Origin of the sequence: Mycoplasma bradburyae, from assembly GCF_024339025.1 — a bacterium.
Lineage (GTDB): Bacteria > Bacillota_I > Bacilli_A > Mycoplasmatales > Mycoplasmoidaceae > Mycoplasmoides > Mycoplasmoides bradburyae.
This window is the reverse complement of sequence record NZ_CP101415.1, coordinates 576,714-692,056: the sequence shown is the minus strand read 5'-3', so window position 1 is coordinate 692,056 and position 115,343 is coordinate 576,714. Positions and strand designations below refer to the sequence as shown.

The 115,343-nt window shown below is 29.0% G+C and carries 83 protein-coding genes and 2 tRNA genes (2 of these 85 cut by a window edge); 70 read left to right on the top strand and 15 right to left on the bottom strand.

Going from position 1 to position 115,343, the window contains the following annotated elements:
- From NMG77_RS02715 to NMG77_RS02665, 11 genes are all read left to right on the top strand, one after another.
- Positions 1 to 570: the 3' portion of an FMN-dependent NADH-azoreductase gene (locus NMG77_RS02715; protein ID WP_255045687.1), read on the top strand. 24 nt of this gene lie to the left of the window's left edge; the window shows 570 of its 594 coding nt (coding positions 25-594); its start codon lies off the left edge, out of view; its stop codon occupies positions 568 to 570.
- 104 nt (positions 571 to 674) lie between these two features.
- Complete coding sequence (gene rpsB, locus NMG77_RS02710; protein ID WP_255045686.1) at positions 675 to 1,646, top strand: 30S ribosomal protein S2; 972 nt, start codon at positions 675 to 677, stop codon at positions 1,644 to 1,646.
- A gap of 133 nt (positions 1,647 to 1,779) precedes the next feature.
- Positions 1,780 to 4,170: an MG321/MPN456 family lipoprotein gene (locus NMG77_RS02705; RefSeq protein ID WP_255045685.1), complete on the top strand. Its 2,391-nt coding sequence runs from the start codon at positions 1,780 to 1,782 to the stop codon at positions 4,168 to 4,170.
- Positions 4,171 to 4,533: 363 nt separating this feature from the next.
- Complete coding sequence (locus NMG77_RS02700; RefSeq protein WP_255045684.1) at positions 4,534 to 10,050, top strand: PDxFFG protein; 5,517 nt, start codon at positions 4,534 to 4,536, stop codon at positions 10,048 to 10,050.
- Positions 10,051 to 10,076: 26 nt separating this feature from the next.
- On the top strand, positions 10,077 to 13,178 hold the full coding sequence (locus tag NMG77_RS02695) for an ABC transporter substrate-binding protein (protein WP_255045683.1): 3,102 nt from the start codon (positions 10,077 to 10,079) through the stop codon (positions 13,176 to 13,178).
- Positions 13,179 to 13,184: 6 nt separating this feature from the next.
- Positions 13,185 to 14,237 carry an ABC transporter permease gene (locus NMG77_RS02690; RefSeq protein ID WP_319023165.1) on the top strand — a complete coding sequence of 351 codons (1,053 nt, stop codon included), beginning with the start codon at positions 13,185 to 13,187 and terminating at the stop codon, positions 14,235 to 14,237.
- Positions 14,238 to 14,267: 30 nt separating this feature from the next.
- On the top strand, positions 14,268 to 15,344 hold the full coding sequence (locus NMG77_RS02685; RefSeq protein WP_255034422.1) for an ABC transporter permease: 1,077 nt from the start codon (positions 14,268 to 14,270) through the stop codon (positions 15,342 to 15,344).
- Between the two features lie 12 nt (positions 15,345 to 15,356).
- A complete protein-coding gene (locus tag NMG77_RS02680; protein WP_255034421.1) occupies positions 15,357 to 16,553 on the top strand; it encodes an ABC transporter ATP-binding protein in 1,197 nt (398 codons plus the stop codon).
- A gap of 5 nt (positions 16,554 to 16,558) precedes the next feature.
- Complete coding sequence (locus tag NMG77_RS02675; RefSeq protein WP_255034420.1) at positions 16,559 to 17,920, top strand: ABC transporter ATP-binding protein; 1,362 nt, start codon at positions 16,559 to 16,561, stop codon at positions 17,918 to 17,920.
- A 373-nt stretch (positions 17,921 to 18,293) separates the two neighbouring features.
- Positions 18,294 to 18,542, top strand: coding sequence for a hypothetical protein (locus tag NMG77_RS02670; RefSeq protein ID WP_255045682.1), 249 nt, complete (start codon positions 18,294 to 18,296; stop codon positions 18,540 to 18,542).
- A gap of 367 nt (positions 18,543 to 18,909) precedes the next feature.
- Positions 18,910 to 19,419, top strand: a complete 510-nt coding sequence (locus NMG77_RS02665; protein WP_255045681.1) for a restriction endonuclease subunit S — start codon at positions 18,910 to 18,912, stop codon at positions 19,417 to 19,419.
- Between the two features lie 218 nt (positions 19,420 to 19,637).
- Here the strand turns inward: NMG77_RS02665 and NMG77_RS02660 are convergent, their stop codons facing one another.
- Complete coding sequence (locus NMG77_RS02660) at positions 19,638 to 20,177, bottom strand: restriction endonuclease subunit S (RefSeq protein WP_255045680.1); 540 nt, start codon at positions 20,175 to 20,177, stop codon at positions 19,638 to 19,640.
- Between the two features lie 596 nt (positions 20,178 to 20,773).
- Here NMG77_RS02660 and NMG77_RS02655 point away from each other — a divergent pair.
- The 11 genes from NMG77_RS02655 to NMG77_RS02605 all read left to right on the top strand — a co-directional run bounded on the left by NMG77_RS02655 (position 20,774) and on the right by NMG77_RS02605 (position 32,926).
- Positions 20,774 to 23,734 carry an MG321/MPN456 family lipoprotein gene (locus NMG77_RS02655; protein ID WP_255045679.1) on the top strand — a complete coding sequence of 987 codons (2,961 nt, stop codon included), beginning with the start codon at positions 20,774 to 20,776 and terminating at the stop codon, positions 23,732 to 23,734.
- A 139-nt stretch (positions 23,735 to 23,873) separates the two neighbouring features.
- On the top strand, positions 23,874 to 25,082 hold the full coding sequence (locus tag NMG77_RS02650; protein WP_255045678.1) for an ABC transporter permease: 1,209 nt from the start codon (positions 23,874 to 23,876) through the stop codon (positions 25,080 to 25,082).
- Positions 25,083 to 25,091: 9 nt separating this feature from the next.
- Complete coding sequence (locus NMG77_RS02645) at positions 25,092 to 26,231, top strand: ABC transporter permease (protein ID WP_255034414.1); 1,140 nt, start codon at positions 25,092 to 25,094, stop codon at positions 26,229 to 26,231.
- Positions 26,231 to 27,562, top strand: coding sequence for an ABC transporter ATP-binding protein (locus NMG77_RS02640; RefSeq protein WP_255045677.1), 1,332 nt, complete (start codon positions 26,231 to 26,233; stop codon positions 27,560 to 27,562). The genes NMG77_RS02645 and NMG77_RS02640 overlap by 1 nt, the downstream gene beginning before the upstream one ends.
- 1 nt (position 27,563) lies before the next feature.
- Positions 27,564 to 30,062, top strand: coding sequence for an ATP-binding cassette domain-containing protein (locus NMG77_RS02635; RefSeq protein WP_255045676.1), 2,499 nt, complete (start codon positions 27,564 to 27,566; stop codon positions 30,060 to 30,062).
- Complete coding sequence (locus NMG77_RS02630) at positions 30,041 to 30,595, top strand: DUF3899 domain-containing protein (RefSeq protein WP_255045675.1); 555 nt, start codon at positions 30,041 to 30,043, stop codon at positions 30,593 to 30,595. The genes NMG77_RS02635 and NMG77_RS02630 overlap by 22 nt, the downstream gene beginning before the upstream one ends.
- A gap of 31 nt (positions 30,596 to 30,626) precedes the next feature.
- A tRNA-Ser gene (locus NMG77_RS02625) sits at positions 30,627 to 30,714 on the top strand.
- A 282-nt stretch (positions 30,715 to 30,996) separates the two neighbouring features.
- Entirely contained in the window at positions 30,997 to 31,563 is a 567-nt protein-coding gene (gene efp / locus NMG77_RS02620; RefSeq protein WP_255034410.1) for an elongation factor P, read from the top strand.
- Entirely contained in the window at positions 31,544 to 31,864 is a 321-nt protein-coding gene (locus NMG77_RS02615) for a hypothetical protein (RefSeq protein ID WP_255034409.1), read from the top strand. Before efp ends, NMG77_RS02615 begins: the two co-directional genes overlap by 20 nt.
- Complete coding sequence (locus NMG77_RS02610) at positions 31,864 to 32,256, top strand: transcription antitermination factor NusB (protein ID WP_255045674.1); 393 nt, start codon at positions 31,864 to 31,866, stop codon at positions 32,254 to 32,256. The genes NMG77_RS02615 and NMG77_RS02610 overlap by 1 nt, the downstream gene beginning before the upstream one ends.
- A 1-nt stretch (position 32,257) precedes the next feature.
- Positions 32,258 to 32,926: a DUF5453 family protein gene (locus NMG77_RS02605; protein ID WP_255045673.1), complete on the top strand. Its 669-nt coding sequence runs from the start codon at positions 32,258 to 32,260 to the stop codon at positions 32,924 to 32,926.
- Here NMG77_RS02605 and NMG77_RS02600 read toward each other — a convergent pair.
- Positions 32,923 to 33,333 (bottom strand): HIT family protein, encoded by a 411-nt coding sequence (locus NMG77_RS02600; protein WP_255034406.1) that lies wholly within the window; start codon positions 33,331 to 33,333, stop codon positions 32,923 to 32,925. The genes NMG77_RS02605 and NMG77_RS02600 overlap by 4 nt on opposite strands.
- 59 nt (positions 33,334 to 33,392) lie before the next feature.
- Between NMG77_RS02600 and NMG77_RS02595 the strand changes: the two genes are divergently transcribed.
- From NMG77_RS02595 to NMG77_RS02580, 4 genes are all read left to right on the top strand, one after another.
- A complete protein-coding gene (locus tag NMG77_RS02595) occupies positions 33,393 to 34,862 on the top strand; it encodes a hypothetical protein (RefSeq protein ID WP_255045672.1) in 1,470 nt (489 codons plus the stop codon).
- 167 nt (positions 34,863 to 35,029) lie between these two features.
- On the top strand, positions 35,030 to 36,418 hold the full coding sequence (gene eno, locus NMG77_RS02590; protein ID WP_255034403.1) for a phosphopyruvate hydratase: 1,389 nt from the start codon (positions 35,030 to 35,032) through the stop codon (positions 36,416 to 36,418).
- 79 nt (positions 36,419 to 36,497) lie between these two features.
- Positions 36,498 to 37,862 (top strand): DEAD/DEAH box helicase, encoded by a 1,365-nt coding sequence (locus NMG77_RS02585; RefSeq protein WP_255045671.1) that lies wholly within the window; start codon positions 36,498 to 36,500, stop codon positions 37,860 to 37,862.
- Between the two features lie 131 nt (positions 37,863 to 37,993).
- On the top strand, positions 37,994 to 45,022 hold the full coding sequence (locus NMG77_RS02580; protein WP_255045670.1) for an EAGR box-containing protein: 7,029 nt from the start codon (positions 37,994 to 37,996) through the stop codon (positions 45,020 to 45,022).
- 138 nt (positions 45,023 to 45,160) lie between these two features.
- Here NMG77_RS02580 and NMG77_RS02575 read toward each other — a convergent pair.
- Both NMG77_RS02575 and NMG77_RS02570 read right to left on the bottom strand, forming a co-directional pair.
- Positions 45,161 to 45,237 (bottom strand) — tRNA-Arg (locus tag NMG77_RS02575).
- A 28-nt stretch (positions 45,238 to 45,265) separates the two neighbouring features.
- Positions 45,266 to 45,787: a hypothetical protein gene (locus NMG77_RS02570; protein WP_255045668.1), complete on the bottom strand. Its 522-nt coding sequence runs from the start codon at positions 45,785 to 45,787 to the stop codon at positions 45,266 to 45,268.
- A 29-nt stretch (positions 45,788 to 45,816) separates the two neighbouring features.
- Here NMG77_RS02570 and NMG77_RS02565 point away from each other — a divergent pair, with 29 nt between their 5' ends.
- The 10 genes from NMG77_RS02565 to NMG77_RS02520 all read left to right on the top strand — a co-directional run bounded on the left by NMG77_RS02565 (position 45,817) and on the right by NMG77_RS02520 (position 58,032).
- Positions 45,817 to 46,668 (top strand): MPN551 family DNA-binding protein, encoded by an 852-nt coding sequence (locus NMG77_RS02565; protein WP_255045666.1) that lies wholly within the window; start codon positions 45,817 to 45,819, stop codon positions 46,666 to 46,668.
- Positions 46,669 to 46,677: 9 nt separating this feature from the next.
- Positions 46,678 to 47,868 carry a tRNA uracil 4-sulfurtransferase ThiI gene (gene thiI / locus NMG77_RS02560; RefSeq protein WP_255034397.1) on the top strand — a complete coding sequence of 397 codons (1,191 nt, stop codon included), beginning with the start codon at positions 46,678 to 46,680 and terminating at the stop codon, positions 47,866 to 47,868.
- Positions 47,853 to 48,833, top strand: coding sequence for a DHH family phosphoesterase (locus tag NMG77_RS02555; protein WP_255034395.1), 981 nt, complete (start codon positions 47,853 to 47,855; stop codon positions 48,831 to 48,833). Before thiI ends, NMG77_RS02555 begins: the two co-directional genes overlap by 16 nt.
- Positions 48,817 to 49,641 (top strand): TrmH family RNA methyltransferase, encoded by an 825-nt coding sequence (locus tag NMG77_RS02550; protein ID WP_255045665.1) that lies wholly within the window; start codon positions 48,817 to 48,819, stop codon positions 49,639 to 49,641. The genes NMG77_RS02555 and NMG77_RS02550 overlap by 17 nt, the downstream gene beginning before the upstream one ends.
- Positions 49,620 to 50,606 carry an RluA family pseudouridine synthase gene (locus NMG77_RS02545; protein ID WP_255034393.1) on the top strand — a complete coding sequence of 329 codons (987 nt, stop codon included), beginning with the start codon at positions 49,620 to 49,622 and terminating at the stop codon, positions 50,604 to 50,606. Before NMG77_RS02550 ends, NMG77_RS02545 begins: the two co-directional genes overlap by 22 nt.
- 37 nt (positions 50,607 to 50,643) lie before the next feature.
- Positions 50,644 to 50,916 (top strand): hypothetical protein, encoded by a 273-nt coding sequence (locus NMG77_RS02540; RefSeq protein ID WP_255034392.1) that lies wholly within the window; start codon positions 50,644 to 50,646, stop codon positions 50,914 to 50,916.
- 10 nt (positions 50,917 to 50,926) lie between these two features.
- Complete coding sequence (locus NMG77_RS02535; RefSeq protein ID WP_255045664.1) at positions 50,927 to 52,651, top strand: DAK2 domain-containing protein; 1,725 nt, start codon at positions 50,927 to 50,929, stop codon at positions 52,649 to 52,651.
- Entirely contained in the window at positions 52,651 to 53,637 is a 987-nt protein-coding gene (gene plsX, locus NMG77_RS02530; protein WP_255045663.1) for a phosphate acyltransferase PlsX, read from the top strand. Before NMG77_RS02535 ends, plsX begins: the two co-directional genes overlap by 1 nt.
- Positions 53,638 to 53,682: 45 nt before the next feature.
- The gene (gene rnc, locus NMG77_RS02525) at positions 53,683 to 55,764 is read left to right on the top strand and encodes a ribonuclease III (RefSeq protein ID WP_255045662.1); all 2,082 of its coding nucleotides are present in this window, start codon (positions 53,683 to 53,685) and stop codon (positions 55,762 to 55,764) included.
- 114 nt (positions 55,765 to 55,878) lie between these two features.
- Positions 55,879 to 58,032, top strand: a complete 2,154-nt coding sequence (locus tag NMG77_RS02520) for an ATP-dependent Clp protease ATP-binding subunit (protein ID WP_255045661.1) — start codon at positions 55,879 to 55,881, stop codon at positions 58,030 to 58,032.
- A 40-nt stretch (positions 58,033 to 58,072) separates the two neighbouring features.
- Here the strand turns inward: NMG77_RS02520 and NMG77_RS02515 are convergent, their stop codons facing one another.
- The gene (locus NMG77_RS02515) at positions 58,073 to 58,711 is read right to left on the bottom strand and encodes a deoxynucleoside kinase (RefSeq protein WP_255045660.1); all 639 of its coding nucleotides are present in this window, start codon (positions 58,709 to 58,711) and stop codon (positions 58,073 to 58,075) included.
- 2 nt (positions 58,712 to 58,713) lie between these two features.
- Complete coding sequence (locus NMG77_RS02510; RefSeq protein WP_322098506.1) at positions 58,714 to 59,370, bottom strand: deoxynucleoside kinase; 657 nt, start codon at positions 59,368 to 59,370, stop codon at positions 58,714 to 58,716.
- 153 nt (positions 59,371 to 59,523) lie between these two features.
- Between NMG77_RS02510 and NMG77_RS02505 the strand changes: the two genes are divergently transcribed.
- The 33 genes from NMG77_RS02505 (at position 59,524) to NMG77_RS02345 (ending at position 100,301) form a co-directional block, all read left to right on the top strand.
- Positions 59,524 to 60,834 (top strand): CNNM domain-containing protein, encoded by a 1,311-nt coding sequence (locus NMG77_RS02505; RefSeq protein WP_255034385.1) that lies wholly within the window; start codon positions 59,524 to 59,526, stop codon positions 60,832 to 60,834.
- A 5-nt stretch (positions 60,835 to 60,839) separates the two neighbouring features.
- Positions 60,840 to 62,606: a TrkH family potassium uptake protein gene (locus NMG77_RS02500; RefSeq protein WP_255045659.1), complete on the top strand. Its 1,767-nt coding sequence runs from the start codon at positions 60,840 to 60,842 to the stop codon at positions 62,604 to 62,606.
- Between the two features lie 98 nt (positions 62,607 to 62,704).
- Entirely contained in the window at positions 62,705 to 63,871 is a 1,167-nt protein-coding gene (locus tag NMG77_RS02495; protein ID WP_255045657.1) for an acetate kinase, read from the top strand.
- Between the two features lie 161 nt (positions 63,872 to 64,032).
- Positions 64,033 to 65,448, top strand: a complete 1,416-nt coding sequence (locus NMG77_RS02490) for an FAD-dependent oxidoreductase (protein WP_255034382.1) — start codon at positions 64,033 to 64,035, stop codon at positions 65,446 to 65,448.
- Between the two features lie 58 nt (positions 65,449 to 65,506).
- Positions 65,507 to 66,586 carry a pyruvate dehydrogenase (acetyl-transferring) E1 component subunit alpha gene (gene pdhA, locus NMG77_RS02485; protein WP_255045656.1) on the top strand — a complete coding sequence of 360 codons (1,080 nt, stop codon included), beginning with the start codon at positions 65,507 to 65,509 and terminating at the stop codon, positions 66,584 to 66,586.
- Between the two features lie 24 nt (positions 66,587 to 66,610).
- The gene (locus NMG77_RS02480) at positions 66,611 to 67,588 is read left to right on the top strand and encodes an alpha-ketoacid dehydrogenase subunit beta (RefSeq protein WP_255045655.1); all 978 of its coding nucleotides are present in this window, start codon (positions 66,611 to 66,613) and stop codon (positions 67,586 to 67,588) included.
- A 138-nt stretch (positions 67,589 to 67,726) separates the two neighbouring features.
- Complete coding sequence (locus NMG77_RS02475; RefSeq protein WP_255045654.1) at positions 67,727 to 69,106, top strand: dihydrolipoamide acetyltransferase family protein; 1,380 nt, start codon at positions 67,727 to 67,729, stop codon at positions 69,104 to 69,106.
- Positions 69,107 to 69,141: 35 nt separating this feature from the next.
- Entirely contained in the window at positions 69,142 to 70,527 is a 1,386-nt protein-coding gene (lpdA, locus tag NMG77_RS02470) for a dihydrolipoyl dehydrogenase (protein WP_255045653.1), read from the top strand.
- Positions 70,528 to 70,584: 57 nt separating this feature from the next.
- Positions 70,585 to 71,583 carry a lipoate--protein ligase gene (locus tag NMG77_RS02465; protein WP_255034377.1) on the top strand — a complete coding sequence of 333 codons (999 nt, stop codon included), beginning with the start codon at positions 70,585 to 70,587 and terminating at the stop codon, positions 71,581 to 71,583.
- Between the two features lie 37 nt (positions 71,584 to 71,620).
- Positions 71,621 to 72,622, top strand: a complete 1,002-nt coding sequence (locus NMG77_RS02460) for an ATP-dependent 6-phosphofructokinase (protein ID WP_255034376.1) — start codon at positions 71,621 to 71,623, stop codon at positions 72,620 to 72,622.
- 2 nt (positions 72,623 to 72,624) lie between these two features.
- Positions 72,625 to 74,151, top strand: a complete 1,527-nt coding sequence (gene pyk / locus NMG77_RS02455) for a pyruvate kinase (RefSeq protein WP_255034375.1) — start codon at positions 72,625 to 72,627, stop codon at positions 74,149 to 74,151.
- Positions 74,152 to 74,192: 41 nt separating this feature from the next.
- The gene (locus tag NMG77_RS02450) at positions 74,193 to 74,486 is read left to right on the top strand and encodes a co-chaperone GroES (protein ID WP_255045652.1); all 294 of its coding nucleotides are present in this window, start codon (positions 74,193 to 74,195) and stop codon (positions 74,484 to 74,486) included.
- Complete coding sequence (groL, locus tag NMG77_RS02445; RefSeq protein ID WP_255034373.1) at positions 74,486 to 76,102, top strand: chaperonin GroEL; 1,617 nt, start codon at positions 74,486 to 74,488, stop codon at positions 76,100 to 76,102. The genes NMG77_RS02450 and groL overlap by 1 nt, the downstream gene beginning before the upstream one ends.
- A 348-nt stretch (positions 76,103 to 76,450) precedes the next feature.
- Positions 76,451 to 76,915 carry a peptide-methionine (R)-S-oxide reductase MsrB gene (gene msrB, locus NMG77_RS02440; RefSeq protein ID WP_255034372.1) on the top strand — a complete coding sequence of 155 codons (465 nt, stop codon included), beginning with the start codon at positions 76,451 to 76,453 and terminating at the stop codon, positions 76,913 to 76,915.
- 565 nt (positions 76,916 to 77,480) lie between these two features.
- Positions 77,481 to 78,527, top strand: a complete 1,047-nt coding sequence (gene recA / locus NMG77_RS02435) for a recombinase RecA (RefSeq protein ID WP_255034371.1) — start codon at positions 77,481 to 77,483, stop codon at positions 78,525 to 78,527.
- A 19-nt stretch (positions 78,528 to 78,546) separates the two neighbouring features.
- Positions 78,547 to 80,325: an HDIG domain-containing metalloprotein gene (locus tag NMG77_RS02430; protein ID WP_255034370.1), complete on the top strand. Its 1,779-nt coding sequence runs from the start codon at positions 78,547 to 78,549 to the stop codon at positions 80,323 to 80,325.
- 80 nt (positions 80,326 to 80,405) lie between these two features.
- Positions 80,406 to 81,866, top strand: a complete 1,461-nt coding sequence (locus tag NMG77_RS02425; RefSeq protein ID WP_255045650.1) for a hypothetical protein — start codon at positions 80,406 to 80,408, stop codon at positions 81,864 to 81,866.
- A 218-nt stretch (positions 81,867 to 82,084) separates the two neighbouring features.
- Positions 82,085 to 83,593, top strand: a complete 1,509-nt coding sequence (locus NMG77_RS02420) for an ATP-binding cassette domain-containing protein (protein ID WP_255034368.1) — start codon at positions 82,085 to 82,087, stop codon at positions 83,591 to 83,593.
- A complete protein-coding gene (locus NMG77_RS02415; RefSeq protein ID WP_255045649.1) occupies positions 83,580 to 84,503 on the top strand; it encodes an ABC transporter permease in 924 nt (307 codons plus the stop codon). Before NMG77_RS02420 ends, NMG77_RS02415 begins: the two co-directional genes overlap by 14 nt.
- Positions 84,490 to 85,335, top strand: a complete 846-nt coding sequence (locus NMG77_RS02410) for an ABC transporter permease (RefSeq protein WP_255034365.1) — start codon at positions 84,490 to 84,492, stop codon at positions 85,333 to 85,335. The genes NMG77_RS02415 and NMG77_RS02410 overlap by 14 nt, the downstream gene beginning before the upstream one ends.
- Positions 85,336 to 85,349: 14 nt before the next feature.
- Positions 85,350 to 86,930 (top strand): type 2 periplasmic-binding domain-containing protein, encoded by a 1,581-nt coding sequence (locus NMG77_RS02405; RefSeq protein WP_255045648.1) that lies wholly within the window; start codon positions 85,350 to 85,352, stop codon positions 86,928 to 86,930.
- A gap of 25 nt (positions 86,931 to 86,955) precedes the next feature.
- On the top strand, positions 86,956 to 87,921 hold the full coding sequence (gene tsaD / locus NMG77_RS02400; protein ID WP_255045647.1) for a tRNA (adenosine(37)-N6)-threonylcarbamoyltransferase complex transferase subunit TsaD: 966 nt from the start codon (positions 86,956 to 86,958) through the stop codon (positions 87,919 to 87,921).
- Between the two features lie 80 nt (positions 87,922 to 88,001).
- On the top strand, positions 88,002 to 89,192 hold the full coding sequence (metK, locus tag NMG77_RS02395; RefSeq protein ID WP_322098513.1) for a methionine adenosyltransferase: 1,191 nt from the start codon (positions 88,002 to 88,004) through the stop codon (positions 89,190 to 89,192).
- A gap of 268 nt (positions 89,193 to 89,460) precedes the next feature.
- Positions 89,461 to 90,462 carry a DNA adenine methylase gene (locus NMG77_RS02390; RefSeq protein WP_255045646.1) on the top strand — a complete coding sequence of 334 codons (1,002 nt, stop codon included), beginning with the start codon at positions 89,461 to 89,463 and terminating at the stop codon, positions 90,460 to 90,462.
- A gap of 302 nt (positions 90,463 to 90,764) precedes the next feature.
- Entirely contained in the window at positions 90,765 to 91,247 is a 483-nt protein-coding gene (locus NMG77_RS02385; RefSeq protein WP_255035008.1) for a restriction endonuclease subunit S, read from the top strand.
- Positions 91,248 to 92,843: 1,596 nt separating this feature from the next.
- Positions 92,844 to 93,788: a thioredoxin-disulfide reductase gene (trxB, locus tag NMG77_RS02380; RefSeq protein ID WP_255045645.1), complete on the top strand. Its 945-nt coding sequence runs from the start codon at positions 92,844 to 92,846 to the stop codon at positions 93,786 to 93,788.
- A 20-nt stretch (positions 93,789 to 93,808) separates the two neighbouring features.
- Positions 93,809 to 94,696 (top strand): DNA-binding protein WhiA, encoded by an 888-nt coding sequence (whiA, locus tag NMG77_RS02375; protein ID WP_255034359.1) that lies wholly within the window; start codon positions 93,809 to 93,811, stop codon positions 94,694 to 94,696.
- A gap of 44 nt (positions 94,697 to 94,740) precedes the next feature.
- Positions 94,741 to 94,974 (top strand): preprotein translocase subunit SecG, encoded by a 234-nt coding sequence (gene secG / locus NMG77_RS02370; protein WP_255034358.1) that lies wholly within the window; start codon positions 94,741 to 94,743, stop codon positions 94,972 to 94,974.
- 37 nt (positions 94,975 to 95,011) lie between these two features.
- The gene (rnr, locus tag NMG77_RS02365) at positions 95,012 to 97,171 is read left to right on the top strand and encodes a ribonuclease R (RefSeq protein ID WP_255045644.1); all 2,160 of its coding nucleotides are present in this window, start codon (positions 95,012 to 95,014) and stop codon (positions 97,169 to 97,171) included.
- 26 nt (positions 97,172 to 97,197) lie between these two features.
- Complete coding sequence (cdaM, locus tag NMG77_RS02360) at positions 97,198 to 97,833, top strand: diadenylate cyclase CdaM (RefSeq protein ID WP_255034355.1); 636 nt, start codon at positions 97,198 to 97,200, stop codon at positions 97,831 to 97,833.
- Between the two features lie 453 nt (positions 97,834 to 98,286).
- Positions 98,287 to 98,631: an alcohol dehydrogenase catalytic domain-containing protein gene (locus NMG77_RS02355; protein WP_255045643.1), complete on the top strand. Its 345-nt coding sequence runs from the start codon at positions 98,287 to 98,289 to the stop codon at positions 98,629 to 98,631.
- Positions 98,632 to 98,722: 91 nt separating this feature from the next.
- Positions 98,723 to 99,382, top strand: a complete 660-nt coding sequence (locus NMG77_RS02350; RefSeq protein ID WP_255045642.1) for a zinc-binding dehydrogenase — start codon at positions 98,723 to 98,725, stop codon at positions 99,380 to 99,382.
- A 229-nt stretch (positions 99,383 to 99,611) separates the two neighbouring features.
- Positions 99,612 to 100,301: a hypothetical protein gene (locus tag NMG77_RS02345; RefSeq protein WP_255045641.1), complete on the top strand. Its 690-nt coding sequence runs from the start codon at positions 99,612 to 99,614 to the stop codon at positions 100,299 to 100,301.
- On the opposite strand, the gene NMG77_RS02340 is transcribed toward NMG77_RS02345, so the two are convergent.
- The 4 genes from NMG77_RS02340 to NMG77_RS02325 all read right to left on the bottom strand — a co-directional run bounded on the left by NMG77_RS02340 (position 100,302) and on the right by NMG77_RS02325 (position 108,458).
- Positions 100,302 to 101,330 carry an Eco57I restriction-modification methylase domain-containing protein gene (locus NMG77_RS02340; RefSeq protein ID WP_255034351.1) on the bottom strand — a complete coding sequence of 343 codons (1,029 nt, stop codon included), beginning with the start codon at positions 101,328 to 101,330 and terminating at the stop codon, positions 100,302 to 100,304.
- 602 nt (positions 101,331 to 101,932) lie between these two features.
- Complete coding sequence (locus tag NMG77_RS02335; RefSeq protein WP_255045639.1) at positions 101,933 to 103,162, bottom strand: Mbov_0401 family ICE element transposase-like protein; 1,230 nt, start codon at positions 103,160 to 103,162, stop codon at positions 101,933 to 101,935.
- Between the two features lie 194 nt (positions 103,163 to 103,356).
- Positions 103,357 to 104,439 (bottom strand): hypothetical protein, encoded by a 1,083-nt coding sequence (locus NMG77_RS02330; protein ID WP_255045637.1) that lies wholly within the window; start codon positions 104,437 to 104,439, stop codon positions 103,357 to 103,359.
- 17 nt (positions 104,440 to 104,456) lie between these two features.
- The gene (locus tag NMG77_RS02325) at positions 104,457 to 108,458 is read right to left on the bottom strand and encodes a hypothetical protein (protein ID WP_255045636.1); all 4,002 of its coding nucleotides are present in this window, start codon (positions 108,456 to 108,458) and stop codon (positions 104,457 to 104,459) included.
- A gap of 169 nt (positions 108,459 to 108,627) precedes the next feature.
- Between NMG77_RS02325 and NMG77_RS02320 the strand changes: the two genes are divergently transcribed.
- Complete coding sequence (locus tag NMG77_RS02320; RefSeq protein ID WP_255045635.1) at positions 108,628 to 109,443, top strand: hypothetical protein; 816 nt, start codon at positions 108,628 to 108,630, stop codon at positions 109,441 to 109,443.
- Positions 109,444 to 109,478: 35 nt separating this feature from the next.
- Here NMG77_RS02320 and NMG77_RS02315 read toward each other — a convergent pair whose 3' ends face one another.
- The 5 genes in view from NMG77_RS02315 to NMG77_RS02295 are tightly spaced (at most 37 nt apart) and all read right to left on the bottom strand, a layout consistent with a single transcriptional unit that may run on beyond the window.
- On the bottom strand, positions 109,479 to 110,180 hold the full coding sequence (locus NMG77_RS02315; RefSeq protein ID WP_255045634.1) for a hypothetical protein: 702 nt from the start codon (positions 110,178 to 110,180) through the stop codon (positions 109,479 to 109,481).
- Between the two features lie 8 nt (positions 110,181 to 110,188).
- Positions 110,189 to 112,813, bottom strand: a complete 2,625-nt coding sequence (locus NMG77_RS02310) for an Mbov_0397 family ICE element conjugal transfer ATPase (protein ID WP_255045633.1) — start codon at positions 112,811 to 112,813, stop codon at positions 110,189 to 110,191.
- A 1-nt stretch (position 112,814) separates the two neighbouring features.
- Entirely contained in the window at positions 112,815 to 114,155 is a 1,341-nt protein-coding gene (locus NMG77_RS02305) for an Mbov_0396 family ICE element transmembrane protein (RefSeq protein ID WP_255045632.1), read from the bottom strand.
- A gap of 9 nt (positions 114,156 to 114,164) precedes the next feature.
- Complete coding sequence (locus tag NMG77_RS02300) at positions 114,165 to 114,524, bottom strand: pilin (protein WP_255045631.1); 360 nt, start codon at positions 114,522 to 114,524, stop codon at positions 114,165 to 114,167.
- A gap of 37 nt (positions 114,525 to 114,561) precedes the next feature.
- Positions 114,562 to 115,343 carry the 3' end of a type IV secretory system conjugative DNA transfer family protein gene (locus tag NMG77_RS02295; protein WP_255045630.1) on the bottom strand. The gene runs 1,105 nt beyond the window's last position, so the window shows 782 of its 1,887 coding nt (coding positions 1,106-1,887); its start codon lies off the right edge, out of view; it ends in the stop codon at positions 114,562 to 114,564.

Below are 115,343 nucleotides of genomic sequence, written 5' to 3'. Positions count from 1 at the left end.
TCTTCGCCGATCGTCAATGATGCGAGTTTTTCTTATCAAATAGCTAAAGCTTTTGAAACAGAATATGCTAAATTAAATCCTTCTGATTCAATTGAATGATTAGATCTTAATGAAGAAGAAAAAGCTAGCGTTACATTAACTTCTAAAAATTTTAGCGAATACTTTAAAAACGAAAATGTAGATCCTTTAATTGAACAAATTAAAAATGTTGATAAATTAGTAATAGTTGCTCCTATGACGAATTTTAACTATCCAGCAACTTTAAAAAATTGAATTGATAAAGTTTTTGTTGCTAATAAAACATTTAGTTACAAATATTCAAAAAAAGGCGGATCAGTTGGTTTAATGGATCATTTAAAAGTAATGATCATCAATACTCAAGGAGCTCCTGAAGGTTGATACGCTTTTGGTGATGTATCAGCTATGCTTAAAGGAGCTTTCGAATTTATTGGAGCAAAAGTTGATTTCATTAAAGTTTGTGGCACTAAAGTTGACTATATAAATAAGGAACCAAAAACAATTTTGGATCCTAATTTAGAACTAATTAAAGAAAAAGCGAGAAATTTTTAGTATAAGCTTTATTTTTAGTTTAAAATATATTAGGTCTATTTAATAAAATATATAAAGTAGATATAATAATTAATATTAATTAAGAAAGGTGAACATTTTTTTAAATGTTTTTATTTGAAGATATAAATGTTGAATCAGCACAAGCTGTAAAAGCAGAAGAATCACCTGCACAATCAACAGTTCAAAATAAAGAAGAACAAGTGCCTGCAAATTCAACAGAAAAAGTTCTAGTAACTCACACAAAACTTTTAGATGTTGGTGCTTTTAACGGGGTAGCTAAACGTAAATGAAACCCTAAAATGAAGCCTTACATTATTCCTAGAAATATGTCACAATTCAGTGCACAATTCGATTTAATTAACTCTGATATTTTAAATCAAAGATTGCACGATGCTTTTAACTACTTAACAGAAGCAGCTAAAGCTAAAAAGAACATTTTATTCGTAGGAACTAAATCTAAAGGCGTTCAAGAATTAATTCAATCAATAGCTGAAAGAACTAATACTTACTACATTAATCAAAGATGATTAGGTGGTACTTTAACTAACTTTAAAACTATTGGTAATTCAATTAATCAACTTAAGAAATTGATTCATACTCGTGATAATGATTTGACTAAATATACTAAAAAAGAACAAATCATGATCATGAAAAAATTAGCTAAACTTGAAAAGTTCTTTGGCGGTATAAAAGACATGCAAGGACTTCCTCACGTTATAGTTATTGATGACCCAGTTAAAGAAAAAAATGCAGTTACTGAAGCTAGAAAATTAAAGATTCCAGTTATTGCTTTATGTAACACTAACTCTGATCCTAATATCATCACTTTACCAATTCCAGCTAATAACTACAACATTCGTTCGGTTACATTATTACTTAACTTATTAGGTGATGCTGTTGCTATTGCTAATGGTAATGCTCCTAAGTTTGCTTACAAACCGGATGAAGAAATTGACATTCCACAATTAGTTAAAAAAGAAACTAGAACAGTAGTTAACCGTGATCGTACTGGTTTTAACAAAAAACAAGTTAAAACAGAAGAAGCTAAACCAACAGAAGAAAAAATTGCTGAATAGTTTTGCTTTATAGTTTATATCTAATATAACTTCAAGCGTTAAGCTTGAAGTTTTTTATTACAAATTTTAGAAAAGCGTTATTTAACAAAAACTGCTGTTTGTTAGTTAGAATTAATAGAAGATATTAAGAATAATGAAAAATAACAAATTATTAAAAAAAACGAGAAGGTTTTTAACTATTAGCGGTTTATTATGCGCAACTATTGTTTCTTCTTGTGCTAGAAACTCGCAAGTTGATAGTCCTTATATTGATAAAAATAAAAGTTTTGTTATTAAAGATGCTTCAGGTTTAAGAGATATCCAAGTTAATTACGATACTTGACTTAAAGCATTAGATTCATATGGAGCAACTAGCACCAAACCTTTTATTGCTAACTATAAATCATTAGATGTGGGTTTTAGTTTATCGCAATCAGATTATTGAAATAATCTTAAAAATGCTATTGAAAACCTATCTAATAATAAAATTAAGTTTAATTTTAATAATCCACAATCAGCTAGAATTTCAATTCCCGACTGAAACCCGAATGGTAATTCTACTCTAGGCTCATTACGTTGATCTACAACATACCAACATATAGTTCCTTATTTAGAAGTCTATTTCTGAACGCAATATTTTAACAATTCAATTAAACCTTTATATGATTTTTTAGTATTGATTACTAAAAAAACTGATGAATATATCAATAAAAAGGGAGAATATTTCGTTGTTGTAGCTAACAACTTGAAGGAATACTTATTATCTAATAAAGTATTTAAAAATTTTACTGATAGTTTTGAACAGTCAAAACAAGATAACAATGCATTATTTAGTTTTGATAATAATAATTTTTCATTGATTCTTACAGATTGACAATTTGGATCGACTGATGAAGTTCCTTCAGAAGAGCGCTCAAAATTTTTAATTGACTTTTTAGATTCTAGATTATTGTTTTTACCTACGCATTCATTAGGTCGAGAAGAGTTTAATCGCATCTTAATTAAACCAGGTTGAGGTTATATTGATTCAATTCAATATAGAGATATAGTAGCACCAGATGATAACTCGATATTAAGAACAGCAATTAAATTTAATCCGTTTATTAATGACGGAAGATGAGCTCCACTTAATGAACAACTATTTACTGTTAGTGAATTTGGATTTGATACTACTTTATCTGGGCTTACTACAATTCAATACGAAGATGTAGCTACTAAAGCTACTGATGCTAAACAAATAGTAACACTTGAGCTTGCTAAAAAAATTAAGTTATATGATAAAGAAAACAACTTATTAAGTGTTATCTTGCGTAAAGATCAAGATAAAAACGCTTTATCAGAAGAAGAAAAAGCGGTCCTTTATGATTCTTATAATATTGATATCAGTGAACCAAAACTAAATGCAGCAGTATTCAAAGCTACTAGATATGAATTCGATATTGATACAAACTTCAAATGAAAAAACTACAAAGGTGAAGATCAATGGTCACTATCAGCTAAAGATTGGGAAAGAGGGATGGAAATTTACCATCTATCTAATAAGTTAGGTATCAATCCTAATGGTAACTACCTAAATCAAGCTAATGTTGATTTAACTAAAACAATTTCACATCCTGATGTTGAAGTGAATTCAAACGATTATGATATCGGTGATTTTACTCAAACTCAAGATGATAAATTAAATATTTATCTAACTAAACCTTACTTTAATTTATTAATCTTTATTTCTAATAACGGAGCATTCAGACCACGTCCTCATTTAGCTGATAGTGTTAAAAACTTAAGACTATCAACTCAGAAAGATAAGGATAACTCAACCCTAGGCAAGATTGTGTTAAATAGCGACAACCAAGTAGACACTAATCGATCTGATATAGCCAATATCTTTGGTGGGTATAGTAATAAGAATAATAATGCCAACCAAGCATTATTAAATAACGCTTATTATATAGGTCCTTATTATTTAAATAGTATTTCAGATAACGATATTGTTTTCAAGAAAAATGAAAACTACTTCAACATTTTACAAAATACTTTAACTAATAAAAAAGTTCCTAAGACTATTGTTCAACAATACGGCGCTACTGATCTTGTTGCGTTAGTTCAAAGCTTTAATCGAGCTGATGGTTTAAGTTTTTTAGATATCAATTCCCTAAGATCTAACACGATACATACAGTAGATACTTTTAAATATTTAAAAAATCTTAAAGTAAGCAAGGTTAAAAGAATTAACCATACAGTTTGATCGAACAAACCGTATGTAAACAATGCAGCGCAGTCTAATATTGGTGAGGTGGCTGCCAGATTTTTAGATGATTTTGACAGCGATAATGCAAGAATCTTCAGAGCCGGGTTAATTGCTTTTATTAAATGAAGAGATTTAGCCAAACTAATTCAACAAGGAGCCAATTTTTACTATTCTGTAGCTCCTTATGGAATCTTTAATTATAAAGGTACAGAATGGTATGAATCAATTTCTAAAAATGAACGTATGGGCGGTTTAGTATTACCATTATCTGAATATGGATATAATTACAAGCCTTAAATATAAAAATCTTATAGTTAGTGTTTTTATGTTATAATAGATTTAGTAATTATGTTAAAAAACTATCAATTTCACAGTTTAGTGATTATCAATGATAATAATAGAAACAAGAAGAATATCAATAAGATGTCTTCTAAGTTTATTATTATGAACAAGATTGATAACACGAATAAAGACTCGCTGGGTAATTGATAAATAAACAATAATAAAGTTTAACGCGGTTGCTTGGTATAAGAAGAAGAGAACACACAGAAGCGACCTATACAGATTAAAGATATATAAAAATAGTGATTGCTTCAGGAAGTGGGCAATCACTATTTTTTTAACGCAGTTACAGAAAAAAGAAAAGGAAATACAAGATCAATGATAAAAAAATGATCATTAAAATCAAAATCATTACTCTTTAAAGTAGGTTTGGCACTTGGAGTAATCGCTGTTGGATCTGGTAGTATCGTTGGTGCTATGATTGGATTCGCAGAGAATTCGAGTGAAAAAAACGGGACATTATCTCCGGTTAATAAATCATTATTTGATAATGATTATTCTAAGATCTACGATCAAAATGGAGTATTAAACCCAGAACTTAGAATTATTAATGGAACTAAATCTAGGGTTACGGCTAAGATATCAGAAGATGCTACAAAATTCTGATTCTTAGATAATACGAATAAAAAGTATGGCTTTGATGATTTCTTTAATGAGTATTTCAGACGTTATGGTGAACCGTTTGTTTTAGAAATTAAATATGGTTCATTTAGTTTCTTTGACGAATATGTACTAGCGGTAAGACCAAAGCAATTCTTAGAATTCTGTAACTGATTTATTACCAATGTTGCTTGAGGTCCTGATCTTTTAACGCTTGATTCATTTAGATTAGTTCCAGGGGTAGAACAAAATGGTAATGCTATTACCTTAGGGTCTCACTCAACATTACATAAAGAAGTAAGTGAAATTAAATTCTTTCCAGATGCTTTCTTTGGTTCTTTACCAATTTATTCTTCTTTATCAGGTGTTGGTAACTCAGATGATGCTTTAACTTATAGTGTTTTTGCTAGTGAAGCTAGCAAAAAGAATTTAGATCACTTTTTAAATAATATTCCGTTTGAAAGTGCTTTAAAAAATGATCTACAAACTGGATTTGGTGAAATCTATCGTCCTAGTAAGTTAAAAGATGAATCAGTTAAAGTTTATTTAGGAACTCCTACAGAAACAAAAGATCCTAGAACAATGATGGTTACATCAACCACTTACGAACAACCAGTTATTGTAAGTGCTAGTTTTAGTGAAACTGATCTAGGATCATTAAAAGAAAAATACCCATCATTAGCTAGTGTTACTTATCAAGACTTTGGTACTTATAAAATTAAAGCGATCAAAGAAGTTAAAGCTCCAAGAGGTGCTAATCAACCTTCAATTAGCTTAACTTTAAGTCAAACGAATGATCAAAATCAAGAAACAACCAAAGAAATCAAACTTGATCTAAATGATTTAACTGATAATAAATTTATTTCATATAAATCATTGTTAGCTACATATAAAGATAAGATTAATAGTTTCCTAAATTTCTATGACATTGATGCTTATAAAGATAAAGAATTTTATCTTTATAAAGATAATAAAAATATTAATCACTTCTATAAACTTTTTGTAGAAGCGATTAATGAAAATAATGAACTTAAAGAACTAATCTATCCAGTTCAACAAAAGCGCGTTAAGAAATATAAACTATTAAGTTTTGAAAAAACTACTAACGAACAAGCTAAAGAATACACTCTAAAAGCTAATTTACAAGATTTATCAACAACTCCAGCTACTAACACGTCATTAGAATTTGTCGCAAACAAAAGCAATGATTATTCACCAGCAGGATTTGATGATTTCTTAGATGCAATTGGTTATAAAGGTGGTATTAACCCAATTTCGTTATTCTATTCACCAACTGACAGTCAAGCTAAAGATGAAGAAGGTAATCCATTAACTGGATTAGATTCTAGAAGCTATCAAGTGTATGCTGAAGTATATAATGGTTTAATCAAAAAAGTTGTTAAAAAATATCCTTATCTATTAAGACAACTAGATGGACCGCACATTGAACAATCAATTGATAATTCAGGTGTTTATCAATACAAAGTAGTTGAAGGTAAATTTAGAGGGTTTACACCAAACGACCGTATTGGGATTCCGACAGTTTTATCTGCTTTAGTACCTGGATTTGATGGGTTACCAATTGACTTCTTGAAATACGTAGCGACCCACGAATATGGTCACCACTACACACTAGATCAAGGGAATGCTTATATTGATAAAAACAACCCAGTAGTCGTTGGTGGTTTATCAACTAGAGGTGGAGCAAATGATGCTTCATTCTATTCTTATGAAGCTTTAATTAATTATTTAGAAGCTAGAACTAATTTAGAAATCGTTCGTGTTAATGCGAATGGTGAAGTTACTGATACTGGTAAATTCATTAGATTCAGATTCGGAATTTTGGATGAAAATAATAAAGTAATTCGTTTTGAAACTGAAAAGATTGAAGATATCTGAGGAACTGATAAAGCTAATGATAAGATTGGTAATGTCTTAAAAAACAAAAAACGCCGATTCTTACAAGACTTTGCAGGGATAGTAGAAGCAGCGAAATTACGAGGTGTTGCTTTAAGTGATCTATTTTTTGCTAATGCTTTTGACTCTGACTCAGGAACGCTAAACCCGTCAATTTCAGGCATTGCTAAAGCTTTCATGAAAAAACAAGAAGCTATGCAAACTCCTGAATATAAATGGGTTCAAGTTACAGCTCAATCAATCATTAGTCAGTTAACTGATGGTGCTGGCAATCCGTTATTAAATAAATCAGTTTTTGTTTCAGAAAATGATAAACTTACATTTAAAATTTACGAAACACAATCTGGTAAAAATAATGTAATTACCAAAATCAACATGTTCAACAAAGACGGAACACCAGTTATTCAAGTTCCACTTAATGTTGAATTAACTGCTGATGAATTAGCTTATGTTGATAAACAAGTAAAAATCATAACTGATTCTATAACTGCTACTATTAACAAGCGATTATCAGACAATGGTTGAGATGGTCAAGGTACTGTTTTAGGTGGAGAAATTTCATCAACTATTAGCACTGTTTTCGGTTCACAAGGAGTAGAAACCCTAGTCGAAAAAATTAAAACCCGTAATGGCACAGATGAATTAAATTCTGCTAAAAACGGATTTGATGATATTCGTCAAAGTTATAGTTATTTTGCAATAGATCCCGGTTTAACTAATGAATTCCAAACTTTACTTTTCGGATACTTTAACATAGAAGATATTGCTAAAGCAATCAAAAAAGGGACTTGAAAAGGTGGTTCTGATGCGTATGTAAAATCTGATGCTAACAAAATACTTGCTTTGTTAAAAAAAGGTTCAGATTCTATTACTGACTTTTCTAAATACGATAAATATGTTTTTCCTTATGTTAGTGGGAACAAATTCTTAGGTGAAATAGCGAATGTTGATGATGGTATTTCTAAACAAATAAAAAGTGTTGCTAGAGAAAACGATCTAAAAGTAACATCTGGGTTATTTAATAAAAACTTTGTATATTCATTTTTAGAAGCTGTTGGTGTTCTATCTAAACCTATAAATGCAAGAGGTGATACAGATAGTTTTATATCTTACGTTGAAGGTGAATCTAACAACCAAAATAAAAACGTTTTAGAAGGTTTTGTTCAATTAAATAGAAAAATCAATGCTGCTAGCATAAAACCAGGAACAAACACAAACGGAATGAGAGGGCAACCTGCTTCAGGTGACGAAAAAAAAACAGCATTAAAGAAAATTGAAGACAGCACTTTCTTAACCTTTAACCCTTATTCTGTTTCAAGCACCGATTTAGATAAAAAACTTCTTGAATCTCTAAAAAATAATTTAAAAGTTGATATTTATGAATCAACAACATCAGATGTTAAGAAAACTTCGATTAAAGCGAAAGATCTAAACGAATTATTAGCTTTTGGTTCGTTAGACTATTCTAAAGCAACTTATGATTCTACAACCAAACAATATAACTGAAATGTTGATTATGCTAAATCTAAATTTGAATTAGCTGAAATTGAAAAATTAGTTAGCACTGATACATCTGAAGAAAGCAAACCGTTAAGAGATGCGGTAACTGCAGCAGGTTCTAATTCTACTGCAAAAGATCAAGCATTAGCAAACTATGCTATTTACTTATTCAGACACTCTAACTTATTCATCACTGTTAAAGACTTCTCGCCTGCTACAGATTTAGTTAAAAACCAAGCTGTATTTTCTAAATTGTATGGAATTACAATGTTAGATAGAAACTTCAATAAATACTATGTTGATGAATTAACTTCAGATCTAGATGCTGCTGTATTCTTCGATGCAGACAGATTGCAAAAATACTTTGCAAAATTCATTACTGATAACAAATTAACAGAAGTACAAGACAGACTAAGCTTACATGACTTATTACTGTTATCTGGTAACATTCTATGATACGCTAACAGAGGTAAAGTTGATTTCTTGTTCTCTGACTTCTTATTCGGTGACTTCTCGCCTGGGTTATCTTCAAGTGATGTAATCAACTACAACGACACAAGAATTGAACCGTTACTAAATGATAAATTTACGGACTATGTGTATTCAATTGCTGAAACGTTAACTAGAGACTATGTTCAAACAACATATGTACCTAATTCAGAAGACTTTGTTAATACGCCAAGTTATCTAAAAGGTTTATCTGAAGCTATCAGTGGTTTAGACTACATCGTTGATGGTACGAAGATTGCTAAACTTAATGAAGGTAAATATGAGATTACAGATCTTGCTAGTTCATTAGAAAAATTCTTTGTAGGACCTAGATATACTAAATACTATGAAGAACTTATTACTAAACAAGTTGAACCGCTTAAAAAGATAAAAGAAGCTGTTGAAGCAGCTAAACAAGCTGAAGCTAACTTTAATAAAGTTCTAGCTGATAACGGTAACGACATGATGAACGAAGCTGTTGTTGCTGCTAAAGAAGAACAAACTAAAGCGGGTGAAGCTCTTAAAAAAGCGCAAAACGACTTTAAAGATCTTAAAGCTGAATTAAGAAAGAAAATCTTTGGTGAATTTACTAAAAAAGTATTCAAAGATCGTGAATCAAGATCATCTAACTACTTTGGTAGATTCATATCTAAGAATAATGGATATTTCAAAGATCACTTTGAAAAAGAAACGATCGGTTCAACATTATACGATGATAATCGAGATCCAATCATTGATTCAAATATTAGAACCAAAGACTTCAAAGGTAATAAAGTAACTAATAGACCAGAAGCATTCTTCTTATCACAACTATATAACTATGGTGTATCTAAGAGATCGGTATCAGGTTTATTTAGAAACAAATACCTTGACGCGTTAGCTTTATATGGTTATGTTTCAAATGATCTAGCTAAGAAAATTTCTTATTTAAGATTTACTGATGAAAGAACTAACCAAGCTGTATATCTAAAAGTTAATACAAAGAAAACTAATAACATCTTCTGGTTGCAAAAACAAGGTGATGCATCAACTAAGAAAACAATAGAAGACTATGGTTATACATCATGGCTAACAGATTACGCTGTTATGGGTAAATATCGTGACGCATTATTAAAACCTGGTCATTCTTACCAAATTGATTTTGTTGATAGTGATTACCAATTTGTTGAACCATTAGATTTAGGGAATGTTCAATATATTTCAGAAAATGCTAAAGCAGTAGAACAATCTCCTATTAAGATTGAAAACATGAATACAACTGATGATCAAAACAACAAAAAAATTAAAACAGTTATAAGTGTTGATTACCAATTTAACGTTAATAACTAATTATTTTTAAAGGATAATAAATAAGAATGAAGTTTAATTTAAAAAAAACGATCAAGTTAGCATTCCTTGGGGTTATACCTTTATCTTTTGTAATCAGCTCTTGTGGGAATACACAAAAACAAGACAAACCTGTTTTAAAAAATTCACCAGAAATCAATAAAACTGATTATGACTTGGGATTGGTAACAGATCCAATCAATACACTAAACTATATTAAGTACAATTCATTAGATAAAATTGTTCCATCTTTAGTGGATTCTTATATTAAAAACGGACCAAGTAATACGTTAAAAAGAGTTTTAACTTCTAAACGTAACTATAAATTTGGTTTAATTAATATTCCACAAGACCGAACAACATCGAACTTTGATAAGTACTTACAAGCAAATAAAGAAGATTTATTAAATGATGATGGAACTGGCGGAATTGGTTCATCATTCTATTCAATTGATGATTGAAACATTGTTGGGGGTCTAGCTGATGACTCTGGTGCTGGTAGTGACCTTAAAAACCGTGCTACTTTATACGGATTTAGAAATCCAAGAAATACCAACAACTTTATGGCGATAACTGGTTATACCAACGTTAAGAAAAACCGTTGGTCTAACGGAGATTTTGGTACTGCTCAAGACATTAGGGACTATTTAGAATACATTCTAGATTTAAATACTGGTTCCCAAAAACTTGATACGATTAGAAGATATGGTTTTAGGGGTGCTGATAAATTTATTGATGCGCAAAGAGATTACTTATCTAAATTTAATAAGACGTATAAAAACCCATTTGGTCGTAGAAAATACATCTTTAATAAAGATCTAAACCAATGAATTCAAGATCCAGAACAAACTGATTTATATCAATCTCAAACATTTGATAGTAATAATCAACCTATTGATACTAAAGAAGTAGAAGCGATTAAAACTGCTGCTAAAAACTTTGGATTCTACACAGGGCAATTATTCTTAGATTATGAAAATGATTTTATTGCTAAGAATTTAGAGAAAAACCCAGAATTTAGTCTTGATAAAGAAATTCAAGACTTCAAAATTACTACACCTGATAATAAAGAAGTAACAATTAAATTAATTAAAAACCCTTATTGTAACCCTTATCAGGTGTTTGATAAGAACTCACCAAACCTATTAGGAACAATTCAAACATTATCTAAAAATGAAAACTCATTTACTTTAATATTTGATGAAAACCAAACGCCTAATGTGAGTTATTTAGTATTTACAATTCTAGAAAGTTTATACCCAATCAATCGAAGATATGTTGAAACAGTAGGTGGTGGGATTGATAAATATGGTTCAGAACCAGATAAGTTCTTAACCAATGGACCATTTATTATTCCTAAGAATGATGGCATCTTATTAGGACCTAATGGTTATATTAATCTTGAAAAGAATAATGATTATTTTGATGCAGAGAATACGATATCAAATAAAATTAAGATTTATTTCTCACAAAACCGAAATACAAATGCATTATTCTTTGAAGATGGTTATATAGCTCAAACATATATACCGGCTAATAAAATCAACTCTTACTGAGCTGATCCTAAGATTAAGAATTTCTTGAATAAAAACCAAGGGTTTGGAACAATTGCTTATGGATTAAATCTAGATCTTGAATCTAATGCTGATAGTTATATTCAAGATCAAGACTTAAGAAACGCGATTTATTACGCAATTAACCGTGATGAGGTTTTACGATTTGTTGGTTGAGACTTCAGTTTCCCAGTAAACACTTGAACAGCATACGGACAACACAAAGCATTTGATGGTAAGAATCTAGAATTATTCTTTGAAGGTCAAAAAGCAAAAGCTAAAAACGGCAAAGAATTCGATTTACAAAACTACGACTTTGTTGTGCATTTATCTAAAGGGTTTAACTTTGAAAAGAGTAACCGTCACGATCTAACACACGATTTAGAAACTGCCAAATTTTATTTAGATCGTTTTAAAGCTAAACACCCTAATTTAAAACAAGTTAATCTAACATTCCTAGATAATAGTGGAGATGAACAAGTAAGAGGCGGAACTTATTTAAAGCAAGCTTTAAATAGCGCTTTCAACGGTTATGTTAATATTGAAGAAAAATCATTACCAGAAAACATCTTTGCAAGTTATATCGAAAAAGGTCAATACGATATTATTTATCAAAACTATGACCGTTTTAGTGGTGGTCAACCACAAGACAGTGTGCTAACCTTTTTCAAACAAGATGGAATTGATAGCTTTACACAAAAAAATATTGGCTTTAAAGAAAACCCTGTTGGTTCATACACTTATACAGATTACTTAGCAGGATTAATTCTTGATGCATTACAAAAAACTGATCCTAATGTTTCTAGATTATCATTATTAACTCCAGATATTAATCTAATCAAAAATATTATTAATAATGATCCAAGTATTCTTACAGAATACAATCAAGCAATAACTACACCAAGCGCTTTTGAACTAAATAAATTTACGAATCAAAACCTAGCTAAGATTATCACTAAACTATCTGAAGCTAAACCAGAATATAAAGATAATCGTTATTCTGAAAAATATGTTAGCGCTTTAGTTAATTACATTATTATTGATCAATGACCAGTTGAACGCGATCAAGTGAATCAAAGGCGTAATCAAAACATTAAAAAATCAAGATTACATTATGCATTCAATTTAATGTTACCTTCATTTAAAACAGTTGATGAGATTGCAAAATTAACAGATGATACAAGAGTAAGATTAGAAATCAATACTCTTAAATCAAACGATGAAGCGATTAAAGCTAAAACGCCAAACTTCTGGAAGAAATTCATTGAACTATCATTACCAAAATTCAATGAAAGTACATTAGATTATTCTTCAAGATTATCATCATTCTTCTCAGGTAACTTTAGTGATCAAGAAATTGAAGAAAACTGAAACCTAGATTTTGTATATCAATTCATCGGATCGCTTGAAAAAGTGATTCGTGACTCAGGATTAATCATTCCGTTAATGGAAGTTGATACAAACTGGGAAGTAACTAAAGTTGGTGGTGTTGATAGTTTATACAAATTCTCATTACAATATGCTTATGATTACACTAAACCACCAAGAGAAGGGTTACCAAGAACAAGGGAGGCATAGAAGAAATTGGAAAAAATAGTTTTAGAAGATAACAGAACTTATGAAATTAATGATAATGCTGTTATCTTTAGAAAAAAACGGATTGAAGAACTTACTTTAATACAAAGACTATTAGCAATTGACTCGCCAATTTTGAAAACTTCATGGAAGTTTTTCAAAATTATCTTAGAGTTCTTTGTTATTGGTTTAATCGTAATTTCAATTACGTTTTTCTTAATTAACTCCGTTCCAGGAGGTAACCCTTTAACTCAAGGGTTAGATGAAGCATCAAGAATAGCTATTGAACAACGTTATGGACTTGATCTGCCGTTATTTCAAAGATACCTAAATTATCTTAAAGGTTTATTTGTTGGTGATTTTGGAATATCATTAGCATTATTCCCAGAACAAACAATCAATAGTTTTATTTGGGATCGTTTTTATAAATCATTCTTAGTTGGGATTTTTTCAGTAGCACTTACTGTTGGTATTGGAATCCCGCTTGGAATCTGGGTTGGTAAAAACCCTGGTGGATTAGTTGATAATATCTCAACGATCTTTGTAAGTATCTTTTCATCAATACCTTCAATTATCTTTGCTTTAATTTTGGTATTCGTTGGAAGAGCTGCTAACCTACCTTATGTTTTTGATCAAAACGATATTGCTACTTATGTATTACCGGGATTAGCATTATCACTAGGAAGTATCATCGTATATATTAAATATATTCGTACCGAACTTAACCGCGAATTAAATTCAGTACATGCTAAGTTTGCTTATCTTAAAGGGGTGTCTAAAAACCGTTTTGTTTGAAAGCACGCTTTAAAACCTTCATTATTCCCGATAGCTACTTTCTTTCCAGCAGTTATCTTTGGTTCATTTATTGGTAGTATTTTCATCGAACAAATCTTCTTAATCCCAGGTTCAGGTGATACTTTATTACAAGCAATTCAAACAAAAGATTACAACGTAATCTTATTCTTAATTGTTATGTTTGCTTTACTAACAGTACTATCGTATGCGTTTAGGGATATCTTATACGAACTAATTGATCCAAGAATTAGAAGAAGAAGTAGTTAATAAATAAATTTATATAAGAACTAAATAGATATGAGTAAATATAAAGAAGATTACCAGAAACTACCTGAAAATAGTTCTGGATCTAAGATAAAAAACTATTTTAGTAGAGTAGCTAATGATATAAGAGATCGTGCTGAATTAAGTGATAATGAACATATCAATCCTAAAACAGCTCCTAATCAGATAACTCAACCATATAACTATCAAGCATGAAAGATCGTTGGTAAGATCATGGATCACCAAACCGATCTTCACATGCACGCTCAAGCTAAACCGTTTAAAGAGTTTGTTAATCGCTATTCACGTTCTTTCGCTGGAGTGTTTGGAATGGTTGCTTTGATCTTGGTGATTATCTTATCAATGCTTATCCCTTTCTTTACCCAAGATCCTAATAAAACTAATATTTCAGATCGTAATCTGTTGTTTAATTCAACAGATTCTAATGGGGTTTATCATTTTTTAGGAACTGATGATCTTGGTAGGGATTATTGAGCTAGATTATGATGGGGATTAAGATATTCGATTGCGTTAGCATTTGTGGTTACAGTAATCGAGGTCATCATCGGTTTAACAATCGGGATTATGATGGGTCAGTTTGAATTCTTTGATAAAATCATGACTTTTATTATCAAAGTAATTTCAATTGTTCCAACAATTATTATCTTAATCTTATTAACAATTATTATTGCTCCTAGTTTTTGAGTTATTGTATTCTCTTTATCATTAACTTCATGAACAGGGATGGCTAACCAGATCAGAGCACAAGTTAAAAGAGCTAAACACTCAGAATGAGTGATGGCTTCAAGAATTTTAGGAACGCCTACTTGGAAGATCTTAAAAAATTACGTTCCCGTAATTTTACCAATCTTAATTACCCAATTAGTATTTACGATTCCTGGTGTTGTTTTATCTGAAACATCATTAGCATTCATTGGTTTAGCAATTAAAGATATTCCGACATTAGGTAATATTATTTCAGATGGACAAAAACTCTTCCCAACATATGCTAGATATGTATTCATTCCGTCTGCTTTCTTGATTTTAATTACCACTAGTGTTCAATTAATTGGTGCTTCAGTACAAGATTCACTAAGAAGACAAAGATAGGTTACTAATAATATGAGTAGTAAAAAAACTAATAAAAAAAGCCTAGGTTATCGAATTAAAGATTATTTTACTAATCTTTTTGGTTTTATCACTAACCGTAAATTTGTTTTTAATTGGGAAGAATTTACTAAGAATACTAGAACTAAGAAATTCGATAACGGTGAAGAATTAAAAGTAGTAGCCGAAATTAAAGATATCCAATTATCTTTCTTAAACCCTTCAAGACCAGGTGAGAAGAATATCGTTTTACGTGGTCCTTCAATTGAAATTTATGAAGGAAAAATCCACGCAATAATCGGAGAATCTGGTAGTGGTAAATCAGTAATTACATCATTACTTTATGGATTAACTGGAGATAATGCTGTGATTGATAGCGGGGAAGTTAAACTGTTTAATAACAATGTTGAAAACTTTTCTTTCCGCGATTGAGAAAAATCACATTACCGTGGTCGAGTGGTATCGGCTGTTTTCCAAAACCCGATGTCAACTCTTAACCCGACTATGAAAGTTGGTGCACAAATTATGGAAGGGATGTTGGTTAATAAAGTTGTTAAAAACAAAAAAGAAGCTTACGAACGCGCTGTTGAGTTTTTAAAACTAACTAAGATCTCCGACCCTGAAGCAGTTATGAAACTATACCCACATGAAATGAGTGGGGGGATGATTCAACGGGTTGTAATCGCAGCTATTGTTTCACTTGAACCTAAAATCCTGGTAATGGATGAACCGACAACAGCACTAGACCCAACTGTTCAAGCATTAGTATTAGATATCATCAAAGATCTACAAGAAAAACTAAATCTATCAATTGTTTTCATTACCCACGATTTAGGAGTGGTTGCTTCTATTAGTGATTACATTTCAATCATGTATGCTGGACAGATTATTGAAGAAGGTACTGCTAGAGAGATCTTAAAACACCCACAACACCCATATACTTGAGGTTTAATCTTAAGTATGCCAGATGTTAATAATGGCGATCGTTTAGCAACAATTAGGGGATCTGTTCCATCTAATCTAAATAATATTGTAGGTGATGCTTTTGCTGTAAGAAATGACTACGCACTAGGTATTGACTTTACTGAAGAACCGAAATTTTATTATTTATCACAAACCCACAGAGTTAAATCAGCGCTTCTAGATGAAAGAGCTGAAAAATACACCCCACCTAAACACATCTTAGAACTGTGAAACGAATTTAAGGCTTAATGATTATGAGTACAATACAATCTAAAGAAAATAAAAAACCTTATATTGAAGTAAAGAAAAAATTCTTTTTCTTTAAGAAGCGTTACGCTCGTTATAACATTAAAGGTGTAGAAGAGATGCTAAAAGTTCCTTCTGGTAAGGAAATTTTAGCATCCCTTAGAAATGTTGATATTACCTATGGTGTAGGTTCTAAAGCATTTAGAGCAGTAGTAGATATGAATCTTAATATTTATAAAGGTGAAGTATTAGGATTAGTTGGTGAATCAGGTAGTGGTAAATCAACAATAGGAAGAGCAATCATAGGTTTAGTTCCACACAGCTTTGGGCAGATTAAGATTCTTGATAAAGTTTTACCTCAAAAGATGCAAAAGGGTTTTAAGTTTGGTAAATCATTAAGAGAATATAAAGAAATTGAGAACTTTATGGTTAATAAAGTTCAGATGATCTTCCAAGACCCGGCTAACTCACTTAACCCACACGTTAATGTTGAAAGCATTGTATCTGAGGGATTAACCAACTTAAAGAATGCTAAAGAGATCTATCTATACAATGTTGATCAAGATGTAATTAGACATATCTATGAGACTTGATTAGATAAGAACACACCAGCAGTTTATCAAGCATTCTATAATGGTTATGAAGTTGAGTTAGAAAACTTAATTAATCAAAACGAACATGTTGCTTTTGAAGCGATCTATACTGGTTTTTATAACAAACTTAAAGAATTCAGTCAGTTTAAAATTCCAATGGATTACTTGCTTCAACAAAAAGAAGAAAGAATTCAATTAAGTAAGTTATCTGAACTAGAATGCAAACGCATTCTAGTGAGAAATATTCTAGCTTCAGTAGGTTTAGATGAATCTGTATTAAAGCGATACCCATTAGAATTCTCTGGTGGTCAGCAACAAAGAATTGGGATCTCTCGTGCTGTAGTTGTTAGACCTAGATTGTTGATTGCTGACGAACCAATCTCAGCATTAGACGTATCAATCCAAGCACAAGTTGTTAATATCTTTAATGACTTAAAGAATAAATTTAACTTAACAATTTTATTCATTGCCCACGATTTAAGAATGGTTGAGTATATCTCTGATAGAATCGCAGTTATGAATAAAGGAAGATTACTTGAAATCGGTTTAACTAAAGAGATTATGAAAAACTCTTTACACCCTTATACTAAATCATTACTTGATGCAGTACCATCAATTAATGGAACTAAAGGAAGTTTGATTGGTTATAAATACGATCCAAGTATTCATTCATATGATAAAAACAATCAACCTGAATGACAAAAGATTAATGACAACCACTTTGTTCTAGCTACTAAAAAAGAGTTAGAAGAATGAAAACAAGGTAAATATAAATAGATAGAATCTATTATTCTGTTTTTCATTAATTATTTTTAAGAATAAGTTTGTATCAATTTATTAAATATAACGATCTTGATAAATATTTATCAAGATCGTTATTATTTTGTTTAGTAACAAATATAAACTTCAAAAGTTAATATAAGAAATTAAGTAAGTATTGTTAATTATTATGAATTTAAGATACATTTAACATAAAAGTGATTGTTAAAATTTATTAAAATATCTCGTCATTTTGGCAATTTATTGTTAATTGATAAGAAATATAAGAGTTGTTATTGTTTCTTATATAAGAACTTAATTCGGTTTCTTAATATAGAATTAAAGCAACAAAAAAGCATAAATTAAAATTATAAAATCAGCATAAAAGTTTATGAAATTAAAAGATATAGCAGAAATAGTTACCGAAAAAATAGATTATGAATCAATAAATTTAGAGAATTATGTTTCTGTTGATAATTTATTGCAAAATAAAAACGGAAAATGTAATGCTGCTCATATGCCTGCATATGGTAAATATATTAAATATAGAGTTGGCGATATATTACTAGGAAACATTAGACCTTATTTAAAAAAATCTGGTTATCCGATACTACTGGAGCAGCAAAGCAAGATGTTATAGTTTTAAGACCAAAGAATAACATTTCTTCATGGTTTATCTACTCTTTATTATCTGATGACAATTTTTTTGAATATGTTTCTAAAGGTTCTATAGGTACGATAATGCCAAGGGGTGATAAGAAACATATTTTAAACTATGAATTCTTGGTCGATATAAATAACGAAAAAATATCTAATTTAATCAAATTGATAACTACAAAAATTTTCTTAAATAGAAAGATAAACGATAATTTAAAACGACAATTAAACACTTTATATGATTATTGATTTACTCAATATGATTTTCCTGATTTAACTAATAAACCCTATAGATATTCCGATGGAAAAATGAAATGAAATAATTCATTAAAGAAACACATCCCTATTGGATGAGAAGTAAAAAATTATCTGAGTTATGCAATATTTTATTAGGTGGTACTCCAAGCACTAAAAATAGTGAATATTGAAATGGAGATATAAATTGACTTAATTCAGGAGAAATAGCACAATTTCCTGTTGTAACTTCAGCAAAGAAAATTACTCAAAAAGGAATAGATAATTCAGCAACGAAACTTATTCCGAAGGGAGCTACTGTTATTTCGATAACAGGTAACATTAGGGTAAGCTGTTTAGCTATTGAAGCTTGCGCAAACCAATCAGTTGTAGCTGTTCTTGAAAACAAAAAGTTTAAACATCCTTTTATACATCAGTATTTATCGCGATTAATTTCGAATTATACAGCGATTTCAACAGGAAATTGTCAAAAACATATAAATAAAGAAACTGTAGAAAATTCATTAATAGTAGTACCTGAAGAACAAGTTTTATTGAAGTATTATCTCTTATCAGCTCCAATGTATGAAATTCTTATTAAGAATTCTTTAGAAAATGAAAATTAATGCAAATAAGAGATTTCCTATTACCACTATTAATGAACGGTCAAGTAAGAATTGATTAAGAAATTAATAAATAAATTATTTTTAACAAAGATAAATTTTGAAAAAAACGGTAAATTGATGTTTTTTATAAAAAAATATTGCGTTAAATATCGCAATATAATGAATATTATTTTAATGAATTATTGGTTTAAGATAAGTTTTATTTATATAAATTTTATTTAAAATAAATTATCGTTTATCTTACTATTGATATCTATTTTTTGATCTATTAAATCTAAAATTTTTGAAATCTTAATTTGATCTTGTTTATTGATAAGAATTTTAATCTTTATATTAGCTAATTCTTTTCCTGTAATTGATTTAAAAGTAGTTCCTCCGCCAAAAACTGATATAGAAGTCTTATTGAATAATAAACAATAATATAAAAACAAATTATTTATATTGTTGTTTGGTATTAAATTTACACAACTTTGATTAGTTGTTAACTCATTTTTTGCGATAGCAATATGTCCAATCGAACCTCTAGCAGAAAATAATATTGATCCCTTAGGTAAAATTTTAGCAGAACAGCTATCTAACCCTTCTTTAGTTATGTTTCTATCACCCTTTTCTATATATTTAGATTTATTTGTTGATAAATCTTTAGGAGTGATTCAAGGAATTGTTCCATCTTTATAATAATCCTTATTTTGAGTAGATGGCGTACCTCCGCCCGCAATCTTACATATATCACCTAATCGTTTTTTAACCCATTTCATTATTATTCCTACCTAATAAGTTTTCAGCGAAAAATTGGAACATTATCTTATTTAATCATTATATATTTAAGCATAATATTTATTGCTGCATAGTCTAATGAATTTTGAGTTAGTTTATCTATAGTTTTTATCTGTTTAAGAGTACATTACTTTTTGATAAAAAATCACTAGATTTTAAAAACTAAAAATATAGTTGAGCAAAGTAATTTGACTGATATTGTTTCACTTTATTAATTAAATTATTGTGTTATAATGTTTTTGATATTATGTTAAAAACTTACCAATCACTAAATAAAAGTTTTAGAACTATTAATAGCATATTTATAAAGAAGATGTTTGACTCTTCTAATATTTACACTATTAATAATGATAAAACGAATAAAGATGTGGGTGAGTAATTTTAAATAAATTCCAAATAAATATTTATAACAGATTGCTTATCCACCAAGAATAACGGAATAATTAAGCAATCATAAATTAATATATTAATAAATACATATAAGAATAGTGATTGCTTTTAAAAAAAGTAATTGCTATTTTTGGTATCAATAACATATAATCAACTATTTAACTATAAAAATATAAAGGACTAAAAAATGAGAAACAACAAAAACAAAAGAAGTTTCCTAAAAATTGCATCAGCTCTCTCATTTGCTGTTATAACTACAAGTACATTGGCTTCTTGTGGTTCTGGTTATTCAAACGTTTCGAACAATAGCTTTGCTAAAGGTTATATATTCGATGATAACAATAATATAAAAATTAAGGCTGCTGATGGTTTAAGAGATATCCCTTTAAACAAAGAAACCTTTGTAAATGCTTTAAAAGAATTAGGGGCTACTAAAGAAAAACCTTGAACAATTATCGATAAAAACTTATCTATAACTAAGGCTTCAGATGACTATCAAACATTCTTTAATAACAAAGCTGCAGCTTTATCAAATTTATCGGATGGTTTAATTAAATATAACAACGTTTTAAGATCTGCTATTAATCCTTCTGTGCAAGAACACTATGCTCAAGGTAACTCAACTTCAGGTAGTTTCTTCTGAGGTAGAGACTATGCTGCAGTTGGTACATTTATCGAATCTTGATTCACAGATGGACGTAATGCTAAAAACAGTCAATGGATCATTGAAAGATTAATTAAAATTGCTGACAATCCAGAAGCATACAAAACTCAATATGGAGAAAAATTCATTACTGTTTCTGCTTCATTAGCTAGAGCTATTATTGAAAGTGGATTAACTTCATTACAAGCTCCTAAGGCTAGCATGCCTGCTGGTATGGCTACTACTGATATGACTCCTGCCGCTATGACTCCTGCTACTATGGGTGCTGGAGCGGCAAGCTCAATTAGAATAGTTGAAGGTGATGCTGGAGGAAGTACTGGTGGAACTGGCGGCAACGGCGGAACAGGTTCTGGAGGTGATGCGACTAGTGGAGGAACTGGTGCTGCTGATGCTTCTTCTGGTTCAATGTCTTCTGGTTCTTCTTCTACAGAAACTACTGAAAGCATGCAACCAACTACTGAAACATCAACTAGTTCAGATGATATGAAATACCTTGAATTATTCAAAGGTAAAAAGTTTGATACTGTTGTTTCAACTGATCCTACTAAACTACAAGAATACAAAGATGGTATAGCTAAATATATCGGTGAATGAACTTCAGGTGATTCTGAACACTCACTATATATAATTTCATTCCTTGATGACCAATTCTCATTCATCCCTTCATCATCGCAAGATAATACTTCAATTAGTTATTCTCTAATTAAGAATCCTCAATGAATGATTCGTTCTAACTGAAAATCTTCTGAAACATTATACAGAGATTCAAGTGGTCCTGAAGGAGAACCATATGTATTAGAAACAACATCTAAACCTACTGATGGTAATGAACTTCCTCTTCAATCATCATTCTCATCTGGTGGTGGAAGTGGTGTTAACTATCCTGGAACTTATGTTCACTTGATTTCAGCTGAAACTACAGGCGCGATTAATTATGATAAGGCTACTAAAACTAGATCATATAACTTTGACGCTACATACAAATTAGAAGGTGCTAAAGGGTTAAAATTATATGATAAAGATGATAAATTATTAGCTGTTGTTTTAAGACCTGTTACAGGTGATGATGGAACGACTTGAACTGCGTCAGTTAAAGAAAAAGCTAAAACCGAAAATCCTAGTGTTTATATTTCTGAAAACGGTATAGTTGATCCTGATAAAGATAAAGAATTAGTAGATGTTTATAAAAAGGCAGTTAGATATGACTGACTAATTGATAAAAATATTAAATGAACCGACAAAACAGGAATGCCGGTTGCTAGATTATCTGCTAGAGACTTTGAAAGAGGATTAGAAGCTTTCTGATTAGCAAGACAAACTAATTACACTAACAACGGTTACTTAATTGATCAATTAGGTATTGATCTTCAAAAAACGCTTAATGGTACTACTATGAATCCTGCTGAAGATTCAAATGGTAAAGTTACAGTAACTGCTGGTACTACAAAAATTACAGATCCTGCTTACGATATAGGTAAATTCACTAACGATGATGATACTTATAGAGTTTATATAAAAAATCCTTATTCATTTGGTATTCAATTCTTCTCTAACTCATTCAATAGCCCATTACCTCACTGAGATTCTAGAGTAAGAAAAATTAGATTAAATACACAAACTACTGATAGTTCTAATACAACTATTACCTCTGAATTTAAAACAGGGTCTAGATGATCTGATTCTGTTGATGGACAAATTGCTGTTAAATCAATAACTGAAAACGGTAAAACATCTATAAACATTGATAAACAAGGAACTAAATTCGATCAATTATTTGGTTATATCAATGAAACAGGTACAGCTGATAACTTAGATTATTCTCTATATTCTGGTTCTTATTACTTAGACGGATACTCAGCTAACCAATATACATTCGCATACAACAATAATTACAAAAATGCGTTTTCTGACGGATATTACCAAAATACTAAACCAGTTCAAAAAATCCTATACAACTATGGAGGTAGAACTGTTGATGTTATCTACAGCGCTTACAGAAATGATAACTCAACTCCAACAATATTGCTTCTTCCTAGAAGTAAAGTAAATGACGCTTTTGGTAAACCACAATATAGCGAATTCTTATGAGCAACTCGCGCAGCTGATCCAGTTGGTCAATCTTCATTCCTTACATGATCAGCTAACCCAAGTTCTGATAATCCTACTTACCAAGATGCTGTTACTAAAAAAATATTCAAAGAATGAAACAGTGATAACTCAAGAATAGTTCGTGCTGGTATTGTTAACTTAGTTAACTGACAAAAACTAATTAACATCGTTGATCAAAACACAACATTCCAATTAACTTCTATTCCATATAGAACATTTGTTGATAGCAAAACATTCAAAGATGTTCAATTAAACGATGGATTCATCGCTGCTAGAGATAATAAATTCCCTGAAGCATTTAAAGTAAATGGTTACAGTGGCGTTTTAAGAAGACCATACACAGACTTCAAGCCAGCTGGTAAAAAAACTAGCTAATATGGTTTATATAAAAATAAACTAAAACAGTTTGTTATAATTTGTTATGGAATTTTTAATTAAAAATTAACTAAAAATAATAAGAGAATACAACTAAGTGACCCTTGGTTGTATTAATCTTATTTAATAAAGATAAATAATGCTAGCTTATATTTTAAAAAGAATAGGTTTTGCTGCATTAGCGGTTTTCATCCTTTTAACTATAACCTATTTACTAACAGGTTTATTACCATACAGACCGATAATACCAGGTCAAAATGAGTCAGAAGAAGCGTTTAACCAACGCTTAGCTGCTTTAGGTTTTAACGAACCAATTATCGTAAGATACGGAAAGTATCTTTACGGATTATTCGTAGAACATACATTAGGACCTTACTATTCAAACGGTGCTGTTAATATTGGTAAATTATTTTTCGAAAAAGTTCCTAATACCTTATTGATATCTTCTATTTCATTTGTAATATCAATTATCTTAGGTATTAGCTTTGGGGTTTTATCAGCAGTTTATCGTGGTAAGGTAATCGATACGGTGTTAAACATAGTTTCAGTTATCTTTATATCAGTACCAAGCTTTGTGATTGCTGTGTTGTTACTAATTATATTTAGAAATTCAGATCTACCACTTCGCTTTGTAGCTCCTGGATCAAATGATTACACAGTCGGAAAATTCTGAGCATCATTAGTATTACCAATCCTTTCATTAACATTAGGTGGGTTTTCTAGTATGACTTACTATATGAGAAATGAAATGGTTGAAGTTTTACAACAAGACTATATAAAAACTGCTAAATCAAAAGGACTTACTAATTGTGCGATTATTTTCAAACACGCACTAAGAAATGCATCAATCCCAATTTTATCGATTATAGTTCCGTCATTACTAGGATTAATTTCATCTTCATTTGTTATCGAAACATTCTATAGTGTTCCAGGTACTGCTTCAATTCTAGTTGATGCAATCCAAAAAAATGAAGTGAATATGCTAGCATTCCAAGTTTTATTCTTCTCTTCATTATCATTCTTATTGCAAATCGTATTAGATGTTATCTACACATTAGTAGATCCAAGAATAAGACTAGCAGAAGGTAATTCGTTTATCTTTGTTAAATGAATTGCTAACAGTATTGCTAGAAATAAAAATAAAAAACTATGAGCTATGGTTAATGAATCAAATGCTTATGTTGTATCAGAAGATAAGGATAGTTCTTTAATAGAATCTATTAAAGAAAATAATGACTTATCTAAAACTAAAGTTTTTGTAGATAACAAGAAGTTTAATTTACCAAATAATGTTGAATACATTATTTTAAATAAGAAGATCTACATATTAGAGAAAGCGCTAGGTTAATAAGAAAAGATGACAATACAAGAATTAGGCGCAAAATATCAATTTGATAAAGAATTGTTCGAACGAGTTGATGTTAATGAACAGTTAAATAAACAAAGTCAAGTAATTGGTAAACCAAGCAATTATATAGTTGATATTATTAAGAGATTTTTTAAAAACCCAGCAGCAGCTGTATTTACGGTGTTTTTAATTATCTTGATTTTATTATCAATAATTGCTCCGATAGCTTCACCTTATGATCCGATCAATCCGATTGGAATTGATGATGTTTTTTTCAATCTACCACCAAGAATCTTTGGTTTAAATCCTACTAAGATTGCTAGAATACCAAGTGTATTCTTGTATATGTATGATGGTGTAATTGTTGATCAAAAAGATGTTGGTAATGGTATAGTTCAAATTACTTATCATCCTTATGATTTAGAACAATTAAGAAATATTTATCCGATCTTTGGTACTACTCAAGGTGGTGTTGATGTTTGAACTAACTTATGAAAAGCAATTCAAACATCATTAGGTTCTGCTTTAATAGTTTCTGTATTTGCGACAATCATTGGAGTAATCTATGGTTCTATTTCTGGTAGCTTTGCTGGTAAATGAGTAGATACAGTTATGATGCGAATTGTTGAAATCATTAGCGGGTTACCAACAATAATCTTGATTATTATTCTTGCGCAAATCTTTGTTGGTTCTGATGGTAATGTTGGAGGTAATTTAAGTCTAGCTTCATTAAATGCTGCTTTAATCTCTCTATACTGAACTGGTCCAGCTAGAATTACAAGAATTTACATCGTTAAAACAAAAGACGCGGAATATATTCAAGCAGCTAGAACATTAGGTGCTAGTCAATGAAGAATCATCTTTGTTCATATGATTCCTAATATCTCAGGTAGGTTATCTGTAATGTTCGTAAACTTTATTCCGGTAGCTATCTTTGTAGACTCAGGTTTAGTATTCCTAGGATTAAAATCATCTCAAGATTTATCATTAGGAACAATCTTATCTTCGACTTACCAAAACATCTCGTCTGATTTATTACATATATCATTACCACCGATCATTATCTTCTCGTTATTTACGATTTCATTACAAATCATTGCTAACGCAATTAATGACGCAGTAGACCCAAGAATTATAGGTAGAAAATAATGCAATTAAAAAAACGTTATTTAATAACCAACGAAGATAAGAAACTAAAAGAAAACTTCATGCTTGATATAAGAAATTTAAATGTTTCTTTTAAAACCAAAGATGGTATGCTTCAAGCTGTAAGAGGTGTTAATATCTCAGCAAGAAAAGGTCAGATCATAGGTATTATTGGTGAATCTGGTAGCGGTAAATCTGTATGTGTTAAATCCTTAATTGGTTTTAATGATAATTCCAAAACTGTTGCTGATAACCTTAATCTTGATGATATTGATATCAGTAAGATTAAAAACCGAGATTGATCTAGTTTACGTGGGGAGTATGTTACTTATATTCCTCAGGATCCTTTGTTATCACTTAATCCAACTAAAAAGATTGGTGCGCAAATTAAAGAAGCATTAGTAATTGCTGAAAAAAGAAAATACCGTCAAGAAGTTTTAGAGATTAAAGAAAAGTATTTAGAAGAAAAACAAAAACTAGATCAAGAGCTAGATAAACAACCTTCTAGTAACGAACTATTAAAAAAACTTGATGAATTAAAAACTGATTATAATAATAAACTTGCTAAAGCTAAAGCTGCTTATAAAAATGAAAAGAGCGCTAAAGCTATTAAAGCTAAGATTTATCAAATCCTTGAATTCATTGGTATTAATGATATTAAAAACAAAGTTAATGCCTATCCTCATGAATTCTCAGGGGGGATGAGACAAAGAATTGTTATCGGAATCGCAATTGCTTCAAGACCTAAATTAATTATTGCAGATGAACCAACTACAGCTTTAGATGTAACAATCCAAGCTAAGGTTCTAGACTTGATTAAAAAGATTAATCAAGTTTATAAAGTTACTGTTATCTTTATCTCGCATAACATTGCTTTAGTGGCTAACTTCTGTGAGTATATTTATGTGATGTATGCTGGAAAGATTGTTGAGCAAGGTAATATTGACGATATCTTCTTAGATCCTAGACATCCATATACTTGAGCATTAATTTCTTCAATTCCAGATGAAGGAATTGAAGGTAAATTAAAATCAATTCCAGGTTCAGCGCCAAACTTGATTTCTCCACCTAAAGGTGATGCGTTTGCTGCTAGAAATGAATATGCAACAAAACTTGATTTCAACCAACAACCTCCGTTAGTTGAAATCACTAAAACACATAAAGCAGCTACTTGATTACTTCACCCAGACGCGCCTAAGGTTCAATTACCAGATTTAGTTAAGCAAAAGATTGAAATCTATAAACAATCTTTAGCTAAACTAGAAAAACAACCAATAGAAGAAAAAACTCCAGAAGTAATATTCAACGTATTCGATACCAGGGAGAAACAATAAAATGAATCCTAAAAAAGATAATAACGAACAACAAACTTTATTAGATGTAGCTGATTTATCAGTTGTTTTCAACTCTAGAGGTTCGCATTTTACTGCTGTTAATAACGTTTCATTTAAAGTTAATAAAGGTGACTTTTTTGGAATCATTGGTGAATCTGGTAGTGGTAAATCAACAATTGGTAAAACTTTAGTTAGACTTAATAAAGCTAGCGGAGGTTCAATTAATCTTGATGGTCGATTAATTGGTAATAAAAAGATTTCAAGATCTGATAAATCTTGATTACATCAAAATGCTCAGATGATCTTTCAAGATCCAATGAGTTCGCTAAACCCAATCAAGACAGTTTTAAAGTTAGTTTCTGAGCCGATTATGATCAATAAAATGATTCATAAAAAAGCTAAAGAACTTTATAAAAAACTAACTTATATCCGTCCGTATTTTCATTATTCATTCAAGAATAAAGAGTTTTCATTAACTTATGAATATGAATCGAATTATTTTAAAAAACTAGCGCAAAACTATCATGATGGTTTTAAAGCTTTAAGTGAATTGAAGTTATCTAATAATGACTTTAATACCGGATATAAAGAAATTGTTTTCTTAATGGACGATATTTCTGAAAAAGTTCAGAGCAATATCGAGTTATCAAAAAAATACTTAACAGATTATAAGAATATTTTAGATAACTTCATTAAGGATTATGATAATAAACAATACGAACAAGTAGATCTTGAATTTGATCAAGCTAAACAAGAACAAGCACAAAAAGAAAAAGTTCTGAAATACTCGCAAAAGGTATTAGATTTAAAAAAACAGAAAGAAAATAAAAAACAAGAACTTAAAGATCTTATTAGTAACTTTAACGAAGTTTATTTATTTAGAAACTTTTCTGAACTTTTAAGTTGATTAACTACAGTTGAATCTGAAGTTAAGAACTTTAAACATAAGATGAGATTTGCTAATGATCCGCTTGATTATGTTTATGCTGGAATTAATTATTTCTGAAAAAAATCTGAATTAAGAATTATTAATTCAATTAAGAATGATCGTTACTTTGAAAAAGAACAATTGGATTTATTAATTGAAAAGATTAATGAATACTTTAGAAATATTTTTGAACCACTTGTAAATATCGTTATTAATTACTCAATTGAATTAAAAAAAGATATTTTAAAAACTAATATTTTTTACAAACAAGCTGATTGTTATTTTGATCTTGCTAAACAACTTCACAAAGTTATCAACAAGAAATTAGATTTATCAAGACTAGAAGAATTTAATGTTTATCTTGATGTTGTTGCGAGTAACAATAAGTTTATTGTTGAAAACAAATACATAAACAATAGTTTTGATGAATGAAAAACAACAATTAGTAATAATTTTAAAGCGATAATTACTGAAATTAACAATCACAAAGATGAATCACAAAAGATTGCTAATGAAAAAAATGTTGATGTTTATCATTTAAAAAAAGAAATCAATCAACTAGATCAAGAGATTAAGAAGAGTTATTCTGCTTATCAAAAAAATAATAAAGAAAACGAAGTTAATGAAGTTGAGTTAGCGATTAGAAATACTTTTGATAAGAAAACTAAACGTGATGTAATAATCGAAAATTACAAAAACAAATTACCAGAAGTATTATCTAAGCGCGAATACTTATCAGAAGAAGTTAAAAAACTTCGTGAAGACTACAGAAAAACTAAATTTAGATTTTCAAAATTAGTTAATGAAAAAATCCACGATTTAGCTAACCAAAACAAATGAAAAGCAAAAGATGTAAGTCTTTTAATGGGTGCGATAAAACTACGTTTAAAATCAATGGATACAGTTGATTTTGAATATAAGATTGTTCATAAAGATAAGAATATTTATCGCAATCTATTTTTAAAATTACCTAAATGATTAAATTGAATTTATTTATTCCCTTTAAGATCAATTTTAATCCGTGATAAAGTGTTTGACGCGCTTAGTCAGGTTGGTTTAAAGCCAGAACACGCATACAGATACCCACACGAATTTTCAGGTGGTCAGCGTCAAAGAATTGTGATTGCTAGAGCATTAATTACCGATCCAAAGATTGTAATCGCAGACGAACCGATTTCAGCGCTTGATGTATCAATCCAAGCTCAGATCGTTAATATTATGAAAGAGATGGTTGAAAAACATGGCGTTACCTTTTTATTCATTGCTCACGATCTATCGATGGTTAATTATGCATGTAACAATGTTATCATCATGCACAGAGGTAGAATTCTTGAGCGCGGTAGTGTTGATAAAATCTTTAAAAACCCAATCCATCCATATACTAAATCATTAATGAAAGCTTCTCCTAAGTTATCAAACATTCACCTAGATCTAGCTTCATTTGATGAAGGATTTAATTACAATAAAGATTACTCAGTTATTAACAAACCATCATACTTCAAAGTATCTGATAATCACGAAGTTTTCTGTACGAAAGAACAATTTGATTTATGGGTAAATCAAAACCGCTAAAGACAGGTTATAGCAACTATTCAAATAGTTACATTAATAAATTAAATAAAAACGATTTAACCGATCAAAAGATAAACAATACAATTAACCAAAACAACCTAAAATACTCTAAGGGTTGATTTGGTTTTTGTTTTTGTTTAATTGTCGTTATTGTAGTTTTATTTGTTTTATTATTTGTTAATCGGGGTTTCGGAGTTTCTAAAAAAACCCAAATCTTTGACGCAGTGACAATTTCAAGTGGAATCGGTTTTTTATTCCATGCAATCGGTTTTATCAATCGACAAAATATCTTTATGATGTTAAAGTTTAAATTTAAAAAACTGGGAATTTTTTTAAGTTTAAAAAAACAACGTGAAAAGAAAGATTTCTTATATGATCATGATAATGCTAGTAACTATATCAAGACGTATGAAGATTATTTAACTTACGCAAAAGAAAAGAATAAGGCTTCATTTAAAGTTTTTTACATAACTTTTCTGATATATGGAATTTTATTTTTAATTTCTATTATTCTTTCTTTCAGTTTATCTTAGAAAATGTTATAATTTCAAAGATAAAACGTTTGGGAGCATACTCAAGTGGTTAAGAGGACACCCTGCTAAGGTGTTAGATCAGCAATGGTGCGTGGGTTCGAATCCCACTGCTTCCGCCATTAAATAACTAAATCTATTAAAAAAGTAGCCCAACACTCATTAAGGGCTACTTTTCTATTTAAATTAATCTTTTAGTTATTTAATTGAATTAATTATTTAGTGCAAGGACAACCTTCGCAAGCACATTTGTCTTCACAAATGCATTTTTTAGTTGTTATGCAATCACATTTACATTCATTTTTAATTAGCATAATAATTTATTTTCCTTTCTCACTAAATTTTATATATCAAATAAAATAAATTTGTTCTGATTTCAATATATTAAAATTTCATAAACAATTATGGCATCAATTATTCACGCAAAAGACTTAAGAAGTGGTCACACAATTTTTTTAAATGACCAAATATATTTAGTTATTGAAAACTCATTTAACAAAACCGCAATGCGCGAAGGGATTGTTAAATGTAAAGTTAAAAACTTACGTACTGGAGCTATTACTACTGAAGTAATGACTGGTATGAAACTTGAACAAGCAACAATTGAAAAACAAAAGATGTCTTTTGTTTATCAAGATCAAAACAGCTTTGTTTTCATGAACAATGAAACATACGAACAAGTAGAAGTACCTAGTAAGTTACTAGAATACGAAAAGAACTTTATTAGCGAAGGTACTGAAGTATCAATTATGCGTTATGAAGACGAAATCCTTGGGGTTAATTTACCTGACCAAGTAGTAGTAGAAATCGAATACGCAGAGGATGCAGTTCAAGGTAATAGTGTTAATAACGCTTTGAAAAAAGCAACATTAATAACTGGTTATGTAATTGAAGTTCCTCAATTCATTAAATCCAAAGAAAAAGTAATCGTATCAACAATTGACGGAAAATATGTCTCAAGAGCTAACTAATACAAGAAGTCTTGTATATAACAAATTTGGTAGTATCAAGATAACTGATAAAGCCTTTTTAAAATATATTAAGAACAAAATTGATTCTTATCTTGAAAATAACAAATTGATTGAATTATTAAAAGTTGATTTGTATCACTTTTATGATGATACTAATGCTCAGATTAATATTTATGTTAAGTATCTTAAGAAGAAATACGATAACGACTTCATTAAGAATTTATCTAACCAAATTATTAATGCGATTAATGTTGAATTAGGCTTAGTATTAACTTCAATAAACTTTATTCAAAAATTCTAATGGCTAATCAAACCAATAAAAGATCACAATATCGGATTAGATATGATCGTTTAACTTTTATTTATCAAGCTTTATTATTAGACCTTAATCTAGAACAAATCTACGATAAAATTAACCAATTAGAAGATCAAGATGATCAAACGTTTTTAAATAACTGAACAGGTTATATTAATCAGATCCCATCATTGGTATCAACTCATTTAAAACAAAGCTGAAGTTGAAATCGTCTTGATTATATGATCAAAGCTTTGTTTAATTTGATTATTACTGAAGCTAAAACGGTTAAAACTCAAAAAGCAATATTGATATCTCAAGCAACTAAGTTGATGCAAGAATATGGTGATCTTAGTAGTATCAATTTAATAACAGCAGTTCTTAACAAGGTTTTATAAGATGAAACTACGTAAATGAAGAAATCATTACATTACTTTTTTAGCTAATATCTTTATTTTTTTGGGTTTTATTGTTAATGTTTTGATTATCAAGATCATCGATCCGATAAACAATCAAACAACATCAATCAAACCTGAATTAATGATCATTATTGCTTTAATTGGCGGTTTGATTGGAGTTAGTTTTATTGCTTTAGACATTAAATACTTTAGCAAAGACTTCCCTTATAAAAAATTCCATTACGATAAGAAATACACCAAGCTTTATATCGCAGGTATTTCAATTACACTAGCTAATTTGATGATTGGAATGTTATTAGTTGTCTTAGGCGTTTTTTATTCTAATAAAGCCGATAAACTTAATGCTAATGAGATTATTGAAAACTTTAATATAACCAAAGGGTTAATTTATGGTTCAATTGCTGTTGTAGGTTTTATTTCAATAATTGCTTTTACGATTATTCGCTTATCAAGATTTTATATCGAACTAGATCTTGAGAAAAGAAAAAATAACACTGACAACACAATCAAACCTGTTAATAGCGATGATAAACCTGTAATCATAGGTATTAATGATGGTAATGATAAAAATAAAATAGAAGATGATCCATCATCTTCTATTAAAAAAACAGATAGTACCAAACCATCAGCTGGTTTAAGTGAGCTTTAGTTTTTAATCTTTTCCATTACTTCTTTAAGATCTAAGATATTTACTTTATTAGTCTTAAAGCCAAATCCTTCTTTAGCGGCATACTTAGGTATAATATGAAGGTGATAATGAAATACTTCTTGACCAGCTATTGATCCTTCATTAGATACATAATTAAATCCATAAACATCTAAACTAGATTTTTTTAGGATCTTAATTACTTCTTGAGCTAGATCAGTTACTGCGTGCATATCTTCATTAGGTGTGCTTGAAAAATCCTTGTGATGAGCTTTGGGAATAACTAATGTATGACCATTAGACACAGGAAAAGCATCTAGAAAAGCGATTGCTAATTCATTTTCGCAAACAATATTAGCTTCAATTTCTTTGTTGATAATTTTGCAAAAAATACAATTTGATTGAGTCATTTTTAATTTTCTTTAATCTATTACTAAACAAATATTAATATAATAATAATATTAATTATATGGTTAATGATAATAATAAAGCAACATTCGAAACATTAACTAACTACATAGCTTATGTTAAAAAGGGTGATTTAAAGGTACATTGATCTTTAAATAAAAAACAATTATCCTTATCGCTAAGTAGTTTTGTTTTTCTTACTTTTACAGCATTTTTTGTATTAGTTTTAGCTTGTAATGTTTTTTATATTGTTTGATCAGCATTTAATAATACTGATATAAACAATAGTGTTGATACATCTATGATGTTAGATAAAGTTAATAATGGCTGGAGTGTCAACTTAGCTTTTTTTGTATTATCATTAACGACATTAATTTGTGAAATTGGCTTTGTTCTTAGGTGTAATTACTTATTAAATTTTAAAAAGGTCATCACGCCGATTAAATTAATTAAACGAAGTTTTAATTTTATTAATGCAATCGTTTTAATTTGTTTATCCTTGTCATTATTATTTATCGTTTCAGGTTTTGGGGTGTATGCTAATTTCAATAAACTATACAATCGCACAGTACCGATCGGAAAGTTTTTTGACGAAATTAACCAAGGAGCAATTATCAGTCAAAAAACTTTATTAAGTGCAATTCTTGGAATCTTCTTTACATTATCACCGACATTATTATTAGCTAGCTTATTAATATACAGTGTGTTTGTTGTTCAATACCATGTATTTACTTCTTTTTATAAGATCACAAGAGCAATCAGACCGTTGGTTAAAGAATTAGTTTTGCAAGAAAAACTAAAAGCTAAAGAAGATAAAAATAAGTTGACGATTCTTAATGAACAAGAAGAAGAACTCAATGAAAAAGTTGTTGAAGTTATTAAGCAAAAAGCAACTAAACCTAATGTTAATGTTAAAGAGAATATTAATATTGACCAAAACAATGTTAATGATTCGATAAATAACAACCAAACAACTCAACAAACACCGCAACCTGCAACTAATCCTAATCTAGATTCTTTATTCAAAAAAATGTATGCTAACAACAGCATTAATCCTAATCCAGATACCAAATCAACTCAAGCTTATACACAAACATACCCTAATCAAAATAATATTAATCAAACTCATAATGTTAATGTTAATAATACCCAAAGTTTTAATGTTAATCCAACACCAGCACAACAAACAATAAATTCTCAAGAAGTTAATAACAACATTAACCCAACATCAAGCTTGAAAGATATTATTAAAAAAATCAATACACCAACTAAATCATTTGATGGACAAAATCAAGCTAATAATCAAACGCAATCAGTTAATTCTTCTCAACAAACAAACACTAATAATATAAACCCTGGTGATCTTTATAAGAATATCTTTAAATTCAAAACGCCGTTTGCAACACCAAACCCAAATAATAACAACCAACAAAACAACGATGATGATTTACCAGTAGGAATAGGCGTTGATAACCAACAAGAAAAGGATTCAAAACTATTAAAAGAGTTATTGAAGAATGTAAAAAAATAAAGAGCAAAATAATTCGCTCTTTATTTTTATTATTAATGTCAATTTTAAAAATAGAAGATTATAAAAACTAAAATTTTTTTTGGTTCTTTTTAATTTATTTGTTTTTGCTTTTATATTTTTATAAAATAAATATATAAAAGAATATAAAAAAAGAAGAAAATAATAAAATGGCAAAAAACAACAGTACTAGCAAAAACAAAAAATTAGAAATTAAGAGTGTTTTTGCTTACCAAGTATTTGACTCAAGAGGATTCCCGACAGTTGCTTGTGAAGTAATCCTTAACGATGGGTCTAAAGGATTAGCAATGGTTCCATCTGGAGCTTCAACAGGGGAAAAAGAAGCTTTAGAATTAAGAGATGGTGGAACTAAATACCACGGAAAAGGTGTTAGTAAAGCTGTTAACAACATTAATAAAAAAATTGCTCCAGCTATTATTGGATGTGATGCTTCATTACAAAAAGAAATCGATGAAGAAATGATTCGAATCGATGGTACTAGTACTAAATCAAAATTAGGTGCTAATGCTATCTTAGCAGTTTCAATGGCGATTTGTAGAGCTGCTGCTGAATCATTAAAATTACCTTTATACAAATACATTGCTAAAAAAGTTGCTAAAATCAAATCAGCTGAATTCATCTTACCAGTTCCAATGTTAAATGTTATTAACGGTGGAGCACATGCTGATAACACAATTGACTTCCAAGAATTTATGATTATGCCAGTAGGCGCTAAAACTATGGCTAAAGCATTACAAATTGCTAGTGAAGTTTTCCATTCATTACAAAAAATTCTTAAGTCTAAGAAATTGAATACTAACAAAGGTGACGAAGGTGGTTTTGCGCCTAACTTAAAATCAGCTGAAGAAGCTTTAGATTTAATGAGTCAAGCAGTTACTGAAGCAGGCTATACTTTAGGTAAAGATGTGGCTTTTGCTCTTGACTGTGCTGCCAGTGAATTCTACAACAGCGAAAAGAAAGCTTACGTTTTCAAAAAAGCTGTTAAAGCTGGCATCTTAACTGAAGAAAAAGGTACTAAAACTACTGAACAATTAGTTGATTACTTAGAAGAATTAACTAACAAATATCCTATTATTTCAATCGAAGATGGTTTAGATGAAAACGACTGAGATGGTATGAAATTACTTACTGAAAGAATTGGTAAGAAAGTTCAAATCGTTGGAGATGACACTTATTGTACAAATCCTGAATTAGCTGCTAAAGGTGTTTCATTATCAGCTACTAACTCAGTTTTAATTAAATTAAACCAAATCGGTACTTTAACTGAAACTATCTCAACTATTAACATTGCTAAAAAAGCTAACTGAACAGCTGTTGTATCGCATAGATCTGGTGAAACTGAAGACTCATTTATTTCAGATTTAGCTGTTGCTTTAAGCACAGGCCAAATTAAAACTGGATCTATGTCTCGTTCAGAAAGAATTGCTAAATACAACAGATTATTAGCGATCGAAATCGAATTAGACAAAGAATGTAAATACTTAGGTAATAAAACTTTCTACAACCTAACTCCAGTAAAAAATACTGCTAAGAAATAATTCTTATCAATAGATTAGATTACCAAAATAAGAAGTTTTAGTCCGAACTTCTTATTTTTTATTTTTTAAAATATAAGCTATGAACAAGATATATAATTGAAAAGATTTTATTCAAAAAACCTTAGAACAACTAAAGATTAATGAACCTACCAAAATTCAAAAAGAAGCAATACCACCAATAATTAACAATAAAAATATTATTGGTGTTGCTCCAACAGGAACTGGTAAAACATTAGCATTTTTATTACCGATCTTACAAAATTTAGATCCAGAACTAAATCTAATTCAAGCAGTTATCATTGTTCCTACAAGAGAACTTGGTAACCAAATTAAAAATGTATTAGATAAATTCATCAAAAACAACAACACAATCAAGGTTCGTTCTTTTGTTGGGGGAGCTGAATTTGATAAGCAAATTATTAATATTAAAAACAACCCGCCACACATTTTAATCTCAACACCTAAACGGTTTAATGAAGCATTAAACCATAAGGTGAATTGAAATCTAACATCAACTAAATATCTTGTCTATGATGAAATTGATATGTTGATTGATCAAGGGTTTATTAATGATCTGATCAACACTCAGGAATATTTAAGTAATGCTAATAACAAGTTAGTGATTACAGCGTTTAGCGCCACTTTACACGAAGACTTAATCAATAAGATTAAACGTTTTATCAAGAATGCTACGCCTATTAATGTTTCGGGTTCGATCTGAGTTCATGAAAACATTAAACACTATTTAATTAAAAACAAGAGTCTAGATAAATTAGATTCTTTACATGCGATTATTAAGAATATTGATCCTTATCTATGTTTAATATTCGTTAATAAGATCAGTGACATAGACGAGATAAAAAACTGGTTTGAAGTTCAAAAAATTCCTTACGCAGTTTTACATGGAAAACTTGATTCAAGACAAAGAAAACAACAGTTCAACTTAATTAAGAATCAAGTTGTAAAATATGGAATCGTATCTGATCTGTCTTCTCGCGGAATGGACTTTCAGGGAGTTTCACACGTAATTTCATGAAACTTACCTAAAGATGACATCTGATACATTCACAGATCAGGAAGAACTTCAAGATCTATCTATCAAGGTGAATCATATGTTTTACACGATCCTAATGATGAACCGATCATTAAACGTCTAGAGCAAAAGAAGATTATTTTTATTCCTTTAAAAATTAATCGTGATTTAAGCTTAACAAGATACGAATTGATAAAAACTGCTAATAAGAAAACATTAGACGATAAAACTGCTCAAGAAATCAAGAAGATCTTAAATAAAGCGCCTAAAAAAGTACAACCTGGTTATAAGAAAAAAGTTAAGCAACAAATCAACAAAGTGAAAGCGAAAGCTAAACGTGAAGCGATTGAAAAGAAGGTTAAAGAACGACTAATTGCAGGTTATAAAAGAAAAAATACTAAAAAAAATTAACTTATTAGCGAAAAATACAATAAGAAATAAGCAAAAATAAATTTTTTTTATCTTAGAATATATATAAATTATGTGTTCAGCGAATTTGGTCTGAATACAATATTTATTAATTAATAACACATAATATAAATATGGCAGAAAAGAAAAAAGCAGATCAAACATCTGTTAATGCTAAAAGTGATATTCAGAATAATGAACCTGCTTCTATATCTTTAGATGGTGGAAGTAATAAAAAGAAAGTTTCTAAAAAGGGTTTAGAATCTTTAAGTTATTCTGATTATTATAAAAAATACTTAGAGTCTAAAAAAGAAGACTTCGAATTATTAGCTAAAAAAGCTTCAACTGATACGATCAAAGACAATAAAGAAATTAAAGAAGAGATCAAGGCTGAAGCGTTTTATGCTGATTCTGCTTTAGATTACACTAAAGAATTAAAAAACGAAAACTACAGTGATCATTTCAAAAAGATGGAAAATATAGACCAAAACAAGGTTGTGTTTTCAAATGAAATGAAGTATGACAGTAAAAAAGAACAAGAAGGTGAGTTTGTTGTAAGAAATCAATACCACCCAAGTTTTAATGATGTTATACCATCATCTAATAGTTATGATGATCTACCTAGTTTTAATGACCTGAATGCAGGCCCATCATACAGTAATCAGAATAAACAAATAGATAGACAAAATAATAACTTTAATGGTTTTGAACGACCAAACGCTTTTGATCGTCAAAATCAATTTGATCGTTTAAATCAACCGATTCCTTCAAGAATGTACATTCCAAGAGGATACATTCGCCCAATCAATCCGTTTTCTCGTTCACAATTTAACCCTTATTTTAATCCTTATCCGGTTCCGCCATATTATTACCAACCACATCCTGGTTTTTCGCCATACAACCAAAACCCTTATAACCAATTCAACAATCAACAAAACCCTTTTTCAACTAACCCATCTAAAAATTCAAACAAACAAGAACAAGGTAGTTACACACAACAATTAATGGATTTTGATCCGTTTGCTAGTACTGCTGAATTAGCTGTTGTTAATAATGATTACAATCCTTTAACTAACCAACTACCAGCACACTCAAGCAATAATCAAAACGAATTAGTAGTTGCTAATAAAAAGCAACCAGAATTAAGTCATATCATTAGTTCTTTCAATAAGAGAATGAAAGAACAACTTCGTATTGTTGCTAAACAAAACGAAATGATAGAAAGATTACAAACTAAAGTAATCGAATTAACTGAAGAAAAAGTAACTGCTCTAATTGAACAGTCTAAGATTTCAACAGAAGATTTTGCGCCAACAACACAACATAATTTTGAAGCTGTTGTAACTGATACAATCGAACAAGAAGAACCAGTTGAAAAAACTGTTGAAGTAATTGGTGAAATTTTACCCGAAGTTAGTCAACCAGCTCCAATTAAAGTTGAACAACCAGTTGAACAACCACAATCTGATATCGTTGTAGATTTATCTGAAATCGAAGTAGATGATCCAGTTGTAACCAACATTTGAGCTGTTGAACCAGATGATTTAATTGATACTGAAAAACTAGATGAAGAGCTAGCAGCTTTTGAAGAGTTTGATTCTGCAAGTGTTGAAGATGAATTAGATCTAAGTTTATTAGAAGATGAAATTATTGATTCAATCCAACCACAAATCAAATACGAAGCAACAGCTATCAATGAACCAGTTCAAAGTGAATATGTTAAACACGAAGAATTAGTTCAAGACAACGGTCTATTAGACTTAGATCTTTCAGATGATGATCAAACGCCTGAAAGTGAAGAAATCTACACTCCTAATGAATTATTAGATTTAGGAAAAGAATTAGATAAAGAACAATCTGACGGAATTAAGAATAGTATCGTTCCGACTAATGTAATCGATGAAATGTTTGGTGATCAACAAAAGAGTGATCCATCACGCAGATTCTGAGAAGGTTATGTTGGAAATTCAGATTATGGTTTCTACAACAACAAAACTTGAAACTGAAAAGGAAAATTCTCTAAATTACAAAAATGAATTCCTTTCACTCATGATGATGAAGTTCCGTTCTATGGAACTAAACACGTAATTTTATCTGCGATCAAGTCATCTGAACGTAAGAAATTCTGAAAAGAATTAATTGGTGACCCAGTTTATGGTCACTTTGAAGGTTCTTCAAAAGTTTGAATCTGACACGGTGTATTTGATCAAGAATTAAACTGAATTCCAGATCCAACACACGAATTTAAAACTGAAGAAGAAGTTTTAAGTCAAAAACAAAAACAAAGCTTCCCTAAGAAAAAAGAACCTGCTAAAAAACCTAGCGCTCCTAAAGTTCTTAAAACAACTGAAATTACTCCAGAATCAGATCTTCACAAGATCTTATTAGATGATCCAAGATACAAAAAGCACATCGGTAATGAAGAGTACGGATACTATGATAACGATGGTGTTTGAATCTGAACTGGTAGCTTTGATGATGCAGGTAACTTCAAACCTGACAAGGTTGAATTAGATATCTTATCTGATGCTACACAATCTGAATCTAACTTCTCGAGTTTATTTGAGTCTTGAAAGAAAAACAACCAAAATAATTTAGAATACGAAATTGAATCTAGAAAATTCAAAACTTCTAAAACTAATGTTGTTTATGTTGACGAACAAGAACAACCAGAAGACGATCTAGAAATCTTATTAGATCAAGATCAAGAAGAAAGTTTTGATAATGAAGATTTAGTTATTCTTGAAGATGAACTTGAAACTAAACCAACTAAGAATGAATTAATTAGATCTTCAATTTATAACAAACCAAAAGATGAAGATTTAGGTATCTTAACTTGAGATCGTTCAAAAATTCATAATGACAGAATCATTGATGCTTCAGTATTAGAAGAAAGTTCTTCACTAAAAGCTCCATTCTGATTAGAATTTGTTGGTGATGACAACTACGGTCACTACAACACTAAAGGTGATTGAGTATTTGATGGTTACTTTGATGATGAATACGAATTCGTTTCAACTAGAAGAAATCAACAAGTTGAACAAACAGAAATTAATTCAGTTTCAAAAACTTCAATCCTAGAAGAACACGGTGATCTTGATGAATACTTCAAACCTGCTAATAAAGAAGAATTCTTAACTTATACTCCTAAACCTAGAAAAATAGAAGAAACTAAGAAAGATGAACCATTCTTCAATAAGTTTATAGGGGATTCAAGATACGGATTCTATAACGATAACAATGTTTGAATTTGAAATGGTTACTTCACTGATGAAGGTGAATTCATTTCAGATTCTGCACCTAAAGTAAATAAGATCTTAGAAGAAGTTGCTAAATTAGCGTTTGAAAAAGAACAAGAAGAAAAACAACAATTATTAAGAGAAGAAGCGCAAAAAGAATATGCTGCTAGAGAAGAAGCTTTATTAAAAAACCTTGAAGCTAAGCAACAACAATTAAAAGAACAATTAGCTCAAGAATATGAAGCTAAAGAACAAGCACTTAGAGAACTAGAAGCCAGACAACAGTTACTAAAAGAACAAACTGAAAAAGAATATGCTGCTAGAGAAGAAGCTTTATTAAAAGATCTAGAAGCTAGACAACAATTATTAAAAGAGCAAACAGCTAAAGAGTACGCTGCTAGAGAAGAAGAAGCGCTTAAAGAATTATTAGCTAAACAAGCTCAATTAAAAGAACAACTAGATCAAGAATACGAAGCAAAACAAAAAGCGTTTAAAGAACTTGAAGCTAAGCAACAAGCATTAAAAGAACAAGCGATCAAAGATCAAGAAGCTAGAGAAGAAGCTTTAAGATTAAGAGAACAAGCTCTAAATGAAAGAGTTCTTAAAGTTAAAGAACAAGCATTAAGAGTTAAAGAAGAATCATTAAGACAACAAGAAGCTAGAGAACTAGCTGCTAGAGAACTAGCTGCTAGAGAAAAAGAATTAGCTGAAAAAATTAAAAAAGCTAATGAACTTAAAGATTCTACTAAGTTCATTAAACCAAATAAAGATAACTACAAATCAATTCATCAATTTGTAGGTACTTTATCAGATATCTCAGCAGCTAAAAAAGAAGTTCAACCAGTTCAAGAAGATCAACAAGTAGTAGAAGATCAAGTAATCCAAGAAGTTACTCCGATCGTAGTTGATCTTAATAAAGTAGAATTACCAACTTCTCAATTTGATTCACAAAGTGTTTTAGTTCAACCACAAGAACAAGAAGTTAAACAAGATATCTTTGCTAAGAAAGAATTAGATTTAACTAATGTTCAATTCAGATTAGCAGATGAATCAAGTACTCAAGAAGTTCTAAATATTGATGTTTCTAAAGTTGAATTACCAGAAGTTCAATATAAATTACAACCAACAAAAGTTGAAGTTGTTCAACCTGCTATTCAACCTACTATCTTTAATGAAGAATTAGCTTCTGAAGTAATTAATGTTCAAGTTAGCGAAATTCAACAACCAACATTTACAAACGCTCAACCAGTAGTTCAATCATACGAATGACAAACTACTCAGGAATCAAATGTTCAACAACCAACAATAGCTACTCAAGAAAGTCTTGAAGCTGAAGAAGTTAAAGTATCTCCAATTGTTGCAGATCAATTATTATCAGTTGGTATTAGTTCATTTACTCCAAAAATTCAACCAGAACCAATTCAAGAAGCTGTAACTATTACTCCAGTAGTTACTCAACCTGTTGATGATTACATAGCTCAACCTGTAATCGAAGAAAAAACAGTTGAACAAATTACTGAAGAAGTAATCGTTCAAGAACAACCAGTAGTTGAAGAATCTGTTCAAGAACAAGCTGTAGCTGAAACTGTGGCTGAAGAAGTTGTAGTTGAACAACCAATTCAAAAAGAAGTTCAAACTCAACCTGAAACTGTAGTTGAAGAAATTCAACCTGAAGAACCTGCAGTAGAAGAAGTTGTAGAAGAAGTTGTAGAAGAAGTTACTGATCAAACGCAACCAGAAGTTTCAACAACTGATGAATATGTTTTACCAGTAGAACAGGCTGAAGTTGAAGAATCTGTAGCTGAAGAAATTCCATCTGAAGAAACTGATGCGCAAGAAGAATCTGCTCAATTCTGAGAAAAATTCGTAGGCGATGAAAACTATGGTCACTACAACGAAGAACAAGAATGAGTATGAGCTGGATACTTTGATGAAAACCAACAATTCATTAAAGAAGAAGCGCAAGCTGAAGAAGTAATTTCTGAAGAAGCTGCGATTGAAGAAACTCCAGCTGAAGAAACTGTTGAAGATGAAGTTGTAGCTGAAGAATCTTCCGCTCAAGAAGAAACTCAAGCTGAAGAAACTGTAGAAGAACAAACTGAGGTTGAAGAAGGTGAGTTCTGAGAAAAATTCGTAGGTGATGAAAACTATGGTCACTACAACGAAGAACAAGAATGAGTATGAGCTGGATACTTTGATGAAAACCAACAATTCATTAAAGAAGAAACAGAACAATCTGAAATAGAAGTAACAGAAGAATCTACATCTGAAGAAAATCCTGTTAAAGAAGAAGTTGCAGTTCAAGAAACTACCACTGAAGAAGAAACTCCAGCTGAAGAAGCTAGTGAAGAAGCAGAATACTGAGAACAATTCGTTGGTAATGAAGAATATGGTCATTACGATGAAAACGAAGAATGAGTATGAGATGGATACTTCGATGAAGACAATAACTTCTTTAGAAATGAGGAAGAATCAGTAGAAGAAACTCCTGCTGAAGAATCAACTGATCAAGAAGTTGTAGCTGAAGAATCTGAAACTGAAGAATCAGTTAAAGAAGAAGCTGTAGCAGAAGAACAAACTCCATCTGATGAAGAAGTTGTTGAAGAAGATTCTGCTGTTGAAGAAATTAGCGAAGAAGAACAACCTGAACCTGAAATTATCGATTTCAGTAGTAATACAGAAAGTTCAGAAGAAACTGTTAGCGAAGAATCTGAAGAACAAACTATAGCTGAAGAATTAGAAGAAGCTGTAGAAGAAGCTGCTGAAGAAGCTGCTGCTCAAGAAGAAACTCCAGTTGAAGAAGAAGCTAGTGAAGAAGCAGAATACTGAGAACAATTCGTTGGTAATGAAGAATATGGTCATTACGATGAAAACGAAGAATGAGTATGAGATGGATACTTCGATGAAGACAATAACTTCTTTAGAAATGAGGAAGAATCAGTAGAAGAAACTCCTGCTGAAGAATCAACTGATCAAGAAGTTGTAGCTGAAGAATCTGAAACTGAAGAATCAGTTAAAGAAGAAGCTGTAGCAGAAGAACAAACTCCATCTGATGAAGAAGTTGTTGAAGAAGATTCTGCTGTTGAAGAAATTAGCGAAGAAGAACAACCTGAACCTGAAATTATCGATTTCAGTAGTAATACAGAAAGTTCAGAAGAAACTGTTAGCGAAGAATCTGAAGAACAAACTATAGCTGAAGAATTAGAAGAAGCTGTAGAAGAAGCTGCTGAAGAAGCTGCTGCTCAAGAAGAAACTCCAGTTGAAGAAGAAGCTAGTGAAGAAGCAGAATACTGAGAACAATTCGTTGGTAATGAAGAATATGGTCATTACGATGAAAACGAAGAATGAGTATGAGATGGATACTTCGATGACGACAATAACTTCATTAAAGAAGAAACTGTTGAAGAATCAGTAGAAGAAGTTGTTGAAGATGTAGTAGAAGAAGAACCTGCTGAAGAAGAAGTTTCAGAAGAAGCAGAAGCTGATGAAGCTAGCGATGAAGAAACTGAAGTTGCTGAACAAGAAGAAATCGAAGAAGTTGAAGTAGAAGGTGAAAACTATATCTACGCAGATGAAAACGGTGAAATCAACTTTGATGATTACATTGGTAACGAAAACTTTGGTTACTATCTAGAAGATGGTGAATGAGAATGATACGAAGGTGACTTTGATGAAAATGGTAACTGATTCGTATATGTTCAAGGCGAAGCTGAAGAAGTTAATGTTGAAGAAGATATCCCTGCATTAAAAGGTGTAGATACTGATTCAGTTGATGCTGACGACTGATTATCTCAATTCGATGAAGATGCGGCATCTGCGATTTTTGATGATGAAAATGCTGATGAAGATGACTATGATGACTTCGACTTTGGTGATAAGAAGAAAAAAGATAAGAAGAAAAAAGATAAAAAATCTAAAAAATAATCAGCTCTTAAAATAAAAAATGCACAGGTAAATTTAAAACCTGTGCTTTTTTATTGTTTTGATTACTACAAAATAAAAACCAGGTAATGTTATTATTACCTGGCAAGTTAGTTAGTTAGTTTATTAGTATTATGTTAATGGCGCGCCCAATAGGACTTGAACCCATAACCGTCTGATCCGAAGTCAGATGTTCTATCCGATTGAACTATGGGCGCATAGTTAACCTTTAATATTATAAAAGAATTAAACTTTTTTAGCTCAATAATTATTAATTAACAGATCTGATTCATCTTTTAAAATGTTTATTTCTTTTAATTCAATTGCATTTAATTGATACATCCCGATTGTTTTTAATAACTTAGCTAATTTAGCTTTAGATTTATCAACAACAATATACAGCCATTTAAGATTGGTGGATTTACATACCTTTATTAAGAAGCTAACAACACTTTCAATAATCTCTACATCTTCATTTTTTAATAAGTATTCGATTCGTCCATTAGTCTTATCGATACTAATTTTTATCAAACCACAAATGACATTATCTAGATAGATAACAAACAAGAAAGCGTTCTTATCAGTCCATTGTTTCTTGGCTGATAAAATGTATTTTTCTAGCTGAATCAGACTCATTTCATCTTTAATCAGACCTAGTTGGTGATAATCTTTTAGACTATTTAAAAAATCATAAAGTTGATTAATTTGATCAATTTCAACTTTTTTTATTTCTAAAAGAGGATTAATTACATATCTTTTAATAAACATTGTTTTATATAATTTTAATAAATAAAGATATGCCTTTTAAAAAAGAACTAATAACAGAAGATAATTTTAAGATTGATGATGGGCAAATTATCTTATCTGAGCAATTCAAAAAAACTTATAGTAGTCGATTTAAAAAAATCACAGGCAGTCGATTTCCAACAATATTAGGGGTCAATGCGTTTAGCACGCCGTTTATGGAGTGATTAAAGATGGTTAATCTTTACTACGAAACCATGGATCCTATATTATCTAATGCAGGTGTGATTATTGAACCTAAGATACGTGATTATGTAGTTGATAAATTTAATATTAACTACAAGTCATACGAACCTAAAGAAGTTGGATTTGATCTATTTAAAGATAATGATATTTTTGGTGGAATTCCTGATGGAGAGCCAGTTAATGAAAACGGTAAGATTATTTATGATGAAAACCATCCAATGTTAGAAATTAAAACAACATCAATTGATAAGCTTAGTTATAAAAAAGTTGATGGCGCTTTAAGAATGATGGTTGATGAAACTGGATTACCAATAGTTAAAGAAAAACGTCAAAAATATCTTGAGTGATATGATGAAAATAATAATATTAAAGTTAAAAAAGAATATATTTTGCAATTATCATTATATCTATATCTAAGAAATGCTTCTTTCGGTCGTTTCGCAATTATTTTTTTACGACCCGAAGATTACAAAACACCAGAAGCAATTAATATTGATAAACGCTTAATTGAGATTGTTGATATGAATGTCAATAGAGCTAGCATTGAACCGTACATTAAACAAGCTAAGCAGTGATATGAAAATCATATTCTTACGGGAATTAGCCCGAAAATGACATCAACTGATATCGAATTTTTAAAATCGCATAAAATTATATAGTTGTACTATATGGTCAAAAATAATTACAAAATAATGATTAAGTTTGGTGAGTTATGATTAAAAAATAACAACCGAATCGATTTCATTAATCAATTAAAAGATAACATCGTTCAAGCAATCAGTAAGTTTGAATTAAAAATTACATCTCAATACGACCACTTGTTAATAAGTGGATTTGATCAGAATAACCAAAAAGAAATAATTGATATTCTGACAAAAATCCCTGGAATTAATTATGTATGCTTGGTTGAATATTTAGAAAGAGAAATTGACGAACTTAAAACAAAAATTTTAAGTATGGTTCAAGATGGTGATCAATTAGCTTTTGAAATCAAGCGTAAGGATAAATCTTATGAACTAGATAGTTTGAGTCTTAAAAAGGCTCTGGCTGGTCATTGTTTAAGAAATCGTAAGATTGAGATTAACTTGAATAACCCTACAAATTTAATTTATATTGATGTAATTAAAGATAACTTTGTTTTGTATCTTAATCGTTATAAAGCTGTTGGCGGGTTACCTGTTAAGTCATCAGGTCGAGTTTTAGTTTTATTATCTGGCGGTATTGATTCTCCGGTTGCTAGTGATCTTTTATACAAAAGGGGCATGCATGTTGATTATTTAACATTTATCACTCCTCCGCATACTTCTAAAAAAGCTTTGGATAAAACAGTATTATTAGCTCAAACCGTTTCGAATTATAATCAAGTTAAAGAAGCTAAAATCTTTATCCATAATTTTTCGAATGTCCTAAAAGAACTTTCGCATACAAAATACGAAAATTACCGTATCACTTTAATGCGAAGATGTTTTTATAAGATTGCCAACAAGTTAATTAAGCGGTATGGTTATGATTGTATTGCTACAGGAGAATCTCTTGGCCAAGTAGCTTCACAAACAATAAACAGCATGAAAACAATTTCTGACGCTACTAAAGATTTATTGGTTTTACGCCCTTTATTGTGTTATGATAAAAACCAAATAATTGAACACGCCAAGAAGATTAATACATACAACATATCAATTCTTCCGTTTGATGATGCATGTTCAATTTATGCGCCAAAAAAACCAATAACCAATCCGAAGATTGATGTTATTGAAAAAATCGAAGCTTCATTAGATTTTTTAGATGTTGTTATTGATAATTCAATAACTAACGACATCACCCAATTTGATTTAAATAAACAATGAGACAACAACTAGAAGTGCATGATCAGATCTGGGCAAAAGTTAAAGAGTTTGATTATTTAACTTTTTTTGTTCATGAACGACCAGATTTTGATGCATTAGGTTCAGCATTTGCGTTCAAAGAATTAGTTAATAATATTTATCCCGAAAAACAGGTTTATGTAATGGGAACTTATAAACTAGATCCAGAACTTGGAGCTAGTTTGTTTCCTTTTGAAAAACAACCTGTTGATATCGATTTTTTAGAAAAATCATTAGGGATTATTTTTGATACAGCAAATGCTGAAAGAATTCTTACTGGACAACATAAATTAGTTAAAGAGATTATTAGAATTGATCACCACCCTAAAACAGAAACGATTGGTTCAATTGAATGAGTTGATCCAACCTTTTCATCAACTGCTGAGATGATTGGTTGATTTATTAAGTGAATGGGCTTTAGATTAACTTCAATAATTGCTAAGTATATTTACGCAGGCATTATTACTGATACTGGAAGATTTTTATATTTAGCGACCACACCTAGTACATTTATGATGACAGCAGAAGTACTAGCCACAGGCTTCAATCGCAATGAAGTGCATGATGCAGTATATTTAAAACCAATCCTAGAACATAAATACTATTCTTATGTAGTTAATCGCGCTAAGATTACAAGTAATGGTTTAGCATATATTGCGATTAAAAAAGGTGCTCACAAACGTTTTGGAATTAAGTCGCCAATGACAATGGTGCATGCCTTAAATAATATTGATGGCGTTAAGATATGAACAGCTATTTATTTTGATGACCAATCCCAAAAATGAAAGGGTTCAATTAGATCACACAACATTCCTATCAACCATTTTGCTGCAATGTTTAATGGTGGTGGCCATAAGTTTGCTAGTGGTTTTAGTCTTGATAATAAACAAGATTTTTACAAATTAATAAAGGTTTTAGATGAGTATCTAAAAACATTTGATAATGATCAACTTTCATAAAATAAATTCTAAAGCTAATCCAATCTATAAAGATTTAAAAGTGGCTTACAAAAATGGTTTTAACAAACATATTAGTGATTATTTTTGTGTTGGTGGGATTAAAAATAATTTAATTGCTTTGAATAATAACTGAATCCCGCATACCATTTTTGTAAGTAAATCATTTGATCGCAAGATTGTCAATGATATAAAAAACAGATTAAAAAATAATTCAATCAGATGAATTGAGTTATCAGATGAATTAAATCAAGAATTAAAAACACTTAACACACAAGCTGGTGACTGTTATTTTTATTATTTAATCAAACAATTAAATCACCAAAGTTTTGAACTAAGCAAGAAATATAATTACCTTTTTCTAGATAATATTCAAGATCCTAATAATTTAGGAACAATTTTACGAAATGCTGCTGCTTTTAACCTTGATAAGATATTTATTAATCATTCAGTAAATCTTTATAATCCTAAATTAATCAGAGCTTCAGCTGGAGCTGTTTTTAGTAACCAAATTAGTGTTATTGATGATCTTGATAATTTTATTAATGTCGTTGATAAAAAAGGTTTAAAATTTGTGGCAACTGCTAATAAAGTTAATGCTATTGAGGTCGATCAATTTGATAGTGCTAGTGGAAATATTATTATATTTGGCAACGAGGGAAATGGGATTAATAAAAGATTATTAGATTTAGCTAATACTACGATTAAGATCGCAATTAATGATCAACACACAGAATCTTTAAATGTAGCAACATCAACAGGGATAATCTTATACGAACTAAATAAGATATGAAAAAGACAATCAAAATAAAGACAATCGATGATTGTATTAGGATCGATAAGTTCTTATTCAAAGTTCTTAAAGATTACACAAGAACTAATATCTATAAGATGATTAGAAAAAAAGATATAACGGTCAATAATAAAAGAATTGATTTTGATTATATCTTAAGAGTTAATGATCTGATTACTTATTATGATTTTCAAAAAACTGATTCTAAAAAAGGGTTACCAGTCTTTTTTAAAGCTAAACCTGAATTAGATCTAATATATGAAGATGAGAATATCATCATATTTGAAAAACCACTAGGCATACCTTCTCAACAAACTAATGAAAAAGATAGTTTTGATAATATGCAAAACCGCGTTTTGCATTATTTAGCTAAAACTAATCAATATGATTATCTCAATAACCATTCCTATGTTGCTAGTATTGCTAACCGTCTAGATCAATACACTTCAGGAATTATGCTTGCAGCTAAAAATCTGAAAGCGCAACAAGCTCTTAATGAAATCATTAAGAGTCGAGACCTTAAAAAGTATTATCATTGTTTAGTTCATGGGCAAATCAAACCTAAAAAAGCTACTTGCACTGCTTATTTATACAAAGATCCTGATAAAGCCTTGGTAAAAATTCAAGATAACAAGACTGATCATAATAAGACGATTATTACCAAATACAGTACTTTGTATTATTTTAAAAAGCTAGATTATACCTTGCTAGATGTTGAACTAATTACGGGTAGAACCCATCAGATTAGAGCGCATATGTCATACTTAAATCACCCAGTGGTAGGTGATTATAAGTATTCTAAGCCAGAGTATAAAGATAATCAAAACAACTATAAGCACCAATTACTTCATAGTTATAAGATCGTATTCGATTTAGCTAAATATGATGATGACTTCATTCTTAAATATTTAGATCAGAATGAGTATTACACAAAATCCGATGCTTGGTTTTTATTGGAATTGCAAGATAAAGGTTTATGATAATCATTAAATAAAATTAATTTTGGTAAAATGTTAGATAATGGAAATAGCTAAAACTAAATATAATGACCCATTAATCAAGGGTTTATTAAAAGAAGTTATTAAATTAGTACCTGGAATTGCTGGTGAACTTAGCGATGAAGATATTACCATTGATAACGATACAATCACAATATTAGTTGTTTGCAAAGGGGACATCAGACCTTCGCAAGTCTGTTTAATGGCTCAAAGTACCATTTATTATGAACTTTCTCGTTGGGATGAACATCATCCATATTTTATAAATCTAATTATTAAAGAAATCAAAGGATAGATATTTATTTATGGCATCTGATTCATTAACCACAAGACAGTTGCAAGCAATGTTTATTGAGGGTTATAATATTGTTTCAACACGTTATGAATACATTAATAATTTAAATGTTTTCCCAGTTCCTGATGGTGACACAGGAACTAATATGAAAATTACTATGAAGGGTGGTGTTGATACGATCGCTGATGGTAATTTTGTGACCATGCAAAAGCTTGGTAAGGTCTTTGCTACAGGTTTATTTATGAATGCTTGCGGTAATTCTGGGGTGATTTTTAGTCAAATCATCAAAGGGTTTACTAAATCATTGCCAGAAGCAGATGAGATTGATATTAAGCAATTAATTAATTGTTTTAAAGAAGCTAAAGAAGTTGCTTATAGCGTTATTCAATCTCCTGTTGAAGGGACGATTTTAACTGTTATTAGATTAACATCTGAACAGTTAATTAAAAACGAAGAAAAGATTAAATCAGTTGAACAACTTTTTGAGTTAGTTGTTGAGTATGCTAAAGACGCACTAGAACAAACTCCTAAGATGTTACCAGCATTAAAAACTGCTAATGTAGTGGATTCTGGTGGATTTGGTTTAGTATCTTTTTTAGAAGGGATGCTGGCTGAATTAACTCAAGACTTTTCTAAAGTTAATAACGATAAGCAGTTTGTTAATAAGAAGGCATTATCAACTAAAGCTGAACAAGAATTAGTTGAAGAAGGTCATGGTTACTGTACTGAGTTTTTATTAAAACTAGGATTAAAATCCGAAGATAAACAAACTAAGAAGAAGTTTGATGAAAAGAAATTCAAAAAAGATATTGAAAAAGATGTTGAATCTTTAGTTTTAATTAATAACAAAGACGAAGAGATCATCAAACTTCACGCTCATACACTAACTCCAGATGTTGTTTTACGTCACGCTCAAGTATATGGTGAGTTCTTAAAAATTAAAATTGAGAACATGAACCGTCAGGTAATTGAACGTAAACAAGATGATGGTGCTGATAATGATCACAAAACCGCGAATATTGAAGCCTTAATGAATATTGATCTATCTAAAGCTAAAAACTTTAGAACTGAAACTGCGATCATCGCAACAGTTCCTTCAAGAGTTTTAGGTAAGATGATCGTTCAAAACTACGATGTTGATCAGTTTATTGATACTTCAGCAACTGGCAATCCAACCATTCGCGATTTCATTGAATATATCTACCGTGTTAAGTCTAAGAATGTAATTATTGTTGTAGATGATACTAATTTATTACTAGCAGCTAGAGAAGCAATTTCACAAATTAAAAAATATATTAACTGTGAGTTAATTGCTTGTCAAAATTTCATTGAATCACTAAGCGCGATTAGTGGTTATATGCGTTCTGATACTTTAAAAAATAATGTTAAGCTACTAAATAAGATGATCAAATCAACAGGATCTGCTTGTATTTCAACATCGGCTAAAAACATTAAATATCCACACCTTAAAGTATCTAAAGATGATTACATCGGTATCATTAAGAAAAAGATCGTTGTAAGTGATCGTGATATTTATAAATGTTTATTAGATACTGTCAGTCATTTAGTTCAAGAAGTTAAAAAACCTGAATTAATTCTGATTATCCATGGTAAGAATACATCAAGTAACGAAGTTAGAACTGTGGTTAAATTGATATCTGAAAAATTTGGGATTTATTGTGAATCAATTAATGGTTCGCAAAAACTGTATCAATATTACATAGGAGTTCAATAATGTTCCGTATCGCAGTTGATTGTATGGGTTTTGAAAACCCGATTAGTGAAGCAATCAAGGCAGTGTTAAAATACGCAAAAAAACATAAAAATCTTTTTTTTGTTTTGGTTGGCGATAAAAATTATATTGAGCCACTTGTTAAAGGTAAGAAATATTTAAATTATCGTATCGTTCATACTACTAATGCTATTAGTATGGATGATTCGGTTTTTGCTGCTTACAAAAAAAAAGACAGTTCAATGTTTTTAACAATTGAACTATTAAAAAACAAAGAAGTTGATACGATTATCTCAGCAGGTTCATCATCTGCTTATGTCGCTTTAACTTATAATATGATTCAAAAGATCAATCAAAAAGTTAAAGTTGGTTTTATGTCGTATGTTCCGACAACTGATAAAAAAGGTTTTTATTTTTTAGATGTAGGTGCGAACAAAGAATTTAACGGCGAAGAATTATATTATTTAGCTAAGATGGCTAATACTTTTATTGTTAATGTTTTAAAATACCAACCAAAAGTTGGTGTTTTAAATATTGGTACAGAAAAACTTAAAGGTTTTGAATACCATCAAAAAGCTTATGATTTGTTACAAAACGATCAAACAATCAATTTTAAAGGTTTTATAGAACCACGAGGTTTGATTGATCGTGAATGTGATTTATTAGTAAGTGATGGTTATTCTGGTAACCTTGTTTTAAAATCTTTAGAAGGAGCATTAAAATCTGTTGGCAAAATTTTAAAGAAAAATTATAAAATTAACCCACTGGGAGCATTATTCTCAGCAAATGTTATTTATCAAATAACTAAAACATTTGACTATAAAAACAATGCTGGCGCAATTGTTTTAGGGCTTAAACAATTAGTTTTAAAAACGCACGGATCAGCAGATGCTAAACAATTTTATTCAACAATTCGTTTAGCTCACGAAAGTTTACTAAATAATTTAATTGAAAAAATAACTGAAGATTGTTCTGCTTTTTTGAATTAAATTAACTAGTAAATTGCCCATTAATTTAAGATATAAGACATATTTATGGACAATAAACAAAGAAATACTACAAAAAACAATCGAAATTCAAAGAAAATAAACAATTCTAATAAGAAAACAGTAGTTCAAAAAGAAGATAAACCAGTAGCTAGAAATTATGGTTCTAGATCATTATCTAGTGGATATTTACATCAACTTGGTGTAACGCGTAAAAAACACACAGAAAAACCAATTGCAATTAACGATCCTGATTATGAATTAAAAATGAGGGAACAAAAAGCTCGCGAAGCTAAGAAAATTAGACCAGGTTCTATCGATAATTCTAAGAAAAATAAAAATCATAATAAGAATTCAAAACAAAATAAGACTAATCAAAAGAAAAACCGCAATAATTTTTCTGCTAGCAAGAAAAACTCTAAGACTAATATTAAACACTTCAACAACAAAAATATAGAAGAAAAACCAAGTTTAAACACAAGTAATATTGAATTACCTTCTAACCCTAGTTTAAACATGAGTTTAATTCTTAAGAAAAGTTACGAAGTTAATAAAAATCAATTCGGTTTAACTAGTTCCAATCCTAAAGCACAGAATTCTAATATTGTTGATGATGAAATCAAACTTAGCAATAATTCAGAACAATTAAATCCGACAAAAACAATAATCAAACAAATAAAATTAAACGATTCTAATGATGTTGAAAAAACTAACCAACCTAATTCGTTTAACTCTAATAAAAACAGACAAACTAAAAACCGTAACAGAAAAAATATCAAACCAATTAAAATTAGAAGTAACGAAGTTGTTACGATTATTGAAACTAAAAACAACAGAGAAATTTTAGATAAATTAGCTGAAGATAAAACTGTTGAATTACAATTAGCGATCGATGATCCAATTAATCAAGAAAATAATTGAAAAAATTTAAAACCATCAACAAAAAGACATAAATTCAAGAAAAACTTCCGTTCTAATTTATCAAAAAACCAAGATCAAAATTTTGATAAAAACCCAGTTGATTCTAATTCTGGAAAACTTGACATAAACAATCTTTTTGACTTTTCTAACAAACAAGAATTATTATCAGAAAACACTGATCAAAAACAGCTTGTATTAGAAGAAAATAATACTAATCAAGAAATAGAAAAAAACTATAAGAAAAAACCATTCTTTAATAAAAGAAAAAGATCTTTTCAAAACTCAAATCGTAAAATTTATAACAAGCGAGATCGTAACTTTATTAATGGCGCTAGTTCGGATATAGTTAATAAAGTTAATGATAATTTTTTTGGTAATCAACAAAGTATAACCGAACAAGAAATCGATAAAATAACTAATTACATTAAAGATAATTATCCGATTATTTATGACAATTTAAAACAGGATGATTTCACTGATTTTAATAAAGGTATTGATGATCAAGATACTTTATTTTATGTAAAAGAAGAGCCTAAAGATATCGAATTATTACTTAAGAAATGCGGTATTATTACTAATGATAAAGATATTTACGAACAAGCATTAACGCATAATTCATATTCTAATGAAATGAAGTTGAACTATAACTATCAAAGATTAGAATTCTTAGGTGATGCAATTATTAATAAAGTAGTAGCTGAATATTTATATAACCTTTCAGAATCAAACGAAGGTGAAATGACTAAGGATAGAATAAAAATCATCCAATCAAAAACATTAATTAAAGCTGCTACACAACTTGAACTTATTGATTATATTAAAGTAGGTTACGGATTAAAAACAACTCCTTTATCACCTAAAATATTAGAAGATATTTTTGAATCATTTATTGGTGCTGCTTTCTTAGATCAAGGTGAATATTTTGTTAAAAGAATTCTAAACGATACAATTATTGGTTATTATTCAAAAGGTGAATTAGTTGAAACTATTGATTACAAATCAATCTTTCAAGAAATTATTCATTCTACTGGTTTAAATATGAAGATTCATTACGAAAAAAGATTTGATCCAGAAAGCAATCTTTATTATGTAAATCTTTATGCTGGCGGGATTATGTACGGGCAAGGAGTTGATATTAATACTCACCGAGCCGAAATACGAGCAGCAAAAGACGCTATAAGCAAGTTCCACGGCAAACTTAAGGTATAAAAATAAGACTAAAAGTCTTATTAAAAGTTTCTATCAACAAAAATTAGCACTCTTTACCAACGAGTGCTAATTTTTGTTATAATTAACTCATAGCAAGATCACGAGGTAAAAAATATGTTCGCAAGCTTTACACCAGATGAAGAAAAAAATGTTTTAAAGAAGTTTTCTAGAAACCTTAATGATGAAATTGCGAGAAACGCAATTGATCCTACAATAGGTAGAGAAGAAGAAATCAGAAGACTAATAGAAATATTAAGTAGAAAAAATAAAAACAATCCAGTTTTAATCGGGGAACCAGGTGTCGGTAAAACAGCTATTGTAGAAGGGTTTGCTAGAAAGATAGTTAATGGAGATGTTCCAGAAAATCTAAAAGATGTCGAAGTTATTGAATTATCCCTATCATCTTTAATAGCAGGAACTAAATACCAAGGATCATTTGAAGAACGATTAACTAAAATTTTAAAAGAAGTAAAAGATTCGGACGGAAAAATTGTTTTATTTATCGATGAAATTCACCAATTAGTAGGAATGGGTAAAAATTCATCTAACTCAGCAATGGATGCTGCAAATATTTTGAAACCTATGATGGCTAGAGGTGAAATCAAGGTTATTGGAGCAACAACAATTGATGAATATCGAAAATATATTGAAAACGACGGCGCTCTTGAACGTAGAATGCAAAAGATTTTAGTTAATGAACCTTCTAAACAAGAAGCATTAACAATTATGAGAGGCCTTAAAGAAAGATGAGAAGCCTTTCATAAAGTAAGAATTTATGACGATGCATTAGTTGCTGCTGTTGAAATGTCTTCTAGATACATTTCTGATCGTTACTTACCAGATAAAGCTATCGACTTAATTGATGAAGCTGCAGCTAAAATAAAGACATTAATTCATTCATTGCCACCAGAATTAGATAGCATTAAACAGAAAATTATTTATTCTAGCACAGAACTTGCTGCTTTAGAACAAGAAAAAAAAGAGAATGTTAACAATGCTAAGTTAGGAAGAATAGAACAATTAAAAAATGAAATTAAAGTACTAACGGACAAAAAGAATGAATTAACTGAGAAATGAAATAAACAAAAAACAATTTATGAACGTATTAATAAATTAAAAGAAGAATTAGCTAACATTAATGCTGAAGTTGAAAAATATCAAATTTCAGGAGACTTTACTCAAGCTTCAAGATTACTATATTTAGAGATTCCAAAAAGACAAGCAGAAATTGAAGCTAAGAGCAAAGAATTGGCTAATTTTACCGAGAATTTGATAAAAACTTCTATTTCAAGAGTTGAAATTGCAGAAGTAATTTCTCAAGCTACAAAAATACCATTAACTAAATTAGTTGCATCTGAACAACAAAAATTATTAAACCTTAAAAATGATCTATCTAAATATGTAAAAGGACAAGATCATGCAATTCAAACTGTATCAGATGCGGTGCTTAGAGGTAGAGCGCAAATAAACGATCCTAATCGTCCGATTGGTTCATTCTTATTCCTAGGACCTACAGGTGTTGGTAAAACTGAAGTAGCTAAAAAACTTGCTTATTGTTTATTCGATAATGAAAAAGCAATGATAAGAATTGATATGTCAGAATTTATGGAACGACATTCTGTAGATAAGCTAATTGGTTCACCTCCTGGATATGTTGGATATGATCAACCGGGTGTGTTATCTGATGCTATAAGAACTAAGCCATATGCTGTTGTTTTATTTGATGAAATAGAAAAAGCGCATCCAGATGTTCTTAATATATTGCTGCAAATATTAGATGATGGTCAATTAACTGATAATCACAATAGATTAGTTAATTTCAAAAACACAATAATAATTATGACTTCTAATATCGGTGCTGAACATATATTAGCTAATAATCCAAGTAAGACTATTGAAGATTTAAAGAAAGTGATGCGTCCTGAATTGCTTAATAGAATTGATGAATTAGTCACTTTCAGAGCTTTAAATGACAAAGACTTATTTGCTATATCTGAAAAATTATTAAATGAATTAACAGTAAGAATTAAGGAACAACAAATAACTGTTACATTCGATAAAAAAGTAATTGAAAGAGTTGCTAAAAACGGAGCTAACACTACTCTTGGAGCTAGACCGTTAAAACGTTATATTCAAAAAGAAGTAGAGAATTTTTTGGCTAAAAAAATACTTGAAAATAAACTTGAGAAAAACAACTCATATATCTGTAGTGTAGATAGTCAAGCTAATGAATTAACTATCTCCAATTACAAAAAAACTGTTTCTTAAAAATATTAAAAATATGCGGTAAAAATAATAAAAAACGAGATTAATTTTCGTTTTTATTTTGTTTATATCGCTTAATTATATTTATTGCTTCATTAAAAACTTCTTCTTCATTTTTATCGTTTGTATCTAAATAAACGACATTAAAATTAAATTTCTTTTGTTGGTTTATAAATTCTTGTTTGTATATCTGATGAAGATGTTTTCAATAATCTAAATTATTCTCAAAAGTAGTTGTTTCAACTAAGCGATTTCTTTTAAAAATTCTTTTCTTAAATTCTTCGAAATTGAAGTCTAAATAAATAACTAAATCAGGAAGTTTATCTTCTGATATTAAAACATCAAACAGCGCTTCATATGCTCTTAGATATTTTTTAGGTTTTAATGTGAGTTTGTTTTTAGCAAAAATAAAGTGTTCTTGATTAAATCGGTCAGCAAAGATGTAATCATGTTTTTCATTCAATGCTTGTTTAAGGTTTCTTGAATAGTTTTGTACTATGTAAGATTGAAAAGCGAAATCAATTGAACCATTTTTGTTATATAGTCATTCTAAGAATTGACTAAATACTTTATCGTTTTCTTCATATTCAAGTAAAATTTTTGAATTACTAAAGTAAGAAAACAAACGTTTAGAAAGACTAGATTTTCCACTAGCAACCATTCCACTTATTGCGATCAACATAATTATTTCTTGTGATTATCTATAATTTCTACAGCTTTTTGAAAAACTTCTTCTTCAGTCATGTTATTTGTATTAATAAAGTATGTTTTAACTTTATACTTTTCACATAAAATTTCGAAGTTTTTACGGTAAATTTTATGTAATTCTTTCCAATAATCTAAATTTTTGTCAAAGTTTTCTACTTCAACTTCTCGATTTCTTAAAAATAATCTTTTTTTGAAATTATCGAAATCTACATCTAAAAAAATAGCCAAATCAGGAATTTCATTTTCATCAATCATGCTATCAAACATTGCTTGATATGCCTTAAGGAATTTTTCTCCTTTTTTAGATAAAATCAATGTAGCAAAAATATTATGTTCAATACAAAAACGATCAATAATAATATGATCTGTTTTAGGATTCTTATTTGCCTTCTTATATTCTTCTCATATCTCTTCCATTTTTGTGGAATGATTTTCGCAAATATAAGCTTGAAAACTTATTTCGGTATTAGGTTGTTTTTCATATAACCATTCTAGGAACTTATTAAAAACAATATCGTTTTCTTTAAATTCTTTTAAAAACATAGAAGTTTTATAGTATTCATGAATTCTTTTAGATAGAACACTTTTTCCGCTGGCAACCATGCCGCTTATTCCAATTAACAAATCAAGCACCCCTTTTTCCTTATTTTAAGTTAGTTAATATTATAAAAATTATTAATTTTTATTAATGACGCAAATTCTAACTATTAAAACGTTTAAAATTCTATAGCTACAATCTAATGAATAAATATAATATAATTATCTATAATTTAATAATTAAATTATATGACATCTGATAGTCCATCCGTCACGGATACTAGTGCCGTAGGCATATATGTGCTTTATGGGGTACTAATATTTATTTTTTTATTGATTTCTGTTGTGTTTTCAGCCTCTGAAACAGCATTTACAAGTTTGACTGGCTTTAAATGGAACGGATATATAAAAGAACATAATATTCAAGGGAAATTAAAAACAAGAATTGTTAATAAGTTAATTAAGAATTTTACCTTAACACTTTCAACAATTTTGATTTGTAATAATTTAGCCAATATTATCATTTCTACGCTTTCTACATTATTATTCAATAAGATCATTAGTAACCAAGCTGTTGGTTCGTCTATTGCTGTCTTTGTTACTACTTTAGTAACTTTATTTATTGGTGAAATAGTTCCGAAATCGATTGCTAAATTCAGACCAATAAAAACAGTCTTATTATTTAGTTTTTTAATGATCTTCTTTTATTATTTAGTTTTTCCGATAACTTATATAATATCTAAGATTTTTAGAAAATATTCGAATACTCAAACGAGCGAAAAAGAAGTTTCTTTCTTTATTGATGAAATTAAGAAAGAAGGTGTTTTAGAAGATGATGAGGCTTTGTTGGTAAAAAACGCGATAAACTTTGACGAAATATCAATTAATCAAGTTTTTGTTGATTGAAAAGAAGTTACATATGCTAACCAGCACAGCTCAATTTCATTAATAAAAAAACACTTCTTAACTGATAATGTTTCAAGAATACCTATTGTTAATGATGAAAATAAAACAATAGGTGTATTGCATTTAAAAGATTATCTAAGTATTGTAGAAAACAAAGATGAAGATAATTGACTTGAATACCTAACTGATCCGCTATATGTTTTAGTTGATTACAAACTTGATAAAGTTTTACGTTTAATGAAACGTAATAGAGTTCAAATAGCTATTGTTGTTAATAATTTTAATGATTACGAATCAATCGGAATCATTACTATGGAAGATCTTCTAGAACAACTTGTTGGTCAGATTTATGATGAACAAGACGAGGTTGGTAATATTCAAGAAATTAATGCTTACACTTGAATGGTTGATTCATCGATCAATGCACAAGCTTTCTTACATAAATACATTAACCCTAGTATTAATGTTAAGAAGAATATAAAATTATTGGATTATATCAATAACAATAAAGAGCATAACGCAAGGTTTGAAAATGATATATACTACGATGATTTTATGACTGTAAAATACTTAAAATATGATGAAGATACAAAAGTTAAACTGATAGAGATCGTAAGAAATGAAACCCAACCAACTGAAGCTAATATAAATTAATCAAAATGTTAAAAAAACGCGGCAAAAACAATAATCTTTTGCTTAATAGAAAACAAAAAATTTATAAGCTATTAAAGATTATTTTTATCGGTGAAACGATCAGTCAAAAAATCGCTCATTTCTATATTTACTTTATTTTAATTGGATCTATTTTGTTATATATTCCAATATCTTTAAAATATAGTGATACCTATGAAAAAGTAACTAGTTTAACTTATCAAGGATTAAATGCAGAAGCATTAATTGAAAAAGAAAAGTATTCTTTTATTGACGCGTTTTTTATAGCCACTTCTGCTTTTAGTGATACTGGTTTATCTACTTTAGTTGTTAGAGAGACTTTTACTATTTTTGGACAAGTAATCCTAGCGATACTTATTGAAGTGGGTGGTGTAGGTTTCGTTGTCTTTTGATATCTAATTTGAAAAGTATTTGCAAAAATTTTTAAAGATCATTCAACATTAGAAAAAACATTATTGTTGCAATCAGAAAGAGGTGGTGAAAAAATATCGACCACTTCAAAAACGATTATCGTTTCAGTAATAGCAGTAATGATTTTTCAAATTCTATATTCGATCTTCTATGCATTGTATTTTTATTTCGTTCCAGCATATGAACAACAGAATATTTTAAACTTGCAAATTACTAATGTTGATAGCACTTTAATTAACTTTAAAGCGTCACAAATAACAGTAGATAATAAGTTTCAAAAATTCTTTACTTATCACAACCCAGGTGCTGCTATTTGAGCAGGAATATTTCATTCAGTTTCTTCGATAAATAACGCAGGTTTTGATATTTTTGGACCATTCTCTTTATCAAGTTTTAAGAACGATTATCATATCCTTTTATTATTCATTACAGCTACACAATTCTTTATAGGAGGGATAGGTTATCCAACAATCTTTGATATTTATGAAAAAATTAGATATAAAAGACTATATAAAAATACCATTAAGTATAAGTTTAGTATCTTTACTAAACTATCATTGATAACTTCAGCAATATTATTAACGTTACCAATTATAATAGTAGCTCCAGTTGAATTATTAGCTAAAAATGGGTCATTTAGAGTTACTTCACAATTCTTTGAGGAATCATTAAAAGGTAATCTAACATTTGAATCTTCACTTAATATAAATACTGAAAACGATTTATACCATACGATATATGGTAAAAATCCTCAATTAAATTATCTTTTAAACCTGTGATTTATGATTTTTTCAACTAGGTCTGCAGGTTTTGCTACGATTAGCATGTATAACTTAACTGATGCAAGTAAGTTGCTTTTAAGTATCTTGATGTTTATTGGTGCTGCACCTTCATCTACTGCTGGGGGTATTAGAACCACAACATTTGCTTTAGTTATTGTAGCTATTTTCCAGAAATTTAAGGGATATAAACAAGTGAGATTATTCAAACGATCAATACCATCTGAAACAGTTAATAATGCTTATTTGATAACTATTTTAAGTACGGCATTTATTACGATTGCTATCCTTGGTACACACATTACATTTATCTTAGTGAAACCTGATGTTCGTTTTAGTATTATGGATGTTTTATTCGAATATTCTTCAGGATATGGAACGGTAGGATTATCAGTTGGTATCACTTCATATTTAACATCAATCACATTAGTTCCATTGGTATTATTAATCGCACTAATGATTATTGGACAATTGGGCGTAACAACATCAATTCTTGCTTGAGTTAAGAGTAATGTCACCAAGTCGAACTACTCTTATGTTGATGAAGATGTAAAAATTGGTTAAAAAAATTATTGTATATCAATAATTAATTGAAAGATTAATTTTAGAAAAATCTATAATTTATCATTATTTAAATCATTTTCAAAAGGACGAATATAACAATGAATAAAATCTTAGTAATTAACGCTGGGTCAAGTTCAATAAAATTTCAACTTTACGATGCTTCTGAAAAAGTGTTAGCTAAAGGTCTATGTGAAAGAATCTTTATTGATGGCGCATACAAATATGAATTCAGCGACGGAACTAAAGAAGAAAGCACGGCTGCTTTCCCTAATCATAAAGAGGCTTTAAGTCACTTATTAGAATCATTAAAAAAACATAAAGTAATTAATGATCTAAATGAAATAGTGGGTGTTGGTCATCGTGTTGTACAAGGTGCTTATTGAAAAGATTCAACATTAGTAACACCAGAAGTTTTAGAACAAATCTATGACTTAGCTAAACTAGCTCCGCTTCACAACAAACCAGAAGCTGATGTTATTGATGTAGTACAAAAACTAATACCATCTGCTAAAAATGTAGCAGTATTTGATACTACATTCCACACAACAATGCCAGAAGTTTCTTGAGCATACGCTATACCAGGTGAATGAAAAGATAAACACTTAGTAAGAAGATATGGTTACCATGGAACTAGTTATCGTTACATTACTAAACGATTCGAAGAAATTCTTAATAAGAAATCAGTAAACCTAATTGTATGTCATCTTGGTAATGGTGCTTCAGTTGCTGCTATTAAAGGATCACAATCGATTAATACAACAATGGGATTCACTCCACTTGAAGGTTTAGTAATGGGTACTAGAAGTGGTGATATCGATCCTTCAGTTATTCAATATATTGCTAAACAAACAAACCGAACACTAGATGAAATTACTAATGATTTAAATAAAAAATCAGGTTTATTAGGTTTATCTGGTTATGCTGATATGAGAGATGTTGAAGCTAACTTACCTAAAACTCAAGTAGCAATCGATTTATATACGCAAAGAGTAGCTGATTATATTGTTAAATACGCTAACCAAATAAATGAACCGATTGATGGTATTGTATTCACTGCTGGTGTTGGTGAAAACTCTGCTACTATCGTTCAAAAAGTAATGTCTAGAGTTAACTTGCTAAAAGTTTCGTTAGATTCAAATGCTTTTGAAAATAAATACTCAGATTACAGAAAAATCTCAGATGCTAATAGCCAAGTAGATGTATACCAAGTTAGAACGAACGAAGAAATCATGATTATGCGCGATGTTGTTCGTCTATCTAAATAAAAATATTCTATTTGTCAAGTATAACTGTAATAAAATATCAGTTTTGAACTTTTCAAAATAGCTACCTGTCTACCGAAAAAATAATAAAAAAAATAATAAAAAATTATATTAATAGTATCTATACTAAAAAATATAGAAATTTCATAAGGATAAATATATAAATGAAAGTTATTGTAGTAGGAATTAACCATGCTGGTACTTCTGCGATTCGCACAATGCTGGCTGAAAATCCAAAATTAGAAGTAGTTGCTTATGACCGTAACGATAACATCTCTTTCTTAGGATGTGGTATTGCTTTAGCGGTTAGTGGAGTTGTTAAAGATACAACTGATTTATTCTATTCTAATCCAGAACAACTTCAATCAATGGGAGCTAAAGTTCACATGAAACACGAAGTTGTATCAATTGATCATGCTAAAAAAACTGTTGTTATTCGCGATTTAGTTAAAGATACAACTTTTGAAGATAGCTATGATAAATTGATTCTAGCAACTGGTTCTTGACCGATTACTACAGCTGATGCAGGTCTTCATTTCACTGAAAAATTCTGTGGTGGAATTGAAGGTTTAGTAACTTGTAAAACTTACCAACACGCTTTAGAAATCATCGATCAATTTAAAAAACCTGATGTTAATAACATCGTTGTAATTGGTGCTGGTTATATTGGTGTTGAATTAGTAGAAGCTGCTCACCAAAGAGGTAAAAAAACTTTATTAGTTGATATGTTACCAAGACCTGCAGCGAATTACTTTGATAAAGAATTCGGTGAAGATTTAGCGACTTCAATGAAAAAAGAAGGTGTTGATGTTAGATGTGGCACAAAAGTGATGGGCTACTTAGTTGACACTGAAGGTGGTAAAAAGGTAATTAGAGGTATTACTTTAGAAAAAGATGGTGTTGAAACTAAAGTTGAAGCTGACTTAGTTATTCAATGTATCGGTTTCTTACCAAATACATCATTACTACCAGATGCTCACAAAGTTAAAAACGGTGCTTTAATCATCGATCAATATTGTCAAACTTCTATTAAAGATGTTTATGCAATTGGTGGTGCTGCAGCTATTATGAACGCAGCAACTGGTGAATATCAAAACATCGACTTAGCAACTAATGCTGTTAAAACTGGGGTTGTAGCAGCTTCTCATATTAATGGAATGGACAACATTAAATTAGAAAATGTTGTTGGAACTAACGCTATTCACGTATTTAATCACCACTTAGCATCAACTGGTATCTCTGAAGAAGTTGCTAAAATTCGTGGTATCGAAGTTGCTACTTCATACTTTGAAGATGCTGACCGTCCAGAATGAATGAACACTTATGACAAAGTTAAGATTAAATTAGTATTTGATCCTAAAACTTTAAGATTATTAGGTGCTCAAGTGGGTTCAACTAAGAATAACCATTCTGAAGTTATTTACTTCCTAGCTTTAGCAATCCAAAGAAAATTAACTCTTGTAGATATTGCTTTTGCTGACGTATTCTTCCTACCTCACTACAACAAACCATTCAACTTTATTATTAGCGCGATTCTTCAAGCTTTAGGGTTAAATTATTTCAAACAAAGTATTAAATAATCTAAAAAGAAAATAATAATAAAGTAAAATTAAACTATAAGGACAAAACAATAAAGATATGGCAATCATTGTTAAAAATAAAATTCCTGAACTATTACATAGAGTAATCGACAACGAAGGTCGTGTGATCGATCCTAGCTATGTTCAAAAGTTATCAGATGAAAGAATTATCGAAGCTTACTACTACATGAACTTATCGAGAGAACTTGATAAGAAAATGTTAATCTGACAACGTTCAGGTAAGATGCTTACATTAGCTCCTAACCTAGGTGAAGAAGCTTTACAAATCGCTACTTCTCTAGCTATGACTAAAAAAGACTGATTAGTACCAGCATTTAGATCAGGTGGATTAATGCTTCACAGAGGTGTTAGACCTTACCAATTAATGCTTTACTGAAACGGTAATGAAAAAGGTAACATTTTTGATGAAGGTGTAAGAGTAGTTCCGGTTAATATTACAATTGGTGCTCAATACTCTCAAGCTGCTGGTATTGGTTATGCTTTAAAATACAATAAAGAAAGAGCTGCTGCTGTTACTTTCATCGGTGATGGTGGTACTGCTGAAGGTGAATTCTATGAAGCAATGAACATGGCTTCAATTCACAAATGACAAACAGTTTTCTGTGTTAACAATAACCAATACGCTATCTCTACAAGAACTCACTTAGAAAGTGCTGCTAGCGATATTTCAACTAAAGCAATCGCTGTTAATATGCCAAGAGTAAGAGTGGATGGTAACGACTTATTAGCATCTTACGACGCTATGTTAGAAGCTGTTGAATACGCTAGAAGTGGTATGGGTCCAATTCTTGTTGAATTCATTACTTACCGCCAAGGACCTCACACAACTTCAGACGACCCTTCAGTATACAGAACTAAGGAAGAAGAAGCGGAAGCTAAAAAATCAGATCCAATCGCAAGAATCAAGAAGTTCTTAATAGCTAAAGGTCTATGAGACGAAAATAAAGAACAAACTATGTTCCAACAAATTGAAGCTAAGATTGAAGAAGAATACAACATTATGCTTCAACACATCAAAACTACAGTTGATGATGTTTTTGATCACACTTTTGCTACATTGCCAGAAGATCTTCTAGAACAAAAAGCAATTGCTAAAAAATACTTTGAAAACAAATAATTCTTGCACAGGAGAACTTAAATAATGAGTGATAAAATTATCGTAAACAATATTGAAGCCTTAAACAACGCTTTAGATATTGCCTTAACAAAAGATAAAAGCGTAGTTCTATACGGTGAAGACGCTGGTTTTGAAGGTGGTGTATTTAGAGCTACTAAAGGATTACAACAAAAACACGGTGCTGAAAGAGTATGAGACTCTCCAATTGCTGAAAACGCAATCATGGGTAGTGCTATCGGTGCTTCATACGCTGGATTAAAACCAATAGTTGAAGTTCAATTCTCTGGATTCAGTTATCTAATTATGCAACAACTATTCTGTCACGCTGCAAGAATTAGACATAGAACTAGAGGTAAAATGAACGCTCCTTTAGTAGTAAGAATGCCTATGGGTGGTGGTATTAAAGCTTTAGAACACCACTCTGAATCATTAGAAGCAATCTACGCTCACATTCCTGGTGTTAAAGTTGTTATGCCTTGTAACCCTTATGACACTAAAGGTTTAATGTTAGCTGCTATTAACGATCCAGACCCAGTTGTATTCTTTGAACCTAAGAAAATTTACCGTTCATTCAAACAAGAAATTCCAGCTGGTGAATACATTGTTGAAATTGGTAAAGCTAATGTTTTAACTCAAGGTAACCAATTAACTATCGTTACTTACGGTGCTAATGTTATTGATACTTTAGAAATCGTTAAACAATACCCTGCTGGTCTTATCGAATTAATTGACTTAAGAACAATTTCTCCATTAGACTGAAACACTGTTTTAGGTTCAGTTCAAAAAACTGGTAGATTACTAGTTGTTCATGAAGCTGTTAAATCATTCAGCTTAAGCTCTGAAATTATTACTAAAGTAACTGAAAAATTATTCCACAGCTTAAAGAAAGCTCCAGCTCGTGTAACTGGTTTTGACATTACTGTTCCTTTAGCAAAAGGTGAAGCTATCCAATTCGACCTTAAACAAAGAACAATTGATGCTATTAACGAATTACTAGCTTAGTTTTTTAAATAATATCTATCGTTTTTATTAATTATTTAGTTAATAAAAGCGATATTTATTAACGTAAATAACTTTTTAAAATTTAATTAATTTATAATTACCAATATTTTCATAATTTATAGAAAGATAAAATAAAACATGTTTGAATACAAATTTACAGACGTTGGTGAAGGACTTCACGAAGGTGTTGTGGCTCAAATCTACGTTAAAGTAGGTGACACAATTAAAGAAGGTGATCCTATGTTCTCAGTTGAAACTGATAAAGTTACAACTGACTTACCAGCTCCTCAAGGTGGAGTTGTTACTTCAATTCTTGCTTCTGTTGGACAAACTGTTCACGTTGGTGAAGTAATGTTAATCCTTAATGGTGATGGTTCAGCTCCAGCTGCTGCTCCCGCTGCTAGTCACGCTGCTCCAGCTCCAGCTGCTCCAGCATTTGGATTCCCTTCAGCTGCTCCAGCTCCTGCTGCTGCTCCTGCTTTCTCATTCCCAAGCGCTCCAGCTGCTGCTCCTGCTCCTGCTGCTGATTCTGGTGAATCAGGCGGTGGTGGCGCTTCTGTAGTAGGTGAAGTTAAAGTATCTAATACTTTATTCGGATTATTTGGTGATCAAGGTGGTTCAAGTTCATCAACTCCTGCTTTCTCAACTCCTACTCCTGCCCCTGCTACTCCAAGTTTTGCAGCTACTCCTTTAGCTCAAGCTGTTGCTAGTGATTTAAATGTAAATTTAGCTAATGTAACTCCTGCTAACGGTGCTAAGGTATTTTCTAGTGATGTATTTGCTTCTGCTGGTTCATCTGCTCCTGCAAGTGCTAACGCTAATGAAACTTATCAAGAAATTACATCAGTTAGAAAAGCTATTGCTAAGGCAATGACTACTGCTAATGATGAAATTCCTACAACTGTTTTAACTTTCAACTTTGATGTAACTAAATTAGTTGCTTACAGAAAACAAGTTAAAGATGCAGTTTTAGCTAACCACCAAGTTAAGTTATCATTCTTACCATTCTTACTAAAAGCAATTACTAAAACTATCGCTAGTTACCCTATCTTTAATTCTCAATACGACAAAACTAACAACAGATTAGTTTTAAAGAAAAATGTTAACTTAGGTATTGCTGTTGATACTGCTGATGGTTTAATGGTTCCAAACATTAAAGCCGCTCAAGATAAATCGATTATTGAGATCGCTAAAGAAGTAACTACGTTAGCTGAGAAAGCTCGTTCTAAGAAATTAGGTTTAGCTGATTTATCTGAAGGGACTATTAGTGTAACTAACTTTGGTTCTATCGGCGCTTTATTCGGTACTCCAATCATTAAATTCCCTGAAGTTGCAATCATTGCTACTGGTACAGTTGAAGAAAGATTATCAAGAACTCCTGATAACCAAATTCTAGTTAAGCAAATTATGCCTATTACAATCGCAGCTGACCACAGATGAATTGATGGGGCTGACATCGGTCGTTTCGCTAAAACATTAAGAGAAATTATCGAAAACCTTGATGGTTTATTAATCTAATAAAATAAGAGATCTTTCTAATAAATTTAAATAGTATGTATAACTATGATGTCATTGTCATCGGGGCTGGTCCTGGTGGATATGTAGCAGGTGAACACGCTGCTAAAAACGGTCTTAAGACCCTTGTAATTGAACGAGGAACTTATGGTGGTGTTTGTTTAAATGTTGGTTGTATTCCAACTAAAGCTTTATTACAAACTGCTAAAGTTAAACACTACATTAGCAAATCTTCTGAATATGGTCTAGATTTAGCTAATCCGAATCCAACTATCAATTGACAAAATGTTTTAAATAGAAAAAACGCAGTAGTTAATAAGTTAGTAAATGGTGTTAAAACTATCTTAAAAACAGCTAAAGCTGAAACTATCGTTGGTGAAGCTGTGATTATTGATGGTCATACTGTTAGCGTAAATAATCAGTACATTACAGCTAAAAACATTATTGTTGCTACTGGTTCTTCTCCAAGAAAATTATCTCTTCCTGGATTTGATCAAGGTCGTGCTGAAGGTGTGATTATCGATTCTACAAGAGCATTAGAATTACCTCAAGTACCACAATCACTAGTTGTAATAGGTGGTGGTGTAATTGGTATCGAATTTGCAAGCTTATACGCTTCATTAGGAACTAATGTAACTATTCTTCAAGCTGTTGATCGTTTATGCGAAACTCTTGATAAGGATGCTAGTGATTTCATGGCTAAAAAGATGAAGTCATTAGGTGTTAATGTTGTTTATAATGCTAAGATTTTAGGTTACCAAACAGGTTCAATTATTTACGAAGATAAGGGAACTGCTTACCAACTACCAGCTCAATATATCTTAGAATCAGTTGGTCGCATTGTTAATGATCAAGTGTTCGGTTCATTTAATGTTGCTAGAGATGAACGTGGCCGAATTAAGTTAAATGATAAATTACAAACTTCTTGTGATTCAATCTATGTTATCGGTGACGCTGCTGGTCAAGTGTTATTAGCCCACTACGCTTATCACCACGCAACTTACGCTGTTGATATCATCTTAGGTAGAAAACCTAAATCAGTTGAACCTTTAATGACTCCTGGTTGTATCTATACTTACCCAGAAGTTTCGACTATTGGTTATACTGAAGAACAACTTAAAGAAAAGGGTATTGAGTACGTTGTTGCTAAAATGCCTATGGCGATTAATGGTAAAGCGATTGCTGATGGTTCTACTGATGGATTTATCAAATTCATGTTTGGTAAGAAATACGGTGAAGTTTTAGGATGTGTATTAATCGCATCTACAGCAAGTGATATGATTTCTGAAATTGCTCTTGCTATGGAAAATGAACTTACTGTGTTTGAATTAGAACAAGCAATTCACCCACACCCAACAATTGCTGAAGTTATTTCAGAATGCGCTAAACAAGCTATTTATACACACTTCAACAATAAGCACTAAAAAATTAATTAATAATATAAGACCCTTTTAAGGGTCTTTTTTATCACACAAGCACTTATGGCATATTTTTACTTATCAGAATCTAACGATTGCTACATTAACGCAGCTACAGAAGAATACCTTCTAAAACACTTAAAACTAGAATTACCAATTATTTATATCTGGCAAAACGCTAATACGGTATTTATTGGTAAAAATCAAAACACAGCAGCGCAAATTAACATTAATGAAACTAGTAAAGATAATGTTAATTTAATCCGACGTTTTTCAGGCGGTGGAACTGTGTTCCAAGATATGGGTAATGTTTGTTATTCATATATTGATTATTTAGATGAAAAGCGTTCCAATGCCTACGAGTTTTTTGCTAGACCAATTATCGAATTTTTAAATAGCTTAAATATTAACGCAACATTTAAAGGTCGCAATGATCTTGAAATTGAAGGCATGAAATTCTCAGGAACTGCACAATACCTTTATCAAGATAAGATCTTACATCACGGAACGCTTTTATACGACACAGATATGACTAAGTTAGCTAAATATCTGCAAGTTGATAAATCAAAAATTCAAGCTAAAGGTATTGATTCGGTAGCAAAAAGAGTTACTAACATCATTGATCATTTAGATAAAAAGCAACCAGTTGAATGATTTGTTCAAGAATTAACAAAATTCTATTTCAAGAAATATTCAAATTTAACTGAAATCAAACTTGATGATCAAGCTAAAGAATGAATTAAAGATAGAGCGCAAAACCATTTTAAATCTTGGGATTGAATTTATGGTTCATCTAATGAATATAAATTTAATAATAAGAAAAGATTCACTGGTGGTGAATTAGAATTAAGTCTAAATACTGACCAAGGAAAAATTACTGATATTAAATTTAATGGTGACTTCTTAAGTGTAGCTCAAATTGAAGAAATTCAAAAAGCTTTAGTAGGAGTTAAATTTGATTACCAAAGTGTTAGTGATGTTTTAGATCAATTTGATTTAAAGTTATATTTAGGAACGATAACCAAAGAAGAATTAATGAGCTTATTGTTTGACAATAAATAATTTATTATAATAATCATTAGGATAAAAAGGTATTAATATGTCGATTAAAACGCAACGTATTGCGATTTTAACTTCAGGTGGCGATGCCCCTGGAATGAATGCTGCGATCTATGGATTAGTTCAGCAAGCAATTTTAAATAATATCCAACCATACTTAGTATATGAAGGATACAAAGGTTTGGTTGAAGATAATATAGTTTTAGCTAATCAACAAGAAGTTATTGATCATTTCTTTGATTCTGGAACATTTATCTATTCAGCTAGATTAGTTGAATTTAAAGATTTAGAAATCAGAAAAAAAGCTTTAAATAATCTAAAAGCAAAAAAGATCGATACATTAGTAGTAATCGGTGGTGATGGTTCTTATCAAGGAGCTAAGTTGTTATCTGAAATGGGTGTTAATGTAATAGCAATGCCTGGAACGATCGATAACGATGTAAGTTCATCAGATTACACAATTGGGTTTTACTCAGCGCTTGAGCATATTACAAGAACAATTCAAGAAATTATTTCAACAAGTACTTCACACAACCGTGTTTCAATATCTGAAGTAATGGGTCGTAGATGTGGTGATTTATCTGTTTATGCAGCACTTGCTACTAAAGCAGATCTAGTGATCACTCCTGAAAACATCAAAACAACTCAAGAAATAGTTGATTTAGTAGCTAAAAGAATGCTAGAAGATAAAAAACGTACAATGACAATTATTGTATGTGAACATATCTATGGTGAAGATAACCGTGATAGCTTAAAAGAAATCGCTAAACAAATTAATGATCAGTTAAATATTAAAACTAATGTTAACTATCTAACATACGGGCAACGTGGTCAGATTCCAACTCCAATGGAACGAATTTTAGCAATGCGTTTTGCGATTAAAGCATTTGAACATATTAACCAACAAGAATATAATCTGGTATTAGGATTGAGTGGCGATGAAATTAAAGCTTACAATTTTGACCAAGCTTTAAAAAAGAAAAATCCTTCAAGAATTAAGTTAATTGATCAAAGCAATAAAATTAATGGTGGTTTTAATTAAAAATGAATAAAAAACATAACAAATTCGATTTAAATTTTCTAAAAAGAACTAAGATTGTAGCGACTTGCGGTCCTTCAATTACTTATAAATTATTTAGTTTAAGTGATCTAGAAGATCCAACTAAACAAGATATCGTACAAAAAGCTAAGGATAACTTAAGACAATTATTTCTTAATGGTGTTAGTACGGTTCGTTTGAATTTTTCTCACGGTAATCATGAAGAACAAGCTGTAAGAATCATTCTAGCTAGAAGCGTAGCTAATGAATTAAACTTACCGATCTCAATTATGTTAGATACTAATGGACCAGAAATTCGTTTAAATCAAATTGCTGATACTAACAACATTATTAAAAAAGATCAGATTGTAAAAATCTTTACTGATCGCGAAATTATTGGTAATGCTAATGAATTCTCAGTATCAGATTCATCTAAAAAATACAATATGGCTAAGGACTTATCATTAGGTTCTATTGTTTTAGTTGATGATGGTAAATTAACTTTACAAGTAATTGAGATTGCTGATGATTATTCATACGTTAGAGCAATAGCTAAAAACGAACACAAAATCGTTACTAAAAAACGTATTAACTTACCAAATGCTAAATATTCAATTCCGTTCTTATCACAAAAAGATTACAATGATATTATCTTTGGTCTTAAGAATAAAGTTGATTATATTGCTGCTTCATTTGTTAATACAGCAGATGATGTTAAAGAAATTCGTGCGATTTTAAAACAATACAATATGGAACACGTACAAGTGATTTCTAAAGTTGAAACTCGTCATGCAATTGAAAATTTAGATGAAATTATCCAAGCCAGTGATGGTGTTATGGTTGCTAGAGGTGATTTAGGTCTAGAAATCCCTTATTACGAAGTACCTTACTGAGAAAAGTATATTATTAAAGCATGTAGATTAGCTAACAAGCGTGTAATCGTGGCTACTCAAATGTTAGATTCGCTTGAGAAAAACATTCAACCAACACGTGCTGAAGTTACTGATGTTTTCTTTGCGGTTGAACGTGGTTGTGACTCTACAATGTTATCTGGTGAAACTGCTAATGGGATGTATCCGATTGTAGCAGTTGAAACAATGAAGAAAATCAACAAACAATCTGAATTATTGTTTGATTACAAACGCGCAATAACACATTACTTCCCAATGACCGAAGTAGCTAAAACAACTTTTGGTGAAAAAATCACTGAAATTGCTAAAAAAATCTGTCCTAACCGTGAAATTGAAAATGATGAATTCTCAACTCACTTCCTAGTTCATTTCACGAACAACAGAGATGAAATTTTTGCGCTTGCTAACGCAAAACTAGCAGCTAGTGTAATTGTGATCACTGATGATAAAACAATTTACACTGGTCATGGTATTGATTATGGTGTTTTCACATATAAAGTTGATGATTTAGATGAAGCTTTAGAAAACTACCAATTAACAGCTAAAAAAGCAATCTTACACTACTCAGAATTATTTGAAATCAAACCAGACAACAAAAACAACTTTGTTTTGATGAAATAATTTACCACAAAAAATAAATCAAATTTGTTTTAATAAAAATTATGAATATTAAACCATTACACGATAACGTTTTAGTAGAAGTTTTAGTAGAAGAAAAAACTTCTAAATCAGGAATTATCACTTCAATCCAAAATCAAGATAAAGCAACATCAACTCAAGGTAAAGTTGTTGCTTTAGGTGATGGAGTAATTTATGCTAAACAACAAAAGATTGATTATCAAGTTAAGATAAATGATCTTGTTTATTTTAAAGAATATTCTGGTACAGAAATTCATTTAGATGATAAAACTTACAAAATGTTAAGTTACGAAGAAATTATTGGAGTAATTAAATAATGGCAAAAGATTTAAGTTTTCAACAACAAGCTAGAACAAAATTATTAAATGGAATTAATAAACTAGCTAAAGCAGTTAAGATTACAGCAGGTCCTAAAGGCCGCAACGCTTTAATTGAAAAAAAATACGGCGCACCATTAATAACTAATGATGGTGTAACGATTGCTAAAGAAATTGAACTAAAAGATCCAGTAGAAAACATGGGTGCTAAACTAATTGCTGAAGCAGCAATTTCTACTAATGATATCGCTGGTGATGGAACTACTACAGCAACGATATTAACCCATGAAATTGTTAATAAAGCAATCGAAGCGATTAATAATGGAACTAACCCTGTTAATTTAAGAAAAGGGATTGAAAACGCATCTAAATTAGTATGTGAATACTTATCTAGTATTTCAAAACCAATTAAATCGATCGATGAAATTACTCAAGTAGGTGCGATATCATCTGGGTCTAAATTCATTGGTGAATTAATTGCTAAAGCTATGGATATCGTAGGTCCAAGCGGTGTGATTTCAATTGATGATGCTAAATCATTTGATACTACTTTAGATACTACTGACGGATTAGAATTCAAAGGTGGTTATTCATCGCCTTATATGGTAACTGATTCTGAAAAGATGTTAAGTGAATTAGCTAACCCAAAAATCTTAGTATCACTTAATAAAATTAATACTGTTAAAGAAATCTTACCATTACTAGAAGCTAGTGTAGAATCAAGCTCACCTTTATTAATTATTGCTAGTGATATTGCTGAAGATGTTGTAAATGCTTTAGCAATTAATAAACTACGAGGAACTTTAAATGTTGTAAGTGTTAAATGTTCAGAATTCGGTGAAGCACAAAAAACAACTCTAGAAGATTTAGCTGTAAGTGTTAATACCGTTTTAATTGATAGTACTGCTGGAATTGATTTTAAAGATATCGAATTAAATAAATTAGGTTCAGCTGAAAAAGTTGTTATCTCAAAAGATAAAACAACAATTATCAATGGTGCTTGTCAAAAAGAAGTTTTAGCTAAATACTTAAATAGCTTAGAAGCAAAACTTGCTAATACAACATCTAAATATGACAAAGAAAGAATTAGCAAAAGAATTGCTAATTTATCAAACGGAGTGGCTGTAATCCACGTTGGTGGTGCTACTGAAATCGCACAAAAAGAACTTAAATTAAGAATCGAAGATGCGCTAAACTCAACTAAAGCAGCAGTTGAAGAAGGTATTGTTGCTGGTGGTGGAATTGCTTTAATGAACGCAATTGAAGTTCTTAAACAAGTTAAAGAATCCAACCCTGAAATCTTATTAGGTTATGAAATTGTCAGATCATCATTAACAGCACCTTGTCGCCAAATTATTGAAAACGCAGGTCAAAACAGTTCTAAGATTATTAATAATATCTTAAATAGTAAACAACCTGGTTATGGTTACAATGCTGAATCTAATGAATTTGTTGATATGATCAACAACGGTATTATTGATCCTACTAAAGTAACTAAAACTGCGCTTGAAAAAGCTTGTTCTGTAGCTGCTTTATTAATTACTACTGAAGTAGCTATTAGTGATGAAATTAATGAAGACGAAAAACCAACTTCATTAGCTCACTTTAATAACTAATTAACAGTTTATTAAAAATTACCTATCCATCATATTGTTTAAACTATCAAAAAAAACAAATAAATTATTAAACAAATTAAATCTTTTTAGATTACTTTTAATCAAAGTTAAATAATTTAAATTGTTTGTTTTAAATCCTTAACAAAAGCTTGTCATCCTAATCAATTCAAATTATCAAGTTAGTAATTTTACTAACTTGATAAAACCTTTTATCACTTTATTCTTGGTCTATTTTTTCTTGATTAAATCCTAATCAAAACTTTTAAAAACTAATTTAATCCTTAACTATTTAATTTTTAAGGATTAAATTTTTTTATTTGATAATCGTTTTATCTTTAAAAATCTGATATGAAAAAATATACTAAAAAACCGATAGAAGTTCTTAAAAAAGAACTTACAGATATTCAATTTGAAGTTACACAAAACGCAGCAACTGAAAGACCGTTTACAAATGAATATGATAAGCATTTTAAAAAAGGAATATATGTAGATATTACAAGTGGAGAACCATTATTTTTATCAACTCACAAATTTGATTCAGGTTGTGGTTGACCTGCTTTTTCTAGACCAATCCAAAAAGAATTAATAAACGAATTAAAAGATTTATCTCATAATATGATTCGAACAGAAGTGCGAGCTAAAAATTCTGATAGCCATCTTGGTCATGTTTTTAATGACGGACCTAAGGAATTAGGTGGATTAAGATATTGTATTAACTCAGCTTCATTAAAATTTATTGCTTATGAAGATTTAGAAAAATCTGGTTATGGCGAATTTATAACAATTCTTGATGAAGAAGAAAAGAAGCAATAATTATATTCACAAAACTTAACCAACCAATAATAAAAAAATGTAATGATATCTATGCAACTTTATTGTTCATAGATATTTTTTATTTAATTAAATCAATTAATTAAAGTAATAAAGATTAATTTTAATTGTATCTATATATATAAACAAAAAAAAACATGATGATATTACAAAAGAGATTTATGTGTAGTTTAAAAATTTAATTAAATACTTATACAAATCTTTTAGATATTAAAAACTTAAATAAAAATTTGAAAAATATAAAAACAACCGGTAATTTTGCTAAAAATAGTTAAATAAAAAATTTTCTTAAACTATAGGTAATTACCATAATTACATAAAAATTAGACTTGGCTGGATTACTAATTTTTATACAAAAGCAATGACAATAGTGTTATTATAAAAACCTCCTTCTTATTAAGATTTCTTAAATTTAATAAAATAGATATAAATTAGTTTTAAATATCAAGTTTAATAAAATGATTAATTCATTCATTAAATCCTTTATTGCAAAGAATAAGCAAAATTAAATTAATTATTTTTCTTCCTTATCTCTTATTTTTTACATATGTTTAATAAAAAGAATTACGAAAAAATTATGAATGAATTAAAAAATACAAATAAAAAGAATATTGATAAAGTTACAAGTGACCAAATTTTAAAGTTATTACAACAAAAGTTCGGTAAAACTAATATATATGCTAACGATAATGATAATATAGAAGATCTAGAATGTATTTCTAGCGGAAGTATAAAATTAGACCATGCATTAGGTACTGGTGGTTTTACTAAAGGTAGGATAGTTGAGATTTATGGAAATGAATCTTGCGGAAAAACAACTTTAGCATTATCAACAATTAAGCAAGCAATAAATAATGATATGCGTGTAGCATTTATTGATGCAGAGCATTCGTTAGATTTAAGATATGCTAAGCGGTTAGGAATTGATTTAACTAAATTAATCATTGCTAGACCAGAATATGGAGAACAAGGTTTTGAAATAATTAAATCCTTAATAAAGACTGAATTAATTGATCTAATTGTGGTGGATTCTGTAGCTGCGCTAGTTCCTAAAGTTGAAATTGAAGGTAAGATGGAAGAACAAACAATGGGAACACATGCAAGAATGATGTCCAGAGGTTTATCGCGTATTCAACCATTGTTGGCTAAACATAATGTAGCAGTTATTTTTATTAATCAATTACGTGAAAAAGTTGGGATAATGTTTGGTAATCCTGAAATTACAACAGGTGGAAAAGCATTAAAATTCTATTCATCGACAAGATTAGAGTTAAGAAGATCTGAAATATTAAAAGATACAAACAATAATCCAATCGGCATTAAATCGAAAGCTACAGTAACAAAAAATAAACTTTCATCACCAATGTCTACTACTTATATCGATTTTTTCTTTAATTCGGGTATTAGTGAGATAAATGAAATTATTGATTTAGCTATTGATAACGAAATTATTAAACAATCTGGTAGCTGATTTTCATATAAAGAAGATAAACTTGCTCAAGGAAGAACTAATTTAATTGCTAAAATTCAAGAAACAAAAGAACTATACGAACTAATTAAAAAAGAAGTTTTAGATAAATTAAAAGATAGTTAATAATATAAAATTATTTTATATGACTAACATCTCTTTAGACTTAATGTATTTAATTGTGGCTTTATTAACCGCATTAGCACTTCTATTATTTATCTTTATTTTGTTGAAATTTTTTGAATTTAGATTCTTGAAAGAAACTGAAAATCATCAACGTGAACTTGAAAACGAAATAATCAAAATTAATAAACAAGATGAACTAAAAGAAAAACTAAACGAACATTATTTATTTCAAGATGATCGAAAAATGATATCTAAAAAAGAATTTAAAGAAATAAAAAATTTCTTTATTTCAGTTCTGAGCGAAAAAATTCTTATTGAAGAAAGAAACAATCAACTAAACGAAGAGATAAAAGATAAGAGAAGAGAAAATAGCCTTCTTAAAAAAAGAATTGATTCTAAGAAAATCGAAGAGAAGATTGCTATGTTAAAAGAGATGAAAATCAATGAAGAAGAAGCGAGAAAATTTATTCTAGATGAATACCGTATCTATGTTCGAAATGATCTAGAACAAATGATCAAAGAAGAAGAAAAAAGAGCTAATGTCAGAAAAAATGAAATTGCAAATGAAATCAACAAAATACTTATCAATGCAATGAATTCGACTGAATTATTAGCTAAGACAGTTAGAGTTACTACTAAAAGAACAATTAATTACCAATATAACAGCGGCGATTCTGAAAAAGATCAAAAAGTTACGAATGATTTCTATTCTAAGTTAATTGGTAAAGATGGTAAAACTAAAGCTTACATTGAAACTTTATATGGTATCAAGTTAGATATTGACTCTGCAAATAAGAAAATTTCTCTTTCTTGCTTTAATGCAATTAAATTAACTATAGCTGAAAGAGCTATTAACAAAATTATTAGTATTATAGGTGATGATAAAATCCATTATTTAACTGATGATTTAATTAAAAAATGTTATTACGAAACACTAAATGAATTTACTGCAGAAACTAAAAAAATCGGTGAAGAAGTGTTGCAAGAATTAGATTTATACGATTCAAAATTATTACCAAATAAAGATATATGTGAATATATTGGTAGATTAAAATTCAGAGGTTCTAATACGCAAATGGTATTAGAACATTCTATCGAAACTGCTCAATTAGCAGCAAATATTGCGAGTCAATTAGGCTTAAATGTTGAAAAAGCTAAATTATGTGGATTGCTTCATGATATTGGTAAATCTATTAATCATGAGGAAAACTGGAAGAAATTAAAATACTCAACTGGTAACCACGTTGCTGCAGGTGTAGCTATCGCTAAATATTTTGATTTAGATATTGATATTATCGATGCGATTAATTGTCACCATGGCAATCCAAAATTATATGAAAAATCTAAAAACTTCTATGCTAAGATAACTCAAATTGCTGATAAAATATCAGCATCAAGACCAGGTGCTAGATATAAGGATGGTGATGATGACGAAAAACGAGCTGACTTTATGACTGATCTATTAAATAAACATAAACATGATCAAGGTATAGCCAACTATAAAATATTAAAAAACGGTTTTGATATCCAAATAATGATTCAACCTAATATTAGTGATCAAGACTTTAAACAACTTATATTAGATATTAAAAAAGATATTCAAAATCACCACGAATTATCTAAATATTCAATCAAACTTACTTGTATAAGAAACCTTACTGTTGTTGAAAATACTAAATCGTTTGCGTCAATTTCCTTACAAAAATCTAATGATTACGCAAAACGATTTAAAGATGCTGATGAAGATGATGATTTAGAATATGACGAAGAATTAAAAACTACTCAATTCATTGATTAATAAATCTTTAATTCATAGCATAATAAAAATACAACTAGAATAATATTATTTCTTAAAATAATATAATTTTATTATCGGTTATGGATAATAAGAATAACAAATCACGCCGCACGATTAGTGATGCATTAATAAATACAACAGAAGACTTCTTATTAAACGAAGAAGATGATTTAGAAGAAGATGATAATTTGTCATCAAAAAAAGATCAAAATGATAAGCAATTATTATCAATTGATCAATATGAAAAAGAACTAGTTGAATCAACCGATCGTGTTTTAATAACTGAAGAATTAACTGATGATGATTTAGTTAATGTTCCATCTGAAGTTATAAAAGCAGATAAAACATCCTCTAAAAGTGCTATGGATTATTTAAATATTGACCATGTCACTGATCTTTTTAGTGCTAACACAGGAACATTTAATACGATAAGTGTTCATGATGCTTCATTTATTCAAAGAGAAGGTGAAGATGTAATTCGTTCTGTTGATAAGAATAATTTAAATCCTCAGTCAAGAATAAATGGATGAACTAGTCAGAACCAAATTAATCCAATTAACAAACGAGTTCTTAATAATTTAAATCAACATAGCCAATTTTCAAATAAAATTGATGTTAAATCTAATAACAATCAATTCAATTCTCAACAAAATCAAAATAATGAATCTACTTTAAATCGTTCAATAATAACAAAACCTGCTTTCCCTAGATCAGAATCGTTATTTAGTGAATCTAAATTCAATAAAGACGATGATATCATTATTAGCAAAGAACAAAAAAATATTAGTTCTATAGATTCATTAGTCAATAAAGAAAAAAATATCTTTGAATCCTCTTCTATTATCGAGAGTATCGATCATAGCGATTTCAAGTATGGTATACCTAACTATCGTGATGATAAATTTGAAAGAACTTCTTCTATTGATTTAGATTTACAAAAAGATGAAGAAATATCTTCTAACAAAAATCAGATAGCAATAAAACAATCTGAAGATTTAATGAATAAAACTACCAAATTAGTCATTAATTTAGAAGATGACGAAGATATTATTCCTAAAAAAATGACTATAGATATGCAAAATATAGAGTCAGATATAAATGAAATAGCTCAAGGTAATAAAAGCAATCTTTATCAATATATAAGAAAGAATAATCATCAAAACATATCCACTGATATGTTATTTCCTGAAGATGATGAAACAACAAATAGTTACAATGAATTAACCGAAACTAATAAATCTGTTGAAAAAAATAATGAATCAAGACAGATGACACAATCATCAGATGATCGAAAAAGTTTATTTAAAAAACTAGACAAGGAAATACAAGAAGATAAGAAAAATAAATATATTGAATCCAATAATAGATCGTCTAATACGAACTATAAAGAAGTTAATAAACAATCTGTTTATAATAGTTACGACAAAAAACATAAGTCCTCTAAAGCGCGTGTTAGAGTTTTATGAACAATAGTAGGTGCTTTTATTATTTTAATTATATCGATAGTTATCGCATTAATTGCTACTAATAAGTTTGCGTAAAAATTTAAAAAAATAGAAAAAAATAAGTTTAATTAAATCTTCGTGAAATCCTTTATTTTAAAGTGTTTTGCGAAGATTTTTAGTTTTGAATTTTTGAGACAAAAAATATTTATCGAAAAAAAAGATTTTTTTTGTAAATTTTTAATAAAAAAACTTTATAATTTTACTTGTAATTTTTATAAAAACTAATTTAAATATATTGAAAGGATTGACCGGAATTGGAAGAAAAAGTTTTTATTCAGCTAAGAAACGTTAATAAGACTTTTGAAGATGGTTTTGTAGCAGTTAGAAATTTAAATTTAGATATTAATAAATCTGAATTCGTAACTTTATTAGGACCATCTGGATGTGGTAAAACTACAACGTTAAAATTACTTGCTGGGTTCGAACAACCAACCTATGGACAAATTAAAATTGACGGTATTGATATTAAAGATATGCCTGTTCACAAACGTCCATTTGCAACTGTTTTTCAAGATTATGCATTATTCCCAAACATGACAGTTTATAACAATGTTTGTTATGGGCTTAAGATCATGCGTGTACCTAGAGAAGACAGTGATCCTAAATTAGCTATCCAAGCAGAAAATATTAAGCAAGAAGCTCAAAAAAAAGCTGCAGCTAAAATTAATGATCTTAACAAGAAAAAGAATGATTTAACTAATAAGTTAAATAAAGTTCGCAAAGAATATGAAAAAAACTTCTGAATGTTTGAAAACGATGAAATGCGTTTTGCTCAATATCAAGAAGAACTGATTAAATTAGAGTCTAAATTATCAGAAGCAATCGAACAAACTGAAGTTATTAAACTTAATACTGAAATAGAAACTCTAAAGGTCAATTACAAGAAAAAAATACCAATAGATATCAAATACGATAAGGTATTAAAAGAATTAGAAAACGTTGATGGATGAATTTCATATTGAGAAACTTATCCAATCATGAAAAAAGAAACTTTTGAAAACAAAGTTTTGACTAGAAGATTAACAAAAGAAGAAATTGATCAAAGAGCTACTAAAATGATCAATTTAGTTGGTCTAGCTGGTAAAGAAGATAAGTATCCGTCTGAATTATCTGGTGGGATGCAACAAAGAGTTGCTCTAGCTCGTGCTTTAGTTATTGAACCTGAAACGTTATTACTAGATGAACCATTAAGTGCTCTAGATGCTAAAGTAAGAAAACAATTACAAAATGAATTAAAACGTATTCATAAAGAATTGAATATTACTTTTATTTTAGTTACTCACGATCAAGAAGAAGCTTTATTGCTATCTGACAAAATCGTTGTAATGTCACAAGGTGATATTGAACAAGTTGGTAAGCCTAATATTATATATGACTCTCCAATCAACGAATGAACAGCAAGATTTATTGGTGCTGCTAACATCTTTGATGGAACATATTTAGGTGATTACAAAATTAAATTAAATTCAGGAGACATCATTGATACTGATGAAGAATACGATTTCAAAAAAGATGATAAAGTTCGTGTTTTAATTCGTCCTGAAGATTTTGATGTTGTTGAGAAAGATAAAGGATTCTTCAATGTTGAAGTTACTAAAACATCATATAAAGGTGTTTTATGAGAAATTGAATGTTTAATGCCTGATAAAACTAAGATCACTGTTGATAACATTGATGAAGTTAAAGTAGGTGCCATCGTTGGATTAAAATTTGACGAAATGGATGTTCATATGATGAGGAAAGAAGAAGATGTTCAGCGCTAAGAGTTGAAATGCTTTTGTGCAAACCTTTAAAGGTCCTAAAAGAACTTGATTAATCTTACCTTATGCTTTATTATTACTAGTTCTTTTTATTATTCCATTAATCATCGTATTGGTTAATGCTTTCACACCTTTTAGTGTTGAAATAGAAGATGGTAGTAGCATTAATGTAACTGTTGCTGACAATTTCTCAATAATCGATAGTTTTACAATAACTAAGATCTTCAAATCATTCGGATTAGCAGTTGCTTGCACAATTATCTGTTTATTAATTGCTTTCCCTTTTGCTTATCTTTTATCGATTTCTAAAAACAAATTATTTAAATATAGTGTTGTAGCTTTAGTTACAGCTCCCATTTGAAATAGTTTTCTTATTAAAGTAATCGGTCTTAAATCTTTATTAGATTTAATGTTTGGCGAAGCTAATAGTACATTTGGTGATGGTTGAACATTACTAGGTTTAGTTTATATCTTCATGCCATTTATGATTTTGCCAATTTACACAGTTTTAATTTCAATGCCTAAAAACTACATGTTGGCATCACAAGACTTAGGGTATAACTACTTCATGAGTTTTTTTAAAGTTGTTATTCCTTATTGTAAAAACGCAATTATCTCTGGTGTTACTTTAGTATTATTACCTTCATTTACAACAGCAGGGATCTCACAATTTGTTAATAACTCTAATGATGGACAACAGATTGGTGCGTATTTATTATCGCTTGGATCAAACGGATTAGAATCTAAAGTAGCAATCTCTCAAGCTAGTGCTTTAAGTTTAACTTTAGCATTAATTATTCTTGCTTTCTATATGGTAGTTTTTGTAGCACCTAAACTATTTAATTACATGAAAAAACGAGCTGTATTAAGAAACAAAATTAAAACGGTGGTTGATCAAAATGAACAAGTTTAAGACAATCTTAAGACAAAGTTATATCTTTGTTATCTTATTGTTTATCTATTTACCTTTATTTATTATTGTTATCTTATCTTTTAATGGTGTTACTGAAAGAGGTAACGTTAATTTAACTTTTGGTGAATTTGATAAAGAAAAGATTTTTGCAACATATAAATCATTGGCTGAAGGTGATTTTTTAACGCCATTAACAACATCGTTAATAGTTGCTTTAGTATCGACTCCGATCTCTGTTTTTATTGCGACTATTACTGCTTTTGGGATTTGAAGAAATAAAAAAGTTTATCAAAAACTAACGATGTCAGTATCAAATACTTCGATCGTTGTTCCTGATATCATCTCAGGTTTAAGTTTAATTATTTTCTTTATTGCTGTGTGAGTATCATTGTCTCAACCGCTAGGTTTATTTACAATTATTGTTTCACATATCTCAATCAGCACTCCGTTTGCTTTAGTATCAATATACCCAAGAATGTTAAAGATGAATCCTAACCTAATTCTTGCTTCACAAGATTTAGGATATAACAAAGTTCAAACATTCTTTAAGATTACTTTATCTTATCTAGCACCTTCATTAGTGGTTGGTGGATTAATTGCTTTTGCAACATCATTTGATGATTTCATTATCACTTCTTATGTAAGAGGGTCAGCTAGAACAATAGCTACTGAATTATATTCAATTGCTAAAGGTGTTAAAGGTTGAGCGATTGCTTTTGGTTCAATCTTAGTGTTCATTGGTATCTTAGCTACAGTATTCTCAGTAATCAAAAAAGCAATTGCTGAAAAAATTAACTACAAAGAAAAAGTTGTTCGTTCAATTAATAACTAAGTATTTTAAGAAAAATGAAGAAAAAACCGTTAAAAACAATATTTTCAGCTCTAACTTTATCAGCTTTTTTAGTAACTAGTTGTGGTGAAGGTGGAGCTAATTCTAACCTATTAAATAAGCAGTTTGTTTATGGTAATTTTGAATCATATATGTCACCTAATTTGCAAAAGCAACTTTTAAGTGAATACAACAATTTGCAATTTAATAGTGTTCCGTCAAATGAAAATTTAATTACTAACTTTAAAAACAAAACATTTACCATTGGTACTGCATCTACTTATGCTGTAATCGATCTAATTAGACAAGGTAGTTTAATTAAATTAGATTGAACAAAGTTCAATTTAAGCTATTTAAATGACGAAGATCAATTAGTTAAGATCAACAATGCTAATGATGCGTTAGATTTATTTACTGATCAAGTTAAAGAGATCTTAACTAGTTATTCAATTAAAGGTGAAAAAATCAATCTATTAGATTATTCAGTTCCTTATTTTTTCCAATCATTTGTGTTTGCTTACCGTGGTCCTAAGATTGCTTCTTTAGTAGATCATGAAAGTAGTTGATACGACATTATTAGTACTATCACTAATGAAAAGCATCGTGCAAGATTTAATAATAATAAATTAGGAATTGTTGAAGACGAACGTTCATTATATTCAGTTGCTAATTTAATTAAAACAGCTCAAGATAATCAAGAAATTACGGTAAATCCTAAATCAAACCAATTAAGTCAAGCAGAGTTTTATAATGTTTATAAAGCAATCGCAGATGCAGGTTTGAATTATCATAATTTAAGTGATTTAAATAAATCTACTACTTTACTAAACTCTGACTCATCAGTGATTTATAACAACTTAGCATCAAGAAGAGTTAATGCTGCGATCATGTTTAATGGTGATGCGATATATTCTGCTCAAGGTGGTGAATATCACAGCGATAAAAACGATCCTAAAAAACCTACAAGCGAAGATTTCCACATAATTACCCCAAAATACACGCCATTAGCATTAGATCTTATTGTTATCAATAAATCTAATATCGATCAATATCCAAGCTTTTTAGATCAAAGTTATAAGATTATCAGAAAAGTAGCTCTAGAAGGTCTTGATCAGGATTTAGATAATTTTCAAGCAGAATTAAAAGATGAAGCTGATTCAGACAATCAAGAAGCTATGAATGATAATTCAACAATGATGACTGAAGCAAATGAATCTACTGAATCAATGAATAATAACAATATGGGTGGAACTGAAAGTTCTACTAATCCAATGGAATCTGAAGGTTCAGAAAACAAAGAAGAAGAATCTGATGAAAGTGATGATGTTGTATATAAATACGGACCACTAGAAAACTTTAACTACGTTCAATACACATCACCACTTAAAAAGATATCTGATCCTGAAAAAGGTTTGGTAGCTAAAGAAGGTTGATTAGATGTTGACGGACAAGATGAATTATCTGAAAATATCAACTCAGCTTATTTTATTGAAAATGTAGCTGATGTTAATCGATTTATTGAATCGCCAATCAATGACATTCAAAAAGCTAGCTTAATAAATGCTTATGCTAGATTTAAAAGTGATTGATGAAAATAATTTAATAAATTACGATTAAAACATCATGCAATATAAAATCATCTTAGGAATTGAATCAAGTTGTGACGATTTATCGATATCAATTTCAATTGATCGTAAGATCGTAGTAACCAAAACAAAATCTTCTTCAAGTGTTCATGCTAATTATGGTGGTGTCGTTCCTGAAATAGCTGCTAGATATCATGAAGAAGTATTGCACCAAACTCTAAAAGAAGCGCTTTTAGAAGCAAATATCTCAATTAATAAGATTGATCTAATAACATACACCCAACAACCTGGTTTGTTGGGTTGTTTGCATGTTGCTAAGGTTTTTGCTGATACTTTAGGTTTTTTACTTAATATCGAAGTAAAAGGAATCAACCACTTATACGGCCATATCTTTTCGCCAACAATTAATGATGGTGATAGTCAATACTCAATTGATGATCTAACATACCCAGCACTTGGGTTAGTTGTTAGTGGTGGGCATACTTCAATCTACCAAGTAGAATCACCTACTAAAATCACTTTATTAGATGAGACTAAAGATGATGCGATTGGTGAAGTGTATGATAAAGTTGGTAGAGCGCTTGATTTAAAATACCCAGCAGGACCTAAGATTGATCAAATGTTTGATCAATCTAAAACTAATACAATTCAGTTTTTAAAAACTAATAAACTATCATCATTTAGTTATTCTGGATTCAAATCAGCAGTCTTAAGATACATCCAACAAAACAAAGATCAACCTGAATTTGATATTACCAAAGTAGTATCATCATTCCAAGGGTTTATTATTGATGATTTTATTAATAGAGTTAAACACCAGATTAATAAAAGTCCAATAAGATTCCAAACAATCTTATTGGGAGGTGGAGTTAGTGCTAATAGTTATCTAAGAGAACAATTATCACTATTAAAAATTAAGACTTTAATCCCTAAAAAGATCTATACTGGCGATAATGCAGCTATGATAGTAAACTATACCCACCACTTACTAGATCAACAATAGAATTATTGATCTAGATATAAATTTTATTGTCTATAATTATATAGTTTATCAACTTAATATAATTCTTATATTAAGTTAAAATAACTATTGATAACAAAGAGATAAATGAGGTAGTAATACTGAATATAATTAAATTAGAACACAATAGAAGAGGTGTATATACTGCTGAAAGTGTTGGTAGCGGTCACCCAGATAAGATCTGTGACCAGATTGCTGATGGTATCTTGGATGAATGTTTAAAACAAGATGAAAACAGCCGTGTAGCTTGCGAAGTTGTTGCAGCTAACCGATTAATTGTGATTGCTGGCGAGATTACGACCAAGGCAAAAGTAGATCATGTAAAGATTGCTTGAGATGTTGTAACTAAATTAGGATATGATCGTTCAAGTTTTACGATCATATCTAATATCAACCAACAATCCCCTGATATTGCTCAATCTGTTGATCAAAAGAATAATATGATAGGCGCTGGTGATCAAGGGATAACTGTTGGTTATGCTTGTAATGAAACTAATAACCAAATGCCATTAGCGGTAGTAATGGCACATGATCTAGTTAAATTAGCAAGAGAATTAATTGACAACCAAACCTTTAATCATGCTAAATATGATATGAAGGCACAAGTAAGCTTGAATTATCTAGAAGATAATCAAGTTGAATTAAAAACTATCTTGATGTCAATTCAACACGAAGAGAATATTGATCTTAGTGTGTTTAAACTTTTTGTTAAAAAGTTTATTATGGATGAGATTGCTACTAAATATGGTTTTAGTAAGGATTATGAAGCATTAATTAATCCTTCTGGATTATTTACAAGTGGTGGTCCGATTGCTGATACTGGACTAACTGGTCGTAAGTTACTTGTTGATAGTTTTGGGATTTATGCTCATCACGGTGGTGGTGCTTATAGTGGTAAGGATTACACTAAAGTTGACCGATCAGGTGCTTATTATGCTAGATGAATCGCTAAACATATCATCAAAGCTAAATTAGCAACTCAATGTGAAGTGATTATCTCTTGAGCAATTGGTGTTCCTAAACCATTAGATATTTCAATCAACTGTTTTGATACCAATACTGTTGATATGAAAACAATCTACAAGATCATTAAAAAGATCTTTAATCACAACCTTGCTGAGATAATTAATATCCTAAAACTAAGAACTACCAAATACAGTGGTTTAGCAACCTATGGTCATTTTGGTAAATCTGAAAAGCAATATGCTTTTGAGAATACAATTTACCTAGATGAAATCTTAAAGATGTTATAAAATTCAGATGATTAATTAAGCTATAATAAAACAATAAAAATAACCCAATTAACAGTTGGATTATTTTTTATTTTATAGCAAATTTACCGATAAATTTGCATATTTTTGTTGTTTTTAATGTTTAATATTTTAAACAAAAATGACAATTAAAAGTAGTTAATTTATTGCGATAAAAATACCTAATTTTTGATTTAAATTTATAGATTTTTAAATTTAAAATAAGAAGTAAATAGCTGATTTTAAATTAGAAAATCACTAATGAAATCATATGAATTACATCGGATCTAAATACTCATTGCTCAATTTCTTGTATCAAACAATAAGTAAAGTTATTAATAAAAAATCGGTGAACAACTTAGTTTTTGCTGATTTATTTGCTGGTACCGGAGTTGTTGGTAGTTTCTTTAGATCTAAAGGATGTAAAGTTATAGCAAATGATATTCAATACTATAGTTATGTATTGAATAAACATTATTTACAAACTACTAAAAAAGATGAATTAAATCTATTTAATCATCTTAATAATCTAGAACCAACAAATGGTTTTGTATATAAAAATTATTGTTTAGGATCTGGTTCTAAAAGATTATATTTTACTGATGAAAATGGAAGAAAATGTGATGCTATTCGTAATGAAATAGAAAAACTATTGAAATGAAAAAAGATCGGTAAAAATGAATATTTTTCATATTTGGCAGCGCTTATAAAAGCTATAGATAAAGTTGCTAATACTGCTGCAGTATATGGTGCATTTTTAAAGAAAATTAAAAGAAGTGCAGCTAAAGAATTAAAACTTGAATTATTAGATTTTAATGACGGAATAATTGGTGAAGTTTATAATAAAGATGCTAATGAATTAATATCGACAATTAAAGGTGATATTTTGTATCTAGATCCACCTTATAATGAAAGGCAATATTGCGCTAATTATCACGTATTAGAAACGATAGCATTAAACGATCAACCTAAATTAAGAGGTGTAACAGGATTAAGAGATTACAATAATCAAAAAAGCGATTATTGTACAAAGAAAAAGGTTATTGATAAATTTACCGACTTATTAGAAAAAGCTGATTTTAAATATATCTTCTTGAGTTACAACAATGAAGGATTAATGTCCTTAGATGAAATTAAGGAAGTGATGTCAAAATTTGGAGAATATAGTTTACATAAAAAAGAATATAGAAGATTTAAAGCAGATAAGGATCAAAATAGGAATATTAAAACTGACAAAACAATTGAATATCTACATTGTTTAGTTAAGAAATAAACAATCTATTAATGTCAATGTATCTTATTGTTCTTTATTCATTCTTTAATAGTAATTCTTAAATCAATAATTTGTTATAAACGATAATTTAAAAAAGCAAATCGAGCTTTTATATAAACATTGATTTGATAATTTAAATTTCTGTAATAAGAAAAATAAACCTTATAAACTATCAGGTGGTAAATTAATTTGAAATAAATTTATTAAAAGAAATATTCCTGAAGGTTGAAAAGTAGAAAAATTAACAGATTTAATAAAATGGGAAAGTAGTTACCAACCCCTAAAAAGATTTTATTTATTCTATGAAGGAAGGCTATGTCAGATTTATACAAAACAGAGATTATAATAGCGATGGACACAAAACTTACATCCCTATAAAAGATAATCTAACTATAGTAGATAAATTTGACATTCTTATGGATAAATATGGCGATGCAGGAAGAGTTAGATATGGAATTGAAGGAGCATTTAATGTTGCGTTAGCAAGAATAAATGTAAAAGATCCAGCATTAAAAGAATATATTAGATCTTATTTCGAATCTAAACCAATCTATAATTATTTACATAATTCATGTATGGCTTCAACTAGAGCTTCGTTAAGTCTAAACAATTTAAGTTCTTTGATGGTGATGATCCCTGATAAAGAAACATTAAATTCTTATGAAATTATTTTGCATAATATTAGATCAATTGTTTTAAAAAATAAAGAAGAAAACGAGAAACTATCTGAAATTAAAGATTTTCTATTACCACTATTAATGAACGGTCAAGCAACGATTGATTAAGAAATCAATAAATAAATTATCGTTTATCTTAATATTTTTCTGAATTTTTAAATCAATTTGATTTATTATTTTTATTCTTTTTTCTGTTCTTTTACATTAGGTAGTCACAATTCTAAATTATAGTAACTATTAAATGTCATACTAGGTAGTGTTGTACCTGTATTTCTGCACGAAAGATTCATCAATCCTAAATAATAATATAGATATTTAACGTTAACAAGCTTATGATTAACCTCAGTTCAATACATTGTATCTATTGTTCAGAATTTATGATTAAGATATATAATATTGTCTAATGTGCCTTTTCTGGGAAGCAGAATACTTTCTCCGTCAGATAAAATAATTGTCTATATACGTAAGAACTCCACCAGTTCCATAAACTGGTATGCTATCGCTACTATATGATTTATAATCTTTGCCGTTTTTTATCTTTATTAATTCACTTAATTTAATTTTTTTAGCATGTTAATCACCTAGAAATTATAAATGTGCGTTGATCAATTATCTATCTGAATCTATTGCCTATTTTTCTAAAATATAAATTTATTTAACTTGAATTATTCTTATAATCTTCAGTTTTAAATTAGTGTTTGTTAATTCTTTAAAATAGAACTAATATTTTTAAACTTTGATCAGTTTTAGGTTTCTATATTGATTCTATTATAAGGTAGTTTTTACAAAAAATAATAATCAATTTTTATTATTTTGATTCACATTTTAAACGATTTTTTGAACTATATTGTGTTCTTTATTGATAGAAATCTAATGAATCAATAAGAGTTAAATGTTTATTTCAGAATGATGAATTAAAAACTGAATAACATTAGAACGATCATATAATTTGTTATCTTGCAAACAACTTGTCCTATATTTTAATGTTATGTAAAAATATCATTTTTACCGATAATTTCTATCAATAATAAGTTGAATTATTCAAAAATAAAGATAGTAAATTAAATGAAAAAATAGTTAGTATTTTTTAAATTTTTGTTCAAAATTTTAATTAACTTGAACGATATTTGAAAAAATAATCTAATTATCGATTAATCAATTGATTTAATTATTAATACAAAATCGTTAATCTTTTATTAACAATTAAATTTATTTAATAAAAAATTATACCCATTAGTGTAAATAAAATATGCAACAATCAATGTTGCATATTTTTAACATTAAAAACATAAAACAATAATTATGAAATATTAGTTTTTACCGTTGTTTTTGCGTATTTTTAATTTTTAAATCAATTTTATTTTAATTGTTTTTAACTTAACAAATCATCGCTTATATATTAATCCCTTGTTAGGTTCTTTATTAACGAACTATCAACAACTTTTGTTAAGCATTCTTTTTTACATAACAACATATCAACATCTATTAAATTTTGTTGATAAAAATGCTTGTTTTATTAAGTAATAAAAAGCTAATCAAAAATATATAAAATATTAAAATTTATCTAGAATCTAATCATTATTTAATGTTCTTCTTGGTCTTATAAAATATAAGACTTAAGATAACTACAACATATAGAAAAATAACTAATAAACTAATATGTTGGTTATGATTAATCAATGGATAAAAAATAAAGAATAAACAATGTCATATCGAGTAGATGGAAAAAACGATCTTTTTGATTTAGTAATTATCGGAAGTGGTCCAGCTGGAATAACTGCAGGAATTTATGCTAAAAGAGCAAACATTAATGTTTGTGTAGTTGAAGGTTCAGCACCTGGTGGAAAAATTCTAAAAACTGGTTTTATCGATAATTACCCAGGTTATGAATCGATCAAAGGACCAGATTTAGCGGTAAATATGTTTACTCATCTAAGTAACTTATCTGTTCCTTTCTTTTATTCAAGAGTAAGTGGTGTTGATAAACAAGAAGATTATTTTTTTACTTATTTAGATAACGGAACTACATTAATTTCTAAAGCAGTTATTGTAGCTACTGGTACAACTGAGAAAAAACTTAGATTAGAAAACGAAGCTAAATTCGAATCTAAAGGTATCTCATACTGTGCGATTTGTGATGGTCCGTTATACAAAAACCGTGATGTAGCTGTTATCGGTGGTGGTAATGGAGCTATTGAAGAAGCTTTATACTTATCTGGAATCTGTAACAAAGTTTATTTAATTCACCGTAGAGATGAATTCAGAGCAGATATGTATGCAGTTAATAAATTAAAAGAAAAAGCTAATGTTAGTTTCTTATTATCATCTGTAGCTGATGGTTATATTGGCGACCAAGTTCTTAAAGGTTTGAAAGTTAAGGACTTAAAAACTAATGAAGTTAAAGAAATCGCAATTGATTGTTTATTCCCTTATATCGGAGCAATTCCAAACGCTGGTTTCTTGAAATCATTTAACGTTCTAAATGAAGAAGGTTATGTAATTGTTGATCAAAACCAAAAAACAGCTGTTGATGGTTTATATGCTGCAGGAGATTGTGTTAATAAAAAGATTAGACAAATATCAACAGCAGTTTCAGACGGAACAATAGCAGCACTAGCTGTTAATGATTTCTTAAAATTACATAAATAATAAATATATATAAAAAGAAGATGAGAACTTTTAGTCAAGAACTAAAAACCGAAATCTGCAACCAAGAACTAGACACTAAATCTGCTAAATATTTTTTAAACGGAATAGTTTTTAATAAATTGGTTAGTATCGATAATTCTTATCTAAGCTATACTACACAATACCCTAAAACAATCAGGTTTTTAAAAAAGATCTTAGTTTTACTTGACCAAGAACTAAAAGACGAAATTACTTATACAAAAAAAGTTAATCAGCTAAAGAAAACTGAATACGAACTAAATTTTAAACTAGATCAAGAGATTTTAAGTCTTGATAGTTCATCAGATTATGAAGATTATATGTATGCTTTTTTTGGTGGGTTGTTTTTAAGCGTTGGTAACGTATCATCGCCAGATTCTAAAGATCATCATTTAGAATTAGTTTTTAACGAAGAATACAATGCTATTTTAATTAACAATCTGTTAATTCAAAATGGCCATGAACACTTCAAACTAACCACAAGAAAAAACAAGTTTGTTTTATATCTAAAAAAAGTTCAAGAGATCATTAATTTTATTGCTTATATCAAAGCGTTTGATTGCGTTTTTAAATACGAAGATGAAAGTATTAAAAGAAAGATCTATTCCAAAGTAAAATCATCTAATAATCTTGATATTGTTAATTTAACCAAAACAATTGATCTGAATAACAAGTTAAAACCGATGATTGAAACAATCATTTATGATGAAAGTTTTAATGAACAAACTGAACTATTTAAAAGATATTGTTTTACAAAACTGCAAAACCCTTCTGCTTCATTATTAGAACTCAGTTCAATATTAACTAAAGAAGGATTTCCAATCACCAGAACAGGATTAGCTCATTATAATAAGAAAATAAAAATCCTATATGAGCAATTAAAAAAATAAATTATTATAATTACTTATTAAAATAAAGTAAAAAAAACTACCATATGAGTCCAATTGAAATAACATTTTTTGTTTTAGCAATCATTTCATTATTAGTAGGGTTAGGTTTATCTAACTCTGGTACAACTGGGGGGTTAGCATCTTTATCTGGTCAAGATTTAGAAATCTTTAAAAAGACCAAAGATAGAGGGATCATTAAGATTTTACAAATCTTAATGTTTATTTTAATGTTACTGTTTTTAATTATTGGGTTAATTTACCACTTCGTAATTAAATAGTTGAATATAAATAATATATTAGTCTGTAATTCGTGTTATGAACAATAAGCAAAAGATCATTCAAGATATCCTGGAAATAGTTAAATTAGAAAATCGTAAGCCAATACCACCCGGGATTATTGTTAAGAAACTTAATAATAAATATACTAAAACAGCAATCTATAAAGAGATTGATGAAATGCTAGCTAAGGGAGAATTGAAAAAACTAGCTAGTAACAAAGTTGTTTTAGGTTATCAAAACTCAGACCCTGATCTATCAAACAAGATGGTTGGTAGACTTTCAATTGGTACTAGCGGTAATGGTTTCATCAAAATTGAAGGTGATGAATTATCTAAATACTATGTTCATAACATTAATTTAAACAATGCACTTAACAATGATGTAGTTGAGTTTGCTCCTTTAACTATTCAAAACGAATGATCTAAACACGAACTAATTGATGCCTGTGTTTTAAAAGTTATAGAAAGAACTAGAACTCAATACGTAGGAACATATGAAGACACTGGAGATGAATATGTTGTTTATCCAGATGATCCTAGAATAACTTATAAAGTTATTCTAGACAAACACTATATTGATCTAAAAGAACATGACCGAATTCTGTTTGAGATTATCTCAGTTGATCAAGGTGTAATTAAAGCTTGTTTAGTTAAAAAGATCGGTTCTAAAGAAGATATCGGTATTGATATTGATGCAATCGCATATAACCATTTAATCGAATTCGGATTTAATCAAGATGTAATCAATGAAGCTAAAGAATTAAAATTCGAATTAACTGATCATCAAAAAGCGTTACGTAAAGATCTAAGAGATCTAGCTTTTGTTACGATCGATCCAGCTAGTGCTCTAGATTTAGATGATGCTGTGTATATCAAGAAGATTGATGATGATAACTACAATCTAAAAGTCGCTATTGCTGATGTTTGTCATTACATTAAATTTGATGGCGCTATGGATCGTAGCGCTAGAAACAAAGCAACATCTGTATATTTAGCTAATAAAGTAATTCCGATGTTACCAGAAGAATTATCGAATGATCTTTGTTCTTTAAATCAAGGTGTTGATAAGTTTGCGATCGTTGGTGATATGAATATTGATGGTACTGGTAAGATTACTTCATATGATTATTATCCAGCCATCATCAATGTTCATAAACGTTTTAGTTATGATTTAGTTAATGATTACTTCCAAGCTAAGAATGATCTTAATGATGTTGATAGTCAAATCGTTAAGATGTTAGATGAAGCTAGGGTATTAGCTAGAATCTTAAGAAAAATGAAGGTTAAAAGAGGATTCTTACAATTCGAAGTTGATGAGATATCAATTGAATTAGATGAACGCTTTGAACCAATCAATATTACTAAAAAACCACACGGTGAAGCTCAAGAGATGATTGAAGACTTCATGGTGGCAGCTAATGAAGCAGTATGTTTATTTGCTAATAAACACAAACTAGATTTTATTTATCGGGTTCATCCAAAACCGCCAGTTCATAAGTTAAATAACTTTGCTAACCACGCAAGGGTATTGAATTTTGAAATCTTTGGTGATCTTAATGATATTAAATCAACTGATATTCAAGAATGATTAATTAAGAATAAAGAACACAAAGCAATTAAACTAGTTAATAAGCTTTTACTACGTTCGATGAATAAAGCTTATTATGCGCCTGATAACTTGCGTCATTTCTCATTAGCTTCTAAAAACTACACCCACTTCACATCACCAATTAGAAGATATGCTGATAACATCGTTCATAGAGTTTTATGAATGTTTGTATTTGATAAGGATTCATACACTGACCAACAAAGATCAGAATTAACTAAGAACTTATATGATTGATGTGAATTAATTAATAAAAAAGAATTATCAGCCCTTGATTGTGAGCGTGATGTTAATGCGTTCTTATCAGTTAAATATATGACCAAATTCTTAGGTGAATGATTTAACAACGTTACGGTTAGTACGATTACTAATTTTGGAATGTTCGTAGAACTACCTAATGGAATCGAAGGTTTAGTAAGACTAAACCACATCAATGGTGATTATTATAGATACGATCCTAATACAGATACATTAATTGGTAAAAACAAACACAATCGTTATCAAATTGGTCAAAAAGTTAACGTTAAGTTATTATCAACTGATAACCGTTCAAGACGCATTGATTTCGAAATTCAAGAAGATAAGCATTAATAAATTCTATATATAATTCCTGATAAATGAAAGACCAATCAATCCTACTGATCTTAATCTTAGTTGCTTTCTTAGTAATCATGATTGTAAGTATTATTCAATTTACAATCTTTATCTTTTCTAAGAAAGCAGAAAAAGAATCACTTTTTAATTTCTTTAAAAAGATCTTTAAGAAAAAACATGACCAAAGATCAATTAATGATTTCTATGATAATTTAAGTAGTTCCTTACTTAAATTATCAGCAGACAAGATCGGAGGAATTATCGCAATAGAACGTGAAGATAACTTAGATTATTATATTAATGTAGGTTATAAGATTGTTGGTGATTTTTCACCAGAGTTTATTATCTCAGTGTTCTATAACAAAAGCTCTCCTTTACATGATGGCGGAATTATTATCAGGGATATGAAACTAACGTCAATATCAAGTTATTTTCCAATGACCAGACAGTTATTAGATGTATCATACGGTGCTAGACACCGTGCTGGTGTAGGTTTAAGTGAAAAAACTGATGCCATCGTGTTTATTGTTAGTGAAACTAATGGTAAAATTTCGGTTGCTCAAAAAGGAAGAATTAAACGCTTATCCAACAACCCTGAACGGTTATTTGATGAAATTGTTAAATTGTTAGATGATAAAAAACAAAAAGATCAATTCTAAACGAATTGATCTTTTTTATTGTTTAAAAAGAATGAAAATCTTTTTAAGATTAATTGGTAATTATAAAGATTATCTATTTATCAAATTAATGATCTATAGTGTTTGTTTAGATACTTTAATCAATTTTTATCTGTTTAATTCTATATTGTTAGTTAATAGTTAGATAAAATATTTATTCTTTTAATCGTTATAAAACTAGTGCTTAAAATAAAAGATTATAAATAAGCTGGTTTGGTTTAACTATCTTAATAAGCCTTATTTAATAAAGGTTTAACAAACTCATAAAGAAGTTATTTATAAAATTAATAAATTAATAAATATAACAAAAGAATAAAATATGTGGTAAATAAAACATTAATTTTTAAAAAAACTTGATTTTTTATTTTCTATAGTTTTATAATTAAATCGCAAGAAGATTGCAAAATCAAATAAGAAAAATTGCTAGGAGTTGATATGAAATCAATAGATAACTTACCTAAAAAAATGAAAGCATTAGTTTTCGTTGAAAAAGGAAAAATCGAAATTGTAGAAAAAGATCTACCAAAAGTAGGACCAAACGATGCTTTAATTAAAGTAACTACAACAACTATCTGTGGTACTGACATCCACATTTGAAAAGGTGAATACCCAGTAGTTAAAGGTTTAACTCTTGGTCACGAAGCTATCGGGACATTAGCTGCTTACGGTGACGAAGTTAAAGGTTATGAACTTAACGAACGTGTTTTAGCTGGCGCAATTTACTCCAAGTGGTCACTCAGCTGCTTGTCAAGGTGGTCAATCATCTCAAGATGGTGATAGTGAAAAATACGGTTACAAACTAACTGCTGGATGAAAATTCGGTAACATAGCTGATGGTTGTCAAGCTGAATACATCTTAGTAAAAGATGCTATGTACAACCTTGCTAAAGTTCCATCTAGTTTAACTGATGAACAAGTTTTAATGTGTCCAGACATTATGTCAACTGGTTTCTCTGGTGCTGAAAATGCAAGAATTAAAATCGGTGACTTCGTTGGTGTAATTGCTCAAGGTCCAATTGGTCTGTGTGCTACAAACGGTGCTAGATTATTAGGTGCTTCAAAAATTATCGCTATCGATGGTAATGACAGCCGTCTAGAAATGGCTAAGAAAATGGGTGCCACTCACACTATTAACTTCACTAAAGAAGATGTTCTTAAACGTGTTTCTGAAATCACTGACGGTAGAATGTTAGACTCAGCTATTGAATGTTTAGGAAAACAAGCTACATTCAACCAAGCTGTTAACTTAATTAGACCAGGTGGAACAGTTTCTTCATTAGGTGTATATAGCGAAGACATTTCAATTCCTATCAAAGCAATCGGTGCTGGTTTAAACGATGGTGTTATCGCATTCTCTCTATGCCCTGGTGGTAAAGAAAGAATGAGAAGATTAATGGAAATTATTGAAACTAACCGTGTTGATTTAACTAAATTAGTTACTCACACTATGCCATTTGATAAGATCGTAGAAGCTTACGACTTATTCGCTAACCAAAGAGATGGCGTACTAAAAGTTGCTCTTAAATTTTAATAGTATTTAATATTATATAGCTTCTCTATCCTTGTTAACATTAGACAAATAAAGCATGCTTACAATAAAGCATGCTTTATTTTTTTGTTTATATATTTTTTATTGGTTATTAGAAAACAAAATATATTTTAATTGACTCATTTTTTTTAATAATAAGGGTTGATTTATTGATGATAGTTACTTAATTATTTTTAAATGAAAATATAATAAAGATAAAGAATGTTTAGGTATGAAAATTAATTTTTTGACAAAAGATTATGATCATGTAGTCAATAACTTAGTTAATAAATTAAAAGAGTGAAATTTTAATTTATCTAAAACTCAAGAAGATGGAAGAGTTAATTCTATTATTAATGAAAAAGAGATAATAGATGTTATTTTAAATCGCTATAGTGAGATTGAGATTTTTAACAAGTTAAATCTAATAATTGAAAAGCAACCTAAAGAAAGATTCTGATACGACATTCTAATTAAAAACAACGACAAATCATTTTATTGTCCTATAAACATTAAAGTAACTGATCTTAATAAAAAATCAGCGGATAACATAAGTTCAAAAGAAGGTTTATATTTTTCATTAACTGGTGAAGAATCTACAACCTTACATAATCAATATAAAAGTTTTTTCGAATCTTTAAATAAGGAAATGAAACAAACTGAATCAGATTATTTCTTTATCATTTTTAATAAAAATGATAAAGAAGATATCTTTTATAATTCATTAAGAAGATTAAATTCTTTGGTTCCAAATGGAAATAATTTACCGTTTCAATGTAAATGAATCGAAAATAAAACAATAATCAACAGATCATTTGAACAAGCTAAAAATTTCTTGTTATCAAACTTTTTTGAGAGTATAAAAAGAAGATCGCAAATTCTAAGTGAATTTGAAAGTGTTTTTGGTTCTAGTATTGAATAGTTATTTTTCAAAAATAGCTGTTAAAATACTTTGACTAAAATGAAATCTTCCATCTCTTTTAATACCCATCAATTCCCAATTCATATTATTTAATTGATTAACTATTTTTAATGTTTCATCTTTATTAACATTAACAAATAATGATAAAACAGAAGCATCATAATTAATAAATTCTGACTCTTTTTGATAATCTAAGATATAGAATGGTCTCTTATTTCTTGTTTTGCAATTAACAAAAATTTGATAAGTAAATTCTTTAGGAGGTTTAGGAACTGCTCTAATTCATTTCTTAGGTTCATATAAGATCTTCTTAAGTTCTTTTGTTCTTTCAGTTGTTGAAACTACAAAACCAAGATCACCTTCTTTTAGTTTTGAGTTAAATCCAGATGCTCCACCTACTTTAACAACGATTGATGATTTTATCTTTGGTTTCTTACCAAAGATAATTTTTCCGTTTGCTAAGAAATAATCTAATTTATCTTTGTGATCTTTGGATTTGATTATTTTAACTATAGCAGTTGGTACTGATGCATTGTCCCAAACATTCTCAGGTATCAATTCAAAGTAAGTTATTGAATAATTTTTATAAATAATCTCATTAAGTTTATTAGAACTAGAAGTAGTAAAAATTGCTGCTGGCACTATCCAGATTAATTCGCCATTTTCTTTCAAATCGCTTAATGCTTTTTCTAGAAAATAAAGATATAAATTAGGTTTATGAATTAATATAGAATTGCTCGGTTTTACCGTAATATTTTTAAAATCTACATAAGGTGGATTACCGATTATTATGTCAGGTTTATAAGTCGTTTCAAAGTATGATTTAATAACAGCATTTTTATGTGCAACACTCTTATCAATTTCAACGCCTATAACATTCTTATATTTCTTTATAAGTTCATAATAAAAATTACCAGAACCTGAACTTGGTTCTAAAACTAGTTCAGGTTCAGATATAGTTATTAAATTAATCATTTTATCAACAATTGTTTTAGGTGTAAAAACCTGACCTAGTAATTCCTTATTCATAAATATTATTAGGTAGATATTATAAAATTTTGAACAATAATTTATTCTTATTTAAAGAAATAATTAACTAATATTTTTGTGTATTAAATTAGCAATAATTGCTTTATATAATATTTATTTTTTTTAATATTTACCGTATATTTTTCATAAAAATACAATTCTTATTATTGAATTATTTGTTTATTAATTGCATTAATTGACAAGAATAATTGTTAAGTATTTAAATGATTAGTTAATAAGAAACTAATCAAAATAAAGACCGATGGAAGAAAGTTGGGGGTTTAACTTTGTTAAACTGATTTTAACATATTTAAACACCATAGGTGTTGTATATAAATTTTTCAATTTTATTGATTGATATCACCTTTTTGTGTATTTACACTCAAACCAACGCGCGTGCGTACGCGGACAGGATAAGGAGTTGATATCAATCGCCCTTTTTGTCAAAAGACAATATAAATATATTTATATTGTGTAGCGTGATAGCACGCAACGGCTCTTGTGATATCAAACTCGTGTGCTTTTTCCTCCGGAAATAAGCGCACTTTTTATCCTGTCTTTGAGTTCTTTTAAGGTTCTATCTTATTTAAAATGAATAAACATTATTTTTTATTGTTGAATTCGAATTGTTTAATTAACACTAAATTCATAAAGGTATTCAAGCTAAAAGCTTTGTTTTTATCTCCCATAATCTTTTTAATTTTATGAAATATGTATGGTTCGGTTATAGTGGCGAAATAATCTTTGGAATTTCAAAATAAAATTCCATCAAGATTGTTTTTAACGTACTTAATTAATTTAGAAAAACCTTTAGCTATTTTTGAGTTTGGATCAGTATTAAGAAGAATCTTTCTAAATTTTCTAATAGCTCATAACAATTTTCTTGGACATTCTTTGCAAACAAGTTTCAATTGTTTATAAAGTTTCATTCTAATAGTTTTAGGTATGCCATCGTATTCTTTTTTAATGGGATTAATCGTTCTAAATAGATATGAATAAAACAGATGTCATTTATCTAAACTTTGGTCTATTTTCAACTTGTTAGCTAAGAAATTAAACTCCCTATCACCATCAGAACAAAGCACTAATTTTTTAGCTTTATTCTTATAAAAGTTGCGCATTATTTTTTCGAGCTCAGAAACGTTATTTTCTGCTCTTTCATTAGTTAATAAAAATTGGGAAGTTTTAGTAGTAATAAAATATCTAACATTGATTAACTCATTATTATTATTCTTGCCTTGATGAAACAAAAATAACCGCAATCTTTTCTTTATGATTTTGTTATTAATTTTGAATCTAATAAAGGTGTCATCTACATTGATATATAAATTTTTTGTAGATATTAAATTAACCTTTTTATTTTGCTCGTTTTTAAGTTTGAAAACAATTTTATTCAATAGTTGTTTAAAATGGGTTCTACTTACCTTATGAATGAATTGTTTTCTTATTTTTTCAAGAACAAAATTATTGTTTAAAATTTCGTATTTTATAGCTTCTAGGAAAGACCTTGAATAACAACTAAATTTATCAAGTTCAATCTTTTCATCTAACAAGTAAATATATCGTTTAATCCTTTTGTTAAAGTAACGTCTTCGCTTTATTCAGACGACACCAAATTGAGTTATTATTTTTCGCTTTCTAAAATCCTTAACAACTATATGATTGTTTAAAGATTTAGATCTTAAATTATAGTATAGCTGATTATCTAAATTTTCATAATCAGTTTTCAATTTAACTACAACAAATTGAGCTATCTCTTTTTGAAAATCAATATAATTACCAACTAAATAACCTGATTCGTTTTTTAGTTCTGATTGTTTGTTATTAACCATAAAATAAAAACCAGCACAAGAACAAGTTTGCCGTTATGCTGGTTTTATTATAAGGGTTAAATCTAAAAAAATATAAGGATGTTTTATAGTTATTTTATCTATAAATATGCGTTAATAATATTTAAATTAATTTATTTATTTTTTGAAAAAAATGCGGTAAATATTGATATTTTTGTAAATTTATTTATCTTATTTTATTCTTCAAATAAATTAACATTTTTATTCTCTAAAACTACACCATTATGGATTAATGATAAATGGCTGGATTTTCAAAAAACTTGCCATTTACTTATTTCATCAATTCATCGGATTGATATAACATCATTAATTGAACTAACAATTTTTTTATATGCTTGGTCTAATTGATTAATTAAATCTAATTCTCAAATTAAATTATTTAGTTTGCTGTAACTATAATTATTGTTTTTATCTAATTTTATTCAAGAATCTTTATTGTTAATTAAATAGTTATTGCAACCCTTTATTCAATCAAGGATTATATCGTTGCTTGATGAAACTAAAGATTCATGAAAAATTATTTCATCGCTTAGAGAAGTTAAATTCGTTTTTATATCAAAATACGGTGTTTTTTTAAAAATATTTAAATAATTTAACGAGAAATTAGTTATTCATTTTGTTAGGTCATTTACCCCTATTTTCTTATTTAGATAATTCAGCTTAACATTATAATCTGAAAATCTTAATTTTCACAATCTAATGTTTGCGTAATGGTATGTAATAACGCTTAAAAATTTATTGGTTTGAACTAAATATTCTCTAACCAAATCATAATAAAAACTTATAGCTGTTTTATCTAGTTTTTTAATGTCAGACGCTTGTTTAAAATTAGCCAAAGAAATATCCTTTTTTGAATCGATTAGATTTTTAAAAATAGGTAAGTAAAAACTGGTAGATTGATATTCGATAGATAAATTATTTTTTGGATTAATAAATTTACTTTTTATAGCTACGAAATCAGTATTTATATCTAATGCATTTTTTACTTTAAAACTGTTTTTTAAATTGACTAAATATTTAGGTAAATTAGCTTCTATTTCATCAGCACTCATTTTATCGATTATTTGCTTATCCTTATAAAACAACCAATGTTGATTTTTATAACTTTCTTCATCAATTGTTTCTTCTTTTTTCTTAGATCCTAAAAACGAAGAAAAAACCGTTTTTTCTGTTTGTCTATATGAACAAGAAGATAAGAAAAAACTAAATCCCAAAAGACTTAATAAAGCCTTTAAAAAGTTCTTATTTTTTGCGTACATATTCAACTAACTAAAATCTACCCTTTTCTTCTAAGTTCATATGTATTTACCAATTCCAATATATACGACTTTAGTTTTTCTAGCATCTCTTTCTTATAAATTAATTCAACTCTTTTTTCGTTAATGATTTTATCTTCAACTAACAGATAAACTGGTGATTCATCAATGATAGTTTGAGTTTCTAATAATTTCTCTTCTATAGTTATTAGTTCTTTTTGTAAATCCTCATAACTTAATTTAGCTACTCTAGTTTTTTCTAACTCAAGACTATCATCTGATTTATCAATTACAACTTTAAGGTTGTCCTTAATGGGTAGATCCTCTTTTTTATTCTTATCTTTTAGTTTTTCATAATCTAGATTTGCTTGTGCTTCTTCTATTTGCTTGACTTGTTCATCTAATTTAGGTAAAAAATCTTCTTCATCATTTGATGCATAATCATTATTACCTTCATTTAAATGATCATTGTTAATTTTGCTGTCGTGAGAATCATCGATTTTTTCTTCTGATTTAATATCATCTTCATCTATTGAATCACCTATCTCTTCAATATCATCTTGAGAAAAATCTCTATCAGAAGATAAATCGACAATAATCTCTTTTGGATTTAATTCGCTTAATGTCTCATTGTTGTTATCTATCAATTCAGAATTTGTAGCTAAATTTAAATCAATGGTTCTAAACTGATTACTTTTCTTCTTATTAATGATAATTAAGATAAGAATAATTAAGGAAAATAAAAGAATAGTAGAACCAATAACAAGACCGGCAACACTAGCAGGGTTTTCTAAAAATTCATTTTTAGAGTTCTTATCTAGATTTGATAATTTAGTAAAATCAGAATCATCACTACTATCATTACCTGAATCGTTTTTAATGTTGTTAGTTATATTACCGTTTTCATCAACTATGATTGATTTATTTTTTAATGAGTTATTAACTACTAAAAAACCATAGCCTGATAACTTATCTGAATCTTCACTAGCATTTATCGTTAATTCAACCTTTTGAGTAGGATTAGCTTCATTAATATTAATAAGCTTAGCTATTGCTTCATCTAAATCATTAACAATATATCAATCACTAAAAGTAATTTTAAGCTTGGTAGCTTTTTTTAATCTATTATTAATGTAATTCTTAATATCTTTAGCTAATTGATCTCTATCTTGAGTGTTATGATTTAAAGTTTCTAGATTTATTTGATTTAAATCGAATATATTTTGATAACTCTTACTATTAAGAATTGTTATCTTTTTATTGCCGGTTAAATAAACATTAGGAGAAACTGCAGATAAAATAACTTCTAGCTTGTTTATTTTATTGTTATTAGAAATTAATCTTTCTCAGTCAATATCATCAAAACTAGAACCATCAACTGCGTTTATAGTGTAGTGCTCATTACGCATAAATTTAACAAGTTCGTTCTGTTTATTCGTAATATTTAATTTACCGCTTCACAAATCCATTGCTTTTTGAATTTGCTCCAAAATTTTAGTTTTCAATTTTTCGGCATCATTAAAACTAGTTTTAATGTTGCTTAACAAAAAATATCTTAAATCATATGTCTTGCTTGTTGGATTGTCTGCTTTAAGGATTGCGTTCTTAACATATATGTTCCATCAAGCTTGAACTTGTTCATATGATAAAGATCTAATTTCTTCCAAATTTAATTTAACTTCTTCTCTCAAATAACTAGCTAAATGCGAACCTTGAGTTGATTCTCAAAAAGGTATAACAATTGTCTCGTTACCATTCAATTCGTTTATGTATTGACTAAAAGTTTGTTTTTTACCTACATCATCACCTATAACAACATATGTTGAACCATAAAGTTTGCTTGAATTATCATAAGTCGTATATTTATAAATACCTTTTTTATCTAAATATTCTAACTTGTTATTGCTATTAGATAAATCTACATTGAAGTTGTCTATCGATAAATTGTTATAAGCTAAATTTCTTATTATTCTTTTTGATGAATTATCAAATTCTTGTTCTATCCCTTTAGGTGATACAATACCTTTAGCTATAAAACCATTTCCTACTTTTTCAATTATTTCATCTGAAACATTTAATTTCGATGGATCTATTAGCTGATGAGTTTTTTTATCAATGTATGGGCTCAAATCATACAATAGCTTTCCGTTTTCATCAATCGGATCTGGAAAGGTTAAATGATTATAATCATTTTGACTTATATCAAATGGCGAAACTTTTCTATTGTTTTTATTATAGACTCAAACAATCTGTTCTGCCAACCCACTTTTTTCATTAATATTAGGCATAAAGTCAGGGTTCGGACTATCATTAGAAGGTTTCGTGATTCATGATGCTTGTCATTGATCTAACGGATATTTGCTAGGATCTCAATTACGATAGATTATGTTCGTATTTGGATATAAAGCCTTAACAATAAATTTAATTTTAAATAATAAGCTATATTCAGAATTCTTATTACCATAAATTTCTATTGTGTATTCATTGCTTTCACCTTGTTGATCTTTATTTTTTGTTGCTGGATCAAACATTAAAAAAGAATACTTACCATTTAAGGAATCTAATGTTTGATTATTAACAATTACATCTTCATTTTGATTTGGTAAAGAATTGTATTCTAACTTAGTATTAGAATTAATTAATCAAGTACCAAAATCTGGAAAAGCAATCTTTTGATTAGGGTTTTGTGGATATGGCTGTTTATTTAAAGCTCTTCAAGGGTTATTATTAGATAAATCTAACTGAGGAGCTACAACAACCCCTGTTGATGGATTATAACTAATCCTGCTATTGTCTATTAATAAACGTTCTCAAACGTTTTCAGCGAATTTTCTAGTTGTATATTCAGCAGACGATACTAAATTTACCTTAACTCGTTTAACATATCTATTCCAGGAATTATTATTCGTTGAATAAAAAGGTTTATATTCAAAGTTTATATCAACCGTTTTATTGGTATCATCGTAATTCGATAAATTTCATTTGAATCAATTAGAATAATTTGATTGCAAATAATAACCTAATAAATTAGCTTTTTGATTCAATCTTTCATTAACTAAATTGTTAATTACTACTTTGTTTTTAGATAATTGAGGTTCATTATAAACCTCGCTACTAATAGGTTTAATAAACGCTTGATCGATATTGGCTTTTAATTTATCTGGTTTAATAATTGTTCAATTTATAGGTTTTATTTCAATTGAATCTAAAGATAAATTAAGGTTGTAAGAATCAAAAGCATATCTGTTTTGATTACCGTCGTTGGTTGTTGTTATTAGCGGAGAAAAAACAAACTTTAATTTATTGTTGGAAGCTAAGGTGAGGCTATAGTTAAGATTTAATGAAAATTTATCTTTCTTATCGTTTTTATATCCACTTATAGGTCTTCCGTAGAAATCGGTATTGATTTTGTTGTTTTTAGCGTAATTTGCATATATTGGAGAATATTCAGAACCGAATGATTTACCATAACTCTTACCAGCAATCAAATTATCGCCATCATAACTTTCCTTATTAAGTAAATTTATTGAATAGCTCTTTGTTTGATTGATTCTTAAATCACTAGGATTTATTTCTAATTTTTTAAAATTATCACCTTCTGTTATTCCTAAAAAATTCCTAGACTGTTTTAAGGAATAACTTAAATTGAAAACTATTTTATAGTTTTTATTAAAAGTTGATATCGGTAAATTTAAATAATCTTCATATGAAGAAATATTATAGTTTCTTATTTGACTATCAGATGCTATATATTGAGTTAATCCTGTAGTTACATTCCTTACATCTGATTCAAAAGGATTTCTTGAATTATAGAATGCGAATCCACTAAATCCATATTCTTCACGACTTCATTCACTTGGTATTACATCTGATATTTCAATTTTTTTAGCTAAAAAAGAATTATTGTTGGTGTAATAGTAATTACTATTAATTTGTCTATTAATAGAATAAGAACTATAAAAAATATAACTATTATTTACATAATTTGGGTTATTATATTCTTTTAATTCCGCAGAATTCAAAATATTATTATAATGTTTATTATTGATCTCGGGTTTATAAAAAAACAGGCTAATAGTACCTAAACAAAATATAGATACTATTAGTAATAAGAAGTAATTTAAAATATTTTTAAATTTATTCATAACCAATCCTTTTTTATTTTTAAAATAGTAATAAGTGTTATAAAATATGAGGATTTTTAGAAAATTTGGGTTTTCATTCAACCTTCTAGGTTCGTGTTTAACTCTGGTTATTCCTAGCTTATTATTAAGTAGTTGTTCTAAGCAACAAATAAATAGCCCAATTGAAGAAGTGCCAACTATTTATAAAGATTTAGTAAAAGAACCTATAAATGTTGAAATTAAAAAACAAGATTTAAAGAATACCGAATGAGAAGGCGCTGATAAAAATGATGTGTTAATCAATTTATCAGATAATAAACTTGTATTAAGAAAGAAGTTTTCTGAGAAGGACATACAAGTTCTAAGAGATTTTTTATCTTATTTTAAGGATAAAACTTCCAATGAAGAATATTTACATTCTAACGAAAGATATTTATTTTCATTTGTTTCTTCAAATAAAGATGCTTTATCAGATTGAAAAACTACAACGAATGAAAATCAGATATTTTTATCAGAAAAAATGGAAGAAGAAAAACTTATAAAAAATTTAGTTCTTATTATTAGAAGTGTTGAATATGAGAATTTAAATAATTTACTAACATTGAATAATAATAAAGCAAATTTAATTCAAGTTAATTCACCTAAAAATAAAAATATAACTTTATTTAGATCTACTCAAAACGAAAAAAGTCTATTACAGTTTTCAATAGGTTTTTCTTCCGAAAATGAAAAACTACCAATTTCAATTAACGACAATGATAGATCTATAATTTTTAACAATCTTTTTCTTGGAAAAATTCTTTTCAGAGATGAAGAAAAAATGAAATTTTCTTTTAACTGAAGCGTTAATTTAGGCAAATTTACCCTTCTAAACGCTTTTTAGATAAATTAGCTAGCTCTTAACATATTAAGCAAGAACTATTTAATGTTCTTGCTTTTGTATTTAATCTTGGTTTCTATATACTTTTTTAACCATTCGTCATTTAATTCAAGGTTGGACGGAACTAATAAGCTTCTTTGCTTTTTATCAACAATGTTGTTAATTAAATAAATAGTTAATAGCTTGGTTGCAGCCACTTCTGAATACATTATTTCAATTAACTCATTAAAGCGATCTCAATAGAATTTATTTTGTTCTAATCACATCTCCTTGAATAGTTTCATTATTCTTTCTTGATTTTCATCTAATCAAGCGTATTCAAGTTTCTTGTTTTCATTTAACAAAAAACTTCTAATACAACGATTTAATTCATCGTTAATAATAGCTTTGCTATTATTTCTTTTTAAATTCCTTTTTCAATTATCATAAGCATCATACAAGTATTGATCGCCGATCCTAATTGTTATATCAGGAGCTTTAGTTGGGTTTTTACGTTTTCTTTTTTTAGTTAGTTTTTTATTTATTTTTTCAGTTTCTGAATCTTCTATAACTTCATTCTTTTTTAACTCTTTTAGCTCCAGTTCTACTGGATCCTTTAGTTTTGTTTCAGCTTGCAGAATTACGGAATCATTTTGATTTGTTTCTTGTTTAGGTTTTGGGTTATTATGATGTTGTTTATTATATTCATTGTTATTTTTTAATAACAATTTAGCTAATTTCTTCTTCTTTCTCTTAGACATAATTAGTGTTATTTTTCATAATTCAGATTAAAAATATCTCTTTCAAAATCAAATACATCCACATTAATTATTTGCCTTTGATATGTATTTGATATCAATAATCCATAGCCACGATTAGCAGTAGCTATAAAGTTTTTTTCATTTTCGGTTAGCCCTCCTACTGATTCATATAAACGGTTAATGCTATCAACGTCTTTAGGAGATAATTTCATTATGAATGAATATTGAGCATTATTAATAATTGCTGTCGTTTTCTTAACAATTGATTCATCACCTAAAAAATCATTAGGATTTTGAGTAATTATGATGATTGAACCGTTATATTTTCTAATCTTCTTAACCATTTGAAATATAAAGTTCAAACCATTTTGGTTGTCTTTATCAATCAATAAATGAGCTTCATCAACAATGATTCTAATTTGCTTTTTATCATTTTTACTAAGTTGATTATTCTTGTTAATTGCTTGTTGTATAAAATTAAGCATTAATAACATTTGAGCTTGCTTGAAGTTGTTATTAGCTTTTTGAAATAAACTATAAAGATCAAAAACATTGATAATATCATTTATTGCTAAAGTTGAATGACCATCGAATAAGGTTCTATTCTCGAATTCATCTTTAATTAAAGTTTTAAGAACCTCAAATTGATATTCTTCAGATTCATTAACTTTATAAGTATTCATATAAATAATTAAATCGCTAAATGTTGGGTAGTCATTGTTTTTTAATTGATTAATATCGCATTTTAGAAAACCTTTAAAAACATAAAAATCTTTAAGAATTCTTTTAAACATTATTAAAGTTTTTTCATCAATAGTTTTAGAATCATATAGCGTTCTAATTCAATCGGCTACAAAATTAATGTGATCTTCAATCATTAGGCTTCTAGAAGTTATTCCTGTATCATTTCATATAATTTGTAAAGGGTTAATTCTTCCTTTTTCGCCATTACCGAAATTTACATAGAATCCATTATATTTATCTGCCAGACATTTATATTCACCTTCAGGATCGATAATAAATACATTTCTATTACTTAAAATATCGTCATTAGCTATTTTCTTTACGGTTGTCGATTTACCAGAACCACTCTGCCCCATAATAACCATATTATGATTTTGACGTGTCTGATCAATTTTATATGTATCTAAGAATACGATATTATTACTGTTATTGATTCCTAAGTACATCCCTTTTGAATCGTTTAATTTGGTACTTAAAAACATATAACCAAAACTAAAAGCGCTCATTGGCAATTGAATTTCATTCAATTTTAAGACTGTATTAGATCCTATTTGTAAATTACAAAAACTTTCAAACTGTAAAAAAGTTAAATTATTTAATTTAATTTTTTGTTCTTTAAGAGCTATTTCAAAACTTTTGATTTGTTTAGATAAATTTTTTTCGTTAGAGTCGTAATGAATAAAATAAATTTGACAAGATTTTAAACTATCTATATCAGTTGCTATATCATCTGCCAACTCATTAAGTTTTTCAATCTGATAAAGCGTGGATTTGTTTTGGATATGATTTTTTTGTTTAGAAACAATAAAATTGACCCTATTGTTAGTAATGATTTTATTAAATTCATCACGAATTTTAGATTTACTAAGATTATTTAGTTTTATGACGCAAGTAGCATCACTAGTTGATATTAGTTGATTCAACCAACAAAAGTTTGTTTCAATCGGTAATTCATTAATACAAGTAATCTTGTATTTCATCTCGTTATTAGCTAAATAGTTGTTATTAACTTTCAGATCCTTAAAGTTTAGCAACAAGCCTAAATCATCTTTGAATTTATTTATAGTTGAATCATTTAATCCAAACTCATTATTGCTAAACCAGATGTTGTTAATTACATTAACCATTTGATTAGCATCTAAAATTTTGTTTGTTAGAGGTAAGGTATTGAATGAATAACTAAGTTGTTTAATTTCATTTTCAGCTTCAACAATTGAATCAGCTTCTAGGAAAAGATAAAATCTTATTCCGGAATCTTCTTCAAAGTTTTCAGCTTGATTTTCAAACTTAAGAATAAGTTTATCTATTTCTTGTTTAATAACTTTGTTATTAGCTTTTGTTTTGTTTTGTTTGTAGTTGTTAATATGATCATCAAGATTAACCGGCAAATTGATTTTTATGATTGTTAGTTTTTTAGAACTATTAAGTAGTATATTTTTAAGTTTGGTTAAATAATTTATTTTTGTTTCACTATCAAATAAAGTTATATCTAATCCAACAATCTCAAGACCTGCTATGTATTTTGTTAGTTTCTTTTTTGAAAAAAGATCTTTAACACCAATAACATTTTTACTAACAATTTTCTTGTAAGGTAATAGTCGCTTGTTTTGATAGCGTTTTTTTATCAAAACAAATAAAAACATTCGATAAATTAGAACATAATATCTACAAGAGTTTTTATAACTTCAAATTAAGCTAGTGTTAAATAATAAAACTAGAACAACAAAAACTACTCAAACAATTGTTTTTTCAAACATATTTGAAAATAACAAAGTTATTCCCGCTGATATTAAACAGTTTAAAACAAAAACGGCAATATCAATTACATTTAAATTTCAAATGATTTTACTTCTTTGTTTTCTAAATGGTTTAGGAATTATGTTGTTCATTTTAATCTATTTTTTTCTTAATATTTTTGGTTTCAGATTTTTTTAATCATTTGTTTATTACTTCCATTCTGTTCTTGTCAGAAGAAGTGAATATATCTGGATTGTTTTTCAGCTTAGAATTGAGCAATTTCAGTTCATCTTGAGCAAAAGCAACTCTTCTTTTTGTTGAAAGATTTTTAATTTGCTTATTGAATGTATGTGTTTCAGGATTAATATTTTTCTTATCACCAATAGATTGACCAATTCTATTTAGTGATTTGTTAATTATTCCTGATTTATCATCAGCAACTTCACCTCTAGATCCGCTTAAAATTTTGCCAATAGAAGATACAGGTTTTGTTGCCGCATTTTTAGTTATTAATGAAGCTATTTTTAATCCGCCAAAGGCTAAAGCTCCAGCACCAAATAATGTAGATTTAACATTATTTGCGGTATCTTTAAGCGAACCTTGATCACCTATAAATCCACTAGCTAATTTCGATAATTCAGTCATCATAAAACATCCTCCGCAAACAACAAATAGTTGCATGATTTGTGATGCAAATCAATCTAATGATTCACTTCTAACAATTCCTAGTAATTGCGTGATAACATAAACGCCGATATAAAATCCGATTACATCAAGCATCAAAGCTAAATATTTTCCCAGAATTAAATTTTTAAGAATTACTAATCTTCCTCCATTGTCACTCATAGAGCTAAATGCAATAACTGGAGAAAAAATGAATAAGATGAATATTTCAATAGTTCTTACAACTAGTTGAATTCCTAACAATAAGAACGATATCAAAGCAAATAAAACAGCTATGATCTGGATAATAATATTTCAGTTACCAATGTTTTCTGGAGGATCAAAATTACCACTTCTAGCTTGACCTATACCGTCGGGTGAGCCGATATAATACATTAAATCTGCTAGGTTAGTTGATTCTTGTTGAAATAATCTAGGAATATAAATACCGAGAAAGTTTAAAAAAGAACCAAAAATTAAGATCATTATTGGAATTAAAAAAATTAAAGACATTCCAATAAAAGCATATTTGAAACCATTCGTTATTTTTATTTTCAAGGTTTCGTCATTACCGCGAACAACCATTGAAACTATAAGCGATGATATAAACAAAATTAAACCTACAACAACTCCAACACCTATTAAGATGTAAAAGGCGTTTGGAAACCCGTTAAAATTAAAATCTTGATCTACACCAAATATCAATCTTAGAGATAGAGAACCTCCTAAGTAGCTTACAACTGTACTGAATCCTTGAATTACTTTCAATGGTCCTCAGATTATGATTCATCAAATTATTTTTAAGAATATCTCAGAAAATCAATCTGTCATAACCTAACCTTAAGAACCTCTAGCTGCAATAATGATATCTTTTAAAGCAACTAAAATCCCGCTACTAGCAAATAAAATAACAAGACAAAGTAATTTTCAAGCTAACGAGCTTTTAAAAGCTGCTTTTTCTTCTTCTTTGCCTGAAGCCATTACTGATATCGCATCCTTAACAACTGAAAACAAGAAGACAATTCCGCCAATTGCTAACAAAAATGCTAATATTTTTGCGCCTCAATTTCAAAGTCCATCTTCGAGCTTGGAAAAATCAAAGCTATCTGGATTAGCAATTCCTGACTCGCCATCATGAAGAATCATTGTCGATGATAAAACTTGCATTATGATGTAATTCATTTTATCGATAATATTCATAATATTTTCTCCTGAATTTCTATTGTTTAATTAAAGATTAATCGTTGTTTTCTGAAAACAATTTTCCTTGTTTTTTATCAGATAAATATGTCAATTTATCATAGTTTTCACTTATTTGAATTCTAGATAAATTTAGGTCTATATTGTAGTTAATGTCTTGCTCATTATATTCTTTAAAGCCGACGCCTTCTGAAGTAGATTTAATCTTATTGATTTCCTCGAATTCAAAGGCAGCGTTATATTTGATGATTGAAGGTAAGGTTTTATTTTTCAATAAAATACCTAACGGAGATTTCATTGATAAAATTTCGTTTGCGTTAATTAAATTTAACGCTTGTAAGGACGAAGAAACTGAACCTTTATTAACTAGCCCATTTTTGCTAGATTTTTTATCTAAACTTTCACTGAATGATTTAGAAATAACAGATTTTTGACCAATTAATTCGCTTAGAGATTTAGCGTAACTTATGTCGCTGCTTGAAATACTTAAAACTACATGGCATGAACAATTTTCTCTGATTGTTTTAGCGTCATCTAAGTACATTTTGCTAATTTGAGCATCGTTTTGCGATATTAAAGCGAAAAAAATATTTCTACTTCTAGCTACTGAAATTTTTTGTTGCATATTATTCACCCTTGGTATGTTGAAGAATTCATCACCGATAAACAATAAGCTTCTTGGCAAAGTTTGCGTTTCAAAACTTCTAGATATTTTTACTGCGGTATTGTAAAACTGGTTAATGAATAAAGTTGCAAGGCTATATCTACTGGTGTCTTCGTCGGGTATGACAAAGAAAATAACTCTGGGCTTTATTTTTT